This is a genomic window from Rhodococcus sp. G6(2025), from assembly GCF_058628105.1.
Map to the genome: position 1 here is coordinate 115,343 of NZ_CP179752.1, position 115,343 is coordinate 230,685.

Sequence of the window (115,343 nt, forward strand, 5' to 3'; positions counted from 1 at the left end):
GGCGACTGCTGACGGTGTCGGGCCGTGCGATTCGTCAGCTGGTCGGACGCGATCGCATACGATCCGCGGACGCAGAGGCTTCCCGCGGATGTGCGCCGTGGACAGCTCATCGAGGCCGCGCTCGTGCTCGCCGCGCGACAGGGTGTCACCGCGCTGACTGTCCGCCGCGTGGCTGAGGACGCCGGTGTGTCGCTCGAAGTGGTGCACGACGACGGTCGAGGACCAGGAGGAACTCCTCGCCGAGATGGCGGACAGCCTGATCCCCGCCAACAGAGAGTCGATGCGCGCGGCGTTCACCCGCATTCTCGGAACCGCGGAAATGCGCGGCATCGAGGGACCTCGTGCACTTCTGCGTGCCGGAATCGGGGGCTGTGGTCCATCGTCTATCGGACCGCACCGACCACCACTCACATCGCCGACGGGCGATGAACAGGAAGGACACTCACCAGATGGCTAACCCACATCGAGCGACCCCCGATCAGGTCATCGATCTGATCAAGGCGGAAAACGGTACCGAGCTGTCGACTTGGACTCCATCCGCGGAAGTTCGCTCACCTGCACCGGAAGGCCGGGCCACACTACGCCAGCGGAGCCCCTGCACGGGGGAGTGGCGATGGCACAGGCACGGGTGGACGCATGAGGTTGCGGCAGCCCTACGTGTAACCCGCCCGACAGATTCCGTTGATCCGCACGTGTAGGTCCGAGAGTGCTTCTGCAGTTTCATCGTCGGTCGTCGGTCGTGGGCGACCGACGGGGCGGCGTGGACGACCCGCTCGAATTACATCACTGTGACGAAAGTGACGAGGGTTGTCTCCTGCGTTGGGATCGTGTGGTGAAAGCCGGTTAGCGCCGTTAAGGAGGTTCCTCGAAGGATTCCGTCGGCGGCCGCTCACATCAGGGTGCTGTATACGACTCTGATCGGCGGCATTTGGCGCGCTGCAACTCTAGCTAGAGTAGCTAGCATAGCTACCATTAATGTGTCGTACGGAGCACTCGAAAGTCGTTTTCGTGGTGAGTAAGGCCGTGGTGTAACTGGTCGATGCCAGATCGTGTCCGTCGATGCGGCCGAGAACATCAGTGGCGCGGTCGAGTGCGACCGGTTTCAGGGGCGAGGACGTCAGCGAGTTCCGCGAAATCCTCAACACATCGTGGAGGTGGGGCGGGGTCGTGAGCATCGCTACTCCGGTGGCCGCATCGGCGCCGAGATCGTGCGAAACCCACGGCGTCCGCTGCTCCGGGATTGCAGATCCCGGGGGTCGGCGACGGACCGAGCGGCGCCGACTGAGGTCTGCCGTGGTCGGTGCCGAGCCAGTGTTCGGGTGTATGAATGTTGTCAGGACCGGTGTCCGGGACTCTGCTTCGTCGGCGGGCTGTGCCATCCTGGTGCCACGGTTCGGATTCGGTGACGTCGCGAGGGGACTGTGCAAGTGATCCAATCCAGCGGACACAATGGGTGGGCGGTGCGGTGCGATCTGTGTGAGCACCGATTCGATGCCGCGGTCGCCGGACAAACAGCGGCGGTGGCCTTCGCCCGGATCAACGGGTGGGTCGTCGGCGAGACCACCCGATGCCCGATGTGCGCGACTGCCCGAGTCGGCTAAGTGCGGCGCGGTACGGGGCAGTTCCTTAACCAGGAACGTCAACAGCCGCTGAACATTCGGCTCGGCGATCACAGTCGGACACCGTCACCGACGGGCATCGGACCCGAAGGTGGTGGGGAAGGGGCTGGGGCCGAGCGTGAGGGTGACCGAGGTGGGGTGGAGTCCGACCTGGGGCCAGCTGGTGGTGACGGTCAGCGATCCGGTGGTCGGATAGGTGCTGATCCAGTACTGCGGCGTGGTTCGGTACGGCCCGGATCCCTTCGAGTCGGTATCGGGGACCGGGTGGAACGGATCGGCGAGCCCGCCGAGGTCATCGGCAATGATGCGCACGGCCAGATAGGACCACTGCGCAGACCAGTCGTGGGGGTCGGTCAGGGGCCGGGTTTCGTAGCGCACGAAGTCGGCGCGGACACCGGTGACGTACAGCGCGAACCGCAGCAACAGTCCGGACGCGAACGCGGTCGCGGCGGACAGTTCGAGGGTCAGGTCGTTCTCGGCCACGACCGGCATGCCCGCGTGCACGGTGATCCCTCCGGTGGTGGGCGGCGCGAGGGCCGGCCAACGATGGCGGCGCATGCTTCATCGTCGCATCACTCGGCCACACGGTGTCTGTGAATTTCCTGAGAGTCCCTCCCGGCCAGAACGATTCGAGTACAGACCTACAGTCCGGTAACTGAGTCAGGGTGCCGGCCCCAGTGGAAGTGTGCTGTCGTCGAGGGGAGCTGTGCTGCTCGGGGTCCACCGCGGCACGACGAACGCTGGACGGGGGTGACACCGCGCCACCACCGGAACACGCACGGCGGGCGGGGCATGCAGGCAGTGTCAGAGGGCGGCGGTGATCATGCCGCACTCGAGTCGCGCGCAATGTGTCGCGGTATCTAGCGCTGTCTAGCGTTTCATCGGTCGGGTTCGTCGGTTCTGTGCAGCTGACTTTCGCCCTGACACAGGCTCGGGGAGGGCTCAGAGGTCCCACAGTTCCAGCAGCGCGGTCCGGAGGGTGGGGGAGCGGACGTAGTGGTCGGTCCGTAGCCGTGAGCCAGGGTGCCCGAGGTCGGTGAGCGCGTTCTCGGCGTCGGTGAGGGGCAGGGGTGGCAGGTCGGTGCGGGTGCGCAGGAAGAACAGCACCGCTCCGCCCGATCGAGGGATCCGCATCGGATCGGAGATCACAATGGCCGGCGGGTGGATCCACTCGTCGTCGGAGACGAAGACGATCACGTCGTCACGCCGAACGGTGCTGGGTTTGTCGAGGCGGAGCGATTCGAGCTGGTACTTCACCGCCGGACCGCCGGCTGTGGAGTGCCGGCCGCGCTTGTTGTCGAGGACCTGTTGTTCGGTGTGGGTGGGTTCGTAGTCGATGGCGTGTTTGACGAACATCCGGGTGACCGGTGCGGGCAGGAAGTCTGTCTCGATGCGGACGCGGCCAGTGACCCCGGGCAGTGGGACGGCGCGGCCGATCTCCCATTGCCGGAGTGCGTCGTCGAGGAACACCTCATCGACTTCGGTGATCTCGTCGAGGCTGTCGATGAACTTCCGCACGGAGGCGATGATGTCGGGGTCGTCGGTGATGATCACGGCGTCGTCGGCGAGGGTGGAGTTTTCGGACGCGTTCGCCGACCCGATCACGGCCCGGGTGTTGGTCGCGATCACCTTGGCGTGCAGGGTCGGTGACGACAGCACCCGTACCCCCTTGTTCACGTAGTACGCGAGGGCGGCGGGGGAGGTGGCGTGCGCCCGGATCGCGGCCTTGGAGGCGTTGACGACCAACAGGTCCCCGGCGCGCAGCGGGAGCAGCTCGGGTGCGTCCTGTCCGAGGTAGCCGATCGCGGCGTACCGGGCGCCCCGGGTGCGGATCGCGCGGGTGATGTGTGGCCACGGGCTCGGCCCGTGGAAGGTGGTCCCCATACCGACAGACGGTAACCGCCCGCCCGGCCCGGGCGGGCGATGGTCCCTGGCCCCTGCCCGCTCAGGATCGGAGGCCGATGCTGTGCGGCAGCTCGGTAGAGTGATGTTTGCCCGGTGGAGACGCCGGCAACACGCACGCCGAATGTGTTGATGGTTTGGTCACCAGAGGATGCACGTTCGCCGTGGTACCCATCCGTGAGTGGGTCCGGGCGTGGCAGATGGGGTCCTAGGGCTCGTCTGCCACGCTTCGTCGTATCCACAGGTGTGGGCCGAGTCGGGGATCCGATCGGGGGTTGGCGTACACCATCAACCCGGACGCGCCGGGCGACCCCGCTGGACCCCGAGGCCGACATCAGCACCACCCCGCCGCCAAGCCCGCCGGCGAGATCTAGGCCTTGGGGAGCCCGAGTCGCCGCGGAGCGTGCGGTGGGTGCCGGGCGCAAAACAGTACCCTGTCTGTACCGAGAACATCGAGGAGTGGAATCTGTGGCACGCAAGGTCGTGGTAGAGCTGGTCGACGACATCGACGGGACCGAGTTCGGTGCGGACGGCGAGAGCATCGGCTACACATTCGACGGAGTCGAGTACCAGATCGATCTGAAAGACGAGCACGCCAAGGAGTTCCGCGAGACGCTCGAGTACTACATCGCCCACTCCACTCGCATCGGCGGCCGCAAACACCGCTCGGACCGGCCGGTCAACCCCGGAGCCGCGAAGCGGCAGCCAGGTGAAATGAAGAAGATCCGCGCCTGGGCGATCGAGCAGGGCTACGAGCTCGCCTCCCGCGGCCGCATCTCCGGGGAGATCGAGCAAGCCTTCCGCGACGCTCACTGACATGCCTCGTCCAGCCCGGTGGCAGGACGTTTTCGCGGCCGCAGGGGCGGCGAAACTCCCCGGCGGCGGCGGCGGCGGCGACCTGACCTGACCGTCCCGGCTGATGACAGGTCGCCCGTCGGCGTCGTGGGCTCGGGGATCCGAGTGCCGCTGCTGACCGGCTGCGCGCCCCCAGTCTCGGATGGCGCCATGTTCGAGTTGATGTACGCGATAGCGTCGGGACCTGGACCGATGGTCGAGGACGCCGAGTTCACCGCGCGCGGGTGAGCCGGAGCGGGATCGGAAACGCTACCCAACCCTAAAGAAGCTAAAAAAGACTAAAAACACTAAAAGAAGCTAAAGGTGCTGGTAGCGTCCTGCTTCATGAGGAATCCGTTCACCCCGTCGTTCGGGGCGCCGCCCCCATCCCTGGTGGGCCGCGCCGACCTCGTCGCAGACTTCGGCGACGCCCTCGACGACGGTCCCGGCGCTCCCGGTCGCGCGACGATCTACACCGGGGCGCGTGGGGTCGGGAAGACGGTCATGCTCAACGAAGCGGAGGCACAGGCCCGCAGCCGTGGCTGGCTCGTCGTATCCGAGACCGCCACACCCGGATTGGTCGACCGGCTCACCGGAGAACACCTGCCCCGGCTGCTCCGCGAACACGGCGAAAACGGGGGAACGAAGCGACGCCTCTCGGGGATCACTGCCGCCGGGATCGGGGGTGTCAACTGGACCACCACCGACTCACCGCCGCCGGCGGTGAGCCTGCGTCACCAAATCGAAGAACTCACCGACGCCCTTGCCGAACACGAAACCGGCCTGTTGATCACCGTCGACGAGATCCACCGCAAACTCACCGACGACCTGCGTGCACTCGGCGCGATCGTCCAGCACGCCTTCCGCGAAGAGCGGGAACTGGCCTTCGTCGCCGCCGGCCTGCCCGCCTCGATCAGCGACCTCCTCAACGACGACGTCCTGACCTTCCTACGACGCGCCGACCGACATTCCCTGGGCGCCGTGCCCCTCGACGAGGTCGCCCAGGCCATCCGTGAGCCGATCGAGGGAACCGGACGCTCGATCACCGACGCCGACTGCCGCACCGCAGCGGAGGCCACGAACGGCTATCCGTTCCTGATTCAACTTGTCGGATACCACATCTGGAGGCAGAACCGGACCGAGTCGGTGGTCTCAACCGGCGATGTCACAGTCGGTGTTGCCGCGGCGCGTCGCCGGATCGGATCGTTGGTCCTCGAGCCCAGCCTCGCGGGGATCTCCGATGTCGATCGCAGCTTCCTCGTCGCGATGTCGCAGGACGACGGCCCGAGCCGGATCGGTCAGATCGCCGTCCGGCTCGGCGTCGACGGAACCTATGCGAGCCAGTATCGGTTGCGTCTGATCGACGCCGAGCTGATTACGTCGGTCGGTCACGGGATGCTCGACTTCACCATGCCGTATCTGCGCGAGTATCTGCGCGAGCATGCCGCCGCACTGGGGCTGCCGAGGCATTCCTAAACTCTTAGGTGTCGTCGGCGTCGGACTTCTCTCAAGCGGGCGCGGGTCAACGCGGCAGATCTCGCGGCGGCCGTCGAGGCGACCACCACAACCGTCGGCCCGGCGCTCTTACGCTGTGAACATCACGACACCAGCGAGAGAAGGATCATGAGTTACGAAGCGATCTACGACGGGGTCCGTTATCCGCTCGCCGATGCAGCCGCCGCCCACGGCCTCGAGGAGGCTATCAGAGGCATCTTCGCAGACAACGGCAACGGCGGTTTCGTCGGCTTTGTCAGCCAGAATTCCACGGTGCGCCTCCTGATTACTTCGGCGACTCCGGTCGCGATTCGAGGCAGTGACGAGCCGAACCCGAGCGTCGTCTACCACTGGTAGCCCCGCCCGCAGCCGATGCCCCCTCGGGCCGCGACGGTGTGTCCGTCCTTGCCGAGGACGGGATGTCAGCGAGACTTTCGGCAACGATCCATCGTCAGCAAGGAGGGCATGGTGCCCAGCCTCATATTCAACGGCGTCACCTACGACATCAGCCACACCAGATTCGAGGCCACCCGCGAGCTGCTCGCACGGTTCGCCGAGGGACACACCACGGGAGTGGCCATGTCCCTCACCCATGGCGGCGCTCGACACCACCTGTACATCACGCCCGGGGTGCCCATCACACTGGTGGAATGACGAGTCCGACCGGATCGCCGTCTCCGGCTTCGCGAGGGAACCGCGGTGATCACGGAACCGTGCGGCCGCCCATCGGAACCGACCGCAGCAAGCGAGTGCATTCAGCCAAGGGGGGCACCGAATCCGGGGCGTCGGGGTCATGACGGTCTCCCCAGCTTGACGTGCCCGAGCAGTTCAACAATGCACGGGTACGGCAGAGGTAGTCCCCGTCGCAGGCGCACTCCCACCGCGGAGTGGGCGCGCGTCAGCACCTGGTTCTCGAGTCTGCACACCGAGTGCATCAATCGGGAACGAAGCCGAGACGTCGCAGTCGGTCTTCCCGCGGCGAGACACCTCATGTCGAGGTGTGTCCGGTGATGTCGCCACCAGTGGTGTCAATGCCCTCGGCCGCAACTGTCCGCACCAAATTCTGCGCGCAAACTACTGCGATAAACAACGGATAAAATCGACATCAAAGTCTCAGTGCTGCGCGAAGAGTGCCTCGACGAGCGCGGTGGCCGATGCGGTCTTCGCCGATGTCTTCGTGGTGTCGGTAGCGGTGGCGGTGTGGCCGGCGAGGTGCACGGTGGCGGTGAATTGGGGTGCGTGCGGGGGCCCGTCGGTGTGGAACTCCCACTCGGGCGGGGCCTGATTGTTGTTCTGGGCGAAGCTCATCAGCCAGGCGGTGGGGTTGGCGAGTGCCTTGGACTTCTTTGCCCCGTCCAGGTTCAGTGCGGCCGGAGCAGTCGTACAGTGCGGTTCCGCGGAAATGTCGGAATCGGGATCATGCCACGCCGGTGGGGGAGTCGCCGGCTCCGGAGGTTGCGGCGTGGTCGGCCAGTCCGGTTCCGTGTCGGGATGGTCGGTGCCGGTCAGCTGCGCGCGCACTGCCGCCCAGAGGGCGGCCTGTTCGGCCGGCTTCTTCGCGGTTGCGGTGGCCCACGGCCCGCGAATGCTGCGGTGGGTGGCGCGGGCGGCGAACAGTGGGTTGTGGTCGGCGCCATTGCGCCGGATCTCGAGGTCGGTGGGCGGTTGATCGGGGTGGGCTTGCCGCCACACCGACGCCACGCTGGGGCCCATCTCCGGATGGGTCTCGGCCAGGGTATCCAGGACGCGGAGTTGAAGGGGAAGCCAGCTGGGGTCGGCGTCGATCAGGACCGCGACGTCCGGGGCGGTCATCAGGTCGGCGTCGACGCGGCGCGCGAGCTCGGAGGCGAGTTCGGCCCGAAGCGGCCCGGCGGCCGCGGCTTTGAGCACCTTGTGGAAGGTGCGGGCATCGAGGGCGGTGAGATCGCGTGCGGCCTCTTGGGCGACGATGCGTTGGTCGGCGTGTTTGAAGTGATTCTTCTTCGCCTCCCGGGCGGCGCGGGTGCGCCGGTTCAGGTCGGCGCCGAGGGCGGCGAGCTGCTCGCCGGTGTAGGGGGCGGGGGAGTGGTCGAGGTGGGCGAAGATGATCCGCTGGTTGATCAGGTCGGCCACCCGCCGCAGCGGTGAGGTGACGTGAGTGTAGGCGCTCAACCGTAACCCGTAGTGACCGTGCACCGTCCGGTCGTACGTCGCGGCCCGCAGCGTCGACAGCAGCCGCCCCCGCAGTTTCGCGAACAGGTCCGGGTCCCCGGCCGCGGCGGCGATCTCATGCATCAGCTCGTCGGTGCTGCCGGCGACCGGGTTGGAGCGGTGGTTGCGGAACAGGATCGGTAACCCCCGCTCCACACACCACAACGCCACCGCCTCGTTGGTGGCGATCATCAGCTCCTGCACGATGACGTAGGCGACGGTCCGCATCTCGGCGGCGATCGCCACGATCGCCCCGTCCTCATTGGCTGCCCAGCCGCGGGTGAGGTCGTAGAACGCGAGGGCGCCGCCGTCACGCCTGACACCCAGAAGGACCTGCGCGGCAGCATCCGCCGCGGCCAACGGGGTGTGCAGCGGATGTGCCGGGTCGGTCAGGATGCCGGGCACCTCGGCGTGATCGACCGCCGCGCACCGCCCCGACGGGATCTGCCCTCGGCCGACGGTGACGTCGACCAACAGCCCGTCGGTGGTGATAGTGCCGGTGACCCGCAGACTGGTCCGCCGAGAGTCGGTGGTCAGGGTGGCGGCCTGTTCGGCAGTGTCGCCGAGCATCGGAATGGTGCGGCTGCGCAGGTACCGGGTCTCCGCCCGCAGGAACGCCTGCTCGTCAGCGACCGTCGCGAGACCGACGACGTCGGCGACCCCGGCGATGTGAACCTCCACCGCCCACCCGCGGCCGTCGGGGAGGGGGATGACGGAGAAGGCGTCGTCCCGATCCCGCGCAAACGTGGAGTCGATCATCAGCAGCGTCGACACGTCGGTGACTGTCGAAGATGTCATGGTCGCCGGTCCCCCTTGGTTCTACAGGCCTCCGACGATAACCAATTTCACCAGGGCGCGTCGGCGACGCGCCCCTGGAACATCACCTGCAGGTCCTTAAAACCGGCGTCAGGTACGGTTTGTTCACCGCGGTGAACAGCCGACAAAACCGACATGTCTCAGTGTCGCGGGCCCGCGTAGTGACCCATCCGGGTGGCGTGCCGCACCGAATCACACAGTGTGCGTCCTGCGGCAAGCGCTGCGGCTCGAGAAGGTGAGATCGGTATGACTTCTGTTCCTGCCCCCACATCCGGCGCTGTCGAGGGACCGCAACGGCGGCCCACGTTGACACCGCGCGAGCTGGAGATCCTCCGCCTGTGGCTGCGGAGTGAATCGAAGACCGTTGCCGCAGCCGACCTGGGAATCAGTCTGGGCACGATCAACACCCACCTGATCCGGATCCGCGCGAAGTACGCTGCCGCCGGGCGTCCCGTTGCCGACAAGTCCGGCTTGTTGATCCGGGCGCTGCAGGACGGATTGGTGTCTCTCGCTGAGCTCTGACGCGGCTGGTCCCTGCAAGCCCCAACGGGGCAGAGCGCTACAAAGGGACGTCCTGACGACCCTGGTTCACGGTGTTGTGGGGCGGTGGCCGGGAACTCTCAGTAGGGCTCTGGCGGCCGCGTCGCGACGACCGCGGACAACGAAGTTCCACCTGTTCGTCGTGCGGATCGGCTGGCGAGCGCGTGGTGTTTAGCAGGCTCTCGGGTTGTCAGGGTGTTTAGGATTGCTGAGGCACACTCTGGTCGTTGAGCCGTGCTGCTCGGGCATTCTCGTGGGCGACTATCGCTTCCTGCCAGTCATGATCGGTCGCCGCGGCGTGGGCGCGGGCGACTGGGGGTGGGACACCGAGCTGCGCGGCGATCTGCGCCCATGACATGCCCGCCGCGAGTGCCTCAGTCACCGCCCTGGTGAGGAGATCGTCGGTCCGGTCGCCACCGGAGATGGCAGCGTGACTGTCAGAGTCCACCGGAATTCCCGACCTGGCCCACTTGATGGGCGCGAATTGATTCTTTCATCCCCATGGAATTGATTCTTCCATCATCATGACTGTATCGGGGCGTCGAGGGATCGATGATCGGTCACCGATCGATGTCGTCAATCCGCATGCGGGTGGATCGGTGACCCCCACGCTAAGGTCAGAATCCTGATGATGGGCGCCCGGGCAACGGGTGATGGTGTCAGCGTTGGTGAGTACCTGGTCGGCGGTCGCGGGGAGTGCTCAGGGCCGGTGAGAAAGAAACAACCCGTCGACTCACCGAGGTACGTCGTCATGAGGTCGATGTCGGTCGCCACGCACTGTTGGTGATCATCGGGCCAGATAGGTGCGCGTTCATCCCCAGCACGCTGTCGCCGAACTGAGGGTCCGCGAGATCGAAATCTGCTCAGTGTGAGCTTTCGTCGTGTGGCGCGCGCCGTAGCAGGCGGGATAGGAGAATGCTTCCCAAAGAGGAGCGGGGAGAAAAGTGTGAAGATCATCTTGGTCGCGATTATTGCCGCGCTCGCAGTGATGCTCAGTGTCGCCCCGGCGGCGCAGGCGGGACCGACCATCCATGTCGGGCCGGGTACTGCCTACACCCCGTACCCGGATGCCGAGGGGTACTGCACGATCGGCGCGGTCGGCACCGACCACGCGGGCCGCTTGGTTGCGCTGACTGTCGGTCACTGCCACCAGGGCGCGGGCAAAGCCGTCTATAAGGTTGGTGACGCTGCCAACGGGCCGATCGGGTGGGAGACCGACGTGTACTCGCGCAACACGGACGGTACGTTCACGGCGCTCGATTATGCGGTGATCCGGCTGAACCCGGATGTTGTTGTGCCGAGCAAGTACAGCGACACCACTGACGTCGTCGTTTCGACTGTCGGCGATGCCTCGCTGTCGAACATGGGGTGCAACCACGGGGCAACCACCGGCAAGAATTGCGGGATCATCGGCAAGGTAGACGGTATTCACCTCCAGAACTGGGCGGTGATGTGGCAAGGCGATTCAGGTGGTCCGATCGTGGTGGGGGAGAAGCTCGTCGGTCTCAACATCGGCATGGACTTCGGAACCCAGCCGACGACGTTCTATGGGGCAATCACCCCGATTCTCGCGGATATCAATGCAAAAGGTAGCTATGGTGTTGGCTTCACGTTGGTGCAGTAACTACCGGTTCCACCGCATACCCTGAGACATCGCGAACACCACCATGTTGTGGCAGATGAGGCTGCGCGGCTCGGCATAAACGCCGGCTTACACGGTGAAGGTGCAGCCGTTCTTGATCGACCTCACGGCAGTTGTAACCTAGCGGGGTCCGGAAGTTTCCGTGGTGGCCGAATTCGGTTCGGCCGCCACGGAATGGTCTTGCCTAGAGCAGACCTGCCGACCTGAAGGACTCAAGGACGACTGGCGCGATCCGTCGGGAATACTCGGGCGTGGTGTGCGCCTTGTCGAGCTTCGTGGGGATCGTTCCGGCGAATGCCGGGCAGTAGCCGCCTGCACAGAACCAGTCCGTGGTTTGGAGGAACTCCACATTCTCGAATTTGGCGGAGACTTCCTCGTAGATGGCCTGGTAGTTCGCCCATTCGCTAGTGATCTGCGAGACGCAATCACTGGGCACACTTCTAGGGGTGTAGCAATCGTCCAGATTCGCATCGGTTGGGGTGGCGGGAAGGAGTACTACTCGCGAGGCGTGCGGAGCGATTTCGGTTATGGACGAAATCAGTGCTTGCCGCGTGTCGGCGAGACTGAGTGGCTGTCCAGTGTCAGCGAGCTTGCGTTCGATATAGCGATTGGAGACGACGACAAGATCAGGTTTGTCGTCGCGGATGAAGTCGATTGCGCGTTGTAACCGCGAAGGGCAGACCGCAGTCGCGTCGGCGTTCGGGGCTTCAAGTTTTCCGGCCATGAACGGACATCCAGTTACTGCGAGCAGCTGCAGCTTCCATTGTCCGGAGCTCTGTTCGGCGATGGTTTTGAATGCCTCGGTGTAGGCGAGAGCTGTCGAGTCGCCGACCAGAGCTATCGTCTTCGGCGCGGCGGGGCTTCCCCAGGCGCACTCCGACAACGCGGTCGTCGCCAGCCCCCCGCACGTACGGATGTCGAGCGAGTTCGGGGGATTCGTCATTACCTCGTCGATGGTCGGTGAGAGTGCAGGCCACTCCCACGCGGCGACAGCCGCTGCGAGCTCGTCCGTAAGCTTCCTCTGTTCGGGTCCAGCGTTGTCGGCCACTTGCGATGATTGCTTAGTGGTTACTGCAGCGAGCGGCGGAGTAGCTGGCGGGGATACCGGCGTGAGTGCGAACGCGACCAGGCCGGCCGTAAGGAGTGCGAGCGCACCGATTCCGATTCCCTGATGGCGCTCACTCATGGACGGCAGACGCCATCTCGACACGTCGAGGAACTTGCGATCAACTCGTTCTGCGTCGTTCATCAGCCACTTCGACCGCCGGATCGGATCCTCGAAGAAGTGGTAGGCAGCGATCGACGAACCGAACATCAGGAACAGTGCTGAGATGTAGTAGTAAGGGCCGACGTCCATCAGCACCCCGAGCAGGATGATTACCGGCCAATGCCAGAGGTACAGCGAGTATGAGATATCCCCGATGTAGGTGCTCGCACGGTTGGTCAGAATCCTGAGGTAGGCGTGATTTCCGCGCACACCTGCGGCGATGACGAGCGCGGCGCCGAAGACAGGGACAGCCGCCCATGGCGCCGGGAACCCGCCGCCAGTATCGGTGATTATGAAGGCGCCGACTGTGATCATTGCCAAGCCAGTCCACGCGACGATGGGGCGGACGCGATCTGGAATCCGCTCACAGTAGCTGATCGTAATCGCGAGCAGCGCCCCCACGCCGAGTTCCCAAGCTCGGGTCAACGCGGAGAAGTAGGCCCACGTCGGGTCCGAATCTGTGTTCACCCACGAAAACGCGAACGAGCCAAAGACTGCGATCCCCATCACGGCAGCGGTCAGCGTCAGTCGCGCCTTGGTCGTCCACGCCTTGCGGAGTGCAACAAGGCTGATCCCCAGCAGGACGACTGGCCATACGAAATAGAACTGCTCCTCGACGCTCAGAGACCAATAATGCTGCAACGGAGAGACTGCAGCGTCGCTGGCGAAGTAGTCCGTACCTTTAATCGCGAAGCGCCAGTTGGAGACGAACAGAAAAGCCGACAACGCATCGAGTGCGGTCGAATCGAATCTGGCTTTCGAGACAATGAAGTACGACGCGACCAGTGTCACGACCAGGACGAGCGTCGCGGCTGGGACGATGCGCCGAATGCGTCGGCGGTAGAAACTCGAGAATGAGATGCGGCCTGTCTTCTCCATGGTGTGCAGCAGCGACCCGGTGATGAGGAACCCGGAGATTACGAAGAACACATCGACGCCAACGAACCCACCCCGGGGCCAGCCGAAGAGGTGCGAGAACACGACCAACATGACCGCGACCATCCGTAGACCTTGAATGTCGAGTCGCTGTGTCACGTTCGGCTTTGCCTTGCCCAGTTTCCGGCGCGACGACTTAGACCCGGCGATGGTTGCCACGGAGTTCCCCTCAGAATCTCTCAGCCCCCGTTAAGGATGGGGGTGGGGACAATATAGACCGGACGGTACATACCCGCCGGTTATGTCATTCGGCCAAATGACACTGGTAGACCGCCCAAAATGTTCGCGTCGACACGATTAGCTCCGCGAACGCCTCGCAACTCTTGGACTGTGCGCCGGCCACGACGCCCACACCGCGATGAGAACGGCACCCACAGCGAGCAAGTCCGACACGGTTACACCGTGCGTACGGGTGATCTCGAACAGGATTCCGCCCTCGAGAGGGCCGTTGCCGAAGACCCAGAAGACCGCCGCGACAATAGTGGCGGCGGACGAAACCCGAGTGGGTGCCGCCAAGCACCAGGACGACGTCGCGAATAGCAGGTTCATGAAGATGAGTGGATAGAAGAGTGTCGCTGGGTCAAACCGCATTCGACCATCCTGCCGTGAAGCCCGCAGTCCGTCGCGCTCACCCCAAGACGAGCCGGGCTTGCCGAGCAAGAGACTGCCCCGTCCGGCGCGGTCACCTCTTGAATCGTGAACGGGATCGACTCGACCGGTTCGCCATCGAGGGTGACGTCGATCGTGAATCGGCCGCCCTAGAGGAAAACGGGGTTAAGTTGGACCGTGAACAGTAGCGGCATCACTCCGGCTTCATGGTGAGCGTGCCCACTCTCAATGATCACGCCCGTGTCCACCGACCCGCCGCCCCGCCTCACGGGCTTGCGGTGGTCGCCGATCGCCGGCACCTGGGCGGATAATCGATGCTCGATGCCTACGTCCCTCGCCCGCCAGTGCATTCGGTCTGCCACGAAGAACTGGGGAGCCCATGGATAGCTCTTCGGAGCGATCGTCACGCTCGTGATTCCGTGTTGTAGGTGGTCTCGAACCACTCGGCGGCCTCGTTGATCGTGGCGTCGGGATCGTGGTCGGACTTCCAGCCGTCGAGCGCGGCGGCGGAGAGATGAACGCCTCGGCCTCGATGTCTGAGACGCGGGGCAGGATGATCCCGCTAGCTCGAAGGAACATCGTGGCGGCGAACCAAGCGGTGCGCTTGTTTCCGTCCGTCATTAGCCGCCCTCGAGGTTCAGGAGCGAAGGTATGACGCGACGGGACGACTGGATCGAATCCGGCCACATGACCAGAGCCGTCGATATAGCAGCGGAGGTAGTGAACTCGGATCTCTACACCCGTTCGGCCCGCCAGTCTGACGCACGCCGACTCGTGCGAATAGATGAATCGTCGGAGTGGCTGGGCGGGCGGAACTGGCTCCGAAGCTGTCCCGGATCGAGGATCGCCGCCGCACAGGTCGAGAACCGCGCCGCCGCGCGTCCGAGTCCCTTCTGCACGCGCCAGAGGTGCGCCGTTGCCGGCCGTCGAATGAGCGGTCGTGGCCGGCTTTTCCGCAAACCCCACTCCCCAGATCAGAAGTGGTTTAAGAAACAGGTTCATCGGTGTCGAAACGAGCGGGAGTGCGCAAGTCCGATGCTTCAAGCTACGGTTGATCTGGTTTGTGGTCACCTTTCCGGGTTCAGGTTGGATTTCGGTAGGTCGTGTATTATGTTGGCCTACTTGGGGATTGATGTGAATAGCTGAAACAGCAATTCGAATGTGATCAGCCTCCATGCCCCCATCACGGAGGAGGGGTCGGATCGCGAGAGAAACTTCGTGCCCGCGGCTCCTCTGCTGTTGCAAAGTCTTTCAACTCGTGTACAAAGAACGAGTGCCCGGCAGGGGTACGGATCGAGATTCTGACCACATCGCCTCGGCAGGAGTGAAATATGTCTGTAGATTTCGCCAGCATCACGGAATTGATCAACTTCTTTGCTTCGTTCCTGACCTTCGGCTCGGAGGGTGGGTCCACCGGAGTGTAAGTCCGCCACCGATCTGAAACTGGGGCACGCAGGAACACTGTGTGCCCCAGTTTTCATGCGTTGACATTCGGTGTCGGGCCAGCCCAGTGATCGGACGTGTCGCCAATCCGTGGAAGGGTGATTCACCGCGAGGGCCCCGATTGGCGGACGGAGCGGCCGAGGTTCTTTGCGTAACCGGGGCTACGCGGCGGTCTGGTCGGGCGGCCCGCCAGTCCGGCGCTTGCGCCGGCGGGGCCACTTTTCACGCCGATCCTTCTCCCGGGCTGCTCTCCCGATCAGTATTGCGAGTGGTATCGACAACACCCCCCACGCAACGATCCCGATTGTCCACCACCACACGGACACCAGTATGCCGCCCCTGAGAGGGCGTCAAGCCTAGCGTCCTCGGGATGCGTACCTGCGAAAATGCTGAGAATTTTCAGGTCGCTCGCTGAGAATGTTGATTAGTGATCAGGATCCCGTCCGCGAGCGAAATGCGATGGGCACGGTACCTGCTCGCCGGCGAGTTCGCCAGCGTTTCGTGTGACCTCCGGTATCAGATGCCCCGCACGGCAGTGTCATTCGCTCGATATACACACATGCTGACCTGCGATAGAAGGGCTGCATCACCCCCTTTAGGCGGATGCTGTGAAGCTGATCACTTGATGTCTCAACTCGGGGGTCCGCGTGCGAATATCGACGCGGCAGCAAACATCAGGCGATCGTCGTCTTCGCAATGTCGTGAGAACACACGAGCTCGCCAGTCAGGATGGCTCGAGCTCGGAAGGCGAACGGTGACTGCATTCGATGTTTCACCCGAACCGTCTCGGACTCCGGAGAACGCAGCGGCGCTCGCGGGGAAAGAGAGTGGGCCGTACAGTCGCCGCGAGTGGCAGGCCGCCTACATCCGACGTCTGCTGATCTCGGACACGCTGATCGTGATCTCCGCGGTCGCCGTCGCACAGTGGGTGCGGTTCGGCGACAGCGGCATCCTAACCACGAGTGGAATCGGGCACGACCTCAGCTACACGCTCGTCTCCGCTCTGTTGGTCGTAGCGTGGTTGACCACCCTGACGATCTTCCGGACTCGTACGGTGCGGGTGATCGGGAGTGGGCCGGACGAGTATCGACGGATCTTCGTCTCGACCGTGCGACTGTTCGGGTTCATCGCGATGCTGGCGCTGTTGTTCCGCCTCGATTTGGCTAGGCTCTACCTCGCCATCGCGTTTCCCGTCGGACTGGTGGTCCTGATGGTGAGCCGCTGGATGTGGCGTCAGATCATTGCTCGTAAGCGGTCAGGCGGAGAGTTTCAGACGTCGGTCCTGGTCGTTGGTAACGAACGCGCCGTCCGGATTCTCGCGGAATCATTTGCCCGAGGTACGGCCGACGGATATCGCGTGGTGGGTGTCTGCATTCCGGGACACTCAGGCGAGCATCGCGACAAGATCACCGTCGCCGGTCGCGACATTCCCGTGCTCGGCAGCGAGGGGGACGTGATCGATTCGCTGGGGTTCTGTCGCGCCGACACCGTCGCCGTCACGGCCACCGAGCATCTCGGGCACGAGGGGATGCGCGCCCTCGCCTGGGACCTTGAGCCGCACGACGTCGACCTGGTGGTTTCACCTGGAATGATGGATGTGTCCGGTCCGCGTCTGTCGATGCGGCCGGTGGCGGGACTCCCTCTGATTCATGTAGAGAAGCCGCAATATCACGGCGCGCAGAAGTTTTCGAAGCTCGCGTTCGACATGATCTTCGCGGCATCGGCGCTCGTCCTGACGAGCCCGGTGATGATTCTCGCCGCGCTCATGATCAAAGTGACCAGCAAGGGCCCGGTGTTCTACAAGTCGGAGCGCATTGGCCTGGACGGTCGTCCATTCCCGATGCTCAAGTTCCGCAGCATGGTCGTGGACGCCGACAAACAGGTCGCGGCGCTGATGAGGGCGAACGAGGGTGCCGGCGTCCTCTTCAAAATCCGTGAGGATCCGCGGGTCACACGCGTGGGCGGAGTTCTGCGCAAGTACAGCCTCGACGAGCTTCCACAGTTCCTCAACGTTCTTCGGCGGGAGATGAGCGTGGTAGGCCCGCGCCCGCCTCTGCGCCGAGAAGTCGAGGCCTATGACGGCACCGTCCGTCGCCGACTGCTGGTGAAGCCGGGTATCACGGGCCTGTGGCAGGTGAGTGGTAGATCGGACCTCTCATGGGAAGAGACTGTGCGGCTCGATCTCTCGTACGTGGAGAACTGGTCGATGATGGGAGACGTCCTCATCATCGGCAAGACGGTGCGGGCTGTGGTGGCCGGTGATGGGGCGTATTAGGACATCGAGTGGCCGGTGAGGGGCCTTGCCGTCGAACACATTGAGTTTCAGTGCAAATCAACGTGCCAGTGCGTCACAGATAGCTGATGATCACGCCGCCAACCGGGCCGAAGTCGAGTGGCGCGCGAACCGCGATCGGGTTTCAATCATTTCACCGTATTCGGGCATGAAGGGGGGATGTCGGACATGAGGATCGATACTGCGCCGGACGCGGTCATTCTGGTCGGCGGTATGGGCACCCGGCTGCGTCCGTTGACTCTGTCTGTGCCGAAACCGATGCTGCCGACTGCGGGGGTGCCCTTCCTGACTCACCTGCTGTCCCGCATCAAAGACGCGGGACTCTCCCATGTGGTGCTCGGGACGTCGTTCAAAGCGGAAGTCTTCGAACAGCATTTCGGCACGGGTGAAGAGCTCGGGCTGGAGATCGAGTACGTCACCGAGGATGAGCCGCTCGGTACCGGGGGCGCTATCCGGAATGTCCTGCCGCATCTTCGTGCCGACACCGTAGTGGTGTTCAACGGGGACGTCCTCGGCGGAACCGATGTGCGGGCTGTTCTCCAGACGCACGCCGACGCAGATGCCGACGTGACGCTGCACTTGGTGCGGGTGAGCGATCCGCGCCCGTTCGGCTGCGTGCAGACGGACTCGAATGGCCGGGTAAACGCGTTTCTCGAGAAGACGCAGGATCCACCGACCGACCAAATCAACGCCGGCTGTTACGTCTTCCAGCGGGAGTGGATCGAGAAGATCCCATCCGACCGCCCCGTGTCCGTGGAACGCGAAGTGTTTCCCGCATTGGTGTCCGGCGGGACGCGGGTGTTCGGCCACATCGATTCCGCCTACTGGCGAGACATGGGGACGGTCGACGATTTCGTCGCCGGATCGGCGGATCTGGTTCGCGGAATAGCGCCGTCGCCAGCGCTGAGCGGTACGCGCGGCGAATCGCTCGTCCATCCGACTGCCACGGTGGCCCCGGGCACGGTGTTGATCGGCGGCACGGTGCTCGGTGCACGGGTAACCGTCGGTGCGGGTGCGCGTCTGGACGGAGCCGTGGTGTTCGACGGCGCCCATGTGGAAGCCGGTGCGGTGATCGAACGATCGATTCTCGGATACGACTGCCGGATCGGGCCGCGCGCACTTGTACGCGATTCGGTGGTGGGAAACGGCGCTGACGTGGGCGCTCGATGCGAGCTATTGCGCGGAGCCCGTGTCTGGCCCGATGTGAGGTTGCCAGATGGTGGCGTCCGATTCTCGACGAATGTCTGATCGATGAAACGCCTTCACGGAGCAATCCGGTCGTATGAGTGGGGCTCCCGCACCGTGCTGGCGGAGCTCACTGGACGACCCTCGCCGTCCGATCGGCCCGAAGCTGAACTCTGGCTCGGTGCGCATCCGGCAGACCCGGCTCGCGTGGACGACGCGGGCTCCGGCGTCTCACTCCTCGACGTGATTTCGGCCGACCCGCACGGGCAACTGGGGGCGACCAACGCGGAGCGATTCCGAGGTCGCCTTCCGTTTCTGCTCAAGGTGCTCGCCGCGGAGGAACCACTGTCGTTGCAGGCGCACCCGAACTCCGTGCAGGCACGTGAAGGATTCGAACGCGAAGATGCAAACGGTGTGCCGCTGGACTCGCCTGCCCGCAATTACAAAGACGACAACCACAAGCCGGAACTTGTGGTTGCGCTGACGAAATTCGAGGCGCTCGCCGGTTTCCGCGACGTGTGGCGAACCGTCGCGTTGCTGCGAGCGCTGGGTGTTGCGGAGTTGGACCGGTGTGCGGAGCAATTGGCAGCTCAGACCGACTCCTCGGGTATGCGCGCGCTGTTCACGCAGTGGATCACGGGCGATAAACACCCGGCGGCCCTGATCGGTGGTGTGGTCGAGGCCTGCCGGCGGTACCTGTCGACCATGTGCGACGGAGCGGAGGGGGAGTTCGCGGCGGAGGCGCAGACCGCGCTCGACCTGGGGAGCAGGTATCCGAATGACCCTGGTGTCCTCATCTCGCTGCTGCTCAATCGGATCACGCTCGAACCGGGGGAGGGCCTGTTTCTCGCGGCCGGAAATCTGCACGCATACCTTCGAGGCGCGGCCGTCGAGATCATGGCCAACTCGGACAATGTGCTGCGTGGCGGTTTGACCCCCAAGCACGTTGACGTGCCCGAGCTGCTGAAAGTTCTCGATTTTCGGCCGGCGTCCATGCCGGTTCTACGTGCGGACGGCGATGATCGTGACAACAGACGCCTATACCGCACACCCGAGACAGAATTCGAGCTCACCCGACTGCACCTCGACACGAGCACGAGTGGAGCGGCACCATCCACAGCGACTCTCGCCGCCGGAAACCCACGGATCGTTCTCTGCACGGCGGGATCGACCGTCCTCTCGTCCCACGGTGACTCGCTCGAGCTGAGTGCGGGAGAGGCAGCGTGGTTGCCGGCATCGAACCCGGCGGTGACCCTCGCACCGGCACAGCAGCATGCCCAGCTCTTCGTCGCCACGATCGGTTTCGGGTGATGCGGACTCTCCTCGCCGCCAACGGGTCTGCTCTCACGCGCATCCGATAGACCTGGACAACTGACCAGTTCGACCGTCGGCTCACGCGCAAAAGTCGTGACACTGCAGCACATTGGTTCTTCGAGAAAGGCATAACCGTGGGGGAATTGGATTCGACTGGATTTCGGACGGCTGTGGTACCCGCCGCGGGAATGGGAACGCGATTTCTGCCGGCGACAAAGACGGTCCCCAAGGAGCTACTTCCTGTGGTGGACACGCCCGGGATCGAGTTGGTGGCCTGCGAGGCTGCCGAGTCGGGTGCAGAGCGGCTGATCATCGTGACGGCACCGGGCAAGGATGGCGTCGTGGCGCACTTCGTCGAAGACCTGGTGTTGGAAAATCACCTTGCTGCCAGGGGAAAACACACTCTGCTGGAGAAGGTCCGCAGGGCGCCGGGCCTCCTCTCGGTGGAGTCGGTAGTCCAGCAACAACCGCTGGGGCTCGGCGACGCGGTTGGTTGCGCTGAAGCGGTGCTGGGCGATGACGAGGACGCGATCGCGGTACTGCTGCCGGACGACTTGGTACTTCCGAACGGCGTGCTCGACGTCATGTCGAGCGTGCGAGCCAAGCGTGGAGGAACGGTGTTGTGTGCCATCGACGTCCCCAAAGAGGAGGTGAGCGCATATGGAGTCTTCGACGTCGAGGCGGTCCCCGATGCTACGAACCCGAAGGTACTGAGGGTGAAAGGAATGGTGGAGAAGCCGAAACTCCAGGACGCACCGTCGACACTCGCAGCCGCAGGCCGTTACCTCTTGGACCGGGAAATCTTTGATGCACTCCGACGTATCCGCCCGGGAGCGGGCGGCGAGTTGCAGTTGACCGACGCGATCGCGCTGCTCATCAGGGAGGGGCATCCCGTGCATGTCGTGGTTCATCGCGGGCCCAGGCACGACCTCGGCAATCCCGGCGGGTTTCTCCGCGCATCCGTGGACTTGGCGCTGAGTCGTCCTGAATATGGAGCGGACCTGCGGACGTGGCTGGAGCAGAGGGTGAAGGACTAGGCGACGGTTCCGTTCGTTCGCCGTAACCTTCGGGCGGACCTGCCCTGGTCAGAGCAACGTTACCGCGTTGTTACTGTCCAGTGCAAAGCGCGCAAAATACTCGAAGGTCGGCAACGGTGCCAGCAGTCGGGGTTAAGGTCTGCCTGCGGACTGGTCCCCGAGCGCGTCACTCTAAGTGCAGATCCCTTGGTTAACCAGGGTCGAAAGTCCCTCTCTCTGAAGAAAAACCGGCGATGTGAGTCGCGTCACTCCGGGCCGTCCTAAGTGTAACGAGGCGACCCCAAGTGCGATTATTAACTGGCAGCAAAACCCCGGGGGGCGGACTTCCTCTACCGCCACGCAGGTCGCGAGACAGTGACGCTCGCCGACTCATTGGTCCTAGTTGGAAGGCTCAGATGGTGACGTCGTTCGGTGTTTCGCTCGACTCGACAACCCCTGATGGGAGGACCACGCCAACTTCGAGACTCGACGGCCGGCTTACCGGCAGGCGGGCGTGGCAGGCCGCGTACATTCGCCGTTTGTGGGTCTCGGACACGGTGATCGTGATCGCCGCTGTAGCCCTCGCACAGTGGGTGCGGTTCGGCGACAGCGGCGTCTTGCAGACCGCGGCCTTCCCCCAAACACTCAGCTACGCGCTCGTGTCTGCGCTGCTCGTAGTGTCGTGGCTCGCCACGCTCATTATCTTCAGGACTCGCACGGTCCGCGTGATCGGGAGCGGACCGGACGAATATCGGCGAATCTTCGTCTCGACGGTCAGACTCTTCGGATTGATCGGCATCGCCTCCCTTCTGTTTCGTCTTGACCTCGCTCGCCTGTATCTCGCGATCGCCTTCCCCGTGGGGCTTGCCGGTCTTCTGGTCAGCCGGTGGGTGTGGCGTCGAGTGATCGCAGCCAAGCGATCCCGCGGCGAGTTCCAGACCTCCGTACTCGTGGTAGGCGGTGAACGCTCGGTGCGAAGTTTGGCGGAATCATTCGAGCGTGGCACGGCCGACGGTTACAAAGTGGTCGGTATGTGCATCCCAGGACACACCGGCGCACGCAACGACAAGATCGTTATCGGAGAGCGTGATATCCCCGTGTTCGGCGACGAGCATGACGTGGTTCGTGCGTTGGGTTTCTGCCGCGCGGACACCGTCGCTGTGACAGCCACAGAGCACCTCGGGCACGAGGGAATGCGTTCCCTTGCATGGGACCTCGAGCCACATCATGTGGATCTGGTGGTTTCTCCCGGAATGATGGATGTGTCAGGTCCGCGCCTGTCGATGCGGCCGGTCGCAGGCTTTCCGCTCATACATGTAGAGAAGCCCCGCTACCACGGCGCTCAGAAGTTCTCGAAACTCTCCTTCGACTTCGTATTCGCCACCTTAGCGCTTGTTCTCACCAGCCCGGTGATGGTTGCTGCTGCACTTGCGATCAAGCTGACGAGCACAGGTCCGGTGTTCTACAAATCGGAGCGTATGGGCCTGGACGGCAGGCCTTTTCCAATGCTCAAGTTCCGCAGCATGATCGTCGATGCGGACAAGCAGGTGGCCTCGTTGATGAACGCCAACGAGGGCGCCGGCGTGCTGTTCAAGATGCGAGAGGATCCCCGAGTGACCAAGGTAGGGAAGTTCCTCCGCAAGTACAGCCTCGACGAATTACCGCAATTCGTGAACGTACTGCGCCGCGAAATGAGTGTGGTGGGGCCGCGCCCGCCCCTGCGTCGCGAGGTCGAGGCATATGACGGAACTGTGCGCCGCCGCCTGCTAGTAAAGCCGGGCATTACCGGTCTCTGGCAAGTTAGCGGCCGCTCCGATCTGTCCTGGGAGGAAACTGTGCGGCTCGATCTCTCATACGTGGAGAATTGGTCGATGGTGGGTGATGCTCTGATTGTCGCGAAGACAATGAGAGCCGTCCTGGTAGGAGAAGGGGCTTACTGACGATGAGAGACGGAGTAGCACGCAGGAAATTTACGTGTAGACAACACGAATTGCCGACGCGTCGTAGCGGCGATGGAATCCAAATGGTTTCTGGTTCTGATCGGCCGTGGTCACACCCCTCATGAATTGGCCTTTCGACAGTATCGAAATAGTCCTACTAGCTGTAGCCGGCACCCTAGGTTTTCAGTTCTTTCTTGCGCGGAAGATGGAGACGACGACAGGAACTTTGATACGCATTCAAGCGATATTCTGGTTCTCGGCATTCGTCCTTAGGCCCTTCTATCTGGCTTCAGTTGAGCCGGGAAGAGGAGAGCTTCTGGTCGACTACCGACTGATCGCGCTCGGGTATGACACTACCCTTGTGAAGTTGCTCAATATCGTATTGGTGTGTCAGGTTGGCTTCGTCATAACTCAGCTTATTTGGATTAAAACCGTCCGCAACAAATCCTATACGCTGAATTTAGCCGGAGACCGCCGGCTAAATTCAGTTATCGGAGTATTTCTTCTACTCGGATGGATTGGAAGAGCATCTCAATTGGCAGGGTATGTGAGCGTCTCCAGAGCGCTCGTGGCCTTCGCTGCCATCGGTTCATGTTTGGCAATCGTTTATCTGAGGCCAGTTGCACGCACGGAATACTTCGCTATCGCGATAGTGAGTTTGAGTGAGGTCGCTTGGGCACTCCTGAGCGCGTCGAAGACTCCTATCCTCGCGATAACCACGGCGTACGTCATCCGGTTCATGTACACCCTGAACAAGCAGCAGAAGCGCAAAGCTTTGCCAGTCTTGCTTATCTTGGTCGCCACCACATTCTCCGTAATTCAGCCATTGAAGGGTATCAGTACCGAGTCCATAGTGGCCGAAAACACCACCGGTCCATTCGCGCGCGTTGAAGGCGTAGGAATCTCAGTCATTCAAAGGACTGATATGCTATCGTCCGTAACGGACGGCTACCTTTATGCGGACAAACCTTGGATAAAAACAGATGATTACATTCAAGACCTTGTTCTTGCAGCGATACCCAAGGGTCCCTACCTTCCATACGAGAATCAAGGGATACGATGGACCCGTGAAGTCAGAAGCCACACCTTTTCGAATCAGTACCAAGATGTCTCACTAGCATCCGGACCGATTGCCGAAGGCCTCGCTCAAGGGGGCGTTTGGAACGCGGTACTCGGATTGGCAATCCTGATGATAATTACCGCACTTGTGGGTCGTGGCCTTCTGTCTAGGTCACTTCCTATCGTGATCTTTGCCGCAACAATTGCATTCGACTCGTCGTTGTACGAAAGTGGAATTCTTGGGAATGCCGAGAGCCTCTCCAAAGCCTTTCAGCTCACGATAGTTGGCGTTCTTGTGAGTGAACTATTTGGGACTCGACAGAAAGTCGCATCACCCCAAACGAAACAGGCCCGGGCATGACCCATCGCGCCACGGTCGGAAAATCACATCACTCTCGCGTGAGACGGGCGCATTCCCTGACAATAAACCTTCTCACCACCGTCGCCGCTGGATTTGCGATACCATTCGCGACGATTGCGGTGGCGCCGGTCCTGGCACATTCGCTCGGACCGGATGGGCGCGGGGAGGTCGCAGCCTCGACTGCAGTACTGATCCTATTGACCGCCATCTCGTCGTTCGGGATCCCAGAGTCGGCAACATACTGGAGCGCAAAACAGCGGGGAGAGCACCGTGTGCTCACAGGGTTCGCTTGTGGGGCACTCCTTGTTGCGGGTGTTGTTTCAACGATCGCCGCAAGTGTGTTCGCTTCTCCCTTGGCGTCCGGAGACCCAGGACTGTCTCGCTTGATATTGATCAGCGTGTGTTTCCTTACACCAACGATTGTCGTGGCTGGGGTACGAGGTGTATGCGCAGGCCACGAGAATTGGGGATTGGTAAATTCGGAGAAATGCGTAACTGCGGGCGTGCGAATTCTGGGAATCTACGGCGCATATCTACTAGATGACTTGACCCCTGCCGTTGCAGCTATCGTCCTGTCCGGGGCGCCACTCGTTGGTGGGCTGGTGTATCTTCGGTTCATTTTCACTCGATACACACCGCCGAAAGTTGGTGCGGCGACTCTAAATTTCCGATCGATGTTGTCGTATGGTGCCAGAGTGTGGATCGGCATCGCTGGCGGCGCAGTACTCGCCCGAGTTGCGCAGGTGCTGCTGGCCCCTCTTTCCTCTGTCGAGCAGCTTGGATTTTATGCGGTGGCAGTAAACGTTGCCGATGCGACACTAATCGTGAGCTTGGCAATTCGTGACGTACTCTTCTCGTCCGCATCTCACGATCTGGATGTTGACCGACTAACTCTGATGGCTCGTATTTCTCTACTTGCGTCCGCCATCATTTCGGTCATTCTGTCAGCAAGCGCTGTCTTTTGGTTTCCAGTCGTCTTTGGTTCGGAATTCACTCCCGCCATTCCCGTGCTACTGATACTCCTGCTGTCTTCGACGTTAGGCGCATCCGGCTCAATTGCAGGAGCAGGGCTCAGCGGCATTGGCAAGCCGGAAATTCGTAGCTGGATTGTAATTGTCTCGGCAGCGACAACGATCGCACTTCTGTTCTTAATCGTCCCCTCCATGGGTGCTACGGGAGCTGCGGTGGGAACAATGGTGGGAAGTATCCTCTGTGCAAATCTAGTTATCATTTTTCTAAATCGACAAATTGGAACTCGGCTCCGAGACTATTACTTGATCCGATTCAACGATATTCGGATCCTCTCGGCGCGAATTCGGCACCTTATCGTAGGCGTCGCGGGTGGAATACTTCGGAGAACTCAAGAAGCAGAAAGGCCCCGTCCATGAGGAGAGTGCTGCGGGTAGTTACGCTTGCTAGCAAGTCCGGCCTTTATGGCGGACCATTTGATACTGCTCGCGAGCAGTGTGATGCACTTCGTGCTGAGGGCTACGAAGCGGTTCTCATCGCTGCATCATTGAAGGGCGACAGACCGGAGATACGGGAAAATGAAGACGCTCAATTCCCTGTTGCGCGTCCGCTCATCCCCGGTTCAAGGTTTTTGACGCTGCTAAGCTGGACGCTGGCGAAGGAACTGTACAGAGAGGTGTCCAGATCCGATGTTGTGCATGTGAGTTTTTCGCGAGAGATAGTTCCAATGCTCGCATGCATATTTTCGATAATGCTCCGAAAATCCTTTATTGTTCAGCCCCATGGAATGGTTACTGCCAAGTGCGCTTGGTATGCACGACTGTTTGACCTAATTATTACGCGCCCGCTTGTTTGTCGCGCCTCCTATGCAATAGCGCTTACTGAAAAGGAACGATCAGATTTACAAGCGTTTGGTATAAATGGAGAAACGGTAGTTATTGGTAATCCAGTAAGGCGCGAATTTCGCTCGCATTCCCCGCTGGTTCAAAGAGTGCAAGACGATCGTCGGGATTCCGCTCTATTCGTTGCGCGGCTACATAGTCGTAAGAATCCGGAAATGTTCTGTGAAGCAGCTAAGTTCGCCCGTTCGAGCGGCCTTCGTGGGTCGTACGTCATTGTTGGTCCCGACGATGGCATGAAGAATGTGCTTGTTCGAAAGTACGGCGACGCCGGTGTCGTCGATATTTTAGAAGCAGTTGAAGCCCGACTCGTCCCGAGTGTGATTTCGGGGTGCTCCGTTTTCGTGCTGTGCTCCAGGGATGAGCCGTGGGGAAACTCTCTCTTGGGCGCGTTGGCCCTCGGTAAGCCCGTTGTTGTGAGTAGGTCGTCGGCTTTGGCCGGCGAGATCGAGCGACTTGGCGCTGGCATCGTTGTTGAAGATGACGATGCGACCGGCCTCGCGTTCTCCGTCGATTCGCTTCTTTCAGACTCGGAGCGCTATCAGCGGTTTTCCGAACGGGCCCGCGAAGCCGCCGTACTTATCGGATCTCCCGAGATTCTCCACAGTAGGCTCGCTCAGGTACTTAATGAAGCATAGTTCGCCCGAGTCTTAACCTAGTGTTTACCGTTCGGATCTAAAAGTGTTGATGTTCGCGAAAGGGATGCAACGACTATGAGAAGTATCCGCAAGCTGGTGGTTCTATTCGCAGGCCTACTTCCATCCGGTCGAGTTAAGTTTCGAGTGCTATCGGTGCTGGGCTTCAATATCGCAAAGTCGGCGCGGATTTCGCCATCAATACTCTGGCACATTGACGGCGTCTCGCTTGGTGAAGGTGCAGCTATCGGATTCGGAAACGTCATCCGAGACGTTGGCCATCTGAGCCTTGGAGAGTTCAGCAAAATAGGTCAGTGGAACTGGATCTCGGCGTCGCGGGCGCTAGTGCGTGTTTCGGACTCGCCAGCTGCGGGTTGTCTTGAAATCGGTCGGCATAGCGCAATTACGAGCCGGCACTACATCGACCTTTCTGGTGGAGTAACGATCGGTGATTATTCCACCATTGCAGGTATGCGCTCCACTTTTATTACACACGGCATTGATGTTTCCAGAGGGGGGCAAGCGACCGCAGCGATCTCAATAGGACACTACGCACTTGTAGGTAGTAACGTCTCCGTTGTTCCGGGTGCCGTAGTGCCAGATCGTTGCCTTTTCGCCATGGGTTCAGTAGTTATTAAGGGGCTAACCGAAAGTGGTGGCCTTTACGCTGGAAATCCTGCAGGCTGGCGGAGACCAATCTCAGGAGAATATTTTGAACGTACGGTTGGGCGCGTAGAGCCGCTCAGTTAGAATTGGGAGACGAGTGTGGTGAATGTAAGAATGAGATGGGTCGTTCGTTTGGGGTCGTCTCTAATTCTCTCTATTTGTAGCCTGGTTTCGCGGCTGCTAACTTCTGTCGATAGACGAATTCGGTCTGTGTTCTGGATGGCGGTTCTCCGGGTCAGAAATACTTATTCTACCTCCTCGCTGCTGGGAGATTCAGACACGGTTGTGTCGCTGACCTCTCATGGAAGTCGTATATCGAAGGTGTTTTATACCATTGAGAGTATTGGGTTTGGTAAGGCTAGGCCGTCACGCATTATTCTCTGGCTCGATGATCGGTTTGAAGTGCCAACCATGCGTAAATCGCTCCAGCGCCTCGAAAAACGGGGTCTCGAGATCAGATTAAGTAGTAACTATGGTCCGCATACGAAGTACTATCCGTACATCATGAGCGAAGATATACATGTTGTCGGTCTAGTGACCGCCGATGACGACTTGCTCTATCCTCGATATTGGTTGGATAACCTATTGTCTGCCCGCGCTCGCTACGACGACAAGACCATTCTCTGTTATCGAGCAAAAGTCATTGGAGTTCGGGAAGGAATAGTTATCCCTTACCTTGAGTGGGAGTATTGCCAGACAACACGGGCTAGTATCACGAATTTTGCCACAGGTGTTTCGGGAGTATTCTATCCGGCTGATTTTCTCCAACGGCTCCGTGGGTATGGTGACACATTCGCGTCGACGTGCCCGCGCGCGGACGATATATGGCTTCATCGAATTGCCCTACGTGAAGGATACGACGTAGCGCAGATTGGGAATCGCGCGCGACTATTTCCGTTTGTGCGTGGCACACAAGAGACGGCGTTGGTGCTTACGAACGGTTTCGAAGGTGAGAACGACGTTCAAATTCTTGCTACATACGATGAGGCTGATTTGGACATGTTGCTTATCGGCGGCGCATAGAATCTGCAAATCGCGTCCGAGTACGCCCGACGAAGCGCTTGTCCGGGATACCTGGCAAGCCACGGACCCTATCGATAGAACTGCTCGGGTTGTCGATGCCTCTCGGCTTCGGGGCGGAGAGGCGGGGTGGCGCGGGATGTCCTTGAAGTCTTCCAGGACAAGGCGCGTCGAGAACGGCTTCCAGCAATTCCGGTTCAGGTGCACCTTCGTCGCTCGGTTGCTAAAGGATTCGATGCGCGTTGTACCGCAGAGCCGTTCCCAAACGATGGGTGAAATTTTAGTTTCAGCCTTAAGTAACGAATCTTTTTACGTCTTCAGTCGCCTAGGTCCGTTGGACCCCACACGGGCCAATGTCTACAAATGCTCTGATCTACTCGTCAACGATCGGGTTCATGGGTCGTCGCGGCGTTCCCGACGACGATAGCGTCATTGGGAACGTCATGCACGATTAGAGATACCGCCCCGATTGTAGAGTTCTTTCCTATAGTCACGCCGCGGAGGATTGTTGCGCGGGCGGCGACCCATGCTCCGTCGTGGATCGTTATAGGTCGATTGTCGAATTCGAATGTTGGTGACCGTCGATCATGACTTCCTGTACAAATCATCGCCTCTTGCGATATGCAGACATCGCGTCCAATAGTTACTGGCTCGAGATTTAGAATCCACACTCCCTCCCCAATCCAAGAATCGCGGCCGACTGAAAGTTTCCACGGCCAATGGATTCGCACGTTATGTCTGATCAACACTCCGGGCTCGATGTCAGCTCCGAAGAGTCGTAATATTCTGATCCGTAACGAGTTGGGGAGCCACCACCTCGACGTGATGGACCCGGATATGAGAAGCCATAGAACTTGGACTGGAAAGGGGCGTCCCTTGTCGTATCCTTGACCGCTGAACTTTGCTAGGCTTCGCCTACTTGCGGGTTGTTTGAACGAGCCACCGAGTTGTTCCCTCATCGTAATTCCCTCGTCCTGTCCTGTGCGAGCTTTCCCAGCCACGCCTCGAAGTGGTCGATGGCCGATGACTCGTTGAGCTCTGAGTGAAAAAAGTCGACTCCCGCTCGGCCAAGTTCGGAAGCAAGTTGGGGATTTGCTGCAATGTGAGCTACTGCTTCGACAAGACGCCGCGGGGATCCTGCTGGAACCTGTATTCCTGCCTTTGCCGTTGCAATTTCGTCGGCGGTGGTGCTCCCGTTGTCCGTAGCGGCGAGCACGGGCTTGCCGGTTGCGAAGTACGTAGTGAGTTTGCTCGGGACCGCCATTTCTGTTACCCCTGGCATCTCATTCACGAGTAGGACGTCTGCCGCGTCTAGCGCCGAACGGAAATCATAGTCGTCCATCGGCTTGAGGAACTGCAGGTTGATCTCTGGCGGGGACAGTGCCTCTAGTCGCGCTCTTTGGTTGCCGTCGCCGAGCAGAACGAATCGAATAGCTGGATGAGTCTGAGCGGCCAGTTTCGCTGACTCGATTACGTTTTCGAGTCCTTGTTTGGCGCCCATATTGCCAGCGTGCAGCACGACCGTCTCTTCTGGTCTCCACCCGTGCAAAGTGCGCGTTGCTTCTCGTGATCTGGTCGCCCCATTTTTTACGTGCGTCCAGTTTCGAATAACTTCGATCTTCGAATCATCCACTCTGAGGGTCTTCTGTGTATAGCGGCGGAACCGTTCGTGGATGACTACAACACCATCTGCAGCACGCAGGGTCTGCGACTCGAACTCGACTGCGGCTCGGGCGGTCCGGTCCCCCGCCACCCCGGTTTCGATGAGCCCGCGACTGTAGAGGTCCTGGACCCAAATACCAATCGCCGGTCGGCTCTTCTGCAGTCGCGTGCGTGCTAGTGCGATAGCAGTCGCGATCAGCGCCGGCGTAACGCAGACGACGACGTCCGGATTGTGCCATTTTTGCGCGGTGGCTTCGACTCCAAAAGATGCTTCAAGAAGGACTCTATTGGCGTTGTTCAACATCTTGGGTGTGTATTGCCGGACTCGTCGTACGTCGACTCCATCGATGACCTGGTCCATGTGCCGGCCCTTGTAGCCATTGTCGACCTTCCAGGATGGGTAGTGAGGGTAGCCAGTAACCACATGGACTGTGTGTCCTCGCTCACTCAATCCGCGGGCTAAAGCTGCTGTGTAGGGTGCAATTCCGGTCACCTCCGGCGCATAGTTGAGGCCTACGATCGTTACGCGGAGTGGGCTCAGGGTCACAACTAGTGATACTAGAGCGACACCATGACGAGGGTGCGTTCGGCGTCCATGAACGTGTGGTGGCTGGAATCCATCTCTGGCGGGCGAGACGAGATGGTTTCGCGACGTTTGTGCAGGGCAGGTGGGGACGGCGTGTCTTAGTCAAAGGTTGGCTGTGGTGTAGCTACGTGTCGAGGATGCCCCGCCGAGGAACTAGGCTGTGGGCCAGCGTGAATGTTGAGTCAGAACGGAGCTGGAATGAAGCGTGCGTTGATCACCGGGATCACGGGCCAGGATGGTTCGTATCTTGCAGAATTGCTGCTGAAGAAGGGGTATGAGGTTCACGGCCTGATCCGCCGCTCGTCTACCTTCAACACAACTCGGATCGAGCACCTTTACGTGGATCCGCATGACCCAGAAGCAAAGCTGTTCCTTCATTACGGAGACCTGAGCGACGGTGCCCGCCTCGTCACTCTTCTGTCGAGCATCAGGCCCGACGAGGTGTACAACCTTGCTGCCCAATCGCATGTTCGCGTGAGCTTCGACGAGCCCGAACACACTGGAAACACGACCGGAATCGGGTCTGTTCGGCTTCTTGAAGCGGTTCGACTCACGGGCCTGGATTGCAAGTTCTATCAGGCATCAAGCTCAGAGATGTTTGGTGCCACACCGCCTCCCCAGAATGAGGAGACCCCCTTCTACCCACGGTCTCCATACGGCGCTGCGAAGGTGTACTCCTACTGGGTCACAAAGAATTATCGCGAGGCATACGGCATTTTTGCAGTCAATGGCATCCTCTTCAATCACGAGTCTCCGCGCCGGGGTGAGACCTTCGTGACGCGCAAGATCACGCGGGCCGTTGCGCGAATCAAGGCCGGAGTGGAGGACCACCTCTACATGGGCAACCTCGATGCGGTCCGTGACTGGGGCTACGCACCCGAGTACGTCGAGGGGATGTGGCGAATGTTGCAGGCGGACGAACCGGATGACTACTGTCTGGCGACTGGCGGAAACTACTCAGTTCGAGACTTCTTGACGGTGGCGTTCGACCACGCGGGTCTCAAATGGGAGGACCATGTGCGCTTCGATGAGCGTTACCTCCGTCCCACAGAGGTCGACGCGTTGATCGGAGATGCGAGCAAGGCTGAGGTGAAGCTGGGTTGGAAGGCTGAGGTGCACACGCCCGAGCTCGCCAGAATCATGGTCGATGCCGACATCGAAGCGCTCAAACACGAAGGCAAACCCTGGATTGATTCGCCAGCGCATCCTGACTGGGAGATCTTGTGATGCCAGAGACCTTCATGCCACAAAGGTTGGATCGAACGATGCCGTTCTACGTGGCAGGTCACCGGGGGCTGGTCGGCTCAGCTATCTGGCGTGCCCTCCAGACGAATGGCTTCGAGAACCTGATCGGGCGTCCATCCGATGAGCTTGATCTGCGCGATAGGGATGCGGTCTTTCGCTTCTTCGCGGACGAGAAGCCCCGCAACGTCGTCCTGGCCGCAGCCAAAGTCGGCGGAATCATGGCAAACAACACCTATCCGGTTGACTTCCTGTCGGAGAACCTGCGGATTCAGGTGAACGTACTCGATGCGGCGCTGGAGCACGGCGTTGAGCGCCTGCTCTTCCTCGGATCGTCGTGCATCTACCCAAAGCTTGCGCCTCAGCCGATCAAGGAGGAGTACCTCCTGACCGGCCATCTCGAACCTACAAACGATGCCTACGCCATCGCCAAGATTGCTGGCATTCTGCAGATCCAGGCTGTACGGCGCCAATATGGACTGCCGTGGATATCCGCCATGCCGACGAACCTGTACGGACAAGGTGACAACTTCTCGCTACAAGGGTCGCACGTGCTTCCTGCGCTCATTCGTCGCTACGACGAAGCGCGTCGCGGCGGAGCCGAGTCCGTCACCAACTGGGGCACCGGCTCACCGCGCCGCGAATTCTTGCATGTCGACGACATGGCATCGGCCTGCCTCCACCTGCTCGAGAACTATGACGGACCTGACCAGGTGAACGTAGGCACCGGGCGAGACTCGACGATCAAAGAGATTGCACAGATCGTTGCCGAAGAAGTTGGATATACAGGCCGAATCGAATGGGATACGTCCAAGCCTGACGGTACGCCCCGGAAGCTTCTCGACACCACCAAGCTGCGCGAGTCCGGCTGGGAACCCAGCATCGGTCTCCGCGAGGGGATCGCCTCGACGATTGCGTGGTACCGAGACCACGTGAGCGTTGTGCGCAGCTGAATGAGTTCTGATCGTAGGCCAATTCCCCTGAATGTGAGATCATAGTGACCACACGCATTGCTGTCTTTGGGACCGGTTACCTCGGGGCCACCCACGCCGCCTGCATGGCAGAACTCGGGCACGACGTCCTCGGCGTGGACGTCGACCCGGCAAAATTGGCCAAACTCGAGTCCGGCGAGGTGCCCTTCTACGAGCCCGGTCTTGAAGAAGTGTTGCAACGCAACATCGCTGCAGGACGGTTGCGTTTCACCTCCTCATACGAGGACGCTGCGGCTTTTGCAGACGTCCACTTTCTCGGAGTCGGCACCCCACAGAAGAAGGGGGAATTCGCCGCCGACCTGAAGTACGTCGACGCCGTTATCACCACCCTCGCTCCGCTGATCACCGGTCCGGCGGTGATCTTCGGTAAGTCCACCGTTCCCGTGGGCACAGCTGAGCGTCTGGCTGTACTGGCGCGCGAGCTGTCGCCGGCTGGCGAGAACCTCGAGGTGGCATGGAATCCTGAATTTCTCCGCGAAGGGTTCGCCGTCCAAGACACGCTGCACCCAGACCGTCTAGTCCTCGGAGTCGACCGCGACCGCCCCGGTCGCGCCGAGGAGGTTGCGCGCGACGTCTATTCAAAACTTCTCGACGAAGACATTCCATTTCTCGTCACCGATCTGGCGACAGCTGAACTCGTAAAGACATCTGCAAACGCCTTTCTCGCCACCAAGATTTCGTTCATCAACGCGATATCCGAGGTATGCGAGGCAGCAGGAGCAGACGTGACCGTGTTGGCCGACGCGATCGGCCACGACGCTCGTATCGGTCGCCGCTTCCTAAATGCAGGGGTCGGTTTCGGCGGAGGCTGTCTACCGAAGGACATCCGCGCCTTCATGGCACGGGCTGGCGAACTCGGAGCAGATCAGGCTCTCACCTTCCTGCGCGAGGTCGACAACATCAACATGCGGCGGCGCACTCGCATGGTCGAGCTGGCGCGGGAAGCCTGCGGGTCACTGCTCGGCGCACGCGTCGCAGTACTCGGAGCCGCGTTCAAGCCCGACTCCGATGACGTGCGCGATTCGCCAGCTCTCAACGTTGCGGGACAGATTCAGCTGCAAGGCGCTGCAGTGACGGTATACGACCCCAAAGCGATGGAAAATTCGCGGGCGCTGTTTCCGACGCTCGGATACGCGACGACCGCATTCGATGCCTGCGAGGGCGCCGATGTGATCCTTGTGCTGACAGAATGGCCCGAATTCACAAAGCTTCAACCCGAAGATCTCGATGCGGTGGTGCGCAATCGCGCGCTCATCGACGGCCGGAATTGTCTTGATCCGCAACAGTGGCGTGACGCGGGATGGACGTATCGTGGGCTGGGACGCCCCTAGGTAACTGCGGTGTCCCTTATCTGTCGTTGCCGTTGAGGGGCCTGCTCAGCGGCAGGCGGCGAATTAGGCTAGCCCGTGCGGAAATTGGTCACGTTGCTGTGGTCGCGCTTAGTGAGTTCCTCATCCTCGTTGGTGGCATAGGGGTTGGGGGCTACTTTGGCTACATCAAGTCACAGGTTGACCCCGTACAACAAGTGGACGCGATTACCGTGTGCTCGGCGGTGAACAAGATGTCCGCGAAGAGTATGGAATACGCCTTGCGTGCCGACAGACAAACCGAACAGAAAGCACCCCACCATATTGAGGGCGAATGTGGTGAACGGAATGTGCGTTGCGTCGTCCGGCCACCACCGTCACATCTGGGATCGGCACGCACCGCCCACCGCACCGCCCGCCGCCACGGCCAGCGCCATGGCGGCGGTGCGAGAGCTGCCCGAGAACATTCCGAATCAGGCGTCGCAGTTCGGCACGTTCACCGTGACGATCGGATCATCCACCAGCGGCTGTACCGGAACTCGCGCCTCGCCGGGGGTGGTGGGCTCGGTCAGTTGGTACTTGATTTCCGTCGTCTGGCCCTGCCTGACGGGGACCAGGACGTCAAACAACGGGTGGCCCTTTTCCTTACCTGTCAGGAACACGGCCGGATTGCCGTCCACCGTCACGTTCCGTAGCTGCGCGCCCTGTGTCGCGAGAAGCGATACGGCCGACACATTGGTGCCCTTGGGGACGCCAAGGGTGTTGATGAACGTACCCGCGACGTAATCGGGGAAGTCGCCAGCAGGTGTGTTGTTCGTCAGCTTCACCGTCACCGTCGAGCGGCGGGTGTCGCCGGCGCAACTCTCAGCCGTATAGTCGATCTCACGCGTCGTGTGGTAGTCGAGCTTGCCACCAGCCTGGTTGTTGATGACCACGCCGGCGAATGGTGCCTCATCGTCGGGAACGGTGTGACCAAGGAGGGTCCCGGTCAGAACTTCCTGTGCGTCAGGGTGCGAGCTCCACACTGCGATACGGCGCTCCCCGGCTGCGCGGCCGAGTGCGTCGAGAAGCTTTTGAGGGGATTTGATCTCGCCGGTCATCTTGTCGATCACGCGGGCGGCAACTGTCTGCAGATACTGCTTACGAGCGTTGTTGTCGTCCGCAAACCGGACGTAGGCAGTCGACTCCGTTAGTTCCACCACGTTGTCGGCGTTGATCACCTCTCCGTCCGGCATCTTGACCGGACCGATGGCGCCGAGCACATAGCTGAGGGCGATCGGGTCGGTGGCAATCGCACCGTCCACCTGCTCGCCTGATTCCTGGGCCCACATCGATTTCCAGATCTGCGCTGCATAGGGAAAGTGTGAACTCAAGTTACTGTTACGAATGTCTGTGGTTGGTCGGCTCTGCCCGTATTGGGCGGCGAATTCCGGACCCAGGTCCAACGGCGTGGGTGCGCCGGCAAGGTCCGAGTTCCGCCCTAGCGTGTCTACCCGCGCCACGCCATCATTCACGCGAATGACACCGTAGCCGCCTAGCAGGCCGCCCGTTCCGCGCGCCTCGGCGTTGGTTTGGAAGGCCATGAAGTAGTTGCGTGGGCCGTCTGCGCCCAACATCGTGGGTGCCAGCTTCGCGGCAATTGCGGTATTCCCCAACAGGTTCGACAGCTCCGATAGCTGGTCCTGTAGTTGTGTACGAGCATCGGAAACCGACGCCAGGTATGTCGGCTCGTCGATAGCCTGTGCCCGATCATTCCAACGCTGCGCTGCGACCGCAGTCTGATCCAGTACGGGTGCTGCGTCCTGCAGGGGCTGCAAATTCACCTTGCCACCGGAAGCGATGAGTTGGTTTGGCGCCAGGGAAGTTCCGGCTGCCACCGCGGGAGTGAGCACTTCCGACGTCAGGCCGCGCACCACTTCGGAGATCTGCTGCGATGTCTCGAGCGGGCTGCCCAGCCACGGAATGGCGGAAGCGACGCTCCACGGGACGTTGTGCGTGTAGTCGTACGCCTGGTTCGCGTACTTGTCGGCGTCGGCGGATGACCGCTCTGCGGCTTCTGTATTACCGTCCAGTAACGCGTCTTTCGCGAGCTGTGCGTGGTTGCGTGCCTCGTACAGATTTGCGCGTGCTTCCCTGGCCGAATAGCCGAGCCACAGAGCCAGTGCCACCACTACGAGCGAGGCCGCAAAACCGCCCGTGATCAGGGCGCGCTTGCGTTTGTAAGACTTGCTACGGACATTGGTGCGCTTGCGGATGCGACGAACCGAGGGCTCGCCCGCGGAAGTGCCAGACGCATCTGGTTTCTCGGCATCACCGCGGGAATGATCGTTCACGGATCGTGGCTCCTGTCATCGTGGTTGCGTGGAGGGCTTGTGACGTGCGTCGCAGTTTGACCCCCGCGTGGTAAGCAACGCGCTTGCTCATTATTGTCTGAGTAGCGAATTTCGCGAACCGGGAATCTCCAGGTTCAGGCCCATCTGGACAGAGGCGGGCCAAATCACAGTAACGAAGCGGCGTGCGGGCCCGACTTCTGTTCGGATCGGGAAACATGGACGGGGGACAACCACTGTGAGTGAGTTCCCTCTGTCCAAAGCACAACATGGAATCTGGTTCGCCCAGCAACTCGATCCGAGCGTGCCCCTCAACGTCGCCCAGTATGTGGAAATTCGGGGAAATGTCGATGTGGGGTTCCTGGTGGATGCCACCGACCGCGCATCCCGCGAGCTTCAGTCGGCCTGTGTCAGCCTCGTAGACAAGGGCGACGAGGTTCTGCAGATGGTGGATGTCGAGATCGACGATGCGATCTCCTACTGCGACCTACGCGGCGTCGAAAATGCCATCGCCGAGGCACACCGTTGGATGACCGCGGAGTACAGCCGCCCGCTGAATGTGCTGAAAGACCGGCTGATCGTCGCCACATTGCTGCATGTCGGCGAGGACCATTACTTCTGGTTCTCTCGCGTCCACCACATCGTGATCGACGGTCACGGCGGCATGGTGCTCACCAACCGTGTGGCCGAGATCTACAGCCACCTCGTGAACGGCACCGAGCTCCCGGCGTCCAAGGCGCTGAGCCTGCGCGAGCTGTACGACGCCGAAGACGCCTACCGATCCACGAGCAGGTTCGAGACGGACGGAAACTATTGGGCCGAGCGCATCGCCGGCCTGCCCGACCCCGCCCGTCTCACAGACCGCGAAGCCTCACCCGTCGCACCCTCGCTTCTCGTCGGCGGCACCATCGCCGACGGCATTTCCCAGAGTATCGGCGACGTTGCCCGACGCTGGAATTCGTCCGACGTCCCCGTCGTCGTCGCCGCGTTCGCCGCCTACCTCGCACGAATGACCGGCACCACCGACATCGTGCTGAGCCTGCCCGTCTCCGCCCGCACCACCGCGGCCACACGACGCTCGGCCGGCATGGTGTCGAACATCGTCCCGCTGCGCGTGCAGGTGGACGCGGAAGTGAGCGGTGCGGAGCTCGTCCGACGGGTGCAGCTCGAGCTCACCGGGGCGCTGCGGCACCAGCGGTACCGCTACGAAGACATGCGACGCGATCTCCCCGACGGCGGTGCGCGGCGCGGCGGCTTCGGTCCCACCGTGAACTTGATGATCTACCACCAGGAGATCGTGCTCGGAGACGTCGTCGGCGTCTTCCATCCACTTACCAGCGGTCCGGTGGACGACCTCGCACTCAATCTTTACCCATCGGTAACTGGGCGGGGTACGCGCATCGACTTCGAGGCCAATCCCACGCTTTACGAAGAAGCCGAGCTCCGAACTCAGTACCGCCGGTTCCTGAACTTCCTCGAGACGTTGGTTGGCGCGGAGGACGACACCCCGGTCGGGGCACTGCCAATTCTCGACGAGACCGAGCAAGCGGTACTGGTGCCCTGCTCCGGGTCGCCCACCGTTCCGCCGGCGACGCTGCCCGAACTGTTCGACGCCGGACTGCGCGACCCCGACGCAATCGCGGTGCGGCACGCGGGCGTCGACCTCTCCTACGGAGAGTTGGACGCATGGTCGAACAGTCTTGCCCGTCGGTTGATCGAGCGCGGTATTGGTCCCGAGGACGTGGTGGCCGTGATGCTGCCGCGCTCACCCGAATCGGTGGTGGCTCTGTGGGCCGTCGCCCGTGCGGGGGCGGCATACCTGCCCGTCGACCCCAGCTACCCGGCTGAGCGGATCGCGTTCATGCTCGCCGACTCCGGGGCCACGGTGACATTGGCCGCAAACGCCTCGGTGGTGCCCGCCGGAATCGACTGGGTGGAGGTGGCAGACCAGCCCGGCGACTCGTCACCGGTTGCCGACGCGGATCGGGTTCGCCCGCTGCGCCTCGACCACCCCGCGTACGTGCTCTACACGTCCGGCTCGACCGGCACGCCTAAGGGGGTGTCGGTGACGCACCGGGGTCTGGCCGGCCTCGCCTCCGCGCGTGACGGTCTCTACGACGTCGACGACTCCGCCCGTGTCGCGCACTTCGCGTCCCCGTCGTTCGACATCTCCCTCGACGAACTGCTGCTTGCGTTCACCGCCGGAGCCACGCTGGTGATCGTGCCGCCCGATGTCTTCGGCGGCGAGCTGCTGACGGAGCTGCTGCGCACGGAGCGTGTGACGCACGCCGTACTCACCCCTGCGGTCGTGGCCACCCTGGTGCCGACGGATCTACCCGACCTCCGCGTCCTCGACGTCGGCGGCGAGGCTCTGGCCGGCGCACTGGTCGAGGAGTGGGCGCCCGGCCGCCTGATGGTCAACGGCTACGGGCCCACCGAGGCCACCGTCACCACCCTGTTCAGCCCACCTCTGGTACCGGGAGAGCCGGTCACGATCGGCCGTCCCGTGCCGGGCACCGACGCACTCGTGCTCGATGGCCGACTCCGTCCGGTCCCCGTCGGCGTGGTCGGGGAGCTGTATCTGGCGGGGGAGAGCCTGGCCCGGGGATATCACCGGCGCACCCGGCTGACAGCCGAGCGATTCGTCGCCTACCCGCACGGCGCCGGGTCGCGGATGTACCGCACCGGTGACCGGGTGCGGTGGACTCCCGACCACCAGCTCGAGTTCGTCGGCCGCACCGATACCCAGGTGAAGATCCGCGGGTTCCGGGTGGAACTCGGCGAGATCGACGCCGTGCTCACCGCCGCGCCCGGCGTCGACCACGCCGTCACCGTCATACACGGTGCCGGAATGTCCTCGGGCACAGTGGTGTCGTACGTCAGCGGCGCGACCGACCCAGCGACAGTGCTCGACTTCGCCGCCGCCCGGCTTCCGCACTACATGGTGCCGGCCTCGGTGACCGTGCTCGAGCAGATGCCGCTCACCCCCAGTGGCAAGGTCGACCGCGCGGACCTCCCCGAACCGGTCGTGTCACCGTCCCGCGCGCCGCACGGCGAGGTCGAAGAACTCCTGGCTGCGGTGATCGCCGACGTTCTCGGACTGCACTCCGTCGGAGCCGACGCCGACTTCTTCGCGCTGGGCGGAAATTCGCTCTCCGCAACGCAGGTCGCTGCCCGGCTCTCCGCCCGGGGACACGCGGTCGGGGTGCGCGACATCTTCGAGGCACCCACCGTCGCGCTGCTGGCCGCCAGAATGGGCGCTTCGCGTTCGCGCGTGGCCACACCGCCGCTGCGCCCCTCCGGCGAGGACGGGGGCGCGGCGTCACTAGCACCGGCGCAACAGCGACTGTGGCTCCTGGCGCAGGCTGCGCCCGAATCGCCCGCCTACAACGTGCCGTTCGTCATCGAACTCGACGGTGCGCTGGATGCGTCGAGTGTGGCTGCGGCGGTGCACGACGTCCTCGACCGGCACGCGGTGCTGCGCACCGTCTACCCCGACACCGACAACGGTCCCGTGCAGGTGGTCACCCCGAGCGTCGTGGATCTGACACCCATTCCGCTCGAGCTCGAGGCACTCGACGCCGCCGTGGCCGAACTCGCAGGCCGCGGCTTCGACGTCACCACCGAGACGCCGGTGCGCATCCGCCTCTACCGGCTCGCCCCCACCCGCCACGCCCTCGTCGTGATCGCGCATCACATCGCGATGGACGGCCTGTCGTTCGCGCCGCTCACCCGTGACGTGATCACCGCCTACGAGGCACGTCGTGCCGGCATCGCGCCGAGCTGGCCCGAGCTCGATGTGCAGTACACCGATTACGCCCGATGGCATCGTGGCATCGTGGACGCCGCCGCCCCCGGCGACATCGACTACTGGACCACCCAACTCGACGGTGCGCCCGAGTTGCTGCCACTGCCCACCGACCGGCCCCGCCTCGCGTCAGGGTTGCACCCGGCGGGATCAATACCGCTGGCGTTCGACGCCGATCTACACCGGTCGGTGGAAGAACTCGCGCGGACGCATGATTCGACGCCCTTCATGGTGGTGCACGCCGCACTGGCCGTCACATTGAGCGCGCTGGCGGGCACCGACGACATCGCCATCGGGACAGCGGTATCGGGGCGCACCCATCCCTCGCTCGACGCGCTGGTCGGCATGTTCGTGAGCAACGTCGTGCTCCGCACCCGGGTATCCGCGCACCAGACCTTTGCCGACGTGCTGTCGGACGTTCGCCGCACCGACCTGGACGCCTTCGCGCATTCCGAGACACCGTTCGACCAGGTGGCCGACGCCGTGACGGGTGGGGTATCGGCGCCGCATCATCCGCTGTTCCAGGTCGCGCTGGCATTCGAGAACGCCGCCACCGAACCCGAACTGAACCTCCCCGGTCTCACCGTGCGCCCGTACGCCGTCCCCGCGCCGGTCGCACGCTTCGATCTGGAACTGGCATTGGCCGAGCAGCAGTCTCCGGACGGCAATGCGGCCGGGCTGCTCGGGACCGTCACCTATTCCCGCGCACTGTTCGACGACACCACCGTGTTCCGCTGGACTCGACTGCTCGAACGGGTGCTGCGGACCATGGTGGCGCACCCCGAAACCCCGGTGCGCACGGTGGAGCTGCTCGACCCCGACGACCGGGCCGCGCTGGTCCCGCAACACGGACCCGCCGCCGCATCGGCCGTCACCCTGCCCGCGCTGCTGGGCGCCGGCATCGCGGTGGTCAGCGGTTCCGGCGGGCTCACCCCCGCGGAACTCGACGATCGGGCCAACCGGCTGGCACACCAACTGATCGAGCGCGGCCTCGGCCCCGGCGACGTGGTGGCCGTGCAACTGCCGCGCTCCGTCGAATGGGTGACCGCGTTGTGGGCGGTCACCCGGACCGGTGCGGCGTTTGTGCCCATCGATCCCACCTACCCCGAATCGCGTGTGGCGCACATCCTCGCCGACTCCGGGGCGCGCGCTGTACTCACCGACAGCGACATGCAGCACCTCGGCGACAATCCGTCCCCGGTCACCGACGCCGATCGGGTGCGTCCGCTGCGGGTGGACGATCCCGCGTACGTCATCTACACCTCCGGATCGACCGGAACTCCCAAGGGTGTCGTCGTCACCCATCGGGGGCTGTCGAGTCACGCTGCGGCCCTGCGGAAGTCCTACGCCGTGGACAGCGGGTCGCGGATACTGGCGTTCGCGTCGCCGAGCGTCGACGCGTCCGTCCACGAACTGCTGTCGGCGTGCGGTGCGACGCTGGTCCTCGCGCCCACCGACGTCTACGGCGGTGACGAACTGACGGAACTCCTGCAGCGTGAGCGCATCACCCACTGGACCACCACCCCGGCCGTCCTCGCTCTCACCAAGCCCGACGGTCTCGACCGTCTGCGCGTCGTCGCGGTGGCCGGGGACGTGTGCCCACCGGAACTGGTGTCGCGGTGGGCGCCCGGTCGCGCCCTGCTCAACCTGTACGGGCCCACCGAGGTCACCATCTGGGCCACCGGCACGGGACCACTGGCCGCGGATGACTCGGTGACCATCGGCAGTCCCATCGACGGCATGTCGGTGCTGGTGCTCGACGCGGCGCTGTGCCCGGTACCCGTCGGCGCGGTGGGAGAGCTGTACCTCTCCGGACCGGGCCTCGCCCGTGGATACGTCGGCAGACCCGGGTGGACGGCGGAACGCTTCGTCGCCAACCCGCACGGCGACGGTCGCATGTACCGCACCGGGGACCTTGTCCGCTGGACCGCCTCGCGCCACCTCGACTTCGCCGGACGCGCAGACGATCAGTTGAAGATTCGTGGTTTCCGAGTGGAACTCGGCGAGATCGATGCGGTCCTGGGGGCGGCTCCCGGCGTCGACACGACGGTGACGATCGCGCGCGACGGCGCCCTGCACTCCTATGTTCACGGAGCCGACGTGGATACCGACGCCGTACTGGCCTTCGCGTCGCAGCACGTGCCCCGGCACCTGATTCCGGCATCGGTGACCGTACTCGAGCACCTGCCGTTGACGCGTGGCGGGAAAGTTGACCGGGCGGCACTGCCCGATCCCGTGATCCGGGCAGCATCGAGCCGGGAAGCGCGCACCGCGACGCAGGAACTGGTGGCCGTCGCGTTCGCTACCGAAATCGGGACCGAAGGCATCGGTCTCGACGACAGTTTCTTCGATCTCGGCGGAAACTCACTGGGAGCAACACGCCTCGCCGCCCGTGTGGGGTCGGTGCTGGGACGCCGGGTCTCGGTGCGCGACATCTTCGAGCACCCCACCGTGGCCGAACTGGCTGCCCACGTGACGGGGGCCGCCGACCGTCCCGCGCTCGTGTCACGCGAGACGTCGGGACCGGTGCCGCTGTCGGTGCAGCAGCAGGGACTGTGGCTGGTCAACCAGCGCGACCCCGCCACCGATCCCTACGCCATGGGATTCGAGGTGGACCTCGACGGCACCCTCGATGTGGAGGCTCTGCGGGCCGCTGTCCGGGATGTGCAACACCGGCATCGGATTCTGCGCACGGTGTTCCCCTCGCTGGACGAGCAAGTGGTGCTCGAGGAGGCGGACTGCGTTCTGGCGGACGCCGCCGTCGGCGGTATCGACCTCACCCGTGACATTCCAATTCGGGTGACCCTGTCGCAGCGTGCCTCCGACCGGCACACCGTTGCCATCCTGCTGCACCACATCGCCGTCGACGGACTGTCCCTGCGGCCGCTGCTGCGCGACCTCACCGTCGCCTACGCTGCGCGCACCGCCGGCCGCGTTCCCGACTGGGCGCCACTGCCGGTGGAGTACTCGAGCTACGTGCTGTGGCAGCGAGAGGTACTCGGAGACGCGGACGATCCCGCTACCCTCGCCGCCCGCCAACTGGCCTATTGGGCAGAGGCATTGGACGGACTTCCGGCGGTGTTGCCGTTGCCGCTGGACCGACCGCGGCCCGCCGGCGCGCTCACGCTGGGACACACAACCTTCGCCGTTGGTGCCGAACAGCACCGTGCTCTGGTCCGGTTGGCGCGCGAGCACGACGTGACCCCCTTCATGGTGCTGCACGCAGCCCTCGCGGTGCTGCTGCGTGCCCTGACCGGCACTGACGACATTGCCGTCGGCACGTCCACGGGTGGTCGCGGGGATCCGGCACTCGACGATCTGGTCGGCATGTTCGTCGGCACCCTGGCGCTACGCACCCGGATCGACCCCGCCGCGCGCTTCGCGGACCTCCTCGAGGCAGTGCGGACAGCGGACCTCGGGGCCTTCGCGAATACCGACGTGCCCTTCGAACAGGTCGTGCGACAGCACGGTACGGAATCCGGCCAGCTCGAGCACCCGCTGTTCCAGGTGATGTTCGCGTACGAGAACTTCGGCGCAGCCGAGGTGACACTGCACGGTCTGACAGCACGGGTCCGGGACGTCCAGACCCACGCTCGACCGTTCGACCTGGACCTGACCGTACGCGAGCGACGCTCGGACGACGGCACCCCCGAAGGACTGCACGCGGACGTGAACTTCCCGCGTGAACTCTTCGACACCGAGACCATCGACCGGTGGATGACGTTGCTGCAGCGAATACTCCTCGCCGCAACATCGGATCCGTCGGTGACGGTCGGGAATCTGGACCTGCTCGAGCCGGACGAACTTGCCGCACTGGTACCGCGCGTCGGTCCGGTCGCCATTCCGGCCGCGACTTTGCCCGAACTCTTCGACGGCAGCCACGACGCGGTAGCGGTGCGGTGCGCCGGCGTCGAGGTCACCTACCGCGAGCTGGATGCCCGGGCGAACAGGTTGGCCCGGCGGCTGATCGCGCGCGGGATCGGACCCGAGGATCTGTTGGCCTTGATGCTGCCGCGGTCCGTCGAGTCGATCGTCGCCGTGTGGGCCGTCACGCGCAGCGGCGCCGCGTTCCTCCCGGTGGATCCGGGATATCCGGCGGAGCGGATTGCTTTCTTGCTCCACGACTCCGGTGCCACGGTGGCACTGGCGGCCGACGCGTCGCACGTGCCCGAGGGCGTCGAGTGGATCGACGTCGCCGACGGCCCGGGCGATGCGGCCGCGGTCACCGACGGTGACCGCGTTCGTCCGCTGCGGGTCGACCATCCGGCATACGTGCTCTACACGTCCGGTTCCACCGGCACGCCCAAGGGTGTCGTCGTGACCCACCGCGGGCTGGCGCCGCTCGCCGACGCCAACGCCAAACTCGGACTGCTCGATTCGGACGCACGGGTCGCGCACATCGCGTCGCCGTCATTCGACCTCTCCATCAACGAGATGCTGCTCGCCTTCACCGCAGGTGCGACCCTGGTGATCGTGCCGCCAGGGGTCCTCGCCGGCGACGAACTCGCCGACGTGCTGCGCCGCGAACAGGTCACCCACGTGATGGTGACACCGAGTGTGCTGGCGTCACTGGAGCCGTCGTCGGTACCGGACCTGCGGGTGATCGACCTGGCCGGCGAAGAACTGCCGTGGGAACTCGCTCAGCGATGGGCGCCCGGACGCATCGTCGTCAACGGGTACGGGCCGACCGAAACCACCATCGTCAACTTCATGAGCGACCCCCTCACGCCGGGCGGTCCGCTGACCATCGGCGGCCCCATCGAGGGAACCGAAGTGCTGGTGCTCGATTCGCGGCTGCGTCCGGTTCCGGTCGGTGTCACCGGCGAGGTGTACCTGGCGGGGGAGAGCCTCGGCCGGGGATACCACGGCAGACCGGGCCTGACGGCCGAGCGGTTCATTGCCTACCCGTCCGGCAACGGCACGCGGATGTACCGTTCCGGCGACCTGGCCCGGTGGACGCCCACGCACGAACTCGTGATCGTCGGGCGCGCCGACAACCAGGTGAAGATCCGCGGATTCCGGGTGGAACTGGGCGAGGTGGACGCTGCACTGCGAGCGGCACCCGGCGTCGAGAGCGCCGTGACGCTGGTGCACGGCACCACGCTGGCGTCGTACGTCACCGGATCTGTGGAACCGGCTGCAGTGCAGGCGTTCACGGCCGACAATCTGCCTCACTATATGGTGCCCGGTTCGGTTACGGTGCTCGACTCGATGCCGCTGACCACCAACGGCAAGGTGGATCGGGCCGCTCTACCCGAACCCGGGGCGTCCGTGGTGCGGTCACGGAAGCCGCGCGGCGCCACCGAAGAGGTCGTGGCCCGGGTGATCGCCGACGTGCTCGGCCTGCAGTCGATCGATGCCGAGACGGACTTCTTCGCGGTCGGCGCCAGTTCCCTGACCGCCACCACCCTCGCGTCGAGGGTCGGGCATGCCCTCGACCGGCAAGTGAGTGTGCGCGACGTCTTCGAAGCTCCCACCGTGGCGGCGCTGACATCCAGGCTGCTCCGCAGCCCGTCCGTGCGCGAGGAGTCTCTCCACTCGTCGTCGACCACGCACGGGCGCGAAGCGCCTCTCGCGCCGGCGCAGGACCGCCTGTGGCTGCTGGACCGGATGAACCCCGGCGCCGCCGACTACGTCGTCCCGTTCGCGATGGACCTGAGCGGCGCCGTCGACGTCGACGCACTGGCCGCCGCCGTGCGGGACGTGGTGGACCGCCATGAGCCGCTGCGCACAGTGTTCCGGGACAGCGAGACCGGAGCGGTGCAACGGGTATCCGAGGCGGCACTCGATCTCACCCCGGTCGCGGTCGACGAACACCGACTCGGCGAGGCGATCACCGCACTGACAACCGCCGGGTTCGATCTCACCCGGGATACGCCGGTTCGCGTCCGGCTCTTCGACCGCGGAACCCCCGGTTACACCGTGGCCGTCGCCGCCCATCACATCGTCTTCGACGGACTCTCGGCCGCCCCACTCGCCCGCGACCTGATGGCCGCCTACCGCGCGCGCCGGGACGGCCACGCTCCCGATTGGGACGGCCTACCGGTCCGGTACGGCGACTACGCCCGCTGGCACCGCCGGATAGTGGAGGAAGACGCCAACGGCGACCTCGCGTTCTGGAAGGCCACCCTCGACGGACTGTCGGAACGGCTGCAGCTACCCACCGATCGGCCGCGTCCGGCGACGGCAACCACCCCGGATCGCGTCCCGTTCACGGTGGACGCGAGTACCCACCGTGCCGTGGAGGAACTGGCCAGACGATGCAGCGCCACCCCGTTCATGGTGGTGCACAGTGCCCTGGCGGCCACCCTGGCCGTCCTCACCGGAGCCGACGACATCGCCGTCGGCACGCCGGTGTCCGGTCGCAGCGATCCCGTCCTGGACGATCTGGTGGGCATGTTCGTCGGCACCGTCGTTCTGCGCACCCGGGTGGATCCGAGAATCCCGTTCGCCGATCTCGTCTCCTCCACCCGCGTCGCGGATCTGGCGGCATTCGCGCACAGCGAGCAACCGTTCGACCGGGTTGTCGACGCCGTCGCGCCGACCCGCTCCGCCACGCATCACCCGCTGTTCCAGGTGATGCTCGCCTACCAGAACTTCACCGAACCCGAGATTCGATTCGACGACGTCACCGTACGCAGTCGCGACACCCCGAGCAGCGTCAGCCGCTACGACCTGGAGATCGAGATTCGGGAACGCCGCGCCGAGGACGGCGCGGCCGCCGGACTCGACGGCGTGATCGCCTATCCGACAGAACTGTTCGACCGTGCCACCATCGTCCGGTGGTCGAGACTGCTGCAGCGGGTGCTGCAGTCGGCCGTGATGGACCCGTCGGTGGCGGTCGGCGATCTCGACCTGCTCGAGCCGTCCGAGGCCGCCGACCTGGTCCCCGCCCACGGGGAGGTGGCACTCTCGCCGATCACGCTTCCCGAGCTGCTCCGTGGCAACTCCACACAGATTGCGGTGCGGTGCGGCGCCGACGAACTGACCTACCGTGAGCTGGACGAGCGAGCGAACCGGCTGGCGCGCAAGCTGATCGGACTGGGCATCGGACCCGAGGACGCGGTAGCGCTGCTGCTGCCCCGCTCGATCGACTCGGTGACAGCGGTGTGGGCCGTTGCCCGGGCCGGTGCCGCGTCGCTGCCGATCGACCTGGACCATCCGGCCGAACGTACCGCCCGCATCCTCACCGCCGCTGGAGTGCGCGTCGCGATCGCGCACGACGCGCAGCTCGTTCCCGACGGCATCGTGTGGATCGACGCGCGCGACCAGCAGGGGGATTCGGAACCGATCGGCGACGCCGAGCGCGTCCGGCCGCTCTCGGCGGATCATCCCGCGTATGTGGTCTTCACCTCCGGGTCGACCGGTGCGCCCAAGGGGGTCGTGGTGACTCACCGTGGCTTCGCGAACCACGCCGCCGAGGTCCGTGCCCGCTACCGAGTGGGACCGGACGCCCGTGTCCTGCACTTCGCGGCCCCCAGCTTCGACGGCGCCTTCCACGAAATTCTCGTAGCCGCTATCGGCGGCGCCACCCTGGTGATCGCCCCACCCGGCGTGGGGGGCGGCGACGAGTTGAAGGAGCTGCTCGTCCGCGACCGCGTCACCCACTGGACCACCACCCCCTCGGTGCCCGCGCTGATGGATCCGGAAGGGCTGGACTCACTCGAGTTCCTGGCGGTGGTGGGGGAGGCGTGCCCACCGGAGGTGCTCGAGCGCTGGGCCGCCGGACACCGGACCGTCGTGGATCTGTACGGACCCACCGAGCACACCGTGTGGGCCACGGGAAGCCGCGAGTTGCAGCCCGGCGACCTGATCACCATCGGCCGTCCGATCCGTGGTGCGTCCGCTGTGGTGCTCGACGCCCGTCTTCGGCCGGTGCCGGTGGGTGTGCTCGGTGAGTTGTACCTGTCGGGTCCGGCGCTGGCCCGCGGCTACCTCGGTGCACCCGCCCTCACGGCGGAACGATTCGTCGCGAACCCCTACGGATCCGGTCGCATGTATCGGTCCGGCGACCTGGTGCGCTGGACGGCCGACCACACCCTCGAGTTCGTCGGCCGCACTGACAGTCAACTCAAGATCCGCGGATTCCGCGTGGAACTCGGCGAGATCGACGCGGCACTGTGGTCGGCGCCGGGCGTCGACACCGCCGTCACCGTGCTGCACGACAACATCCTCGCCGCCTATGTCCACGGCCATGGCGAGCTCGACCCCGCAGCGTTGCGCGCGTACCTGGCCGAGCGACTGCCGCACTATATGGTGCCCGCCACCGTGACCGTGCTGGACGCCGTGCCGCTCACGGTGAACGGCAAGGTGAACCGTGACGCTCTGCCCGCACCCGAACTGCCGGCATCCATCCGACGCCCGCAGACCCCCGTCGAGCAGACGGTGGCGGACGCGGTGGCAGCCGTCCTCGGGATCCCCGACATCGGCGCCGACGCGGATTTCTTTGCTCTGGGCGGAAATTCGCTCTCGGCCACCCAGGTGGCGTCGCGACTGGCAGCGGTGTCCGGACTGCGCATCGGGGTGCGCGACCTGTTCGACCGGCCCACCGTCGCCGCGCTGGCCGCCCTGATCGAGGAGGGCGGTGACCAGCGTCCACCGCTCGTTGCCGAGAACACGGACCAGCCGGCGCCGCTCGCCTATGCGCAGCAACGGCTGTGGTTGCTCAACCGGGTCGACCCCCAGTCGCCCGCCTACAACGTCCCGTTCGCCGTCGACCTCGACGGTGACCTCGACGTCGCCGCACTGTCCGCCGCCCTGCACGACGTGGTGGACCGGCACTCCGTGCTGCGCACCGTCTTCCCCGACACCGAAACAGGACCCGTCCAGAAGGTCGTCCCCGCCGCCGTCGACCTCACGCCCACCGAGGACGAGGCCACCTTCGCCGTCCGCGGGTTCGACCTCACCACCGAGCCGCCGCTGCGCGCCGCCCTGTTCGAGGTTGCGCCGCATCGCCACACCCTCGTCGTGGTGCTGCACCACATCGCCGTCGACGGATTGTCGTTCGGTCCGCTGATCCGGGACGTGGCCAGCGCCTATCACGCGAGGACGTCCGGCCGTGCCCCCGACTGGGCACCGCTTTCCATCGCCTACACCGACTACGCCCGGTGGCAGCGCCGCGTCCTCGGAGACATCGCCGACCCCGACAGCCGGATGCGACGCGAACTCGACTACTGGACCTCCGCCCTCGACGGCCTGCCCTCCCTGCTGCCGCTGCCCACCGACCGGCCACGGCCCGGCACCGACCGGCTGACCGCCCGACACGTCCCGTTCTCGGTGCCCGCCGAGTTGCACCACCGGTTGGAAACAGTGGCCCGGGAGCAGAACGCGACGCCGTTCATGGTGCTGCACGCCGCACTCGCCGTCCTGCTGTCCAAGCTGACCGGTGCCCACGACCTCGCCGTCGGAACACCGACGTCGGGGCGCACCCACCCGGCGCTCGACGACGTGGTCGGCATGTTCGTCGGCACCGTCGCCCTGCGCAGCCGCATCGACCCACGCGGCGGGTTCGACGCCCTCCTTGCCACCATTCGGGAAACGGACCTGGCCGCGTTCGCCCATTCCGAGGTGCCGTTCGAACTGGTGGTGGATGCGGTCGCGCCTACCCGCTCCACCACGCATCACCCGCTGTTCCAGGTGATGCTGGCATTCGACAACTTCGCGTCCGTCCCGGACGTCGCGCTGCCGGGGCTGGATGTTCACGGCCGTGAACTCGGCACCGGCACCAGTCGCTTCGACATCGAGGTGTCCGTCCGCGAACAGCGCGGCGAGAATGGTGAACCCGTCGGTCTCGACGGCGTCTTCGTCTACCCGGCAGAGCTGTTCGATTCCGAGACGGTCGAGCGGTGGGCGGAACGCCTACTGAGGGTGTTGCGTGCCGTGACCACCGACGTGCAGGTGTGTGTCGGATCGATCGACGTACTGAGCGAGTCCGAACGCGCCGCGAGTGTCTCGGGTGTCGACGGTGCACCATCGGAAGAGTCGTCGTTGGCGGAACTGTTCGAGCGGCGCGCCGCCGAGAATCCCGACGCGGTGGCGATCACGTTCGGTGACACCACGGTGACCTACGGCGAACTGGATCACCGCTCCGCGGAGATGGCCGAGAACCTGCGGGCGTCCGGCGTGGGAGCCGAAGACCTGGTGGCCATCGTCCTGCCCCGCTCGGTCGATCTGCTCGTGGCGATACTCGCCGTGACCCGCGCCGGTGCCGCATACCTGCCCATCGACGTCGACTACCCCGCCGACCGCATCCGATACCTACTCGACGACGCCGCTCCGGCGGTGGTGATCTCCGAAATGCCGCAGGCGAGTCACACCGTGCCCTTTGACGCGCCTCGCTGCGCACCCGGGGGAGCGGCGTACGTGATCTACACGTCGGGCTCCACCGGGCAGCCGAAGGGCGTGCAGGTCACCCACGCCAACGTACTGGCGCTGCTCGCCAACACCCGCGAGGAATTCGGCTTCGGCCCGGGCGACGTGTGGACGATGTTCCACTCACACGCCTTCGACTTCTCGGTCTGGGAGATGTGGGGCGCCCTCACCACCGGCGGACGGCTCGTGCTGGTCGACCGCTACCTGGCCCGCTCACCCCGTGAATTCGCCGAAATGCTGGTACGCGAAGGTGTCACCGTCCTCAACCAGACGCCGTCCGCCTTCGGTCAACTCGTCGAGCACATTCACACCTCCTCGCTGCGGCTGCTGATCTTCGGCGGTGAGGCCCTCGAGCCTGGCGTGGTCGTGCCGTGGCTCGAGCATCACCCGAACGTGCGTGCGGTCAACATGTTCGGCATCACCGAAACCACGGTGCACGTCACCCGCCACGACCTGACGCCGGGAGACGGCCGCCGGTCCGTGGGCATAGCGCTGCCGGGACTGCGGGCGTACGTCCTGGACGCGTCGCTGCATCCCGTGCCGCCGGGGACGGTCGGCGAACTGTACGTCTCCGGCGCACAGGTGGCGCGGGGTTACCTCGGTCGGCCCACCCTCACCGCCGAACGGTTCGTCGCCGACCCCTTCACCCCCGGCACCCGCATGTACCGGACGGGCGATCTCGTCCGCGTCCACACTGGCGGTGGACTCGAACACATCGGCCGCGCCGACACCCAGGTGGCGGTGCGCGGCTACCGCATCGAGCCCGGCGAGATCGAGGCGGCACTTCTGCGGCGTCCCGACGTCGAGCACGCCGCAGTGATGGTGCGGGGCAGCGCCGTCGGCGACCAACTGGTGGCCTACGTGGTGAGCACCTCTGACTCGCGCACCCTCCTCGATTACCTGCGATCGGTGTTGCCCGAATATCTCGTACCGGGTGCAGTGGTGCCCGTCCCGACCTTCCCGCTGACTCCCCACGGGAAATTGGACCGTCAGGCTCTGCCGGAACCGACCCTCCACGCTGCCGACTCCCACGCACCCCACGGGCCCATCGAGGAGGTGGTGGCCGGTGTGTTCACCGAGCTTCTCGGTGGCATCGAGGTAGGCGCCCGGCAGAGCTTCTTCGACCTGGGCGGCAACTCGTTGATCGCCACCCGGGTGGCCGCCCGGCTCAGCGCCGTCTTCGACACGGACGTGACGGTCCGCGACCTCTTCGAGGCAGCCACCGTCGCGGAACTGGCGGCGCGGGTGCAGGAGCGGGCCGGGGACGGCCGCCGCCGACCGCCACTGGTGCCGGTCGCCGCGGGTGAACAGCTTCCGCTCTCGCCGGCGCAGGAACGCATGTGGATCCTCAACCAGTTCGACACGGGAGCGGCCGGGTACAACATCCCGCTCATCGTCCGACTCGACGGCGACCTCGACGTGGAGGCACTGGCCGCGGCCGCGCGCGACGTCGTGCACCGCCACCGCACCCTGCGCACCGTGTACCCGCGGACCTCCGACGGTGTGCAGCAGCTGGTGCTCGAGGCCGCCGAGATCCCACTGGACCTCACTGCGATCGCCATTCCCGCCGACGCCGTCGCCGCCCACGTCCGGGCCCTCACCGGTGACGGTTTTGACGTGGCCGCAGAGCCGCCGCTGCGGGTGCGCCTCTACCGGACCGCCGCAACCACCCACGTGCTCGCCCTGGTGGTCCACCACATCGCCGCCGATGCATGGTCGCTGACCCCGCTGATCCGGGACACCCTGGTGGCGTATCAGGCCCGGCTCGCCGGCGCCGGCCCCGAATGGCCTGTGCTGCCGGTGCAATACAGCGACTACAGCATCTGGCAGCGTCGCATGCTGGCCGAGGACAGCGCGAACACCGACAGCGCACTGTCGAATTACTGGCTGGGTGCCCTTGCCGGGCTACCCGAACTGGTGACACTCCCGCCCGACCGCCCCCGCCCCGCCATCCCGTCGGGGGAGGGAGCCGCGCATTCGGTGGTGGTGGACGCAGCGTTGCACAAGTCCCTGGCCGCACTGGCCCGCACCGGCCGGGCCACGACGTTCATGGTGTTGCACGCCGCACTCGCCGCGCTGCTCGCCCGGTACAGCGGTAGCCAGGATGTTCCCATCGGCACCGCTGTCGCCGGCCGCACCGACCCGCAACTCGACGACGTCGTCGGCATGTTCGCGGGCACCCTGGTATTGCGGGCCACCGTCGACGCGACCGCCAGCTTCACCGAACTGCTCGCCCAGGTGCACGAACGTGACATCGCGGCCTACACCCACGCCGACATGCCGTTCGAGTCGCTGGTGGAATTGCTCAACCCGCCGCGATCGGCGTCGCACCACCCGCTGTTTCAAGTGGCACTGTCTATGCAGCGACACCGCTCCGGCCCCCTCACCCTGCCTGGGCTCACGGTGACCCCGGTGATCCCGGACATCGAATTCGCCAACTTCGATCTGCAGCTCACCGTCGCCGAGCCCGGGCCCGGCGAGCCGATGACGCTCCACTTCGGCTACAACCCAGAGCTTTACGACCACGGCACCGTGGCCGAATTCGCTGCGCAGCTGGTGCGGTTCCTCGAGGCGGTCACCGCGAACCCCGACGTCTCGGTGGGCGATGTGGACCTGCTGAGCGCGGCCGAACGGTCCGCCCTGGTCCCGGCAACCGGGCCCCGCGCATCGGGCTCGGTGACGTTGCGGGCCATGATCACGCGTGGCGCCCACGTAGCGCCGGACGCCGTGGCGGTCCGCGACTCCCACACCCAGCTGACGTACCGGGAACTCGACGCCCGTTCCGACGCCATCGCCCGCGAACTCGTCGAATCAGGTGTGCGGCCGGGCGAGGCCGTCGTCTGGTCGGCGCCTCGTTCGACCGAATCCGTGGTGAGGTTGTGGGCGATCGCGAAAGCAGGCGCAGCACCCGTCCTGATAGACCCGGCGCTGCCCGAAGCTCGGGTAGCGGCTATGCGGGGCGTCGCCGACAGCCTGCCGCGGGCGACGGGCACGGCGTACGTGGTGTTCACGTCCGGGACCACGGGCACCCCCAAGGCCGTGGTGGTCACAGACTCCGGCCTCGCCGCGCTGGACGCCGACGTGGCGTCGAGATTCGGCGCCGCACCGGGCTCACGGGTACTGCACCGCGCCGCGGCCGGGTTCGACATGACCCTGCTCGAGGTCCTGATCGCAGGTGCATCCGGGGCCACACTGGTGATCGCGTCCGACACCGAATTCGCCGGTCCGGCACTGGGCGAGCTCCTTCGCCGCGAACGGATCACCCACGCCTGTCTCACGCCCACCGTCCTCGCGACACTCGGAGACACCGTACTGCCCGACCTGGAAGTACTGATGGTGGGCGGAGAACGACTCGGACCCGAGCTGGTCGACCGCTGGGCACCGGGGCGCCGGCTGGTCAACGGCTACGGCCCCGCCGAGACGACGATGTACACCATCGCGACCCGCCCCCTGTCGCCCGGAACGCCGGTGACCATCGGTACACCGATCCGCGGCGTCACCGCCCTCGTGCTCGACGACCGGCTGCGCCCGGTACCCGTAGGCGTGCCCGGTGAGCTGTACCTGTCAGGCGGCGCGCTGGCCCGCGGCTACGCCGGACAACCCGGGCTCACGGCGGAACGCTTCGTCGCCGGCTCCGACGGCGCACGCTACTACCGCACCGGGGACCTGGTGCGTTGGCGGAACGACTACGAATTGGAGTACCTGGGCCGCAACGACAGCCAGGTCAAGATCCGCGGCGTCCGCGTCGAACCGGGTGAGATCGACGCCGCCATCGCCCGCGTCGCCGACGTCGACTTCGCGGCCACCATCGTGCGCCCCACCCCGACCGGTTCCGACTCGCTCGTCTCCTATGTGCTGCCGCACCACACGCACTTCGACGCGGATGGACTACGGCGTCGCCTGGCCGAACTGCTGCCGTCGTACCTCGTGCCGACGGCCGTCGTGGTGCTCGATTCGCCGCCGCAGACGGTCAACGGCAAGCTCGATCTGCGTTCCCTGCCCACACCCGAACTCGGTGTGGGCGTGTACGAACCGCCCGTCACCGATACCGAACGCGCGGTGGCCGCCGTCTTCGCCGAGGTCCTCGAACTGCCCGAGGCCGGCCGTGGGGCACATTTCTTCGATGCCGGTGGTAACTCGCTGCTGGCAACCCAGCTGACCGCGCGGCTCGCCGAGGCCGTGGGCCACCCGGTGTCGTTGCGCAGCCTCTTCGCCCATCCCACGGTCGCGGAACTGGCCACCGCCCTCGACGACGTCGTCCCCGAACCGGATCTGCGCCCCACGCTCATCCGACGACCGCGTCCGGATCGAATTCCCCTGTCGCGCAGTCAGTACCGGATGTGGGTGCTCAACCGCCGCGACCCGTCGTCCGCGGTCTACAACCAGCCCGCAACACTGCGCCTGGACGGGCCGCTCGACGTGCCTGCACTGTCGGCGGCCCTCACGGACGTCGTTGCCCGGCACGAAGTGCTGCGAACCCAGTACCCGGCCGCAGCTGGGGAGTTGCCCCACCAGCAGATCATCCCGGCCCCCGAACTGGACCTCACACCCCGGGCCACACACCCGGAGACTCTGGGCCCCGTGGTCGCCGCATTCGCGGCCGAAGGTTTCGACCTCACCCGCGAAATGCCCCTGCGTGTCCGGTTGCTGCAGATCGGCCCCGACTCGTACGTGCTGGCTGTGGTGCTCCACCACATCGCCGCCGACGGCTGGTCCCTCACCCCCTTGGTGGCCGACGTGCTCACCGCCTACCAAGCGCGTCGCGCCGGACACACACCCGACTGGGCGCCGCTGCCCATCCACTTCGCCGACTACGCGCTCTGGGAGCAGGAATTGCTGCGCAGCGGGTACGCGACACGCAGAATCGAGCACTGGCGACGCGCACTCGACGGTGCGGAGTCGGGTGCCGCACTCGTCCCGGACCGGCCACGGACCACCGATACCACGGGCGCCACCGCGGGGGCGGTGACCTTCAAGGTCCCCGCCGACGTCCAGCGAGCCGTCCACCGGTTGGCCCGCGACCACCGTGCCACCCCGTTCATGGTGCTGCACGCGGCCCTGTCGGCGCTCCTGTCGCGGCTCGGCGCGCACCGCGACGTCACCGTGGCCACCGCGGTCGCCGGCCGCGGCGACCGCATCCTCGACCCGCTGGTCGGAATGTTCGTCAACACCCTCGCGCTGCGGGCGCAGGTCCAGCCGGACATGCCGTTCACCGGACTGCTGGCCCAGGTGCGCGATTTCGACGTGGATGCGTTCGAGCACGCCGACGTGCCCTTCGAATCGATCGCCGACCTGCTCGGGGGACGCACACCACAAGTCGCGCTGGCAGTGGAGAACCTCGACCTACCTGCCGTCGACGTGGCCGGCCTTCGCGTCGAAGTCCGGGAAGTCGATACCCACACAGCAAAATTCGATCTCCATCTCACAGTTCGCGAGCGATGGGACGGTGAGGAGCCCGCAGGGATGGACGGCGCCGTCGCCTACTCCGCCGACCTGTTCGATTCCGCCACCGCAGCCTCGCTGGCAGCCCTGCTGGGGCAGGTGCTCGAGGCCGTCGCACGCGATCCGCAGGTGACGGTGGGGGAGATCGCGCTGACGCCGGCACCTCCGCTCACCGGCGGACCCGCTGACGACATCCGCACCCTCACCGACATCTTCCTGTCGACCGCCGCCGCGCACCCCGACCGTCCGGCTCTCACCGACGGCATCCGGACACTGTCCTACCGGGAACTGGCCGAGGTATCGGAACAGCGGGCTGGTCAGCTTCGCGACGCCGGCGCCGGTCCCGGAACGGTCGTGGAGATCTGCCTGCCGCGCTCGATCGACTTCGTGGTCGAACTCTGGGCCGTCACCCGGACCGGGGCCACCTTCCTGCCGCTCGACCCCACCCACCCCGCCGAACGCCGGGACGCGATGGTGGCGCAGGCGCAGACGTCGGCCCAACCGGCGGTCGCGTACATCATCTACACGTCCGGATCGACCGGCGCCCCGAAGGGCGTGGCCGTCACACACCGCGGACTGGGCGCCCTCGCCGACGAAGCCGTCCGCCGGTACCGAGTACACCCGCAGGCGCGGGTTCTGCACGGCTACAACCCCACCTTCGACGCGGCGCTGCTCGAGATGCTGCTGGCCTTCCGGTCGGGCGCCTGCCTCGTGGTGGCACCTGCCGACGTCTACGGCGGCGCCGAACTGCAGCACCTGCTCACCGAGCAGAACGTGACGCACTACCTCTCCACACCCTCCGTCCTCGCCACCCTCGAGCCGCGGAAACTGGAGACCCTGCAGGTGGTCGCCGTGGGCGGCGAGGCTCTGAGCCCGGAGCAGGCCGCAGCCTGGAGCGAAGGGCGGCTGATGCTCAACGCCTACGGGCCCACCGAGTCCACAGTGGTGGCCACCCTGGCCGAGGTGGACGCCGACGTCACCATCGGCACACCCGTCCCCGGCACGACAGCGACGGTCCTGGACGACCGGCTGCGTCCGGTACCACTCGGGGGTGTCGGCGAACTGTACCTGGAGGGACTGGGACTGGCCCTCGGGTACGTGGCGGCCCCAGCGCTGACGGCCGCGAACTTCATTGCCGGACACGGCGGAATGCGGCGCTATCGCACCGGCGACGTGGTGCACCGCCGCGCCGACGGTGCCCTGTCCTACATTGGCCGCGCAGACCGTCAGTTGAAGGTGCGCGGCATGCGCATCGAGCCCGCCGAGGTGGAGGCCGCCCTGCTGGCGCTGCCCGGTGTCACCCAGGCAGTGGTGCTGCTGCTGCGCCACGGTCGGCTGGTCGCCTTCGTCACAGGTGCGGGAGTGGCGGCCGAATCGCTCCGCGCGGAGTTGACCCGGCAACTTCCGTCCCACCTCGTACCGCAGCGCATCAGGGTTCGCGACAGCCTGCCGCTCACCTCCAACGGCAAGCTCGACACCCAGGCACTCGAGGCGAGCGACATCGACACCGACTCCTCGACCCCACCGCGGACCGTGACCGGGGAACTGGTAGCAGGGGTATTCGCCGAAGTGCTCGGAGGCGCGAGCGTCGGTGGCCACAGCGACTTCTTCGACATCGGCGGCGACTCCTTGTCTGCCACCGCGGTGACGGGGCGACTGTCGGCGGCGTTCGGCGTGGACGTTCCCGTCAGGGCGCTGTTCGATCAGCCCACCGCCGCCGGCATGGCCGTGTGGCTCGACCAGCGCCACGCGGCCGCGACACGCATTCCACTGGTGCGACGGAACCCGGACACCCGGATTCCGTTGTCCCCGCCGCAGCAACGGCTGTGGCTGCTTCACCGCATCGATCCCAGCGCCTCGATGCACCACCTCGTGTTCGTGCAACGGCTCGGCAGCGACACCGACCTGGACGTACTGCGATGCGCACTCGCCGACGTGGTCGACCGGCACGCCGTGCTACGCACAGTCTTTCCCATCGATGACAGCGGCCCGCACCAGGTGATCGTTCCGGCGGACATCGACCTGCATCCCGTCACAGCCGCCGATGTGCCGGCCGAGGTCGCGGAATTCGTGCGGCGACCCTTCCAGCTGGAGTCGGAAACCCCGCTACGCGTGGAACTGTGGTCCGAAGGCGGCGGCAACCACGTGCTCGCCGCCGTCGTCCACCACATCGTGCTGGACGGCGGATCCATGGGCCGGTTGGTCACCGACCTCGAGGCCGCCTACACCGCTCGCAGCGGAGGACGCGAACCACAGTGGGCGCCGCTTCCCATCGATTACGCGGACTACAGCGTGTGGCTGCGCGCGGTGCTCGGCGACCCCGCCGACCCCGACAGCGTCGCCCATGCTCAGCTCGACTACTGGACCCGGACACTCGACGGCGTCGACGCCCCGATCGCGTTGCCCACCGACCGTCCGCGACCCGCCCAATCGAGCCACGCAGGCACCACCGTCGAGTGGACACTGGACCCCGACGTGCGTCAACGATTGTCCGACGTCGCCCGTAGTCAGGGCGTCACGGTGTTCATGGTGCTGCACGCCTCGCTCGCCGTTCTGCTGTCGCGCGAAGGGGGGCACCCGGACGTCGTGATCGGCACCGCCGTTGCCGGACGACCCGACCCCGCCCTCGACGCGGTGGTGGGGATGTTCGTCGGCACCGTCGCCTTGCGCACCGACGTGAACTCCGCCGCAACCTTTGCCGCGCTCCTCGAGCAGGTGCGGGCGGTGGACCTCGACGCGTTCGCCCACGCCGACGTGCCGTTCGACGACGTGGTCGCCCACGTGGCACCCCACCGCTCCACCTCGTACAACCCGCTGTTCCAGGTAATGCTCACCTACCAGCACGCAGCGCCGCAGCCGGGCGGTCTGCCCGGAACCGAGGTCAATGCCGTCGGAGCTACCAGTGCCACGGCTGAATTCGACCTGGTGTGGGACTTCACGGAATCGGTGGGGGAGCTGACGCTGCGGCTGTTGTACGCCACGGACCTGTTCGACGACTCCACCGCCCGGGCGCTGGCACAGCGCTTCGAGCGCATCCTCGACGCAGCCCTGACCGATCCGTCCGGGGTGGTCGGCGACATCGACATCCTCGAGGCGAGCGAACGTGCGGCCCTCGTCAGTGGCCCTACACGGAACTATCAACCGAAGACTCTCGCCGCGATCTTCGAGACCCAGGTCCGGGCCACCCCGCACGCCATTGCCGTCGAAGACGGCGGCGTGCAGTGGACCTACGAAGAACTGGACGACGTGGCGGAACGGTGGGCCGGGGCGCTCTCGGACCGTGGCGTCGGATCCGAGGATGTGGTCGCGGTCGCCACCGGTCGTGGCCGGCACTGGGTGGCCGCGGTGTGGGCTGTGGCGAAAGCGGGCGCGGTCTGGCTGTCATTGGACCTGTCGCATCCCACCGAGCGTCTGGAATGGATGCTCGCCGACTCCGGTGCCGTGGTCGGGCTGACCGTGCCCGAGCGCGTCGCCGAGCTCCCGTCCAGCGTCGCGTGGCTCCCACCCGTCAGTACCTATCTATCGCCCGCGGTGAACAACTACCCACGGGTGGAGAGTGCCGCGTACCTGATTTACACATCCGGTACCACCGGAACACCCAAGGGCGTCGTGGTGCCGCATCGCGGCCTGGTGAATGTGGTTGCCGCGCAAGCACCCGTGCTCGACGTCGACGGTGACGTGCGGGTGCTCCAGCTGGCGTCCCCCACCTTCGACGCCTCACTCTTCGAGATGCTCTACGCGCTGTCGTCCGGCGGCACTCTCGTGGTCGCACCGGACTTCAGCTACGCCGGCGATCAGCTGGCCGACGTGGTGCGCCAGGAGCGCATCACCCACCTCATCGCGACACCCACCGTGCTGGCCACCCTCGATGCCGACAGCCTGGGCGACGAAGGACCACGTACCGTGGTGTCGGTCGGCGAACGCCTACCGTCCGCATTGGCGGCGACCTGGGCATCACATCACCGGCTCTTCAACGCCTACGGCCCGACGGAATTCACAATCCTGGCATCGGTCGCAGGACCGCTCACACCAGCCGACATCGATGACGGCGTCGACATCGGAGACGTGATCGACGCGGCCGCCGCCCTCGTGCTCGACCCGCGGCTGCACCCGGTTCCCGACGGCGTGACAGGCGAGCTCTACCTGTCCGGAACCAGCGTCGCCCGTGGCTACCTCGGGCAAGGTGGTCTCACCGCCACGCAGTTCGTCCCGAACCCGTACGGGAAACCCGGCGACCGGATGTACCGCACCGGAGACCTCGTGCACCGCAACGCACACGGAGCCCTGGACTACCTGGGACGCAATGACGCGCAGGTCCAGCTGCACGGCATCCGCGTCGAACCCGCCGAGGTAGACGCCGCCCTGGCCCGCCATCCCGACATCCGGTTCGCGATCACCACACCGGTGACGGCTCCCGGCGGACAGCCCGTCCTCGTCTCCTACCTCGTGGCCGAACCGGACTCCACGCTCACCACACACACAGTCCTCGACTTCGCCCGGACGGTCCTGCCACGCCATCTGGTGCCGTCCGCCATCGTCATGCTAGATAGCCTGCCGGTACTACCATCGGGCAAAGTCGACCGATCCGCGCTTCCCGAGCCGGAATTCGATCCGGACACGCCGCTGACACCGCCGACCGGATATCTCGAGACCGTGGTCGCCGAGTTAATGGCCAACGCCATCGGAACGGACTCCATCGGCGCGGATCAAGATTTCTTCGCCCTCGGCGGCACCTCCATGGGCGCGGTGGCCGTCGCCGATGAACTGCGCACCAGGCTGGACCGGGACGTGCCCCTGCAATGGCTCTTCACCGACCCCACCGCCGCGCGACTCGCCAAGCGCATCGAATTCGGCAGCGATTCGCCCGAAGATCCGTTCGCCGCCGTGGTGCGCCTCGGCGGAGACGGCGACGGTCCACCACTGTTCTGCATCCACCCCGCGGCGGGAATCGCCTGGTGCTACAACGGACTCGCGGAACATCTCCCCGAACGCGTGCTGTACGGAGTGCAGGCAACCGGTGACACGGACCTGCCCTCGTCCATTACCGAGCTGGCCAGCCGCCACATCGACGCCATCCGCACGGTGCAGCCGACCGGCCCGTACCACCTGCTCGGCTGGTCCCTCGGCGGCACCGTGGCACAGGAGATGGCCGTGCAACTACACGAAGCAGGCCAGGAAGTGGCCACCCTCGCCATGCTCGACACCCTGCTGCCCGAACACCGTGCCGCGCTCGTGAACCCCGGCGACAACCAGCCCCAGCTGGGCCTACCCCCAGAGCTTGGAGAGGCGGTGTCGCCCGATCGGGTCCAGTCGCTCGGCGAGCTACTCATCCGTCTCGAACAGATCGCATCGACACATCAGCCCCGACACTTCGACGGTGACGCCGTGTTCTTCACCGCTGCACATGATCTCGACCGTCATCCGGAACTAGTCCCGGACTGGCGGCGACACTTCGGCGGAGCCGTCACCGAACACCGCATCGATGCTGTTCACGCAGACATGGTCGGGCGTGGACCGGTGGCCATGATCGGACGAAGACTACGGGGATCGGGAGGCCACTCCGGACCGTGAAGCACCCCGCCGCCCCTGACCGCGGCCATCACTACGATGCAGAGGTTCAGTCGGGTCGAAACAAAGTAGATGACAGCACGATCACGCAAGCCCCCGAGCGTGAAGTCGATGGGAGACTCGATAATGGAAATACAGGACTACCTGCGAATTCTGCAGTCACGATGGAAGATCATCGCGATCACCACCGTGGTCGCTATTCTCGGCGCGCTGGGAGCATCACTGCTCACCACGCCGATGTACGAGGCGTCGACCCGCATGTTCGTCTCCACCTCGTCCGGGGCATCAGTCAACGAGATATACCAGGGAAACCTGTTCTCGCAGCAGCGAGTGACGTCCTACACCAAACTGCTCACCGGTGAAAATCTCGCGCAGCGAACCATCGACAAGCTAGGCCTCGACATGACGGCGCCCGCACTCGCATCGCAAGTGAAGGCCAGCTCCGCGCCCGACACCGTGCTGATCGACGTCAAGGTGCAGGATCCGTCGCCGGAACGCGCCCGCGACATCGCCAACGCCCTGTCCGACGAATTCGTCGTCATGGCACGAGAATTGGAAACACCCGAGCGTGGCGGCGCCCCGGCGGCGCGCGTCGTCGTCGAGCAGCAGGCACAGACGCCGACGGTGGCGGTCTCCCCGAAGACCATGCGCAACCTGGCGCTGGGTGCAGCGGTGGGATTGCTCCTCGGGATCGCGCTGGCAGTCCTGCGTGATCGCCTCGACAACACGGTCAAGGACCGGCGCACCGTCGAGGAGCTGGCCGGATCCGCACTGATCGGCACCATCCCGTTCGACAAGGACCGGCAGACGCAGCAGGCCATCAACTTCGCCGAAGGCCACTCGTCGAGCGCCGAGTCCTACCGAGAACTGCGCACCAACCTGCAGTTCCTCGAGGTCGACAACCCGCCGCGGGTCATCGTCGTCACCAGTTCGCTGCCCACCGAGGGCAAAACCACCACCGCCATCAACATCGCGCTCGTGCTGGCGGAGGGCGGCCAGAACGTGTGCCTGGTCGAGGGCGACCTCCGTAAGCCGCGGGTGTCGAAGTACCTCGGCGTCGTCGGTTCCGTCGGCCTCAGCAGCGTCCTGGCAGGCAAGGCCGACCTCGACGCCGTGCTCCAGCCGACGCAGTACTCGGGTCTCACGGTCCTGGCGTCCGGACCGATCCCGCCGAACCCGAGTGAGCTCCTCGGAACGGAGACCGCCCGCCAGGTGCTGGCCGACCTGCGGGGGCGTTTCGACTACGTGATCGTCGACGCGTCACCGCTGCTGCCCGTCACTGACGCGACCGTGCTGACCGCGATGTCGGACGGCGCGCTGGTCATCGCGCGGCACGCCGAAACCAAACGGGATCAGCTGTCGCGGGCCGTAGGCAACCTGCACAGTGTGGGGGCAACCATCCTCGGAACGATCATCACGATGACACCGAGCCGCGGACGGGGCGTCTACGAGTACAAGTACTACTACGAGACCGACAAGTCTCTGCCGCAGATGCAGCAGGCCACCCCCGCGCAGCCTGCCGTGCAGCAGCACCCTCAGCATCAGGCACCGCAGCCGCCGGCACCGCAGCCGCCGGCACCGCAGCAGCCGGCCCCGTACGTTCGCGACGAGTACCCGCCGCACCAGTACGGTCCGAACGGGGGAGATCCGCAGGAAATGCCCGCCTATCAGGGTGCCCCGGCCTACCAGGGCGACCAGAGTCAGCAGTGGAACGGCGGTCCCGACCACTACGGCAACGAGCAGCAGGCGGGCGCACCGGTACCTACCGCACCGAAACGCACCCGCCGCTACCGCGACGACCAGGAAGCCTGGTCCGAGGCGGACACTCCGCGCGACCACACCCAGTAGATCGGCGATCTCGGACCACCTGAGGGCAATGCAGGTCTGCTCGTTCTTCTCGGTCGAGTCCGCGATTTCCTCAGGACCGTCCGAGGCCCGGTGCCGCGGAAACACGGCGGCGAGGTCTGCGACGGTGCAGGCGCCACAGGCGTCTACACCGTCGTTTACCTCCTGTGTGGTGGCACAGGAGGTAAACGAGCAACCCACAACGGGCCACGGCCACCAACTTGCATTACCTCCCCGCCCTGATCACCTAGGGGATTTGGCTGCCGGTGTGGATCATCCACGCCGGGCATCGCCGACCCTCGCCCGGCAGGGTTGGTGACGGTGGAAGGTGCTCTCTGACAGGCGGCTCTCGCTGAGCCTGTTGGTAGCTATCGGATCCCAACTGGGCTGGAGAATTCGATGCCTGGACCGATTCAGGAAGTTTCAACGCTTCCAATCGATCCGGACGAATTCCGGATCGAAAGCTTTTCGTCCGCGGGGTGACGGAAGTATGGTCACCGTCATCAGCAGTGCAATTACCGTGCCGCGCCGGTCCGCGCTGATCTTCTCCCAGCGTGCGCGGAGATCGCCGGCACCGATCTTCTCCCAACGTGCGCGGAGATCGTCGGCGCCGATCGACTTGGCCAGCCGGTCCCAATGCGTCTGGACGGTGAGAGCGGTGTCGATCCGAGCCAGGTCGTACCTGATCTGTGCGGGATGCGCTGCTACTTGGTGTCCGTCGACCTCACGAGTCGCGAATACCTGCGCCAACGCTTCGAGCCGTCTCTGCAGCCCTCCCCGCTTTCCTTGGAGGGCTGGGACGTCGACCCCGTCGTCTGACTTGTCGAGGAGAAGTGCGTCCTCCGCGGTGAGTCGGTCGATCACCAGCGTGTCGATGTAAGCATCGAGGGTGTCCTGCCGCCTCCACAGATGGGCTGATTCCTTGCAGACGTAGAAGTTCGTGTCCCGGCTCGTCGTGACGTGTGTTGTGCTCCCGCACTTTCCGCAGAGGTAGACGCCCGAACCCTGCCAGCGCCGATCCCGTGCCACCGTACGTCGACCATCGAGGATTTCGACTACTGCTCGGTGCGTGTGCTCGTCGATGATGGCGGGCCACTGGCCGGCACCGACAATCTGACCCTTGTATGTGGATAGCGCGGCATATGTCGGGTTCCGCAGCACGGCAACCACTTTTTTGCTGGTGAACGGATTCCCCTCGCGAGTCGTTAGCCCGCCCGTGTTCCACCTGCGGGAAATTTCTCCGGTGGACAATCCGGACAACAGCGATTGCGCACCCTCCCGTATCGCCGCTGCCTCGGCCTCCACGACCGCCGCACCGTGTGCGGTGTACCCGAACATCGGAATTCGGGTGCGCCACTCCCCGTCCAATGCAGCCTGCTCACTCGCCCCAGTCATCCGCTCCTGCGCGCCTTCAATCTCATGCCCGTCTTGACGTCGTTCATTATTCGCCGGTTGTCCTTTATTGCGGTCGAGTGGTCGCGGACGCGGACCCACGAGACTCCGTAGCCCAGTGACGCTGCCGACTGGCGGCAGCCTGGCGCGACCCGCCGAGCCTCTCGCACCGATGATCCGCCGACACCCGCGCACGGATCCTGCTTGCGTACTGCTCACCGCCCAACCCCTGCTTCATGAGGATCATACGGTTCAGTCCGACGGCGCGACCTTCGCCTTTGCCCATGTGGATGTCGCGCACCACGGCATGACTCGTGTCATATCAGCAGTCCTGTCATCCCGGTGGCAAGCGGCTCCGATCCGGCGCGCACCTGGCTACCGCTGCCGGGATCTCAGCGAGCGGTTGTTGGGGTCGGCAGCGAGCATGCTGCGGCGTTCATCTGCAGCGATGAGGTCAATGTCCTCACTCGACCGTCGATTGTGGAGGTGTGTTCGGGCCGACCTCTCTGGTTGACGTGGTTGACCCAATGCGGCATCATTGTGGTTGACAAGGTTGACGCTGGAGGGTGGGTAGTGGTGATGACGTCGCTGGTGGAGCAGGAGAAGCAATTGATGGAGGAGCTCTCGCAGCGTGTGCACCGCACGTTCGCCGCGGCGGCTGCGGCCGGTGTGCCCACCGACGCGTTCGCGGACGTGCAGGCGATCGCTGATGCGATGTCGGCTGCGCTTCCCACCCATCATGTCTATGACCAGGTCGTGGGCCCGTTCTACGACACGGCCGGGCTGACTCGGTGGTGGAATGTCAGCCGACAGGCGGTGAGCAAGAAGGTCGCTACCAACGCGGTGATCGCCTGCCAGCTCGAGGAGGGGCAATGGGTCTATCCGGTGTGGCAGTTCACCAGCAGCGGCACCGTGGACCCGGCGCTGGTGCAGGTGTGGCGTGTCCTGCGGGCGGGGGCGGACCCGTGGACGTGTGCGCTGTGGCTGCGGGCACCGCAGGATGCGTTCGGCGGTAAGACCGCGGTGGGCTGGTTGGCCGAGGGTGGCCGGGTCGATCCGGTCCTGGCGGCGGCCCGCGCGGACGTGCAGCGGTGGGCGGCGTGACCCGGGAGGATGTTGCGCTGCGGGCGCCCGGATCGCGCGCGCTGACCGGGTTTCCTGGTTGGCGGTTGACCGGGAGGAGGCAGGTCAAGCGGGGTCACCGGGTCTCGAATGGGCCGTGGTGGTTCTCCTCGTCCGGTGGTGGACGATTCGATCTGTCCGCGCCGAGGGGTACGTGCTATGTCGCATTCGATGAGGCGACGGCGATCCGGGAGACGGTGGGGGAGGCGTTGGCATCGCTCGGGGTGGTCGCCCACGACTTCGCGGCCGAGCGGGCACTGTCGACGCTGCGGGTGCCGGGCACCCATGACCTCGCGGACACCTGTACTGACGCGGCTGCCGCGTTCGGGCTCACCCGGGAGTTGTGTTCGATGACTCCGTACGACGTTCCCCGGGCGTGGGCGGCGGCGTTCGATGTCGAGTTCGACGGTCTCCGGTATCAGACGCGCTTCACCACGGGCCCGGCGGCGAATGCGGCAGCCGTGTTCGGTCCGTCCGGTGAGATGTCCTGGCCTGTGGACCCCCGCCCGGAGTCGTTCGCGGCGGCGGCGAGGCGTTGCGGTATTGCGGTACAGCCGCTTCCGCGGTCGGTCCGGGTCCTCGACCCGCCGACCTGACGATCGCCGCCGGCGCTCGCCAGGTCGATGTGTCGTGCGTCGAAGGCCGGACGCGCCAACCGTTTGTAGAAGCGCCGCGTCCAGCGTGCCCGTGAGGTTGGGAGGCGCCAGTGAGTCCGAGTGAGCCGGGACCGGACTGACTCTCCGGGCAGTGGGAGTTGCATGGTCACCGTGGGGTCGATGACACGCGATGACGGGCCCAACGCGCACCGTTGAGCGCTTCGATGTCGAACGGTGCGTCTACCCATTTCTACGGTGAGCAGTACCCGACGGTCGCGGTCATTGGCCCCATTAGCTGCTACCGAGGCGGACTGAGGTCCATCGACTGGCTGTGAGGTCTGGGATGATCAACCTCGCAAAGATGAACCACGTTCGGACCACCGCCACCCTGGTCAACCAAATTACTCGATCGCTATTGTCTCGTCGTCAAACAGCGTTCGCTCAGCGTGCCCGCCAAGGGCGAATTCCTGTCATCGGTGAGGGCCGCCGACCGGGCCGCCATGATGCCCACCGGCCGGCGGTTCTACACCCCGCCGAGGGCGACTCGGAAGGGGAGTCTCTACATAACCCACCGCAACTCAATCTATCGAACACTTTCCAAACCGAACACGAAATCGACTGCGCATTAATATGTCCCGGCCAAACACCATGCCTGAAACGATCGATGCCGGGCGAAAAGACCTGTCAGCGAATGACTCAGAGTGTAGACGTTCCTCGTCAGGTTGAACAAAGTCCCAGCACGAGGTAGCGGAAGCCCGCCATCCGTCGGCACGGACAGCGGGTCCCCAATCGACGGTCCCGAGTCGGGTCAGTCGGACCGCCGAAGCATGGAAGACCCCGGCAGCCACTGGGGGTTTGGCTGCCGGGGTCGGTGCACCAGCCCGCGCTGAAATGGGCAGCGAGTAGGTGCGCGGCAAATTCTATGGTGCATGGCAGGTTGTTCTACAGATTGTGATGCAGTAAACACAAGGGAACTTCGGCGGGCTGACGCATGTCGTGGCAGCGGTGCGCGGCCAGCCGTCTGCCTCTCCTGGCCGCCGAATGTCGTTCACGCAAAAGACAGAAGCCCAGCCCAGAACCTCTCGTTCATGTGCCACTCGTCGGACCATCTGGCATAGATGCCGACGAGGGTGCCCAGCGACGGACGCGATCCAGGGCAGTGCATCGCGAGTGCGGATCATGGGTCCCCTTGGCGTTCTGGACTATGGTCCGTGGCGTTCGTCGATCCGGAAAACCCGCCAGCCCCTACTGGGACGTGAGGGCTGGCGGGCCCTGCCTCCTAGAACCAGGAAGAATCCTCCACCCGTCATCGACGGAGATACCCCGAGTTGGAGAGGCGCAGCAACTACATCATGTGGTACATGCGTACCACAAGGGGGCTGGTGCAATTTGTTGGGCCCCTGTCAGCAGACTGGCGAAACCCCGCCCAACGTCGGGGGAAGGCGGGGGGTTCCGGCGCCGGTGATCAGGGGTTGGGTCCTGCCGGCGCGAGTTGATCGTAATCGAACAAATTACCGATCCGCCAGTTGAACCGAGCTGTGTATATCGCGTGAATGACGCAGGATGTGAACCGGTTCCGGTCGAATTGCTTGCTAGGCCCACCACACGTCCGAAGTCGATGAGAACGCCGCGGGTTCAGGCAGAGAAAGACCCTGCCGACGGCACTGGAGGTGTCGGCAGGGTCGGTGCCGCCCAGGGTTGGGTGGCGCAAGAACAATAAATCGAGCCCGGTTGACGCGCTACCGATGTCAAACCACTGGGTTCCACAAAATGGCGCAGTGTCAATCGTTCGAATGACACTGCACCCGTGCGCGATGCGCAGACATGTATCCCGCTAATTAGCTGTCGCAGGATCAATTGCGCAATCGATATGAGACCGCCGAGAGTTGACGTCGCGATCCTGGGCGCATGCGCCATTCCACGCCCGAAGGCGGCCACTATGCCCGCAGCGAAGGACCCCACCGGCTGAACGTGTGAGGAGCTGCCCGTGGGGCCCCGTGCCGCGTGTCCCTCATGAAACGCGGTAGGCAAAGCCCCGCCAGGCTACGGATGGGGGCTCGGCGGGGCTTCTACACCGGAGAATCGAGTAGGGAATCGACCCGGTGCGTGCTCAGACTATCTGCGGCAGTCCGCCACCGCCACAGCTACGCTCACCGTTCAGCCATCGACTACATCACAAACGATCTGCACCTCCCTACTCCAATGCGGCGAGGGATGCTGTCTGCATTTGATCGACTCCGGCCACGCGCCTTGGGGCCGGGGTCTAGCGGTCACGTCACCCAGAAGGAGACACACGGTGACTATCAATGCGCGATCCGGACGAACCCCTCAAGACCGGCCGGAGCGCACAAGCTGGACCATACGCCTCGGATTGGGGTTGGGGTTGGGGTGAACGAACCCCGCCAGCCCGTGGGTAGGGCTGGCGAGGTCGGCGTACCACCCACATGCGGGGGACGACGGAGCGCGCCCAACGCCATGATGCGCAGAAGTCCGGACTTGCCGCGCAGAGGACGACTCCGACTACCGTGCCGGAACCGGCACGGTAGTCGAGCACGGAGCCCAACGCCTGGGTCTACCGAGGAAGTTCAGCTCGGAGCAACTCTTCTCGGGGCTTCGAGATCGATGATGCCGGACCGGTACGCCGCGGCCTCCGCTTCTGCCGCACGCAGGAAGCTGGGCGTGTTCGACGCACAGGCGAGACAGATCGCCTGGTGGTCGGCCGACGGATCCCGATCCATCTCGTAGGCGATGTACGAGTCACCGCAGCGATGACACTGAACGCGCGCCTCCCAGGGGTCGGCGACCTCGTCGCGCGGATCGAACGGGCGATCGAGCGTGAACCAGGAAGGCTTCGAGAATCGGAGGGCGATCCCGTACAGGGCTGCCGCGAGCACACAGCTCGCGGGCGGTGCCCAGACGGCGCCTGTGGTTCCCCCGAATGCGACCATGGCGATGCCCGTCAGAGATGAAGCACCCCAGGCGAACACCCCCGCGGGATTCACCGATGGGACGCGTCCTGGCCGGAACTCCGCCGCCGCGGCGTCCGGTCCCTTAGTTCGCGACGAGACAAGGATGTGCGTGAGGGCGATCGCCACCCAGCTCACGATGATCACGCCCTGGTAGCTCAGCGCCTGCAGGATCCACGTCAGGACGTTCGTCAGCATCATCATGTAGACGATCACGGCAACGATCGCCAGCCAGAACACCCGAGGGAGGGTGAGTTTGAAGGCCCGCGCGAAAAAGTTCTGCAGGTTCGTCGAGGCGAGGTAGAAGTTCCCGGTGTTGACCCGCGTCTGGCTGACGACGACCCACAACAGTCCCCAGAACCCCATCATCGCGACGATCCCGAGAATCGCCGACTCCTCGCTCAGCGCTCCCTCGATGGCGATTGTGTGCGCCAGGAACATCCCCACTACCGCATTCACGAGAAGTGTCATCACGTAGAACGGCGTTCCGAAGGTTACGCGCCCGTTGAACGTCGCGTCCTCGGGGCGACCGAACCGGGCGAAGTCCCACGCCATCATGGTGACGACCCAAACACCCATGTACACGGTGTACGCGAACCACCAGCCCGGCACACCGAGATCGGCTGCGCCGTCGGGTTCGTAGGTGAGCCAGTCGTTGCTGTACCCGTAGCCGACGATGGTCCAGACGACCGAGCCGACGAGGCCGACGAGGTAGAGCGGAAGGAGCACCCCGTTGATCTTGTCCAGCCATGTGGTCACGCCGCGCATCGCCAGGGGTGCCTGGTACACGACGACGATCAGACAGCACAGTGCAATCGGGAGGGCGGGGATGTAGGCGTGCAGGGCGCTGGCAACGATGGCGCCTTCTGCGACGACGTAGTAAGTGATGGTGACTCCGAAGAGGGCAGCCGCGAATGCTGAGCCGGCTCGTCCGAACAGGGCGCGGGAGAAGAGGGACACGCTCGTTCCCGTTTTGGCGGCGTACCTGGCAGCCACTGAGTTGATCGCGCCATAGCTCACGGCCGACAGTGCGATACCGATCAGGGTGTCGACCGTACCCACGGCAAGCGTGACCGTACTTCCCACCACGACCCAGAACATCGCGCTCATCAGCCCGAGCCACGCCATCGAGACGGACAGGCGCCCGCTGCGCCACGACAAGGGAACGATGTGCAGTGAATAGTCCTCGGCAGCAGCGTGTTCGAGAACCTTTGGATCGTCATGTGATGACACGACGAGTGCGGGGACTTTGTTCGCACTCAACTCCGGCGATAGTGACATGGTTCTTCCTTTCGATGACGGTTTCTGGCGCCGTTGCCATCTGGATCCTGAAATTGGAGGTGCGCCTTGCCCGGGTGCCCCACGACCGCGATGAGGCACCCGAGCAGGTAGGAGCGGACGTGGCTCAGACTGCCGCGGTCTCGGAGATCGAGAGCGTCCCCTTGATGTAGTCGACGCCGGGATCATCGGTCCAGTGGACGATCGTGCGTCGCTTCAGCATCGCGCGGAACTGGTCGGAGGTGTTGGGCAGCACCTCGCCGCTGCCCCAATCCAGGATCACTCCGTACTGGCGAACGCAGTCCATCTCGTTGATCAAACCGGACCGGTACTCCGCCGATACCGCCTGTGGATCACGCTCCATCCAGGCATGCCGGTTGTTCCGGATGTACTCGCGGGCCTTGTCCGTGGCGCCGGCATCCACCTCGTAGTCGAAGACCTCCGGGTCGATCTCCTTGATGACGACTCCGTAGTCCTTTTCGGCGCGTTCGATCGTGACGTAGCCGTCGATGACGTCTTCGAGCACGGCGTCGACGGCACGCTGCAGCGGATCGCCCAGGCCGCCGCCGCCGGCGGAAGGGCGGGTGAACTCGTCGCCGGACTTGATCGGTACTGCCGCGAAGATCGAGCCCAGGTACTGCTCGTTGTCGGTTCCCTTGTTGAGCCAGACACCGTGTGGAATCGAGGGCAATCCGCCCCATAGCCCCCAGGTGACCGAGCGCTCCCGGTCACAGCAATAGGACATCACGGTGTTGCTGCTGGCCCATAGTCGGCCGCCCTTCTCGGCACCGAGTCCGCCGCGGTACTTTCCCGGGCCTCCGGAATCGGGCACCAGATCATGACACGAGGTGAGCACCGGGGCCAGGCGCTCCTGGCCCTCGAAAGGTTGAGTGCCGTACTGGACACCGAACACGGCAGCCGAAGCGTTGTAGCCGTCGGCACCGTTCCGGGCGCCCCAGCCTCCCATCATCCAGTCGTACCACATGAAGTTGGGGTTGCCGTTTTCGCGCCCGTCGCGCCCACCCACCAGTAGGTACTCAAGGTTGAAGGTGCAGGCCATGGCGCGTTCGGGCTGGATATCGGACCAGATCTCGAACACCGAGCTCATGATCTTCTCGAACGGCCCGGAGCAGAATCCGGCACACGGCGACGGCCAGTCCGCGTTGACCACCGAACCGAGCGGGCCGAGATCCGCTGTTACGACACGGTAGAAGCCCGAATTGAGGGGGATGTCCGGGAACTGCATCTTGGTGCCGGCGACGATTCCGGCGAACGAACCACCGAACCCGGCGTTGAGCATCGAGGAGATGGACGCATGTGACTCGCTGAGATCGTAGTGGACGGAGTCGCCTTTGATGGTCATCTTCATGGTGACCGGGATCAGGCCCTCGCCCAGTGCCGGATCCTGGTCGATGTAGTCCTCGGTGTACCACACGCCGTCGGGCAGGGCGGCGATCTTGGCGCGGGTGAGATCTTCGACGTAATCCTGGACCTCGGCCATGGCCGTCTTGATCGTGTCGACACCGTATTTGTCGCACAGACGCTGTATTTCGCGTTCGGCGACGCGAGTGGCCTCGGCCTGCGCCTGCATGTCGCCGATGATGTCGCGAGGGTTCCGGGTGTTCTTTGCTATGAGGTATGCGACGTCCTCGAGGAACTGATCTTTGCTCCAAAGCCGGGTCGGCGGAATTCGCAGGCCCTCGCCCATGTGGTCGAGTGCCTTGACGTTGAACGAGCCCGGGGTCGCGCCGCCGACGTCCGCCCAATGGCCGTTGGCCTGCGCGTAGCCGAGCAGTTCGCCGTCGTAGTAGATCGGCCGGATGATGCGGGTGTCGTTGAAGTGGCTTCCTCCTTCGTACACGTCGTTGATGACGAAGACGTCCCCGGGATGGATGTCGCCCTCGAATTGGCGGATCACGGCCTTTGCGGTGTAGTGGAGGGTGCCGACGTGCGCTGCGATGTCACCCGTGCCCTGCATGACGGTGTTGCCCTCGGGGTCGCAGATCGCCGAGGAAAAGTCACGCGAGTAGATGACGAACGAATAACAGGTCCGCAGGATCTGTTCTGCCATCTGATCGACAGTGTTGATGAAGGCGTTCTTGAGAACTTCGAATGTCACCGGGTCCAGTGATGTAGCCATGATTTCAATGCCTCTTCCGAATTCGATTGCAGCCGATAGCTATTTACGCTGAGTGCTCGAGGATGAGATTGCCCCACTCGTCGACCCGGGCGGTTGTCCGAGGCGGAACGACGGTGGTCGAATCCAGCTGGTCCACGATGCAGGGACCGGACAGGATCGCCCCCGAGGGAAGGCCGGCGCGGTCGAACACCGGAGTGTCGAGGCGAGCCACCTCGTCCGGGAACAGGACGTGCCGTACCTCGGTCGGAACCGGCACGAAGTCCGTGGGGTCGATCAGTTTCGCAGGCTTGACCTCGGTCCTCGGAGTGAGACCGATAGCGCGGACCAGGATTCGATAGATCTCCACGCCCGCGTCGTCGGCGGCAAAATTGTGCTCCCTGAGATGGGTGGCGTGGAACGTGGCAACCACGTCGTCGAGGTTCGCCAGGGGCACGGTCACGGGCACGGCGATGGCACGCCACTGGCCGAGGTACCGCATGTCGAGGTAGTACTCGAAGATCATGTCCGCGTCGTCGACGTGCTCCGCAGCCAGGCGTTCGCGTCCCTGCGCCTCGAGCTCGCGGAACGACTCTGCGAGGTGGCCGAGGTCGGCCTCGGCCGCATCAGCAAGATACATCTTGGTGAGGTCGTGCTGGATGTCGACGAGCATGCAGCCCATCGCCGAGGTCACTCCCGGGTGCGGCGGGATGATCACCGCGGGGATGCCCAGGTCCTTGGCCAGGTAGGCGGCATGCAGCGGCCCGGCCCCACCGAATCCGACGAGGGCGAAGTCGCGCGGATCGTGACCCTTGCGGATCGAGATCAGTCGAATGGCGTCCGCCATGTTCGCATTGGCCACCTTGATGATCGACTGCGCGGCCGTTTCCACGTCCAGGCCGAGTGGTCGGGCGACCTTCTCGACTGCAGTGCGCGCGAGCGACTCGTCGAGCTCCTTGACTCCGCCGGCCAGCTTCTTGCCCACGGTGCCCAGGATCAGGTTGGCGTCGGTGTTGGTCACCAACTCGCCCCCGCCGCCGTAGCAGGCGGGCCCGGGCTCCGATCCTGCCGACTGTGGTCCGTTGCGAAGTGAGCCGGCGTCGTCCAGCCATGCGATCGAGCCGCCACCGGCGCCGATGGTGAGGACCTCGATGCTCGGGAAGCAGATCGGGTAGCCGAACTCGACACTCCACATGTTCGTCGTCCCCAGCACCCCGTTGTCCGTGAGGGAGACGTCGGTGGAGGTGCCACCCATGTCGAACCCGATCGAGTTCTCGTATCCGCACATTCGCGCGATGTGACGACTGGCGATCGCGCCCGCGGCGATTCCTGAGGCTGCCAGGCGCGCCCCGTACTTTTCCGCCATGGTGGGGGTCATCATGCCGCCACCGGAGTGTAGAAGCAGGACGTCGTTGGCGTATCCGTTCTCTGCGAGCCGCCCCTCCAGGGTGCGCGCGTATGGCCCGATGATCGGTACCAGTGCAGCATTGGCGACGGTGGTCGAAAACCGTTCGTACTCGAAGATTTCGGGAAGAACATCGCTCGACGTCGTGATCGCGACACCCGGCAATTCCTCTGCCAGGATCTCCGCCATCTGGTTCTCGTGCTCGGGGTTGGTGAACGAATTGACAAAGCACACGGCCACGGTCTCGACCGCACGACGCTTGAGGATCCGCGCGACGTCACGCGCCTGATTTTCGTCCAACGGCTCGAGAACCGTGCCGTCGTAACCGATGCGCTCGCGGACCGTCAGGCGGTGACGGCGCGGCACGAAGGGCTCGGCGACTTCTTGATAGGGATCCCAGGTTTCGCGGTCTCCTCGGCGAATCTCGATGACGTCGCGGAATCCTTCGGTCGTGACGAGCGCGATCCGGGGGAACTTGCGAGTGATGAGGGCGTTGGTCGCGATCGTCGTTCCGTGCGAGAAGAACTCGACATCCTCCCAGCTCACACCCGCCTGCTTCATCCCGGCCAGCACGCCCTCGATCGGGTCGGCCTGGGTCGGGTACTTCGCGGTAATGATCTGCCCGTCCTCACGCTGCACGAACACGTCGGTGAAGGTGCCTCCGATGTCGACCGCGGTGCGGATCTTCTCCGGCCTACTGATGGCTTCGGTCATGTTGCCCTCCTCGGGATGTGTCGCTGACCTCCGTCACCCAACGCTTCGCCGCCGGAACCGGCAATTGGCCCATCAACCAATCGGACGCCCGCCGGTACTGGAGATTGACACAGGTCGACTACCCCGAGATCGCTGCTACCTGCAGAAACGAGTGGACGAGTCGCGTAACATCCAGGTATCCGACATCCCGGCGAAACCGATGGTCACCGGATTGCAACACGCTCCGCTTCGGGTGCGGAGCACCTCTTGTCTCGCCGTGTGGCGCACCCCGAGTGCCCGTAGAGTGGCATTCGACCGCCACCGAGGTGGCCCCCTCCCGCGAGAGGAGCGAACGAGTGAAGATCGGCATGCTGTACTCACTCAGCGGCGCGCAGGCAGAAATGGAGAAGTCCATACTCGACGGTGCCGCGGTCGCGGTTCACGAGATCAACGCAAGCGGTGGAGTACTCGGCGAGGAACTGACAGTCGCGGTGTTCGACGATCGCTCGGAAGTCGCATCGACGGCACGCGGAATCGACCATCTGTGCCGTGACGAGTCCGTCGACGTCATCGTCGGCGGGTATACCTCCGCCAGCAGGGTTGCCATGCGGCCGGCCATCCACGCCAATCGATCATTGCTGATGTATCCGACATACTTCGAGGGTGAAGAGAGCGATTCGCGTGTATTCTACTGCGGCGCAGCACCAAACCAGTACCTCACTGATTATCTCGGCTGGATTGCGAGCACTCTCGGGCGACGCGTCTACATCGTCGGATCCGACTACATTTACCCTAGGGTCCTCGGCGAGGCGATACGCCGACTCGGAGCGCATTGGGACGTCGAGACCGTCGGCGACTGGTACGCACCGCTCGGCGAAACCTCCTTCGCGGCGGTCCTCGACGACATCAGGCGTAAACGTCCGTCGGTGATTATCTGCAACCTCGTCGGGCGAGACTCGACTACGGCGTTCTACACCCAATTTCACCGTGCCGGCTTCACGTCGGATTCACTTCCCATCGCCGCGACGGCCACCACCGCGATCGATCTAGGTCACATACCGCCGGAAGTCAGCGACGGCCATTTCATGGTCGCCACCTACTTCTCCAGGATCGAGTCGGACGTCAACGCGTCGTACCGGCAATCCCTGATCGACATCTGCGGACAACGCCGCACACACGCGGCGCAGGTCGGCGCGTACAACGCAGTGCACGCACTGCGTCTCGCCGCTGAGCAATCCCGATCACTGGACCCGGTCGATCTCTCCGAGGCCCTGCTTTGTGTTCGATTCGACGGCAACCCGGAGGGTTTGCCCTTCTTCTTCCGAAACGATCACTACAGCGCCCATCCGTCCTACGTCGGGCGGGCGGCTGACGGCGACTACGACGTCATCGAGGAGTTCCCACCCAGGCTTCCCGAACCCTGGTGGTCGGGGAGCATTCCGCTATCCGCGTCGAGCTGATTCCCTCAGGGTGAGAGCGAGATAGAAGTCCGCACGATCGGCGGTGGCGTGGATCCCGCGCCCGGTCAAGCGCTCGATGCGGGTGAGTCGGTATCGGAGTGTGTTGATGTGGATGCCCAGCTCGGCAGCCGTCGCACCCCAGTGTCCGTCCAGCGCGAGGAAGGTCCGCAGGGTCGCGAGGTAGGCGGAACCCTTCTGTTCGTCGTAGTCGACGACCGGTTTCAGCAGCGCCTGGTAGAGGACGCTCGCCAGCCTCGGCTCGGTCGCGAGCAGTGTCGCCGCCAGGGGCGCCGGAAGCGGAACTGGCTGTCCGCCGGAGCACGAGGACCGGGCGTGACGATCTGCCAGTTGCCGAGCGCTGATCAATCCTCGCACCAGGTCGTCGCTGCTTCGGAGGACACAGGAGCTCGTGCCGATGGATGGCGTGCAGCCGTGTCGTTGGGCGAACAGTCTCGTCAGGACGTCGAGGTGATGATCGAATCCGGTGCCGTCGGCGGCACTGTCGGAAGCACCCCCACCGTCGATCGTGATCAGGGTGTACGCCCCGTCCTCGTAGGCACCGCACACGCACGTACCACCGCTGCGCAGCCCGAGATCTTGCAGGCCGGCAACAACCTGCTCAATCGGTGTGGCCGCGCTCTCCGGCACGACGACCGAGACCGCCCGGATTCGGGTCCCCGGTTCCAGCCCCAGGGATCGCGCCCACGGATCGAGCGCCGCGGAGGCGACATTCGCTCCGATCAGCTCCCGGATCAACGCACTCTCGGACTGGTGTCGAGCCGCCCTTGTCACCTCGATGGCGTGAGCCTGGGCGTCGATCTCTTCGACAAGCTGCGTCACCCGTCTCAGATTCCATGAAATGCGATTCGGATTCGTCAGAACGAGAGCGTGGCCGGATCCAGGAAGTGTCGCGTGGATGGCAGCGGCAGTGCTCGAGATTCGCTCCAATGGAACCGGATTGCGCGCCAGGATTTTCGTCAGAAGGTCGATGTCGGGTGGGTTGGATCCGGAGAGGACGCACCCCTGCATCACCAGCGAGCCTCTGACACCACTCCTTCCGACGAACCCGTCGATGAGGTCACTAATCGCTTCGGGGCCGGACTCCCGCTTCTGCTTGCTCGGGGAACCATCCGGTTGCGGCAGGAGTGCGGCACCGAGCTGATCGAATGGCATGGTCTTCGGCAGCAGGAAGACCGGGATGGATTGGCGCACGCACTCGGTCAGGAATTCCGGCGGAAGACTGCAGTCGTCATTATCGATGACTACCGCAATCCCTCCCTCCGATCGCAAGGCGGAGAGAAGCGATTCGGGTCCCGGCAGCGAGGACCAGACCGTTGACGGGAAGTAGACCAGGCTGCCCTCCGGGGGATCGATCGGCGACGCGGGGTCGATCTCGTAGAGAGCATTCACCGGATCATGCCGCGTTTTCTCCACGGCGCCGGGTGTGAGGGATCGCAGGCCCGCATGATCGACAAGATCGCCTACCGTCGCCAACGCGCGCCTCCTTCCGGACTCCGGTCGTGCGCCGATTATCACGCCATACAGGGGTTTTCTCGACCGGTAGAACGCGCGCGCATGCTCGAGGCCGACTGTGTCCTTCGACACCGGCCACCCACCAGTAGCGATAACACCAACGCGAAGCCCTAAGACATCGCAGGTCAGTTCACCTCCGGTCCGTTAACAGCACCCAGAAGCCGGAATTTTTGGGTGGCGCGTGCTCTGGTGTCCGACCGACCGACCGACCGGCCGACGCCGACTCGACGACTGTCGATGGAGTCGTGGAGTGCCGTTGCCGAACAGAATGGATCAGTTGATCGCCGCCGCGAAGGATTTTCCCGAACTCCCATACCCGGACGCCGAGGTCGTGGCTTGCTCACCCGATACATGGAAAGCGCTCCCGCCTTTTCGCGGCACCAGCTGGGCACCACCGTCGCGTCGGAAGCTGTGGAGACTACCTCTCGGATGGACCGCCGAAGAGTACCTCCGCCATGATTTCCGACGCGATGCGCCGTTCAACGCGCCATGTGATTAGGACCTCAGATATGTTGCCCTACTCGCGGTCTTGATGTATGTTTCTCGATGAAACGTAGCTACACCGACATTTGACTAACATCAGCGAGTCGGAGTGGTCTGCGTTTTTTGCGTTCAGCCATTAAGTGACTTCCTGGTCTGGGTCAAATGTCCGAACCGCAAGGAAAACGATGGCAAACACCCCGAACTCGCAACGCTTCCCACTTTTTGGGCCCTGGCGTTGGTAGTCGCCATTGCGATCATATTCGCGATGGGGACTGGAATTGTGACTGTACTGGTTGGGCTGACTCCGGCCAACGCCGTCCTGTCCGGAGGCGCGGGATTCGCGTCGTCGATGATGGTGGGCCTGGCAGTGCTCAGGTTGGTGAAGGAGCAGCCATAGGCAGGTGTCAATGCAACGCAATCCGCGGCAAGAGAGCCCGTTGGCTGCGGTGTCGATGGTCAGGGCGGAGCCGAAGTTTGTTCCGCCGCACTGGATGTGGTTCCGGAAGACGGGTCAGGACTGCAACCCGGCGCCACCTACGAGATGGGCGGGGAGCGGGCCTACGTCTCGGTCACTCTGTCCCGGCGGGCGCAGGCGATCGGCTATCATCACCGCGCCACCGGTCGCCCCGCAGTGACTCCCATCCGCTCCTTGCGAGAGTGCTTTGCGCCCAGCTCACTGGCTCCCAATTTCCCGTGTCACGTGACCAACCCTCGAGCGGACGATAAGCATCAATGCCGACCGAATGGTCTCTTTCTTTGAGATGGCCGCACGCCTCGAAGTCGTTCCGTGGAAACGGTGCCCGTGTCAGCGAGAACGCGTGAGGACTACCACGATGGTCGCGGTCGTCCGGTCCGCGACTCTCGCTGAGCACTGGTAGCGTTCGTCCAGCTGATCGGGGGTGGGTAGATTCGTTAGTCGTTTTCTCGCTCGTGGGGGCAGGGAAGGTGTGGGTAGTGGCTCAACAGGCCAGGGCTGTGGCGACCAGAGCGCAAATCGTTCGTGGAGCGGCGGAGACGTTCGAGAAGCAAGGCTACCTCGGAGCCAGCCTCGGAACGATCATCGAGAACGCCGGACTCACGAAGGGCGCGTTGTACTTCCATTTCAGGTCGAAAGAAGAGCTGGCGCGGTGCATCGTCGCCGAGCAGCACGCCACCTCCATCGCCTCGGTCGAGGCGATCGGCCGGGAACAGGCTCCGGCGATCGACCAGATCGTGATGCTCTGCCATGAGATGGCCCGGCAGATCGTGCACGACCCGATCGTGCGCGCCGGCATCCGGATCACCCTCGAGCTGAGCGCCGACGAGCAGGGCCCCACCGATCCTTACCTGGATTGGATCAACACCTGCGAGCAGCTGGCGGGCAGTGCCATCGTCCAGGGCGACCTCACGCCTGACATCGATCCGCCGCGGTTCGCGCGGTTCGTGATCAGTGCCTTCACCGGGGTCCAGACCGTTTCGCAAGTGCTCGCGCAACGCACCGACCTGGAACAGCGGGTCGACGACATGTGGATGTTCCTGCTGCCCGGGATCATGCCCATAGACCGGCATCCGGACATCGATCGGATCCGCAAGGCCCGCAGCGTCGGCGCACCCCTCGCACGGGTCGATGCGCAGCTGCCGCCGCGGGGCTGAGTAGCTCAGAGGCGGGCAAGCCGTACCTGTCCCGTCACGACATCGGCACCGGCCTGTCGGATCGCAGCTCTGACCGACAGTGGATCCTCGTCGAGGATCCGGACACGGACGGTGGCGCGTTGATCGAGCTCGGCGAAGCGGTGGAACACCGCGTCGATCGACTCCAGGTGTGCGTTCGGGACCTCGAGTGCCGCGAACGCCCCCTGTCGCAGTACCTCGAGGAGCAGCATTCCCGGGAGGTGATCGAGCGGGTGGTCGAACAACACTGGGTGTGTCACGTCGACACGCAACTCCCACTCGCCCCGAACGGTCGGCAGGCCGAGCACCACGTCTCGTTCGTCGACTTGTCCCACCAGGGCGGGCGGTGTGGCGGTGCCGCACCTCGCCGGGCCGGGGACACGTGCGCCGGCGGTGCCCCAGCGTGCCGTCCTGTAGGCGGACGGCGGGAGGGCCACGGCGACACCGGATGCCGATCCGATCTCCCGGCCTGCTAGCGAGAACCGCAGCTCTATGCGGAAACTCGTCAGCATCTCACCGCGGTACACCAGACTCGACAGCGTGGTGTCCGCCGTCACGTCCGCGGCTGACATCCCGACCCGTAGCGCGTCGAGGTGAGCGCGAACGTGCATGTTCTGCATGATGAATCGCCGGTTCAGTGGTGCCCGGTATCGGGTGTGGGCGAGGTAGATCGCGGCCTGTCGCAACGTTTCTGCCAGCAGCATCGGGTCGTATCGATCGTCCTTTGCGCGGTAGAAGCTGTGACTTCGTGGCCACTGCGCCGCGATGGCGAAGCGGTTGGGCTCAGGGAGCTGGACGCCATCGGTGAGGAAGACCTCGGCGAGCGACTGCCGGTGCACGTAGCGGCGGGCGACGGTCCGCTCGAACGAGAGGGCGGGGAATACCTCACGTACCGGTTGGCAAGCTCGTGTCACGTACCCCTCCACAGAAACCGACCGGTCCTATATGCCGGGAAGCCGAACTATAGAGAGGGACTCGGACATGTGACCAGTCGGGGTCATCGGCAAGGCCTCGAGTGGGGGGCACCGCGAGTCTTAGACGCCCGGAAATTGCTATCCGCCTTGCTCACCCGGTCTCCAGCCGCTCGCGCGACCTCGGCAATTTCATGGTCTGGAAGGGCGACCAGGGATTTTAGCAGGGCGGACGCCAGTAGCAAGTAGTCCTCCCTCCCCATTGCTGGCGCCCCGCGGCCACGGTAGGAGTGTTCCGCATGGATCTCGACCAGTTCGGAACGATCGGCCCACCCGCGTTAACGGCGATACCCTCACCGCCAGCGATCCAGATCGTGGTACGCCGACTCCTCGGCGAGGTGACGTGTGGCCAATACTCCGCGGGATCAACGTGGTCATTCGGATCGCCTCTGAAGAGGCAGATAGTGGTTTCGACTTGCCCGTTCTGGGTGGTGACACCTTCTTCCACGTCGCACAACTGACGGTCCCGATCTGTCTCGGGGCGGGTGGTTACGCGAGGCCGACGTACTTGGTCTTGAGGTACTCCTCGATGCCCTCGGTGCCGCCTTCGCTGCCGAGGCCGGACTGCTTGACTCCACCCAACGGCGCGGCGACGTCGGAGATCACTCCGCGGTTGACGCCGACCATGCCGCTCTCGAGCTTGTCGGCGACGCGGAACGCGCGGTCGACGTAGTCCGCGTCCGGTCTATCGACGATCCCGCTACGGCAAGGCTCGTCAGGGAGTGCGACCTGACCACTCCTTAACGAGCTCGGAGCGGTGTGAGGCAGCGATATCGACATGAGTTGTTGGTTGGCTGCCGTCATCGGCCTCGCCTCCGAGCGTTGCGCTGAGGTTGCCGAGCAGTGCGATCAACCGCGATTCGAGCTGCATGGCGCCGATCAGGTCACCCTTCGCAATAGCGTGCTTCAGCAGCGCCGCCATGTCGTAGAGCTGGTCGGGGAGCGACTGCATTCCGAACCTCCTGAGCGCGTTTCTCCCAGCGAATGCCAAAGGGGAATGTGGCGCCAGACCACGTTGTGTGGCGCGATCTGTGTGGCGCGGCGCCTCACAGTCAGCTTGTTCAATGAGGCGAGCCAATCACGCGCAAGTCGGCTCCCTCAAGCGTTCGCGTAAAATTGTGACCTACGACTAGGTCACATCTCTGACTGGGATCCGTTCGCGGGATAAAGTGACCCCGCTTAGCTTTCGGAGGAAGGTGGGGCCTCTACACAGTTCGATGTCGGGTCTGATGGTGCGCGCTGAGCGTGTGCACGGCAGCGAGAAGTAGTTAGGTCTCTCTAGAAATTTTGGACGTGTCCTGCGGCACGGAGCTGCCGGCAACGCCATGACAGTCACCCACCCGGAATTGCTCAGTGTGGCCCCAGCTCTTCCTGGTCGCCGAGGTCAGGGACCCGTCCGAGCACGATGCCTACTCCGGTCGACATTGCAATCCATACGGCCGCCGCAGACAAAATCCACCAAACCATACCGTGAGTATGATCTGAGGCGCTGATGGCTGTTCAGTGATTGGTGGTTTTGGTCGGCTTGGCGACTCATTTGGTACTTAGCTCCGTCCTCCACCTCGGAGGGCGGTGCCGTGCGTAGGCGGGCGAGTCGATTTCCGAGAGTTCAGTACCGCAATATCATTCACGTAACCGACACGGGATCCGCCCAGGATGGGGACGGAAAGCGAAGCCCCGCCGTACCCGCGGGTTCAATCGGCGGGGCTTCTACACCGGTCCTCTCGGCCGACGTCCACCGCCGGTGCGCGGCTCAGATTATCCGCACCGAAGCGCCACCGCCACAGATGTGTTCATATACCGAACGCCGACTGCGTCACAGTGTTTGTTCGTTTGAGATCTTCACAAGGCCAGGGACCCCGCCGGTGCGAACCAAGGCTGAAGCGACCGGCGGGGCGCCACTGAAACCGATCCGAACCCTGCTCGCGTCACACGAAAAACCCCCAACTCCATTCCGAGAGTGGGGGCGTTTCGTCGTCGTGGCAAACCTCCGGCTCCCGTCGACTGCTGCCCGACAGAAATGGCGCGGCAGATTAGGTGAGGCCCCGCCGCCGCCAGCTTTTGCGAATGCCCCGGCGGGGCCTCTGCACCGACCAGAGTGGGAGGTCGGAATCGGTGCGCGCCCAGACTATCCGCGGCGAATCGTCACCACCAGAAAGGCGTCCACAATTCAACCTTCGACTACGTCACAACAGAAGTATCCGCTTAATGTCAGCGGGTGTGTCATCTTTGGTCAATGCCGCCCACGTGGCCCCGCTCCTCACCAGCCACCTCGACCCCCTTTCGATGGACCGCGGGGACGGTGTTAGCGCGCCTCACGCTAATGATCGGGGCGGTCGTCGGCGAACATGGCCTCGATCCGGGTCTTGATTTCCTCGGTGCTGATCGCGGTGTCGTGCGCGATACCGCGCACACCTTCGACGCCCCAGTCGCCGGCCGACGTCACCAAGAACGGTCGGCCCTCTATCTCATGCCGAACCACGCCCGGGGTTCTCTCGATGAGCGGATCCGGCTTGAGACCGCCCACCGCCACGGGATCTTTCACCGCGACGTCAAGCCCGGGATAACATCCTGCTCACCGAATACGGCGGGCCTGCCCTGACGTATTTCGGCATCGCCCGTATCTCCGGCGGGTTCGAAACCACCGCCCGCATCGTGACTGGCTCGCCGGCGTTCCCGCGCCCGAGGGGCGTCTCTGGCCTCGGCGTATGCCATGTGACGAGCCACAGTTCGAGGGAGTTCGGCCCATCGGTCGGGGTCCCCGCCCAATGTTGGGGAAGGCGGGTGCCGACGATCGGGGTGGGGGTCCTGCCGGCTCGAGCTGATGGTAAACGAACAAATAGGACCCGCCAGCTGGCGCGAGTTATGTATATCCCTCGAATGACGCGGGGTGTGAACCGTTTCCGGTCGAACTGCTCACTCTGCCTTGCCAAACGTCCGAAGTCGGTGAGAACGCCGCGGGTTCAGGCAGAGAAGGACCCTGCCGACGGCACTGGAGGTCTCGACAGGGTCGGCGCTGCCCAGGGTTGGGTGGCGCATGAATAATAAGCCGAACCCGGTTGACGCGCTACCGATGTCAAACCGCCGGGTTCCACAATATGTCGAAGTTCATCGTTCGAATGACACTGCACCCACACGTAAATGCGTAAACACATATCCGCAAATTGGCGGTCGCAGGTTCAATTATGCAAACGACACAAGACAGCCACGAGTTGGAATCGTGATCCTATGCGCATGTGCGAATCTACGCAGCCTAAAGCGGCACCATGTGCGCAGCGAAGGACCCCACCGGCTGACGTGTGAGGAGCTGCCGGTGGGGCCCCGTGCCGCGTAGCCCTCATGAAACGCGGTAGGCAAAGCCCCGCCGGGCTACGGATGGGGGCTCGGCGGGACTTCTACACCGGAGAATCGAGTAGGGAATCGACCCGGTGCGCGTTCAGATTATCCACGGCAGTCCGCCACCGCCACCGCTACAGCTACGCTCACGTTCAGCCATCGAATGCATCAAACACCAGGGGCACTCCTCTCCTCCTGTGAGGAGAGGAGTGCTTTCTGCGTTTGGTCGACCCCAGCCACGTGCCTTGGGGTCGGGGTCTTGCCGTCACGTCACCGGAAGGCGACACGTGGTGACTATCAATGCGCGATTCGGACGAACCCCTCGAGACAGCCCGAGCGCACAAGCGGGACCATGCGCCTCGGATTGGGGATTGGGGATTGGGGATTGGGTCGAGATGAACAACCCCCGCCCACCATTTGGGTCGGTGCCCTAACCAACTGCGGGGGAGGACCGCGTGCAACCAACCTTATGCCGTGCAGGCCCCAAGTCCATAGAGTCTGATGCGGGCAACATGGAGTTTTCCCGCATGGCGAGTCCAAAGGTGCCGTGCCGGAGCCGACGGCGGGGCGTCCAATCCGACCGGTTGCGATCCCCGGGGGATTGCTCGCTGGAGCACCCCTGGACCGGTCTTACGGCACCATTGGCGGCTCACCGGGAGAATTCGTTCAGCGCGAACGGTGAGGCGCCGTCATTCGTCCATTGGTGGGCGACCGGGCCCAGTGCAGAACTGTTGCACACTTCCTGAGCGCGGTGCGCCGAAATTAGGCGTGACCGGAACCCCAACTTCTGCACGTGTTTTGGGCCACATCGGATCAAGAACTTGAGGGAGATGGAACAGAATCGTTCGACTTAGGCATCGTGCACGTCGCGGACATCCACCACGCCCACGATCTGTATCCACGAGGACACTGCATGAATGAGGATCGGCATGACAACGCTGGTCGATGCACAGCGACGACCAACACCACTGTGCGTGACGGCTTCGGGGCGATCGTCAGGCACGTAAGTCGGCGATGCGTGCTCGACGTACATGCTAACGGCGCCCACCAGATCGAGTTGGTCGATGGACGCCAGGTCAAGCTGCCGAGGGCGAAGAAGACGCCCAAACCATTTCTGTGACACACCCTCGTCGGCTCGTCCGGTTGGGGAAAGAGGTGAATCCGCGCCTCGAAGAGCCGCCTTCGCTCCGGTCGCCGACGACGTGAATGTGACACCGGACGACGACCTCATCAACCATCTCGTCGCGGACTGCCCGTGTACCGACACCACCGATCTGGTACCCAGATCGGACGGCAGCACCAGCTGGCTCATCACACACCAGAGCCTCGACGGACGCGAGCAACATGACTGAGGGTGGTGCTCGCGTGCCATCACTGCTCAACCAGTTGCACGACACGCCAGCCAAGCCTACCCACACACAAGCGGAGGGCGATCTCGTCGGCGTCGTGCAACTCGAATCGCAGATGAACACCCCTGGCCGACAGTCTGAGCCCATCACACCATCGAACGAAGCCGAGCTTGAAGCTTGGCGTCACCAACTCGGACACGCCCACTGTTGCTCAGAATGCCCCGGCGGGGACGGGGACACGCCAGCCGCCCGCTCCGGACAGCAGGTTGGCTAGTCGGCGGTCCCGATTCACGTTGGTCAGACCCGCGAGATGTGAAAGCCCCGCCAACCATTGGGAGGGCTGGAAGGGCGATGCGGCGGCCTCGAGGTGAACCGTGCCGACGCTGGAGAACCTCACCACGCCGAGGGACCGGGGCAAGAGTTTCCGCTGGAGAGTGCGTCCGGTCAATTCCATCGTCAGAAGACGCGCTACGTCCGTAGCCGCGACACTGTCGACCCGCTAAATATGGAGGCGATTCGTCGTTGGCGGGCTGGGACACCTGCCAGCTCCCGCTTGGGGTGACAGGCCGGCGAGGGTCCCTGCCTCCGCCGGTTCCGGGGGAGCAGCAACGGAGAGTGCCGACCCCGGTGGGAGGCGAGAACTGGATCACCATCCAGAAGTCAACTGAAGCAAGCGTTCGCGAAAGAATCCGGCATATGATCCGGTCAGGCCTATTGCCGAGAGTCGTTCGGGGGCATGATGAAACCCGCCCAACTTTCGGAGGGGGCGGGTCTCTACACTGGCTTGATGTCGGGTCGGACGGTGCGTGTTGAGCGCATCCACGGCGGCGTGAAGTAGCTATACCTCCCGAAATTTTCGTTACGTGTCCTGGGCCACAGAGTGTCAGCACTGCCGCGCCGGATGCGCTGTCCAAAGTTGCTCACCCGGAGGGGGGTTCTCTGCCGGCAGGACCGCTTACGCTTGGCGCTCCAACGGGCCTCCATCAGATTCCCGGTCATATACCCCCGCCCAGAATCGCTGAGTCACGCTTCACTGCGAGACGTAAGGGGTGGACTCCTGCAGGGTCAATGGCTGCTTGCGTAAATCCCGACGAGGACGCCAAAGCCGATAATGGACAGCGCGGCAATCCAGGGTGCCGCTTGGCGGCAGGTTCATAGAGTGCCTCGCTCCCGTTCGGCGGTGGACGCCGTCGTTCCAACGACGACGTGCAGGTGGTTGCTGGGAAGAGCGGGATAGAGTCGTGACATCGTATGCCGACGACCTGGTTACCGGCGCGTAGTAAACGCCCTGCATGGCGATGGATGGCCGACCAGGTCGATCTCGGCGAACCCCGTTTCGCGTCGTCGCAGTCCGTCCAGGGCCGCATCGGAATCTGCGATTTGAGCAGCTAACCCGGGTTCGTGTGGCTGCGGCCCTTCAACTCGCTGCTTGCGACGTTCCGGCGGCAGGCGGCGATCGATCGTGGCCGCAGACATCCCTACGAGGTTCTTTCTATCGCTCGCGGCACGAACCCTGAGAGCAAGGAGGAGAGCTAATTCGTGGCCGCCGATTTGAGAGTCGGTTATGGCGAATATTGCTATGTCAATCGCCGCGTCTAATTCGTCGGCCGGTCCGGTGGATAGCGCGAGGATGCCATCATCTCGCGCGGGCAGTACAGTCGACCGGTAAAGAAAATTAAGGAGTGGTCATGGCGCGCCAAATAGTGGTCGAACACGTCGACGACATCGACGGAACTTCCATCGACGACGGAAAAGGCGAGACGATCGCCTTCTCCGTGGGCGGCATCGATTACGAGATTGATCTATCAGCGAAGAATGCGACAGAGTTCCACAAGAAGCTCGATTACTACATTGAGCATGCGACAAGGGTGGGCGGCCGCAAGAACCGGACAGCAGGCACCCTCCACTCCGGCGGTAGCCCGACGAAGTCGACACGGCGAGACCGCGACCACGTGAGAGCCATCCGCGAATGGGCGCACGAGCAGGGCTACGAGGTTGGGGACCGTGGGCGGATGCCCACGGATATCGTGGAAGCGTACAACGCAGCTCACTGACGCCCTGTCATGTCCTTGCAGCGCACCGATCACTTCGCGGCAGCGTCGACAAGGGCCTTCCGCTGATTCGGCCCCAGACCACCGATCCGACGCGAATCGGGAATCGACAGCTCCTCCAGCAGTTGAGCGGCCTTAATCGGACCCACGCCAGGGAGTGACTTGACGAGGGCCGACACCTTCGTCTTCTTCACGATTTCGTCGGACTCGGCCTTTTCGAAAACAGCACTCACGGTGAGGTCCCCCGACTTCACAGCCGAGAGAAGTTCGCTTCGCAGCTTCCGTGCCTGAGCTGCCTTCGCCAAGGCTGCCGCTCGCTGTTCCGGTGTCAAAGTGGGCAATGCCATGAGAATTCCTCCGAGTATCCGCCACAAAAATGCCGCCGGATGGAACTGCGTGTGCAGTAAACGGCAACAGGAACGGCCATCGCTCCATCGCTCCATCAATCGTAACAATCCAAGGAAACGAACTAAACCGGATCGCACCGCAAACCGAATTGTCGACTGACCAATTTAGGCTTCGATCACCGCGGAATATGGCACGAGTGAGTCGATATCATGGGTCAGGATCGACACCGCGAAACCCGGTAGGTTCGGACCCATGCGGGTGGCTGCGACCCTTAGGTCCGGCACCACACGAGAAGCTATGCCGCCGTGCGAGGACCCCGCGGACGGGACGCCGGTGACACGCCTAGCAATGCTAGCGGTGCTCGCTCCTCGTCCGGCAGGTTATGCGCGCGCCACTTCTTCACAGCCCGATACAGCCACTGCCCCAACTGCTCGCCATCATCGGTGACGTAGTTGGCGGGTACCAGAGCGTCACCGTGCTCTTCGCGGTATGCGGCGATCGCCGTCAACATGCGCCGACGCTTCGAATCCGTCCTCGCGACCGCCGGGAGGGGCTGCCCCTTCTCGCACCATACGAAACCAATCGCGTCGAGCTCGCTGATCCGGCTAGCCGGCAGCGTTCCAAGCATCCGGGCGACACGCTGACGGGTCTGCCACCGCCCGAGGTGGTATCCGTTGTCGGTGACGTGGTCTTCCGGGACCGGAGAGTGCGGGTGCGTGTGACGGAACGCTGCGTACATCCGCAGTGGCGACAGTGATGCTCTGACATGCGCTGGTCGCATCGAAATCGGTCCTTCCGCGTCGATCATGAGCTCCAGTAGTCCAATCGTAGTTCTTTCAAGTATGTCCACATATATAGCAGCACCCGCCCTCGCAATCGTGATGCAGCGCTTGCCTCGGGGGACGGACACGCCTAACGGCGTGGTATGAACCACGGCTACGCCGGAAATCGTTCCGCAGGCCTACCGTGGAAGAAATTCAGGAGTCTTCCGCTCCCGCAACCGGATTGAGACGAAACCTGAAGTGGAGAAGGAGACGCCTTGAGGTGTCAGATCGGCGATACAACCTCCGCGTGCTCGCATCCTGGTGCGCTACGCGCCGTCAACTGCTCGCTCGCGGCGACATTCACTACCGTCGCACTTCCCCCGCTGTGGTACGTAGCCGGGGTGTCGCCCGAACACGACAGAACGCATCCAGCTTCTGCTGGGCTCGTTCGACGGTGAGATCGTCGGACAGTGTGCGCCACCAGCGCTGGGCGGCAGTAAGATACCGCGCACTCCGTTGCGCCAGGGCGAGGATCGCGACCAGGGTCTCGGCGACCATCAGCTGTGCGGATAGGCATCTTCGCCCCCGCCCGATAATGGCGGAGACCGACAATGGTGCAGTCGCCAACCCCCGTGATACCAACTCCGCGAACGGAGGGTTGGTCAAGATTCGCTGCTTCGCGCTCCCGCGCACCCTGCTCACGTGTGCATCGTGCCGCCAGACACCAACAGCCCCTGAAAGTCACAAATTAAAAGCACCGAATTCGACCTCGAGGTGACCGACTTGAGGTGCAAGGTCCGCCGAGGCAAGCAGCAGGGTTCCGTAATCAAACAGCAATAGAAAAAACGAAGTGACACTCTGGCCAGGAGAAGGAGCGCGCATCCCGTGTGATGCTCTCGATGAGGCGTCCAGATCTGCATGTTCAGATGTCACGCCGATCTCACCTTCCTGAAATGGGTGCGACGCACCGGACTCGTACGCTCGGTGTTCATCCGCCACATCAATCCGATGGGTCGCCGCTCATGAGTACCAACAAGACATCCCGGACATCACCGCCCAAGCCAGGGCGACCGCGCACGGCTTCGGCCGGTCAACTCTCTCCCCAGGATCTCGCCGGTGTCGTCGAAGCGCTCACCGGCCAACGTGTCCTCCCGCGCCAGGGCGTGGGTGAGTCCCGCGAAAAGTAGCACCAGTAAACGGCATCCTTGCAGTTAGAAGCCCGGCTGTCTCACAAGACCAATGCCCCGAAATGGCGGTTGTAGACCGGCGCTGAGGAATGTAGATGGCACGTCGTAGAGACTCGACGGGTAGAGGCTCCCTTTGCAGCGATTTGCGGAATATCGGATGTGTCGAGTCGGGTGCTTGACGAGGTGCCCGTAGGCGGTGGTGCGGGGCACGTTCAGCATGGTCGCGATCTGGGCGACGGTGCGTTCGCCGGCGTCGTAGAGCTGTTGGGCGAGCTGGATTTGATCCGGGTTGAATTTCGGGCGGCATCGAGGGTTCGAGCGATTGGGAACAGTTCGTCACGGCGGTGTCGGAAACCGACGGACGGGGAATCCCGCGGCCGCGTATGCACGCTTGCTGGCCGATCCGGACACTGGGTGCGGGAGGCGGCGGCGTTGAGGTGGTGCGGGTGGGAGGGCACGCAGCGTCTCGCTGATGCCGTGATGGCGTCCGAGCCCGCCTATGACCTTCCGGCCTACCTCGTTATTGGAACTACCAGCGGGATGAGTTCTGTCGGCGGTGAAGCGGCGGGCGGCCGTTCCCGCAAGCGGATCCCTGAGTGGTCGAGCCAGGGATCGCCCTGTTGGTCGGCAGCCGTGTGGGTACACCAGGATGATGGCCATGCGGACGAAGTTTCAGGAGCAACTCGACGCGCTGACCGATCGGTTGGCGTCGATGTGTCACCTGGCAAAACAGGCCATCGAGTCGGCCACCGACGCCCTGACTCATGTCGACTTACCCGTGGCCGAGCGAGTCTTCGACCTCAACGAGCAGATCGAGGCGTTACGAGGGCCGTGCGAGGAGCAGGCGATGGCGCTGCTGGCGTTACAGGCTCCGGTCGCCCGCGACCTGCGCCAAGTTGTCACCGGCGTGCACCTGGTGGCGGATCTGAGCCGTATGGGCGGGTTGGCGCAGCATGTGGCCGAAAGCGTGCGCCGCCGGCACCCAAACCACATCGCCTCCGGACAGGCTGAACAACTCCTCGGGCGAATGGGCCGGTTGGCAGGAGAGCTGGCGGGCCTGGCTGAACAGGTTCTCCGTACACGAGATCCCGAGCTGGCTGCGGAATTGGATCGACGAGATGACGAACTCGACAGCCTGCATCACCAGCTCTTGGATCTGATTCAGGATCCCGCGTGGACCGACAGCATCACTGCGGCGGTCGACGTGACCCTGCTCGGCCGGTTCTACGAACGCTTCGGTGACCACACGGTCGTGGTCGGCCGCCGGGTGATCTTTCTGGTTACTGGAAAACAGCTGTCGCAGTAGCTATTCCCTGCCACCCGAAGGTTCGCGCGAATTCCGTGCCTGGGAAGCGGGCGGTCGGTAGACCTTTCCGGTCAGGCGGCGAAGCCGGGTCGGTTGGCCATGGCGTCGGCCGAAACCGCGATATTCAGGACCGGACTGGATCGTGGCTTCCAATGAGGTCGAGGAAGCGTGGGATCGTCTGTTCCGATTTGCCGACAGCAGATCGTGCCCGATGCCCGGATAGATTTCGACCTCGACCGACTGGGTGTGTTTCCGGGCGCGGTCCGCTCCGAGCTCGGGTTCGCTGACGGCCGTTTCGACGCCGAAAAGCACCAGACTTGAGGCGGTGATGGCGGCCAGCTGTTCGTTGGTGAACGGTCGGTCCCAGGGCATAGCCATTCGGAACTTCACGGCCGCTGTGGCGACTGCGAACTCCTCATGGGGCGACTCTGGCCCGGGCATCAGCGACTTGTTGAGCATGCCCATCCGCTGGAGGTCTGGCCCACCGCATCCTCACCGAGCAGCACCGTGTTTCGATCACGCTGGCGGCGATCATCGGTGCCCGGCGGGCGCCCGGCTGTGGAGAGGATGGTGATACTCAGCCACGACATGGCGAGGCAGATCCTCCGATCCGATCCGATCCGATCGTGCGGGCCGGCGGCCGCATCACCGTCGAACTCAGCACGCAAGACCAGGGCCCGACCCGCCCGTATGTGGGGTGCCGGGCCGCCTCAGTCGTGACCGTGCGATGTCCGACGGACCCCTGCGAGGTCCGCGATCGGCGAGGGAGCGCGGTCGATCAGATCGTGGAGGCGAGGTGGCGTTGTAGTGCGCCAGGATCCGTTCGACGAGAACGAGGCCCGCGGAGGCTGCGGCGATGTCGAGAGCGGGATGAGTGGGGTTGGCCGGGTCGGTGGTGAGCATCCAGGCGAAGTGGTCCTCGTTGTGGCGGCACCGGTACACCAGTCTGTCGGCGGCGGGGGCTGCGGTGAAGAGGGCTCGGGCCCAAGTTCGGGTGCGTAGGTAGTCGGAGGGATCGGAGATGGTGAGCCAGGTGTCCTGGCCGACCGTGGCCGGGTGCGGTCTGTGCAGGGCGATCACGGTGACGTCGGTGGTGACGGTGAGCCGGCTGAGCCCGCCGCCGGCGATCCGGGCGCGCGGCACCAGCCGGGTGCTGCCGGTCACGGCGAGGTCCCGGCACAGGGTTTCCGCGACCGCCGCCTCGAGTGAGTCCCCAAGGTAGGTGTAGGCGTAGTCGCCGGTGAGGCTGTCGAAGCGGGCGCCGCCGGGGAACGGTGGGCTGCGCGGTCGGATTCACCCCGTTGGCCGCATAGGTTCCGTGGTGGATCCGCCACAGTTCGGTGCGTCGCGGGGCAGTGAGACGAGGACGGGATTCCGGTCAGGTCGGGTGGGGGGTGGTGCCGCGGGCACCGCCTCAGTCCGCCAACAGGCCGCGGGCGATGGCCCGGACCTCCTCGTCGTCCCCCTCCAAAGTGGCGAGGTCAGCGGGCGACGGCCCCTCGGTGAGCCACCCGGACGGACTGAGCCACCAGGAGCTGACACCCCACGGGTCGTGCTTCGCATCGAGGAGGTGGGTGATTTCCGCGACGAGCGGTCGGACCTTCGAGGTCGCCGCGTCGAATTAGAAACTGAGGTAGAGGTAGCGGCCGCCCATCTCGTATCCGACGATGTCTCCGCGTTCGCGAAACCGGCTGGCGGGGCTGCGTCGGTTTCTGTCGCGCGAACGCAGCACGTCGGCGACATCTGCCGCTACGAGATGGGGATGTTCGAAGATCGCCTGCCGGGCCGCGGTCTCGATCCGGGCCCGCGCGATCGATGCGGTCACTGCGTGGGCGGGCACTGCGGCGGTGAAGGAGGCGCTGAGGGTGGGGCCGGAGGCGACCAGCGAGAGCAGGGCTTCACGCACCGAGCTCATCGATTCCCGGTTCGTGACTTCTCGGGCGAGGACATGAAGAACTCGCCATCGGGCAGGGCGCGTAGCTCCGCGCCGATACTGAGCACTGCTCATGACAGCTCCTCCGTGGCGACAGCAATGACAGTTACGCGGTCGTCGTTTCTGTCGCACGACGAGTCAGTGTCGCCCGCATCAGCGTGGCCACCGACAGTGTCAAGCCAGCAGCCGCTGCGGCAGCCTTCCGTGCGCGGACGGTGTTCGTGCAGGTCGGGTCGTGTACCTGGCCGGGGTGGTGCATATGCTCGACCCCGGAGTTCGCCGAGCGAAGAGGTGCATCAACATGGCCAGAAACAACGGCAACCGGCCGGTAGGTGGCCCGGAGTTGACGATCGGCGTCAGGGTGCTGGTCCGCAGGAACACCGAGGCCGACGTCACCGGTGAGATCGGCGAGGACTACGCGGAATTGACCGACCCCGGCGGCCGTGGGCACGAGTGGGCGCCGGTGCATCGGTGGGCGATCGCGCTCGACGACGGGCGACTGATCTTCGCCGACACCGAAGATCTGACCATCGATCCCAGCACCCACCGCTCCGGCCCGGATCCGGTAGTGCGCACACCCGGCAGACACAGGGGAGACTGATCGGCAGCAGACTCGGGTCCTGTCCACATCATTGACCGAGTTGGCCGAGTGGTGCGGCCGCCCTGGCCCTGAAGACCTTCGTTCATGTCAGGACAAAAGCCTAGAGCGCGGTGGCGCCGGTCTCCCGCTGTCGGGGGCGCATCTTGGGTCAGTGTTCACCACGCCGTCGCCCTGTTGCCCGCCGGCGCCCGATGGTGCACGATCGAGCCCGTGCGCAGATCCCGCTGGCCAGCGATCGCACCGCCGCCGTGTGGTGGTGTCTCGGTGCACGGCCGGCAGCTGCTGTCGGCTCACCCTCAAGTGACGTTCGATCTGGTACGCATCGTCGCCTTCGAGTGCGGTCTGAGCGTGCACCTGGCCGTGACGGCCACCGGTAGACGGGCCGAGCTGGCGCGGTATCAGACCCGGCGGTTGACCGACCCGCGCGATCACTCGGCTCGATGGTCGTATCTCGCTGTGCAGGCGGGGACCGACTGCCTGACCGTCGCGGACGCGTATCTCGCCCGCCCGGATCTACAGGCCTGCGCCGACGGGATCTGCACGTACCGCACCCATCCGCAGTACTGGCTCGGCACCGGGCCGCCGTCGGAGACGGTGACGATCGCAGCCCAGTGGCCACAGATCGGCCTGGCACCGATCACGACGACCGTGTCCCTCGCACCGCTCGACCAGGCATGGACGTGTGCCTACGGGGTGCGTCCGTCGCGCGGCGTTGAATCGGGGCAAGAACCGACCGTGGAGGGGTGAGCTGTGTGCGGACGGTACGCCAGCACCACCACTGAGAAGGAGCTGCGCTCGATATTCAACGTCGACGAGGTCATCGGCGACGAGCTGCGTCCGTCCTACAACATCGCCCCGACCCAGCAGATCCGGGCAGTGCTCGAACGGGCGCCACGGGAGGAGCCGGACGCGGCACCGGTCACGCAGCTGCGGACGCTCACGTGGGGATTGGTGCCGTCGTGGTCGAAGGAAGCCAAGCTCGGCCGCCTGATCAACGCCCGCTCCGAGTCGGTGACCGAGCGCCCCTCGTTCCGAACGGCCGCCTCGAAACGGCGCTGTCTGATGCCCGCGGATGGTTACTTCGAGTGGGAGAAACGCGACGGCAAGAAAATCCCGCACTTCCTGCACAGTGAGGGAGTGCTCGCGATGGCCGGCCTCTACGAGCTCTGGCGTGATCGTGAGCTTCCGGAGGACGACCAGAACGCCTGGCTGTGGACGGCAACCATCTTGACCCGGCCCGCCACCGATCCGCTGGGTCACATCCATGACCGCTGTCCGGTGGTGCTGCCGGAGACGTTCCAGCAGCACTGGCTCGACCCGACCCTCACCGACAAGGACGACGTCCAGGCCCTGCTCGCATCGGTGCCCGACCCTGGTCTATACCCGTACGAGGTAAGCACCGCGGTGAACTCTCCGCGCAACAACTCTCCGGATTTGCTCGAACCCGTGTCCTGACGCAGCGTTTCGACCGCCCGACGGAATCGGAATCTTGCGGGCCAGCGCTAGAACGCCAGGCGGGACGCCTCAGTTGATCCGGACCCCGTAAAAGTCACGGTGAATCCCGCGGTGCCCACGCGTGGGTGCCGTGTGCCATGCTGGAGGCACAGTTGACGAAGTCGCGGGGGTGACATGACTGTTCATGTATTGGTGCGGTCCACGGGAAGACGTGGATGGACGGTGCGGTGTGACCTGTGCGAACGCAGCTTCGATACCGCGGTCGACGGTCAGTCCGACGCGGTGGCCTTTGCCCGAACGAACGGGTGGATCATCGGTGAGGTGACGTGGTGCCCGATGTGCGCGGCCTCCCACACCCGCCGCACCGCCTGAATGCCAGGATGTACGCCAGATCAAAGGGGCATGAAGGGACTTGGTGTGATGGGGGAGTGGGGCCGTGCGAGTACGGTGCACGGGATGGGGCCATCTCTGGTAGATCCGAGGTGATGTGCTCGCGAATCATTTGTTGGGGGCAGATCCTAACCCGCAGGCTGTGTGGATGTCGTCATCACCGATCCGCAGTCGATCGATGACCGGCCCACTCCAATCAAGTACATGCGGAGGTTCGCCGAGGCGTGGCCCGACCAGGAGGCAATCGGTCAACGACCCGTTGGCCAATTGCCCTGGGGCCATGTCAATTCGCCCGATTCCTCGACTTCGCCGCCTTCACCTGTTTCGAGAAGACTCCCCACGCGCGACTAGCTCTGACTAGCCGTGATGAAACGCGGCGACGCCACCGACGCCCTATCTCTCCATCGACCGCGCCCAGAACAGTTAACACCGACACTTGGGTGGGCACGTGCACCGATCAGATCTGAGCACTTTCGCTGAGCGTCATCACCCCGCCACCGAACACCGTAGTCCGACAAATTTCAACTCGCCATTCGCTCGACCGAAATGGCGTCCAGCCCTTCGCGTTGAGCACACCGGCCGTTGGACTGACCCAAATCACCCGTCGACAGCGGTCGAGACTTCTTGCGTCGCCGGCAAGCGTGCGGACTTCCCCTGCCGACGTCGTGCACCCCGCTGCGAACCAGCGGCACTCCTTGATTCGCCGGTCCGTGGCACATGACTGATGCTGTCAGTCATCGCAGCGATTGGCTCAAGATAGGCGCTGACTACGTCACTGAGAGCGCCGGGCACACGACGGTCGGACCAATCCGCCATCGCTTGCACTACTGCAACGGCCAGGAACGAACGCACCAAGCGAACCATCGGGTCGGTGGCCGCGATACCCAGTCGCCGAGCCAGTTCGCCGGTCATCTTGTCCGCGGCGTGTCCGCTGATGCCGCCTAAGTACTCACCCCTAATAGCGGGTACCTGGTCGAACAGTTTGACGAGATGGCTCACGTCATCACGATCGCGTTCTATCTCTTCGAGGATGCCCTGGAGAGCCGTACGGTAAGCGTCGAGAAACGGCACGCTCAGCGGCACCTGCTCCATCTCCTGCGGTATTCGCTCCGACCATTCCGCCATGCGCGAGGCCAGGATTTGGTCCTTGTTCTTAAAGTGCCGGAACAACGTGCGGAGGGAGATGCCGGCCTCCTCGCAGATCCCTTTCAGCGTGGTGGCCTCGTAGCCCTGCTCCACGAACTGACGAAGTGCGATTCGCTGAACGTCGACGACCAACTGTTCGCGTCGCCGCGAACGGATATCGCCCGCATTCCTTTTCGCAGATTCGCCAACCACCAGTTTCTCCTTACTTAGCAGACCTGTCCGGACTCAGCAGACGTGTCCGGGCCGACTCGACGCACTCATGCTTGCCAGTGTATGCCATATCGCCTGCTGGTGCCGCAACGGACGTCAGCGGTTCGAGAACCCGTCATCCTCGCGATAGCCGGGAAACACTAGGATTCAGCCTTAGGCCTCACAGACAGGATGTCGCGGCTATTGAGTAAGACTGTACGCAATTGTCCTGTTGTTGCAGACCCTTCTACAACACGCTTCTGTCGGTTCAGCTCGTATCGGCGCCCGGAAATGAGGGGTTCATCGGCCACGAAGGGCGGGATACACGCAGGCTCGGAAACCGAGACAGTGAAGGCCGTGCCCCGAGGATCGTCATACAGATTCACCAACAACGTCTATCTACCGATCCAACCCCGGAAGCTGACGTCTATCTACCGATCCAACCCCGGAAGCTGAACTCAGCCCACCGGAAAGCGACACTCCCCTGAGCCTGCCTGCCCTCCATCGTCACCCCCTGTATGGATTCGGATGCTCCGCCGGCAGCATCACGATCGACCACGGATGGGCAACTGCGAAGATTCGCGAAGGCGTCATCTCGTTTACCACCCACATGGCCCCGCAGCGGACAACGCAGATCGAATCGACAACGGTCCCCGGCCGGGAAGTCCCCGGCCACTCATCGAGCCAAGGTGTCCTCGCGGATCACGTATTTGTCGAGGGCCCCGTTTCTCGGCACTGACCGACGGTGAGACTCCCAATCAGACACACCCGCACCATTGGACACTCCGACGGCATTGGATGAGGCATTGGTACGCAACACGCCACTCCACCAAGCTATCTGGATCTTGCCCTCTATCGGCGGGCCGGAGGGACCTCATTAGGACGTTCGACAAGGTCGCCCTGCTCTGACGACGCCAACCGACCGGGCGAGCTGTCACTGGCGCACATATCATGGATCGCAGAGGCGCCACGCGAATGCGGCTTGCCGCTGCCACTCACAAGCTTCCAACTGCGCCCCGGGGCAAACCAAGTGGTGGCCGTTCGTGTTATTGCGAGAAAATCCAGCTTGGAATTGCCGGGGCAGGGCGGCCCGTATAGGGAGTGGCCCGACTCGTCGGCCTCCGGTGTGTGATTGAACCAGCGAGCCGGGCCCCGCCGCCCGGACATACGGGTGGCCGCTGGTCATCGTAACTGACACACGAACAGGCCTCCGTAACCGCTGCATAAAACATACAGCTCCCCAGACAAATCCGATAACACCGGTTCCGCAGCGCCCGTGTCGTCAGCAGATCGGCCGTTCCCGCTATGGATGTCGGGTATCTGATCACCGCGGTCTGCTCAGCGTACTGGCCGGAAGAATCGTCATTCATTTCGAGATCGGCGGCCACATCCGACTGAGAACCACTGTGCCCGCACCGGAGGCCCGGCACGACTCGCGCGAAGTTCCGGAAAACCACCGCGACAAACGGCGATAGACGATCGCCGTGGGATGAGCAAGCGCACCCAGCGCCGATCCAGAATTTGGACTTCTTGGGCATCGAAATGCTCTGAGGGCTAGTGCTACTGAACGTAGTTGGCACCGGACGCCGGAGAGATTTCGTTCGACGCGAACTAGTTCGCCGAAGGCCGCCGGCCGGGCCGCCATGATGCCCACCGGCCGGCGGTTCGGCACCCATCCAGCTCCAGAATCCGGATGAGAGCGTAGGTGGACACGCCTTACGCCCACCCGAGCAGAGGCGTGTCGCGGAACTCCAATTCGGCCTTCCGTGGTAGCCACGAAAGACGAAGGGAATCGAAACGACCAACGGATCCATCGGGCACGGTGTGCTTGCCAACCTCAACTTCACTACTAGATCAGGCCGACCGCACACTGCCATACCATCTAAGGGCCGGTGTGATGTGACTGTTGTTGTCGACAAACACTTTTGATCAGCCACTGTAGATTCCCGACCAGAATACTCACCTGCCCTGGCGAAGCGAGGTTGCAGCACGGGAAGCGGACGTGATGCGATCACCACTTCGGTTCCGGCGCCGAGCGTCCCCCGCCCGTGACCAGCCTCTATCAACGCCTGCGCAGACGCCGGGTTAAGTCGGCGGTTCGCAGGGTGGCGCAATCACAACGAGAGCCACACATTCTTAGACCGGCTGAATTCTTCCACGCCAGCTCGCCCGCCGAGCTTGCCGACGCCGCTGCGTTTGACGCCTCCGAAGGGCAACGAAGGCGGCAGACCCCCGGTGCCGTTCACCCACACCATGCCGACGTCGAGACTCGCGGCCATGCGATGAGCCCGAGCCAAATTCTGTGTCTGGACATATGCGGCCAAACCGTATGGGGTGTCGTTTGCGAGCCGGAGCGCTTCCTCCTCAGATGAAAAGCGGAACACAGAGAGGACTGGCCCGAAGATCTCCTTCTGTGCAATTTCGGAGGCTGGGTCGACATCGGTGAACAAGGCCGGCTCGATGAAATAGCCGTCAGCCAGGTCGCCGCCGCACCGCCGACCCCCGGTGACTAGTTGACCGTGCTTGTGCTGGACTGCGTCGTCTATGGTTGCGAGGATGCGGTCGCACGCTCGTTCGTCGATAACAGGTCCGACGACAGTGGCCTCGTCGGTGGGATCACCGATGCGGACTTGAGACAGCCTCGCACGACACCGCTCGACGAACTCGTCATGAACTGCGTCCTCGACCAATACCCTTGTGCCGTTGATGCATCCTTGACCGGACAGGTCGAGTACTGCTGAGAGCGCCTGGCTGACGGCTATGTCGAAGTCAGCGTCAGCGAACACGATGTTCGGTGACTTTCCACCTAGCTCGAGCCCGACCGGCACCAGCGTCGTGGAAGCGGCAGCCAGAATCCGCGTTGCCGTCTGCTCGCTTCCCGTGAAGTGGATCTTGTCGATTCCAGAGTGCCCTGACAGGGCGGCGCCTGCCTCCGCTCCGCCGGGAAGAACGTTGAGGACGCCGGGTGGCAGACCGACCTCGAGCGCCAACTCGGCGAACCGGGCTGCGGTGAACGGAGTGCATTCCGGTGGCTTGACGACGACGCAATTCCCTGCCGCGAGCGCGGGCGCGATCACAGAACCAAGTGTGTACAGAGGACTGTTCCACGGAATGATTACGGCAACGACACCCAGCGGCTCCCGTAAAGAGTAATCGAGCGCCGGTACTGGCCAAACCGGATGCACCTCGCCGCCATGCTTGTCGGTCCAGCCTGCGTAGTACTCCAGGCTGTCCACGACGGAATAGGCCGAATAGGTGGCAATTGCGATTGGCGTGCCGTTCTCAAGAACCTGCAGCTTGGTCAGTTCGTCCGCGTGGCGGCTGACCTCCGCTGCCAAATCAAGCAGCAGTCGACGGCGGGCAGCGCTGTTGAAGGCTCGCCATGCTGGAAATGCGCGACGGGCTGCGGCGACCGCTTCGTCCACTTCGGCTTTTCCGGCGACCGGCACCGCGACGGTAGGTCGCCCGGTAGCGGGATATATATGATCACGGACGCCCGCGGATGTGGTGGTCAGTCGGCGGTCCCCGATGAGTGGTGCCGGATCGCACAACTGCGCCGTGTCGGCTTGTGCTAGGGGCATCGTTGCCTCCCTTCTAAATCAAGCGCTGATATCGCAGTTCCAGGGAGCGTTGGGCAACGCCCTCATTCCTCGACATGAATGACGCGCGCCGGACATGCGGCGGCTGCCTCTTGAACCTTGCCGTGGAGTTCCAGTGGCGGCTTAGCGTCGCGGACAATCACGGCGCCATTCTCGTCGTTCTGGTCGAAGACTTCAGGTGCGATCAACGCACAGTTCCCCGCGGCGATACATTGTTCTTCGTCGACACCGATCTTCACTGGAAGCGCTCCTCTCAGGTGTTCGGGACCGCAGCGCGGTAGAAATCGATCATTTCTCGTAGCCCCTCTTCAAGCGTGTACGTTGGGGTAAAGCCCAGTTCTTTGGTTGCGCGGGTACCGTCCATGACCGGCGGCGGCGCAGTCACATGCGCAGGTAGTTGTTCGGAGTGAACATCCGCACCGGGTTGCAGTCTCTTCAGAATTGAGACCACCTCTTCGCCAGTGTAAGTCGCCTCAACCGGCGTGTTGAACAGATGGTGCTCCGTGCGCGGTGCGAGGGTCGCTGCGACGAACAGGGCGGCCATATCACGGTTGTAGATGGGGGAGTGTGGCACCTCGTCAAATGCAATCACAACTGCCGGTTCACCGATTGCAACCTTGCGAACTGCGTCGTTGAACAACCCTGTACCACCGGTGAGACGGCCGAGCCCGTACGCTAGCGATGGCCGGATGCCGATGACGTCCAGGCCGCGTTGTTCTCGATAGACGCCCGCCATGACCTCAGTTGCGTACTTCGCGGCTCCATATGCGGTCACCGGTGAGCAGCGGTAGTCCTCATCGACCGGTTGCCGGTCGTAGTTCGGTGGGATGCCGACGGCATTGACTGTGCTCGCCCAGCAGACTCGCTCGACGTCGAGGGCAAGTGCCGCGTCGAAGACTGCAGCAGAACCCGAGATATTGACTTCGAACGACTTGACCGGGCTGTTGTGCGATTCGTGGGCGATGAACGCAGCGAGGTGAAGCACACGATCAATGCGGTGGTCCTTCATGACCGAGAGCAGATGCGGAAGATCTGTGACGTCGCCGGCCACTACGTCGATCCGGTCCCGCACCCCCGCAAGGTTGTCGTAGTTCGGCTTCAAGTCGAACACCACCACCTTATGGCCCTGCGCCACGAGTTGCTCGACGGCGCGCCAGCCGATCAGCCCGGAACCACCGGTCACCATGACGTTCGCCATATCAGTTACCTCCAACCGTAGAGAGCCGCGCCGAGGCGGGCACGTTATTCGCCGATTCTGATGATGTAACCGCGAATCGGGTACGGAGTTCGTCGACCGCGTTGACAGCCCAGGTGCTGACGTGCATCAGATCCATCCCGTGGACGAGCGCGCCTGCCTGCCCGGGGGTGAGGCCGGGAACATTATCGGTCGTCATCACCCGCTTACCGGCCTTCGCTGCGAGGTCTACGACACGGTGCCATGCCTGGGCGACCTCGGGAGCATCCATCGAGACACCGATCGACACCGAGTAGTCACCCAAACCGAAGAAGACATAGTCGATTCCGTCGACCGCCAGGATGGACTCCAGGTTCTTGACCGCGGTCGCCGATTCGATGATCGGAATGACCAGCACATTGTCCACCGAGTGCGCGGCATATCGGTCCCAGTACGCCATCGAATACCCGGAGGCATGATTCGTCGGACACATGCTGCGCACTCCGTCGGGCGCGAAGCGGGTTGCCGCGACAGCTGCGGCGGCCTGTTCAGCGGTGTCCACATGCGGAACCACAATGCCCTCGGCGCCCGTGTCGAGAAACCTCTGGATCAGTGGTCGGGAATTCTCCCACACGCGAACGATCGGAATCAGGCCGGACACGTCGGCGGCGCGGATGTGTCCAAGGAACTCTGCCGGGCCGAGGTGAGAGTGCTCCGCATCGAGAATTGCGAAGTCGTAGCCAGATCTTCCCAAGATCTCTACGATCGCGGGATCCTCACAGGCCACGAACATTCCGAGGGGAATGGATCCCTGCTCGTGAAGGGCCTGGAAGCGGGTCTTTGCGCCGTTACCGATCACTGTTGACCTTCCTTGTCATGGTTGACGGCCGACGTGCTTTCGAACGCATTCGGCGGTTTCGTCGCTTGGGTAGTCGATCTGTCCCCAAAAGCCTCACCACGTGACTTGGATCGATTTGGGACCGCGCAACAGGGTCTGTTCACGCCAGTTCGGCGTTGGGTCGACGGCTTCGAAGCGAGCGAAGCGTTTTAGGACTCCGCGAACTGCGACGTCGATCTCGACGCGCGCAAGCTGTGAACCGACGCAGGCGTGCGCACCGTAGCCGAAGGCCACGTGGGCGCGCGCCCCCTTGTCGAGGTCGAGTTCGCCGGCATCCTCGAATGCGCTGTCGTCGAAATTGGCGGCGTGAACAATCGGCAACACAGCCTCGCCCGCGCGAATGGTGACGCCGCCAAGGGTGACGTCTTCCATGGCAATTCGTGACCGGGTGCCAGCGAGACCAGCAGGCAAGAACCGTACGAACTCCTCGAAAGCACCGGGTAAGAGATCCGGGTTATCCCGCAGCCGGTGGTAGGTATCGGGCTCGTGGGCCAGCCATCGGAGGATTCCGCCGAGGATCGCCGACGTGGCATCGTGTCCGGCTATGAACAGCACGACACCGACTCCGTAAAGCTCCTCGATCGTCCAAAGCCCATTCACATCGGTGTCCTGCACAAGGGCGCTCAGCAGGTCATCCGCAGGATCGCGACGTTTGCGTTCAACAAGCTCACCGAAATAGTCCATAAGCGCGGCGAAGTGACGCTCAGCCTCCGCCGGGTCCGTCACTCGCGAGTTGGCCACCGGCGCGGCGTCCTCCAGGAAGCGATCACGTTCCTCCAGTGGGATACCAAGCAGTGCGCACAGGACTCGAACCGGAATTTCCTGCGCGAAGTGAACGCCGAAATCGGTCGGGGCACCAAGCTGCTGAATGTGATCGAGCTGTTCGTCGACCAGCTTCTCGATCGTTGGGCGCAGTGCGCGAACGCGTTTGACGGTGAAGTGCTTCATCAATACGCCTCGCCGCTTAGTGTGCTCCGGCGGATCGAACTGGACGAATGAATGCGGGAATGGAGGCCCGCCCTCGGTGATCCGGATACGCGGATAGCCGCCCCGCATCGCCTCGGCAAGGCTGAAGCGGGGGTCCTTCAGGACAGTCTTGACTTCTTCGTACCCAAGTGCGATCCAGCCCTCACCACCAAAAGGGAACGCCGCCCGGACAATTGGTCCATGCTCCCGAAGTTCGGCGAAGTCGTGTTCGAGAACCGACGCGAGTACTTCGTCTTGGCGAATGGGGAGCGGGTACGGAACTGAAACGGTCATCTAGACCCCACCTCTTCCGGAATAGAACTAGGCCAAATGCTACGACAAGTCGCCTATTGATGTCAACATGCCTATTAGTGCCACCACTGCTGCGGGGTCGAGTGTTCGGGAGGCGTACCGGTTCGCGACGCGATCAAGATTGCCGGATCGGGATCGTTGAAGAGGCTGCTGCGAGTCGGCGGCCCACGAGGCCGCGCCGAGTCAGCCTACGGCCGTACCGGGCCCAGCAGAAGCGCGTGGACCGTCAGTGCGGCAAAGGGTTGGCCGAGAACTGTTTTGCAGTGCTGTGTGGAATAGAACGCGCGTCGTATCGAACACAGCCGGCCTGAACGTTGCGCCGCCTTCACTAGGAGTCTCGACGCTCGACGGGGCAACGCCTGTCCAGCCGGGTCGTGTGCGTTGGATCAGAGCGGCACGCTTACCGCCCGAGCATCTTCGATCTCCTCGATGCGTGAGGCATACTGTCCGTAAAGCGAAGCGGGAGAATACCTTCCGAGACCGGCCCATGTCTCTGTGCTCCGCGGGCGTTGACACCGTGAACCTCGCCGCAATACGATCAATGTATCCTGGATGCAATTGCATGCTGGTGTTGAGGACCCAGAGGAGAGGCGCGCATGCCGGAAGCGTTCACCCCGCAACTGTTGATCGACGGCAGGTTGGTTCCCGCTCGTTCAGGCAAGACCTTTGCCAACATTGATCCGTATCGAGAGACGGAGATCGGGCAAACGCCGGACGCCGACGCCGAGGATGTGGAAGCAGCTGTTGCCGCGGCTCGGCGTGCCTTCGACGGCACCTCATGGTCCAAGGACCACGCCTTCCGCGCGCGTTGCATCGGGCAGCTCCGCGAGGCGCTGCACCGCCACCTCGAGGAGCTGCGGGAAATCCTGGTAGCCGAGGTGGGCTGCCCAGTATCCATGACGAAGAAACTCCAGCTGGAATCACCAGTCGACGAGCTCACCGACTGGATCGAGTTGGCCGAGAGCTACCACTTCGAGCAAATCCTGCGACCACACCCGGCAATGACACCCCAGTCGTCGCGGCTGTTGATCCGTGAGCCGTGGGGTGTCGTCGCACTGATCACGCCGTACAACTACCCGATACAACAGCTCTGCCTGAAGGTTGGTCCCGCGCTAGCGGCAGGCAACACCGTCGTGCTGAAGCCATCGCCACTGACGCCGTGGACCGCGAACCTTGTGGGTCAGCTAGTCGTTGAAGAGACCGACATTCCGCCGGGCGTGTTCAACGTCATCACCAGCTCGGACACGGCGACGAGTGAGGCGTTGGTGAGCCACCCGGCGGTCGAGATGATCTCCTTCACCGGATCGACGCCGGTCGGCAGGCGGATCATGGCCACGGCCGCGGAGCGTGTGAAGAAGGTCGCACTCGAGCTCGGCGGCAAGTCCGCCAGCATTGTGCTCGAGGACGCCGACGTCGAAGCTGTCGTGCGGTCCAGCGTGCCGCGAATCGCGCGCCACTCCGGACAGGCCTGCACGAACCAAACGCGCCTACTCCTGCCGAGGGCGAAGTACGAGTTCGGTCTGGAGGTCGCTGCCGATGTAGGTCCGCAGGTTGTCTGGGGGGATCCACGTAACCCGGATACCGAGATGGGCCCTCAGATCAGTCGCGCGAACCAGCAGCGGGTGCTGCAGTACATCGAGAAGGCGCGCGGCGAGGGTGGACGTGTCGTCACCGGTGGCAGTGTGCCGAATGATGCCGGGACTGGCTATTTCGTCGAGGCCACCGTGATCGCCGACGTGCATCCGAACGCGACGATCGCACAGGAAGAGATCTTCGGCCCTGTCCTTGCGGTGATCCCCTACGACACCGAGGAGGAAGCCGTAGCGATTGCGAACAACTCTGTGTACGGGCTATCCGGGGCGGTGTGGTCGGAATCGGACGAGCGGGCGATGGCAGTGGCAAAGCAGGTGCGTACGGGAACCATGGAAGTCAACGGCGCGACATGGGTCGCCCGAGACTCCCCGTTCGGCGGAATGAAGCAAAGCGGTCTCGGTCGAGAATGGGGTCTGACCGGCTTCGAAGAATACCTTGACGTCCGCGTGATCGGTTATCCGCTGCAGCCCTGATCATTCCAATCAAATTTTCTCGCCATACAGGAGTCAACTAGCCGATGAAGGTATTTGAAGGTATCCGCGTGGTCGAGCTGGCCTCCTATGTGTTCGTTCCCTCAGCGGGAGCGATCCTCGCGGACTGGGGTGCGGACGTCATTAAGATCGAGCTCCCGGAACGGCCCGACCCGCAGCGTGAGCTCGTGGTCACAGATTTGAGCGTCGGCGATGAGCCGTTTGCGCCGCTGATGCAGCAGACCAACCGTGGAAAGCGCAGTATCGGCCTCGACGGCAGCACGGACAAAGGTTACGCTCTCCTCTGCCGGCTTGTGGCGACGGCGGATGTGTTTCTGACGAACCTGTTGCCTGAAAGCCGTAAACGGCTCCATGTGGACGTCGACGACATCCGGAGCATGAACCCGTCAATCGTCTACGCGCGGGGAAGCGGCTACGGTCCCGCAGGAGATGACCGGAACGTGCCTGGATTCGATGGCACTTCCTTCTGGGCACGAGGAGGCGCGGCCGACAACCTCACGCCAGGTGGTGCCGCACAGCCAACGCCGATGCGCCCTGCGCTGGGTGATCTGCCGGCAGCCGTCACTTTCGCAGGCGCGATTGCGGCTGGTCTACTACATCGCGAGCGGACCGGGAATGCGCCGGTGGTGGACGTGTCGCTGTTGAACGTTGCTGTCTGGAACAACTCTCCCGCCATTATCGCCGCAGCTCAGCGCGGCGGGCCGCTTCACAAGACGTTGCGAGAGGACAACTCGAACCCAGTGTCACTGGCTTACCGCACGCAAGATGACAGGTTCGTCAAGCTGTCCTTGCTGCAGTCGGACCGCCACTTTGGTCAGCTGTGTGAGTGTCTCGGGATCCCGGAACTTGCCGTGGACCCTCGCTTTGTCGATTCCTCGGCGCGGGCAGCGAACCGTCGTGAATGCACCGCGGCCTTGGACGCAGTATTCGGCCGGGTGACATTGGAAGAGGTTCGGGTCCAACTTGCAGATTTCGGCGGACCGTGGTCGACCGTTCAGAACACTTACGAAGTCAGCAAGGACTCACAGGTGCTGGCCAACGGCTACCTCACCGAGGTGGACGACGGGTCGCGCAAAATGACGATCGCGGCGTCACCGTGGCAGTTCGAGGAGACTTCCTACCCGCTCTCCCCGGCGCCCGAGCACGGCGCCGATACCGACGAAATCCTTCTTGAACTCGGTCTCGCTTACGACGACATCATCGAGCACAAGGTTGCGGGTGTTGTCCTCTAAATAGTTGAGCTCCACTTGATTTGAGGCACACAAATGTCCGCGTCGGACTTCACCGTACACACAGGTCGGCTGTAGCTCGTTATTACATGCTTCCGAGGAAGCGAGCCGTGAAGGAGCACACATGATCGAGACCGAGATCGGCCAAACTACAACTGCGCGAATCACAGTTCGTGGTTACGACCTGGCCGATGATCTGATCGGCCACGTCGACTTCATCGACATGATGATGTTGACGTCTTGCGGCCGAGCACCAACTGATTCAGAGAAGACCATGCTCAATGCCCTCATGGTCTCAGTTATGGACCACGGCTTCACGCCTAGCTCCATTGCCGCTCGGCTAACCTACCTGGGGGCACCAGAGGCGCCACAGGCCGCGGTCGCGGCAGGGTTGCTGGGCGCAGGTTCGGTGTTCCTCGGTGCGATGCAGGACGCCGGACAGATGTTGATCGAAGCCTCTACCGACCTGCCCGAGTACCCGACACAGACGATGATCTCCGAAACCGCCAGAACGTTGGTGAATCACAGGAGACGAGATGGTCAGGTCCTTTACGGCTTGGGCCACAACATTCATCACAACGGCGATCCGCGGGTTGGACGGTTACGTGAACTTGCCCGGCAGCTGGGGTACTACGACCGGCACTGGCAGCTGCTGGATGCCATTGAGCACGAAACAAGACATGAGTCCGGCCGACTTCTACCGATCAACGCTGCGGGGGCTGTCGGAGCCTCGATCGCGGCGATGGGACTCCCGCTGGCCATGGCCAGGGGCATCACTCTGGTCTCGCGCACAGCCGGCCTCGTTGCCCATCTCCTGGAAGAGAAAGACAAGCCGGTCGGGAAGGACATCTGGAAAACTGTACTTCAGCAGGATATTAGGAACGAGCTGTGAAACTCGCAGGACGCCACCGACAGCTCTAGAAGCATCCTTGGGAAATTGATCGAGGCGGTGGGCAGCCTGGAAACATGGGCACCGCAATACCCAGGCGCTTCGCGATGCACGACCCCTTGGCACGCTAGGTGAGGAAAGTCCACAATCGTCAATCGATCGATTCCGGTCGACTCGCAAAGCGGAGATCAGGCGGGAGAAGGCGACTACACCCGATGTCACCCCGGTGCACATGGCTGCAGTCCACAGCCATTGCGGTCCGGGTGGTGGCGCCGAGGCGCACAACCAGCTTGTCCGGCGAACATCTGTCACGGAGCAGTCGTAGCTCGAGTGTTCTCAACTATCGCGTCGAGTCGGACGTGCCACTGGGGGAGGCCGGCCCCATTCGGACAACCTGCCCCAGACCCATATTGACGCATGAGATCTGAGCGGAATGCTATCCGCAAGGGCAGGGTCAGGTTTCATGTCGAATTCTTCGAGCCGCGGATGACCGCCGTGAGCGCAACATGAACTGCCGCCCGTCCTCAGGACGGTGACCAACCGTGTTTGGCAACACGATCGAGAACTGGCAGAGGGACGAAAGAGGTTACCAGTGACGAAGTACAGAACCAACGCAGTAAACATGTCAGTTTACCTGCGGCAGGTGGCGAGGAGGTATCCATCTCGCACAGCCATCATCTCTGGGCCGGAGTCCCTCACCTGGCAAGAGTTTGACAACCGGGTGGACAGAATCGCTCGGGAACTTGCTGCCCGGGGGCTCCGGTCCGGGGATCCGGTACTTGTGCAGTCGCCGAACAGTATTCAGCAGGTCCAAGTGATGTATGCGGTGTGGCGTGCTGGCGGCGTGCTTGTCCCGATCAACTTCCGCAGCAGTCCCGCTGAAGTGGTGACCATGGCGCAGACATCCAGGCCGGTGATAATGGTAGCCCACCGTGACTTCGCCGAGCACGTCACCGCTGTGCAGGCCACTGGTCTCCTCTCGCTAGGACACCTGGTTATCGACGGCGACGGGTCGACGGACGACGTTGGCGTCATCGAGAGGCGCGGCGGTGCTCCGTTCCCGGACGCGACTGTGTCCCAGGACCAGGCTGCATGGTACTTCTTCACGTCCGGAACCAGTGGCAGCCCGAAGGCAGCGGTACTCACACACCACTCCCTGGGCTACATCATCACCAACCGACTGGCGGATTTGGTCCCGGCCACTACGCAACACGACGTGTCGCTGGTGATCGCACCTCTGTCGCACGGCGCTGGAACCCACCTGTTGTGCCAAACTGCGCGTGGGGCGACCACCGTACTGGCAAATTCACATCCGATGGACCCTGCGGACGTGTGGAATCTCGTGGAGCGACATTCGGTGACGAACATGTTCACCGTGCCCACGATCCTGAAACGCCTGACTGAATCCGAGGCGGCCCGCAACAACGACCACTCGTCTCTGAAGTACGTCCTCTACGGCGGTGCTCCCATCACAATGAAAGATCGTGAACACGCGCAGGAGGTAATCGGCAACAAACTGGTTCAGTACTACGGGATGGCAGAGGTAACCGGGTGTATGACCGTGTTGACGCCGGAGGACCACGACTCTGAACCAGCCGGGCAGACAGGATTTGGCCCCGCCGGGTACCCCCGAACCGGTGTCGAACTATCCATCCAAGATGACGACGGCAATCTTCTCCCGCCGACCGCGCAGGGACAGATTTGCGCAGCGGGCCTACCCGTCTTCGCGGGGTACCTCAACAATGACGTTGCCAACAATGCGTCGTTCCGGAACGGATGGTTCCTCACGGGCGACATCGGGTATTTCAACGAGCGCGGCTGCCTGTATGTAACCGGCCGCGCGTCGGACATGTACATCTCCGGCGGGCACAATATCTACCCGCGAGAGGTCGAAGAACAGCTGGTACAGCACCCACAATTGCACGAGGTCGCGATCGTCGGAATTCCGGACGAGCAGTGGGGGGAAATCGGCGTCGCGGTTTGCGTTGCCTTGCCGGGGCACAGTCCCGCTGCCGAGCAGGTTGCCGAATGGCTATCAAAACACGTCGCTAAGTACAAACTTCCGCGGAAGTATCTCTTCTGGTCCGAACTTCCCAAGTCGGAGTACGGGAAGGTCTCCAAGAAGGTGTTGCGAGAACTTGTTCGCTGAACCCTACTCCTCATGGCCCTTCTGAGCCTTGCGGAGTTGGCCGACTCCCGCGGCCGCTTAGTGGCCTGTGCTGGAGGTCTTCTGGCGGTCTGCCTGGTTTAGGATGCGGCCTTCTGATCACCCGTTCTCAACGTATCCGAGGTCCCGGCTCGGCACCTCGCTGCAGACCTAGGAGCTCTCCAAATGCCGTTGCTCATCCTTCATGCGGCGGTCGCGTGCGCCCATCTGGTCACACGCCGCACCATTTGGATCCAAAGGATCCTTACGAATATCGCAGTCGCACGAGCCGATACAAAATGGTTAGCCGCTGTAGCGAGAGCACAAGAGTCCTCCAGCCTTGGTTCGTAGCATGACGAACTGGCCGAGACGAAGTGCGAAAACCATTGGTCCAGCGGCAAACCGGGTCGGAGGCTCTGGTCGACCTCCGCCGATTTCCAAAAGGTAATTTCGGCGTGCCCAAGACGAGCGTCCGCCCCTCCCGCCACGAGGAGTACGAGCAAGCCAAGTTCGTCGATCAGCCTTGTCCAGATCCGGCGCAGTGCGTGCTTCTGCACCCGCCGGGGCGACCAAGTCGGCGACGAGCAAGCATCGCGTCGATCACGTCTTGACCTGAACCGCTCAAGCTCGCCGAGATCCGCCCCGGCCTCATGCACGCCGGCGGGGACCGGCGACTCCAGTACTGCCCGCGCCGTTTGGCAGTGCACACTATTCCGGCGGTCAAGGCTGTGATCGAAGTCCGAATCCTCGAACAAGTGCCCCCGCGACTCCAACTTGAAACCCCTGACGGAGATGGTGCGGTTCACGACCGATCATCGCGCCACACCCAGTCGGCAGTGAACCTCTGCAATGTGTACTCGAGCATACCTTCAGACCTTGATCTGATTTCGTGGGAATCCAACTCCCAGTACAGAAACGGTGCTACCTCATTGGTGAATCGAGGTTATGCAAGCTCAAAGGTCGAGCACCAGGACTGGGCTGAGTGATCGCGACACACACGGCAAGATCTGGCTGCCGGATTGTCGCTCGGACTCGGTGAGAATGGAGTCGCAGTGGTCCGGTGTCCCCTCGATTACCGGAACCATGCACGTGCCGCAGGTGCCTTCCCCGCAGGAGGACAGGACATCGGCGCCAGCTTGCTCGACAGCGTCAAGTATGGACTGGTTTGCGTCAACAGTCACCGTCTTGCCCGTGCGGCGGAGCTCGACCTCGAAGGTCGAAGTCGGCTTGGGCGCCGTAGGTGCTGCGTGGAACCTCTCGACATGGAGCGCGTCACGTGGCCAACTCGCGCATGCGGCTTCGACGGCGGCGAGCAGCGGCTGCGGCCCGCAGCTGTATACCGCGGTATCCGCACGTGCCGTGCCCAGGAAAGCATTGATGTCAAGAAGTCCGTACTCGTCCTGCGGGCAGATGTGCACGAGTCCTTTCTCGACATCAGCGCCCAACTCGTCGAGAAATGCCATCGATCTGCGGGTGCGTCCTCCGTAGAGGAGCTTCCATTCGGCTCCCGCCGCGTGCGCTGCGGTGAGCATTGCCCGGATTGGTGTGATCCCGATTCCTCCGGCAATGAACAGATAGCGTTCGGCCTCGACGAGGGTAAAGTTGTTGCGAGGTCCTCGAACTCGCACATGCTGACCCTCGTCGAGGTGGTCGTGAACATAATGCGAGCCCCCTCGGCTTTGTGGTTCCCGCAAGATGGCAATCTGCCAGTTCCGAGAGTCGTCGGGCGAGCCACACAAGGAGTACTGGCGGATCATCCTGCCGTCTAGAACCAAGTCGACGTGAGCGCCCGGTAGCCACCGAGGCAGTGGACCGCCGTCGGGAGCGCGCAAAGTTAGCAGGACCACATCATCTGCGACCGTCCGCCGATCGGAGACTACGAGTTCTTGATCCAATTCCGGGGCACCGGGACGGCGATGAGAAGCATTCAGGTCGGTCTTCATTGGTGATCTTTCCTCGATCAAGACGGCAAGCGAAGGGAGCCGAAAAAGGAGCGGATCTCGGCTGTTAATGCATCGGGTTGCTCCAGCGCAGCAAAGTGACCACCGCGCGGCAGGTGACTCCAGCGACGGATATCGAGATAGTGGCGCTCAGCCCAGCGGCGCGAAGGCCGGTAAAGCTCGCGTGGGAATAGTGCACATCCGGTTGGCACAGTTACAGGAGTGTCCGAGGGGCCGCCCACGCCGGCGTGCAGCGATTCGTAGTAGATCCGCGCCGATGAGCCGATGGTGCGGGTAAGCCAGTAAGTGGTGATAGCACCGAGTATTTGGTCGCGGTCCAGAACAGACTCGAGATCTCCGTCGCAATCGGTCCACGCACGGAACTTTTCGACCATCCAACCGGCAAGTCCGGCCGGTGAGTCGGTAAGCCCATAGGCGAGGCTCTGCGGCTTGGTGCTCTGAATGGCGATGTAGCCGGTTTCAGACGCGTTGAAGGCGGCGGCCTCTTCAAGTAGCTCAGCTTCCTCGGCGCTCAGCTCGCCGTCTTCAGGGCGAGGCCCGCCAGTGACCACTAGGTTGATATGCAGGCCAACGATTCGATCGGGCATCAGAGTTGCCAAATGGGTGCCGATCGTTGCTCCCCAATCGCCGCCCTGTACGCCATACCGCGGATAACCGAGCTCCTCCATCAGCGTCGCCACGGCTGCGGCCATCCGGCCGACGTGCCACCCGGGCTCTGTGGTGGGCCCGCTGAACGCAAATCCTGGCAGCGAGGGGCAGACGACATCGAAGGCGTCCTCCGGTCGCCCGCCATACCGGACGGGATCGGTGAGCGGGCCTAGGAGATCGATGAACTCCAATACAGATCCGGGCCACCCATGTAGCAGCAGCAGCGGAGTGGCCCCTTGCTCACGCGAACGGATGTGAAGGAAGTGGACCTGTTGCCCGTCGATCGTCGTGACGAACTGGGGCCATTCATTCAATCGATCCTCGGTCTTGCGCCAGTCGAACGTGTTCTGCCAGTACGAACACAGCTCGCGCAGGTACTGCAGGTCCGTGCCATAAGTCCAACCGGAGCCCGGAATCTGGTCGGGCCACCGGGTACGGGACAGTCGGTCTTTGAGGTCAGATAGCTCGTGCTCAGGAACCGCGACTTTGAACGGGCTAGATTTCATGGCGGTCTCCGAATACCTGTCCTGAGGTGGCGAGTACTGCGGTCATGACAAGATCAGCTTCCCGAGCTCGTCCCAGTTCTCCTTGATTGCCGAGACGACCGCCTCGCTCTGTAGCCATTCTGGCGAGCGAACCAACTGGGTGGTCTCCATGAACTTGCGATAAAGCGTCGGATCCGTGGAGACATAGGCGAGCAGCCTGTCGGAGAAGTCGGCTTCATCGACCGAAACCTCCTGCAGCACACCGTCGCGTAGGACCTCCACGCCAGGGACGCGGTAGTCCTGCGTTGTCGATGCGGACCAGCAGTAGTTGACTGTCGCATCGAGCTGCTTTTGGAATCGCTCCGCGAAGCCGGCGAGTTCCCGGCCTGTCCCGAGACTGAGAGTTGCGAGTTCAGTCTGCAGGGTCGAAGCGCTCAGCGCCGCAACCGTCATACCCTGGCCGTAGACAGGATTGAAGGCTGCTGCGGCGTCGCCGATGACCACGAAGTTCTCCGGGCGTCGCGACAGATTCGCATAGTCTCGCAGCCGATTCGTCGTGTCCCGCCACGCCTGCACGGGGCCGAGAAAGGTGAACTTCGCAAGTGCAGCGTCGACCTCGGGCACGCCGATGGTCGCGATGTACTCTCGCAGTTCCTGCTCGCTGCGAGGTGGGTAGTCGCCGGCCGACCCTTGAACGGTGAAGATCCAGCGATCTTCGCCCTCCTGAACCCACATCGCGCATCCTCGGGTCGCCGCCCCGCCCTCTGGCGCGCCATGGCCCAACGGCGGACAGTAAAGTGCCTTGAACCCGGGCGCCCAATCCGAGGGGACGCGCACGAAGACGCTGGCGTATCCCCAGCGCGCATTCACGGTCGTCTCGGAGGGACGTGGGTAGCCCATCGCTTCGAACCAATCAGGCGCCTTGGATCGGCGACCGCATGCGTCGACTACCAAGTCGGCGTCCAGCTCGAACTCGGTTTCGCTGCCGAGGAGCCGTGCGCCCACGCCGGTCACCTGACCGTCTGACTCCCGCAGGCGGACAACCTCGGTTCCTTCGCGGTAGTCGACGTTGTCAAGCGCGGAGGCGAGGGATCGGATCGTCCACTCAATGAGTGGTCGACTTCCTAGGACCACTTCAAGGTCGCTCTCTGACTGAGGCATCCAGCCGCAGCGTTGCCGAAACCGGATGTCGGATGTAACCGACACCTTGTGCGCACCGAGGCGGAGCATCTCGTGTGAGAACCCCGGCAACAACTTGTCGATCGCCTGACGACCGGCTGCCAGCAAGGCATGGAAGTGATGTCCCTGCGGTACTCCTTTGCGCTGGGCAGGTGTTCCAGGGAACGAATCCCGATCGAGCACGACCACGTCATCGAAGTGTGGGGAAAGCGCGGCGGCGGCGAGGGAGCCAGCGACGCTACCTCCGATCA

General features: G+C 63.8%; 63 protein-coding genes and 2 pseudogenes (1 of these 65 cut by a window edge). 34 read left to right on the top strand and 31 right to left on the bottom strand.

All coding sequences use genetic code 11. The annotated features are described in order from the left end of the window. Window positions 1-1,685: 1,685 nt before the first annotated feature. Entirely contained in the window at window positions 1,686-2,177 is a 492-nt protein-coding gene (locus ACLIVD_RS41685; RefSeq protein ID WP_491933621.1) for a hypothetical protein, read from the bottom strand. Between the two features lie 384 nt (window positions 2,178-2,561). Then, complete coding sequence (locus ACLIVD_RS41690; RefSeq protein ID WP_491933622.1) at window positions 2,562-3,503, bottom strand: phospholipase D family protein; 942 nt, start codon at window positions 3,501-3,503, stop codon at window positions 2,562-2,564. Between the two features lie 486 nt (window positions 3,504-3,989). Here ACLIVD_RS41690 and ACLIVD_RS41695 point away from each other — a divergent pair, with 486 nt between their 5' ends. From ACLIVD_RS41695 to ACLIVD_RS41710, 4 genes are all read left to right on the top strand, one after another. Further along, a complete protein-coding gene (locus tag ACLIVD_RS41695; RefSeq protein WP_491933623.1) occupies window positions 3,990-4,337 on the top strand; it encodes a histone-like nucleoid-structuring protein Lsr2 in 348 nt (115 codons plus the stop codon). A gap of 342 nt (window positions 4,338-4,679) precedes the next feature. Then, the gene (locus ACLIVD_RS41700) at window positions 4,680-5,831 is read left to right on the top strand and encodes an ATP-binding protein (protein ID WP_491933624.1); all 1,152 of its coding nucleotides are present in this window, start codon (window positions 4,680-4,682) and stop codon (window positions 5,829-5,831) included. Window positions 5,832-5,978: 147 nt separating this feature from the next. After that, on the top strand, window positions 5,979-6,206 hold the full coding sequence (locus tag ACLIVD_RS41705) for a hypothetical protein (RefSeq protein WP_491933625.1): 228 nt from the start codon (window positions 5,979-5,981) through the stop codon (window positions 6,204-6,206). Between the two features lie 108 nt (window positions 6,207-6,314). After that, the gene (locus ACLIVD_RS41710; protein WP_283336645.1) at window positions 6,315-6,503 is read left to right on the top strand and encodes a hypothetical protein; all 189 of its coding nucleotides are present in this window, start codon (window positions 6,315-6,317) and stop codon (window positions 6,501-6,503) included. Window positions 6,504-6,962: 459 nt separating this feature from the next. On the opposite strand, the gene ACLIVD_RS41715 is transcribed toward ACLIVD_RS41710, so the two are convergent. Further along, window positions 6,963-8,837: an RNB domain-containing ribonuclease gene (locus ACLIVD_RS41715; RefSeq protein ID WP_491933626.1), complete on the bottom strand. Its 1,875-nt coding sequence runs from the start codon at window positions 8,835-8,837 to the stop codon at window positions 6,963-6,965. Window positions 8,838-9,101: 264 nt separating this feature from the next. Here ACLIVD_RS41715 and ACLIVD_RS41720 point away from each other — a divergent pair, with 264 nt between their 5' ends. Further along, on the top strand, window positions 9,102-9,377 hold the full coding sequence (locus ACLIVD_RS41720) for a response regulator transcription factor (RefSeq protein ID WP_491933627.1): 276 nt from the start codon (window positions 9,102-9,104) through the stop codon (window positions 9,375-9,377). Between the two features lie 217 nt (window positions 9,378-9,594). Here ACLIVD_RS41720 and ACLIVD_RS41725 read toward each other — a convergent pair whose 3' ends face one another. Next, window positions 9,595-9,843, bottom strand: a complete 249-nt coding sequence (locus tag ACLIVD_RS41725; RefSeq protein ID WP_491933628.1) for a hypothetical protein — start codon at window positions 9,841-9,843, stop codon at window positions 9,595-9,597. 498 nt (window positions 9,844-10,341) lie between these two features. On the opposite strand from ACLIVD_RS41725, the gene ACLIVD_RS41730 reads away from it, so the two are divergent. Continuing rightward, the gene (locus ACLIVD_RS41730) at window positions 10,342-11,019 is read left to right on the top strand and encodes a chymotrypsin family serine protease (protein ID WP_491933629.1); all 678 of its coding nucleotides are present in this window, start codon (window positions 10,342-10,344) and stop codon (window positions 11,017-11,019) included. A gap of 202 nt (window positions 11,020-11,221) precedes the next feature. Here ACLIVD_RS41730 and ACLIVD_RS41735 read toward each other — a convergent pair whose 3' ends face one another. Further along, window positions 11,222-13,399 carry an acyltransferase family protein gene (locus tag ACLIVD_RS41735; protein ID WP_491933630.1) on the bottom strand — a complete coding sequence of 726 codons (2,178 nt, stop codon included), beginning with the start codon at window positions 13,397-13,399 and terminating at the stop codon, window positions 11,222-11,224. A gap of 2,647 nt (window positions 13,400-16,046) precedes the next feature. Here ACLIVD_RS41735 and ACLIVD_RS41740 point away from each other — a divergent pair. From ACLIVD_RS41740 to ACLIVD_RS41780, 9 genes are all read left to right on the top strand, one after another. Then, entirely contained in the window at window positions 16,047-17,567 is a 1,521-nt protein-coding gene (locus tag ACLIVD_RS41740) for a sugar transferase (RefSeq protein ID WP_491933834.1), read from the top strand. Window positions 17,568-17,753: 186 nt separating this feature from the next. After that, complete coding sequence (manB, locus tag ACLIVD_RS41745; RefSeq protein WP_491933836.1) at window positions 17,754-18,833, top strand: mannose-1-phosphate guanylyltransferase; 1,080 nt, start codon at window positions 17,754-17,756, stop codon at window positions 18,831-18,833. 3 nt (window positions 18,834-18,836) lie between these two features. Next, window positions 18,837-20,081, top strand: coding sequence for a mannose-6-phosphate isomerase, class I (gene manA / locus ACLIVD_RS41750; protein ID WP_491933631.1), 1,245 nt, complete (start codon window positions 18,837-18,839; stop codon window positions 20,079-20,081). 191 nt (window positions 20,082-20,272) lie between these two features. Beyond that, window positions 20,273-21,121 carry a UTP--glucose-1-phosphate uridylyltransferase gene (locus tag ACLIVD_RS41755; RefSeq protein ID WP_491933837.1) on the top strand — a complete coding sequence of 283 codons (849 nt, stop codon included), beginning with the start codon at window positions 20,273-20,275 and terminating at the stop codon, window positions 21,119-21,121. Between the two features lie 395 nt (window positions 21,122-21,516). Continuing rightward, entirely contained in the window at window positions 21,517-23,040 is a 1,524-nt protein-coding gene (locus tag ACLIVD_RS41760; RefSeq protein WP_491933632.1) for a sugar transferase, read from the top strand. Between the two features lie 106 nt (window positions 23,041-23,146). Continuing rightward, window positions 23,147-24,460: a hypothetical protein gene (locus ACLIVD_RS41765; protein WP_491933633.1), complete on the top strand. Its 1,314-nt coding sequence runs from the start codon at window positions 23,147-23,149 to the stop codon at window positions 24,458-24,460. Next, window positions 24,457-25,848, top strand: a complete 1,392-nt coding sequence (locus ACLIVD_RS41770; protein WP_491933634.1) for an oligosaccharide flippase family protein — start codon at window positions 24,457-24,459, stop codon at window positions 25,846-25,848. Before ACLIVD_RS41765 ends, ACLIVD_RS41770 begins: the two co-directional genes overlap by 4 nt. After that, entirely contained in the window at window positions 25,845-26,966 is a 1,122-nt protein-coding gene (locus ACLIVD_RS41775; protein ID WP_491933635.1) for a glycosyltransferase family 4 protein, read from the top strand. The genes ACLIVD_RS41770 and ACLIVD_RS41775 overlap by 4 nt, the downstream gene beginning before the upstream one ends. 873 nt (window positions 26,967-27,839) lie before the next feature. Further along, entirely contained in the window at window positions 27,840-28,652 is an 813-nt protein-coding gene (locus ACLIVD_RS41780) for a glycosyltransferase (protein WP_491933636.1), read from the top strand. A gap of 377 nt (window positions 28,653-29,029) precedes the next feature. On the opposite strand, the gene ACLIVD_RS41785 is transcribed toward ACLIVD_RS41780, so the two are convergent. Next, window positions 29,030-29,608, bottom strand: coding sequence for an LbetaH domain-containing protein (locus ACLIVD_RS41785; RefSeq protein ID WP_491933637.1), 579 nt, complete (start codon window positions 29,606-29,608; stop codon window positions 29,030-29,032). After that, window positions 29,605-30,858 (bottom strand): glycosyltransferase family 4 protein, encoded by a 1,254-nt coding sequence (locus tag ACLIVD_RS41790; protein WP_491933638.1) that lies wholly within the window; start codon window positions 30,856-30,858, stop codon window positions 29,605-29,607. Before ACLIVD_RS41790 ends, ACLIVD_RS41785 begins: the two co-directional genes overlap by 4 nt. Window positions 30,859-31,095: 237 nt before the next feature. On the opposite strand from ACLIVD_RS41790, the gene gmd reads away from it, so the two are divergent. From gmd to ACLIVD_RS41805, 3 genes are read left to right on the top strand one after another with little or no spacing between them, the layout of a single operon-like run. After that, on the top strand, window positions 31,096-32,124 hold the full coding sequence (gene gmd, locus ACLIVD_RS41795; protein WP_491933639.1) for a GDP-mannose 4,6-dehydratase: 1,029 nt from the start codon (window positions 31,096-31,098) through the stop codon (window positions 32,122-32,124). Further along, on the top strand, window positions 32,124-33,092 hold the full coding sequence (locus ACLIVD_RS41800) for a GDP-L-fucose synthase family protein (protein ID WP_491933640.1): 969 nt from the start codon (window positions 32,124-32,126) through the stop codon (window positions 33,090-33,092). Before gmd ends, ACLIVD_RS41800 begins: the two co-directional genes overlap by 1 nt. Before the next feature lie 44 nt (window positions 33,093-33,136). Next, complete coding sequence (locus tag ACLIVD_RS41805) at window positions 33,137-34,462, top strand: UDP-glucose dehydrogenase family protein (protein WP_491933641.1); 1,326 nt, start codon at window positions 33,137-33,139, stop codon at window positions 34,460-34,462. A 449-nt stretch (window positions 34,463-34,911) separates the two neighbouring features. Here ACLIVD_RS41805 and ACLIVD_RS41810 read toward each other — a convergent pair whose 3' ends face one another. Further along, entirely contained in the window at window positions 34,912-36,771 is a 1,860-nt protein-coding gene (locus tag ACLIVD_RS41810) for a DUF4012 domain-containing protein (protein ID WP_491933642.1), read from the bottom strand. A gap of 235 nt (window positions 36,772-37,006) precedes the next feature. Between ACLIVD_RS41810 and ACLIVD_RS41815 the strand changes: the two genes are divergently transcribed. Both ACLIVD_RS41815 and ACLIVD_RS41820 read left to right on the top strand, forming a co-directional pair. Continuing rightward, window positions 37,007-61,960 carry a non-ribosomal peptide synthetase gene (locus ACLIVD_RS41815; protein WP_491933643.1) on the top strand — a complete coding sequence of 8,318 codons (24,954 nt, stop codon included), beginning with the start codon at window positions 37,007-37,009 and terminating at the stop codon, window positions 61,958-61,960. Window positions 61,961-62,083: 123 nt separating this feature from the next. Then, window positions 62,084-63,805, top strand: a complete 1,722-nt coding sequence (locus tag ACLIVD_RS41820; RefSeq protein WP_491933644.1) for a tyrosine-protein kinase domain-containing protein — start codon at window positions 62,084-62,086, stop codon at window positions 63,803-63,805. A gap of 420 nt (window positions 63,806-64,225) precedes the next feature. On the opposite strand, the gene ACLIVD_RS41825 is transcribed toward ACLIVD_RS41820, so the two are convergent. Continuing rightward, entirely contained in the window at window positions 64,226-65,197 is a 972-nt protein-coding gene (locus ACLIVD_RS41825; RefSeq protein ID WP_491933645.1) for a recombinase family protein, read from the bottom strand. Between the two features lie 576 nt (window positions 65,198-65,773). On the opposite strand from ACLIVD_RS41825, the gene ACLIVD_RS41830 reads away from it, so the two are divergent. Beyond that, entirely contained in the window at window positions 65,774-66,298 is a 525-nt protein-coding gene (locus ACLIVD_RS41830; protein ID WP_491933646.1) for a hypothetical protein, read from the top strand. Further along, window positions 66,295-66,912 carry an RES family NAD+ phosphorylase gene (locus ACLIVD_RS41835; protein ID WP_491933647.1) on the top strand — a complete coding sequence of 206 codons (618 nt, stop codon included), beginning with the start codon at window positions 66,295-66,297 and terminating at the stop codon, window positions 66,910-66,912. Before ACLIVD_RS41830 ends, ACLIVD_RS41835 begins: the two co-directional genes overlap by 4 nt. A gap of 2,585 nt (window positions 66,913-69,497) precedes the next feature. Here the strand turns inward: ACLIVD_RS41835 and ACLIVD_RS41840 are convergent. The 3 genes from ACLIVD_RS41840 to ACLIVD_RS41850 all read right to left on the bottom strand — a co-directional run bounded on the left by ACLIVD_RS41840 (window position 69,498) and on the right by ACLIVD_RS41850 (window position 75,391). Then, on the bottom strand, window positions 69,498-71,159 hold the full coding sequence (locus ACLIVD_RS41840; protein WP_491933648.1) for a purine-cytosine permease family protein: 1,662 nt from the start codon (window positions 71,157-71,159) through the stop codon (window positions 69,498-69,500). A 124-nt stretch (window positions 71,160-71,283) separates the two neighbouring features. Continuing rightward, window positions 71,284-73,296, bottom strand: a complete 2,013-nt coding sequence (locus ACLIVD_RS41845; RefSeq protein ID WP_491933649.1) for a hydantoinase B/oxoprolinase family protein — start codon at window positions 73,294-73,296, stop codon at window positions 71,284-71,286. 43 nt (window positions 73,297-73,339) lie between these two features. Further along, window positions 73,340-75,391 carry a hydantoinase/oxoprolinase family protein gene (locus ACLIVD_RS41850; RefSeq protein WP_491933650.1) on the bottom strand — a complete coding sequence of 684 codons (2,052 nt, stop codon included), beginning with the start codon at window positions 75,389-75,391 and terminating at the stop codon, window positions 73,340-73,342. Window positions 75,392-75,726: 335 nt separating this feature from the next. Between ACLIVD_RS41850 and ACLIVD_RS41855 the strand changes: the two genes are divergently transcribed. After that, window positions 75,727-76,830 (top strand): transporter substrate-binding protein, encoded by a 1,104-nt coding sequence (locus ACLIVD_RS41855; protein ID WP_491933651.1) that lies wholly within the window; start codon window positions 75,727-75,729, stop codon window positions 76,828-76,830. Here the strand turns inward: ACLIVD_RS41855 and ACLIVD_RS41860 are convergent. Continuing rightward, entirely contained in the window at window positions 76,813-77,670 is an 858-nt protein-coding gene (locus ACLIVD_RS41860; RefSeq protein WP_491933652.1) for a PucR family transcriptional regulator, read from the bottom strand. The two genes, ACLIVD_RS41855 and ACLIVD_RS41860, sit on opposite strands and share 18 nt — an antisense overlap. A gap of 2,130 nt (window positions 77,671-79,800) precedes the next feature. On the opposite strand from ACLIVD_RS41860, the gene ACLIVD_RS41865 reads away from it, so the two are divergent. Beyond that, window positions 79,801-80,478 carry a ScbR family autoregulator-binding transcription factor gene (locus ACLIVD_RS41865; protein ID WP_491933653.1) on the top strand — a complete coding sequence of 226 codons (678 nt, stop codon included), beginning with the start codon at window positions 79,801-79,803 and terminating at the stop codon, window positions 80,476-80,478. Between the two features lie 5 nt (window positions 80,479-80,483). On the opposite strand, the gene ACLIVD_RS41870 is transcribed toward ACLIVD_RS41865, so the two are convergent. The 3 genes and pseudogenes from ACLIVD_RS41870 to ACLIVD_RS41880 all read right to left on the bottom strand — a co-directional run bounded on the left by ACLIVD_RS41870 (window position 80,484) and on the right by ACLIVD_RS41880 (window position 82,419). After that, entirely contained in the window at window positions 80,484-81,410 is a 927-nt protein-coding gene (locus ACLIVD_RS41870) for a ScbA/BarX family gamma-butyrolactone biosynthesis protein (protein WP_491933654.1), read from the bottom strand. 546 nt (window positions 81,411-81,956) lie between these two features. After that, a pseudogene (locus ACLIVD_RS41875) lies at window positions 81,957-82,136 on the bottom strand (aldehyde dehydrogenase family protein); the annotation flags it as partial. Between the two features lie 46 nt (window positions 82,137-82,182). Beyond that, window positions 82,183-82,419, bottom strand: coding sequence for a hypothetical protein (locus ACLIVD_RS41880; protein ID WP_491933655.1), 237 nt, complete (start codon window positions 82,417-82,419; stop codon window positions 82,183-82,185). Window positions 82,420-83,905: 1,486 nt separating this feature from the next. Between ACLIVD_RS41880 and ACLIVD_RS41885 the strand changes: the two are divergent. Then, window positions 83,906-84,167 (top strand): annotated as a pseudogene (locus ACLIVD_RS41885) (hypothetical protein); the annotation flags it as partial. A 1,486-nt stretch (window positions 84,168-85,653) separates the two neighbouring features. On the opposite strand, the gene ACLIVD_RS41890 reads toward ACLIVD_RS41885, so the two are convergent. Then, complete coding sequence (locus tag ACLIVD_RS41890; RefSeq protein ID WP_491933656.1) at window positions 85,654-86,115, bottom strand: hypothetical protein; 462 nt, start codon at window positions 86,113-86,115, stop codon at window positions 85,654-85,656. Window positions 86,116-87,840: 1,725 nt separating this feature from the next. Between ACLIVD_RS41890 and ACLIVD_RS41895 the strand changes: the two genes are divergently transcribed. Further along, window positions 87,841-88,206, top strand: coding sequence for a histone-like nucleoid-structuring protein Lsr2 (locus tag ACLIVD_RS41895; protein ID WP_491933657.1), 366 nt, complete (start codon window positions 87,841-87,843; stop codon window positions 88,204-88,206). A 29-nt stretch (window positions 88,207-88,235) separates the two neighbouring features. Here ACLIVD_RS41895 and mihF read toward each other — a convergent pair whose 3' ends face one another. Then, window positions 88,236-88,550 carry an integration host factor, actinobacterial type gene (gene mihF / locus ACLIVD_RS41900; protein WP_491933658.1) on the bottom strand — a complete coding sequence of 105 codons (315 nt, stop codon included), beginning with the start codon at window positions 88,548-88,550 and terminating at the stop codon, window positions 88,236-88,238. Window positions 88,551-88,846: 296 nt separating this feature from the next. Beyond that, window positions 88,847-89,359, bottom strand: coding sequence for a helicase associated domain-containing protein (locus tag ACLIVD_RS41905; RefSeq protein ID WP_491933659.1), 513 nt, complete (start codon window positions 89,357-89,359; stop codon window positions 88,847-88,849). A 1,801-nt stretch (window positions 89,360-91,160) separates the two neighbouring features. Here ACLIVD_RS41905 and phoU point away from each other — a divergent pair. Further along, window positions 91,161-91,808 (top strand): phosphate signaling complex protein PhoU, encoded by a 648-nt coding sequence (phoU, locus tag ACLIVD_RS41910; RefSeq protein ID WP_491933660.1) that lies wholly within the window; start codon window positions 91,161-91,163, stop codon window positions 91,806-91,808. Here the strand turns inward: phoU and ACLIVD_RS41915 are convergent, their stop codons facing one another. The 3 genes from ACLIVD_RS41915 to ACLIVD_RS41925 all read right to left on the bottom strand — a co-directional run bounded on the left by ACLIVD_RS41915 (window position 91,809) and on the right by ACLIVD_RS41925 (window position 93,816). Beyond that, window positions 91,809-92,267: a hypothetical protein gene (locus ACLIVD_RS41915; protein ID WP_491933661.1), complete on the bottom strand. Its 459-nt coding sequence runs from the start codon at window positions 92,265-92,267 to the stop codon at window positions 91,809-91,811. Between the two features lie 198 nt (window positions 92,268-92,465). Next, on the bottom strand, window positions 92,466-93,101 hold the full coding sequence (locus ACLIVD_RS41920; protein ID WP_491933838.1) for an RES family NAD+ phosphorylase: 636 nt from the start codon (window positions 93,099-93,101) through the stop codon (window positions 92,466-92,468). Between the two features lie 328 nt (window positions 93,102-93,429). Next, window positions 93,430-93,816, bottom strand: coding sequence for a hypothetical protein (locus tag ACLIVD_RS41925; RefSeq protein ID WP_491933662.1), 387 nt, complete (start codon window positions 93,814-93,816; stop codon window positions 93,430-93,432). Between the two features lie 226 nt (window positions 93,817-94,042). Between ACLIVD_RS41925 and ACLIVD_RS41930 the strand changes: the two genes are divergently transcribed. The 3 genes from ACLIVD_RS41930 to ACLIVD_RS41940 all read left to right on the top strand — a co-directional run bounded on the left by ACLIVD_RS41930 (window position 94,043) and on the right by ACLIVD_RS41940 (window position 95,797). Beyond that, on the top strand, window positions 94,043-94,342 hold the full coding sequence (locus tag ACLIVD_RS41930; RefSeq protein WP_491933663.1) for a hypothetical protein: 300 nt from the start codon (window positions 94,043-94,045) through the stop codon (window positions 94,340-94,342). A 300-nt stretch (window positions 94,343-94,642) separates the two neighbouring features. Beyond that, window positions 94,643-95,089, top strand: coding sequence for a serine/threonine protein kinase (locus tag ACLIVD_RS41935; RefSeq protein ID WP_491933664.1), 447 nt, complete (start codon window positions 94,643-94,645; stop codon window positions 95,087-95,089). Between the two features lie 3 nt (window positions 95,090-95,092). Continuing rightward, complete coding sequence (locus ACLIVD_RS41940; protein ID WP_491933665.1) at window positions 95,093-95,797, top strand: SOS response-associated peptidase; 705 nt, start codon at window positions 95,093-95,095, stop codon at window positions 95,795-95,797. Between the two features lie 987 nt (window positions 95,798-96,784). Here the strand turns inward: ACLIVD_RS41940 and ACLIVD_RS41945 are convergent. From ACLIVD_RS41945 to ACLIVD_RS41970, 6 genes are all read right to left on the bottom strand, one after another. Beyond that, window positions 96,785-97,525: a TetR/AcrR family transcriptional regulator gene (locus ACLIVD_RS41945; RefSeq protein WP_491933666.1), complete on the bottom strand. Its 741-nt coding sequence runs from the start codon at window positions 97,523-97,525 to the stop codon at window positions 96,785-96,787. A gap of 2,111 nt (window positions 97,526-99,636) precedes the next feature. Next, entirely contained in the window at window positions 99,637-101,103 is a 1,467-nt protein-coding gene (locus ACLIVD_RS41950; protein ID WP_491933667.1) for an aldehyde dehydrogenase family protein, read from the bottom strand. Window positions 101,104-101,165: 62 nt separating this feature from the next. Then, the gene (locus ACLIVD_RS41955) at window positions 101,166-101,360 is read right to left on the bottom strand and encodes a ferredoxin (RefSeq protein ID WP_491933668.1); all 195 of its coding nucleotides are present in this window, start codon (window positions 101,358-101,360) and stop codon (window positions 101,166-101,168) included. A 14-nt stretch (window positions 101,361-101,374) separates the two neighbouring features. Next, a complete protein-coding gene (locus ACLIVD_RS41960) occupies window positions 101,375-102,319 on the bottom strand; it encodes an NAD-dependent epimerase/dehydratase family protein (RefSeq protein ID WP_491933669.1) in 945 nt (314 codons plus the stop codon). Between the two features lies 1 nt (window position 102,320). Beyond that, window positions 102,321-103,154 (bottom strand): HpcH/HpaI aldolase family protein, encoded by an 834-nt coding sequence (locus ACLIVD_RS41965; RefSeq protein ID WP_491933670.1) that lies wholly within the window; start codon window positions 103,152-103,154, stop codon window positions 102,321-102,323. Between the two features lie 93 nt (window positions 103,155-103,247). Next, window positions 103,248-104,453, bottom strand: a complete 1,206-nt coding sequence (locus ACLIVD_RS41970) for a cytochrome P450 (protein WP_491933671.1) — start codon at window positions 104,451-104,453, stop codon at window positions 103,248-103,250. A 614-nt stretch (window positions 104,454-105,067) separates the two neighbouring features. On the opposite strand from ACLIVD_RS41970, the gene ACLIVD_RS41975 reads away from it, so the two are divergent. From ACLIVD_RS41975 to ACLIVD_RS41990, 4 genes are all read left to right on the top strand, one after another. Then, window positions 105,068-106,537 (top strand): aldehyde dehydrogenase family protein, encoded by a 1,470-nt coding sequence (locus ACLIVD_RS41975; protein WP_491933672.1) that lies wholly within the window; start codon window positions 105,068-105,070, stop codon window positions 106,535-106,537. Between the two features lie 44 nt (window positions 106,538-106,581). Further along, on the top strand, window positions 106,582-107,787 hold the full coding sequence (locus tag ACLIVD_RS41980; RefSeq protein WP_491933673.1) for a CaiB/BaiF CoA transferase family protein: 1,206 nt from the start codon (window positions 106,582-106,584) through the stop codon (window positions 107,785-107,787). A 121-nt stretch (window positions 107,788-107,908) separates the two neighbouring features. Beyond that, window positions 107,909-108,676: a citryl-CoA lyase gene (locus tag ACLIVD_RS41985; RefSeq protein WP_491933674.1), complete on the top strand. Its 768-nt coding sequence runs from the start codon at window positions 107,909-107,911 to the stop codon at window positions 108,674-108,676. 589 nt (window positions 108,677-109,265) lie between these two features. Next, window positions 109,266-110,822, top strand: a complete 1,557-nt coding sequence (locus tag ACLIVD_RS41990; RefSeq protein WP_491933675.1) for an acyl-CoA synthetase — start codon at window positions 109,266-109,268, stop codon at window positions 110,820-110,822. A gap of 950 nt (window positions 110,823-111,772) precedes the next feature. Here ACLIVD_RS41990 and ACLIVD_RS41995 read toward each other — a convergent pair. The 3 genes in view from ACLIVD_RS41995 to ACLIVD_RS42005 are tightly spaced (at most 42 nt apart) and all read right to left on the bottom strand, a layout consistent with a single transcriptional unit that may run on beyond the window. After that, complete coding sequence (locus ACLIVD_RS41995) at window positions 111,773-112,762, bottom strand: PDR/VanB family oxidoreductase (protein ID WP_491933676.1); 990 nt, start codon at window positions 112,760-112,762, stop codon at window positions 111,773-111,775. Window positions 112,763-112,779: 17 nt separating this feature from the next. After that, window positions 112,780-113,934 carry an epoxide hydrolase family protein gene (locus ACLIVD_RS42000; RefSeq protein ID WP_491933677.1) on the bottom strand — a complete coding sequence of 385 codons (1,155 nt, stop codon included), beginning with the start codon at window positions 113,932-113,934 and terminating at the stop codon, window positions 112,780-112,782. 42 nt (window positions 113,935-113,976) lie between these two features. Beyond that, window positions 113,977-115,343, bottom strand: the 3' portion of a protein-coding gene (locus ACLIVD_RS42005; protein ID WP_491933678.1) for an NAD(P)/FAD-dependent oxidoreductase. It continues 67 nt past the right edge of the window; only the last 1,367 of its 1,434 coding nucleotides appear in the window; its start codon lies off the right edge, out of view — the gene reads right to left on this strand; its stop codon occupies window positions 113,977-113,979.

Bases quoted from the DNA above. Each gene is read 5' to 3' on its own strand.
- ACLIVD_RS41895 (WP_491933657.1), top strand. From the start codon at position 87,841: ATGGCGCGCCAAATAGTGGTCGAACACGTCGACGACATCGACGGAACT.
- ACLIVD_RS41800 (WP_491933640.1), top strand. From the start codon at position 32,124: ATGCCAGAGACCTTCATGCCACAAAGGTTGGATCGAACGATGCCGTTC.
- ACLIVD_RS41820 (WP_491933644.1), top strand. From the start codon at position 62,084: ATGGAAATACAGGACTACCTGCGAATTCTGCAGTCACGATGGAAGATC.
- ACLIVD_RS41845 (WP_491933649.1), bottom strand. From the start codon at position 73,296: ATGGCTACATCACTGGACCCGGTGACATTCGAAGTTCTCAAGAACGCC.
- ACLIVD_RS41905 (WP_491933659.1), bottom strand. From the start codon at position 89,359: ATGATCGACGCGGAAGGACCGATTTCGATGCGACCAGCGCATGTCAGA.
- ACLIVD_RS41960 (WP_491933669.1), bottom strand. From the start codon at position 102,319: ATGGCGAACGTCATGGTGACCGGTGGTTCCGGGCTGATCGGCTGGCGC.
- ACLIVD_RS41925 (WP_491933662.1), bottom strand. From the start codon at position 93,816: ATGAGCAGTGCTCAGTATCGGCGCGGAGCTACGCGCCCTGCCCGATGG.
- manA (WP_491933631.1), top strand. From the start codon at position 18,837: ATGAAACGCCTTCACGGAGCAATCCGGTCGTATGAGTGGGGCTCCCGC.
- ACLIVD_RS42000 (WP_491933677.1), bottom strand. From the start codon at position 113,934: ATGAAATCTAGCCCGTTCAAAGTCGCGGTTCCTGAGCACGAGCTATCT.
- ACLIVD_RS41985 (WP_491933674.1), top strand. From the start codon at position 107,909: ATGATCGAGACCGAGATCGGCCAAACTACAACTGCGCGAATCACAGTT.
- ACLIVD_RS41930 (WP_491933663.1), top strand. From the start codon at position 94,043: ATGGCCAGAAACAACGGCAACCGGCCGGTAGGTGGCCCGGAGTTGACG.
- ACLIVD_RS41705 (WP_491933625.1), top strand. From the start codon at position 5,979: ATGAGTTACGAAGCGATCTACGACGGGGTCCGTTATCCGCTCGCCGAT.
- ACLIVD_RS41755 (WP_491933837.1), top strand. From the start codon at position 20,273: ATGGGAACGCGATTTCTGCCGGCGACAAAGACGGTCCCCAAGGAGCTA.
- gmd (WP_491933639.1), top strand. From the start codon at position 31,096: ATGAAGCGTGCGTTGATCACCGGGATCACGGGCCAGGATGGTTCGTAT.
- ACLIVD_RS41830 (WP_491933646.1), top strand. From the start codon at position 65,774: ATGACGTCGCTGGTGGAGCAGGAGAAGCAATTGATGGAGGAGCTCTCG.
- ACLIVD_RS41685 (WP_491933621.1), bottom strand. From the start codon at position 2,177: ATGCGCCGCCATCGTTGGCCGGCCCTCGCGCCGCCCACCACCGGAGGG.
- phoU (WP_491933660.1), top strand. From the start codon at position 91,161: ATGCGGACGAAGTTTCAGGAGCAACTCGACGCGCTGACCGATCGGTTG.
- ACLIVD_RS41850 (WP_491933650.1), bottom strand. From the start codon at position 75,391: ATGACCGAAGCCATCAGTAGGCCGGAGAAGATCCGCACCGCGGTCGAC.
- manB (WP_491933836.1), top strand. From the start codon at position 17,754: ATGAGGATCGATACTGCGCCGGACGCGGTCATTCTGGTCGGCGGTATG.
- ACLIVD_RS41980 (WP_491933673.1), top strand. From the start codon at position 106,582: ATGAAGGTATTTGAAGGTATCCGCGTGGTCGAGCTGGCCTCCTATGTG.
- ACLIVD_RS41720 (WP_491933627.1), top strand. From the start codon at position 9,102: ATGACTTCTGTTCCTGCCCCCACATCCGGCGCTGTCGAGGGACCGCAA.
- ACLIVD_RS41970 (WP_491933671.1), bottom strand. From the start codon at position 104,453: ATGACCGTTTCAGTTCCGTACCCGCTCCCCATTCGCCAAGACGAAGTA.
- ACLIVD_RS41995 (WP_491933676.1), bottom strand. From the start codon at position 112,762: ATGAAGACCGACCTGAATGCTTCTCATCGCCGTCCCGGTGCCCCGGAA.
- ACLIVD_RS41710 (WP_283336645.1), top strand. From the start codon at position 6,315: ATGGTGCCCAGCCTCATATTCAACGGCGTCACCTACGACATCAGCCAC.
- ACLIVD_RS41760 (WP_491933632.1), top strand. From the start codon at position 21,517: ATGGTGACGTCGTTCGGTGTTTCGCTCGACTCGACAACCCCTGATGGG.
- ACLIVD_RS41825 (WP_491933645.1), bottom strand. From the start codon at position 65,197: ATGACTGGGGCGAGTGAGCAGGCTGCATTGGACGGGGAGTGGCGCACC.
- ACLIVD_RS41890 (WP_491933656.1), bottom strand. From the start codon at position 86,115: ATGAGCCAGCTGGTGCTGCCGTCCGATCTGGGTACCAGATCGGTGGTG.
- mihF (WP_491933658.1), bottom strand. From the start codon at position 88,550: ATGGCATTGCCCACTTTGACACCGGAACAGCGAGCGGCAGCCTTGGCG.
- ACLIVD_RS41950 (WP_491933667.1), bottom strand. From the start codon at position 101,103: ATGCCCCTAGCACAAGCCGACACGGCGCAGTTGTGCGATCCGGCACCA.
- ACLIVD_RS41880 (WP_491933655.1), bottom strand. From the start codon at position 82,419: ATGCAGTCGCTCCCCGACCAGCTCTACGACATGGCGGCGCTGCTGAAG.
- ACLIVD_RS41770 (WP_491933634.1), top strand. From the start codon at position 24,457: ATGACCCATCGCGCCACGGTCGGAAAATCACATCACTCTCGCGTGAGA.
- ACLIVD_RS41840 (WP_491933648.1), bottom strand. From the start codon at position 71,159: ATGTCACTATCGCCGGAGTTGAGTGCGAACAAAGTCCCCGCACTCGTC.
- ACLIVD_RS41785 (WP_491933637.1), bottom strand. From the start codon at position 29,608: ATGAGGGAACAACTCGGTGGCTCGTTCAAACAACCCGCAAGTAGGCGA.
- ACLIVD_RS41915 (WP_491933661.1), bottom strand. From the start codon at position 92,267: ATGCTCAACAAGTCGCTGATGCCCGGGCCAGAGTCGCCCCATGAGGAG.
- ACLIVD_RS41775 (WP_491933635.1), top strand. From the start codon at position 25,845: ATGAGGAGAGTGCTGCGGGTAGTTACGCTTGCTAGCAAGTCCGGCCTT.
- ACLIVD_RS41690 (WP_491933622.1), bottom strand. From the start codon at position 3,503: ATGGGGACCACCTTCCACGGGCCGAGCCCGTGGCCACACATCACCCGC.
- ACLIVD_RS41715 (WP_491933626.1), bottom strand. From the start codon at position 8,837: ATGACATCTTCGACAGTCACCGACGTGTCGACGCTGCTGATGATCGAC.
- ACLIVD_RS41975 (WP_491933672.1), top strand. From the start codon at position 105,068: ATGCCGGAAGCGTTCACCCCGCAACTGTTGATCGACGGCAGGTTGGTT.